The 113203-nt window shown below is 68.6% G+C and carries 109 protein-coding genes, 2 tRNA genes and 2 pseudogenes (1 of these 113 cut by a window edge); 59 read left to right on the forward strand and 54 right to left on the reverse strand.

Annotated elements, in window-relative coordinates:
- Nucleotides 1-269: 269 nt before the first annotated feature.
- Nucleotides 270-1031: a sulfite exporter TauE/SafE family protein gene (locus D5S19_RS01545; RefSeq protein WP_120021531.1), complete on the forward strand. Its 762-nt coding sequence runs from the start codon at nt 270-272 to the stop codon at nt 1029-1031.
- Here D5S19_RS01545 and hisC read toward each other — a convergent pair.
- Complete coding sequence (gene hisC / locus D5S19_RS01550; protein ID WP_120021532.1) at nt 1024-2082, reverse strand: histidinol-phosphate transaminase; 1059 nt, start codon at nt 2080-2082, stop codon at nt 1024-1026. The genes D5S19_RS01545 and hisC overlap by 8 nt on opposite strands.
- A 103-nt stretch (nt 2083-2185) precedes the next feature.
- Here hisC and D5S19_RS01555 point away from each other — a divergent pair, with 103 nt between their 5' ends.
- The 9 genes from D5S19_RS01555 to D5S19_RS01595 all read left to right on the forward strand — a co-directional run bounded on the left by D5S19_RS01555 (nt 2186) and on the right by D5S19_RS01595 (nt 10922).
- A complete protein-coding gene (locus D5S19_RS01555; RefSeq protein WP_120021533.1) occupies nt 2186-2818 on the forward strand; it encodes a dienelactone hydrolase family protein in 633 nt (210 codons plus the stop codon).
- A 39-nt stretch (nt 2819-2857) separates the two neighbouring features.
- Nucleotides 2858-4837: an acetoacetate--CoA ligase gene (locus tag D5S19_RS01560; protein WP_120021534.1), complete on the forward strand. Its 1980-nt coding sequence runs from the start codon at nt 2858-2860 to the stop codon at nt 4835-4837.
- A 43-nt stretch (nt 4838-4880) separates the two neighbouring features.
- The gene (locus D5S19_RS01565; RefSeq protein WP_120021535.1) at nt 4881-6590 is read left to right on the forward strand and encodes a phosphatidylglycerol lysyltransferase domain-containing protein; all 1710 of its coding nucleotides are present in this window, start codon (nt 4881-4883) and stop codon (nt 6588-6590) included.
- A gap of 66 nt (nt 6591-6656) precedes the next feature.
- Nucleotides 6657-6746, forward strand: a tRNA-Ser gene (locus D5S19_RS01570).
- Between the two features lie 41 nt (nt 6747-6787).
- Nucleotides 6788-6861 (forward strand) — tRNA-Arg (locus D5S19_RS01575).
- A gap of 360 nt (nt 6862-7221) precedes the next feature.
- On the forward strand, nt 7222-7557 hold the full coding sequence (locus D5S19_RS01580) for a type II toxin-antitoxin system Phd/YefM family antitoxin (RefSeq protein ID WP_158605458.1): 336 nt from the start codon (nt 7222-7224) through the stop codon (nt 7555-7557).
- Nucleotides 7514-7918: a type II toxin-antitoxin system RelE family toxin gene (locus D5S19_RS01585; protein ID WP_158605459.1), complete on the forward strand. Its 405-nt coding sequence runs from the start codon at nt 7514-7516 to the stop codon at nt 7916-7918. The genes D5S19_RS01580 and D5S19_RS01585 overlap by 44 nt, the downstream gene beginning before the upstream one ends.
- 198 nt (nt 7919-8116) lie before the next feature.
- A complete protein-coding gene (locus tag D5S19_RS01590; RefSeq protein ID WP_120021538.1) occupies nt 8117-10063 on the forward strand; it encodes a CocE/NonD family hydrolase in 1947 nt (648 codons plus the stop codon).
- Nucleotides 10056-10922, forward strand: coding sequence for an alpha/beta fold hydrolase (locus D5S19_RS01595; protein ID WP_158605460.1), 867 nt, complete (start codon nt 10056-10058; stop codon nt 10920-10922). Before D5S19_RS01590 ends, D5S19_RS01595 begins: the two co-directional genes overlap by 8 nt.
- Here D5S19_RS01595 and D5S19_RS01600 read toward each other — a convergent pair.
- Complete coding sequence (locus D5S19_RS01600; protein WP_158605461.1) at nt 10897-11856, reverse strand: LysR family transcriptional regulator; 960 nt, start codon at nt 11854-11856, stop codon at nt 10897-10899. The two genes, D5S19_RS01595 and D5S19_RS01600, sit on opposite strands and share 26 nt — an antisense overlap.
- A 155-nt stretch (nt 11857-12011) precedes the next feature.
- Here D5S19_RS01600 and D5S19_RS01605 point away from each other — a divergent pair, with 155 nt between their 5' ends.
- The 8 genes from D5S19_RS01605 to D5S19_RS01640 all read left to right on the forward strand — a co-directional run bounded on the left by D5S19_RS01605 (nt 12012) and on the right by D5S19_RS01640 (nt 22402).
- Nucleotides 12012-12983, forward strand: a complete 972-nt coding sequence (locus D5S19_RS01605) for an isoaspartyl peptidase/L-asparaginase (RefSeq protein ID WP_120021541.1) — start codon at nt 12012-12014, stop codon at nt 12981-12983.
- A 3-nt stretch (nt 12984-12986) separates the two neighbouring features.
- On the forward strand, nt 12987-13949 hold the full coding sequence (locus D5S19_RS01610) for an ABC transporter permease (protein ID WP_120021542.1): 963 nt from the start codon (nt 12987-12989) through the stop codon (nt 13947-13949).
- A complete protein-coding gene (locus D5S19_RS01615; protein WP_120021543.1) occupies nt 13946-14806 on the forward strand; it encodes an ABC transporter permease in 861 nt (286 codons plus the stop codon). Before D5S19_RS01610 ends, D5S19_RS01615 begins: the two co-directional genes overlap by 4 nt.
- Nucleotides 14803-16698 (forward strand): dipeptide ABC transporter ATP-binding protein, encoded by a 1896-nt coding sequence (locus D5S19_RS01620; RefSeq protein WP_120021544.1) that lies wholly within the window; start codon nt 14803-14805, stop codon nt 16696-16698. The genes D5S19_RS01615 and D5S19_RS01620 overlap by 4 nt, the downstream gene beginning before the upstream one ends.
- 85 nt (nt 16699-16783) lie before the next feature.
- Complete coding sequence (locus tag D5S19_RS01625) at nt 16784-17728, forward strand: dihydrodipicolinate synthase family protein (RefSeq protein WP_120021545.1); 945 nt, start codon at nt 16784-16786, stop codon at nt 17726-17728.
- Nucleotides 17725-19125, forward strand: coding sequence for a flavin monoamine oxidase family protein (locus D5S19_RS01630; RefSeq protein WP_120021546.1), 1401 nt, complete (start codon nt 17725-17727; stop codon nt 19123-19125). Before D5S19_RS01625 ends, D5S19_RS01630 begins: the two co-directional genes overlap by 4 nt.
- A gap of 134 nt (nt 19126-19259) precedes the next feature.
- Nucleotides 19260-20813, forward strand: coding sequence for an ABC transporter substrate-binding protein (locus D5S19_RS01635; protein ID WP_158605462.1), 1554 nt, complete (start codon nt 19260-19262; stop codon nt 20811-20813).
- Nucleotides 20814-20887: 74 nt separating this feature from the next.
- Nucleotides 20888-22402 (forward strand): gamma-aminobutyraldehyde dehydrogenase, encoded by a 1515-nt coding sequence (locus tag D5S19_RS01640; protein ID WP_120021651.1) that lies wholly within the window; start codon nt 20888-20890, stop codon nt 22400-22402.
- A 44-nt stretch (nt 22403-22446) separates the two neighbouring features.
- Here the strand turns inward: D5S19_RS01640 and D5S19_RS01645 are convergent, their stop codons facing one another.
- Together D5S19_RS01645 and D5S19_RS01650 are read right to left on the reverse strand one after the other, a co-directional pair.
- Nucleotides 22447-22878 carry a YciI family protein gene (locus D5S19_RS01645; protein ID WP_120021652.1) on the reverse strand — a complete coding sequence of 144 codons (432 nt, stop codon included), beginning with the start codon at nt 22876-22878 and terminating at the stop codon, nt 22447-22449.
- Nucleotides 22879-23244: 366 nt separating this feature from the next.
- On the reverse strand, nt 23245-24279 hold the full coding sequence (locus tag D5S19_RS01650) for a tetratricopeptide repeat protein (protein WP_120021548.1): 1035 nt from the start codon (nt 24277-24279) through the stop codon (nt 23245-23247).
- A gap of 244 nt (nt 24280-24523) precedes the next feature.
- Here D5S19_RS01650 and D5S19_RS01655 point away from each other — a divergent pair, with 244 nt between their 5' ends.
- Together D5S19_RS01655 and D5S19_RS01660 are read left to right on the forward strand one after the other, a co-directional pair.
- Nucleotides 24524-25117, forward strand: a complete 594-nt coding sequence (locus tag D5S19_RS01655; RefSeq protein ID WP_407641699.1) for an HNH endonuclease family protein — start codon at nt 24524-24526, stop codon at nt 25115-25117.
- A gap of 11 nt (nt 25118-25128) precedes the next feature.
- On the forward strand, nt 25129-25776 hold the full coding sequence (locus D5S19_RS01660) for an alpha/beta fold hydrolase (protein ID WP_120021549.1): 648 nt from the start codon (nt 25129-25131) through the stop codon (nt 25774-25776).
- Nucleotides 25777-25920: 144 nt separating this feature from the next.
- Here D5S19_RS01660 and D5S19_RS01670 read toward each other — a convergent pair whose 3' ends face one another.
- The 6 genes from D5S19_RS01670 to D5S19_RS01690 all read right to left on the reverse strand — a co-directional run bounded on the left by D5S19_RS01670 (nt 25921) and on the right by D5S19_RS01690 (nt 29958).
- Nucleotides 25921-26421: an LppA family lipoprotein gene (locus tag D5S19_RS01670; RefSeq protein ID WP_158605463.1), complete on the reverse strand. Its 501-nt coding sequence runs from the start codon at nt 26419-26421 to the stop codon at nt 25921-25923.
- 104 nt (nt 26422-26525) lie between these two features.
- On the reverse strand, nt 26526-27029 hold the full coding sequence (locus tag D5S19_RS33990) for an alpha/beta hydrolase (RefSeq protein ID WP_407641700.1): 504 nt from the start codon (nt 27027-27029) through the stop codon (nt 26526-26528).
- Nucleotides 26950-27849, reverse strand: a complete 900-nt coding sequence (locus D5S19_RS32745) for a hypothetical protein (RefSeq protein ID WP_233573662.1) — start codon at nt 27847-27849, stop codon at nt 26950-26952. Before D5S19_RS32745 ends, D5S19_RS33990 begins: the two co-directional genes overlap by 80 nt.
- A 431-nt stretch (nt 27850-28280) precedes the next feature.
- Nucleotides 28281-28700, reverse strand: coding sequence for an ATP-binding protein (locus D5S19_RS01680; RefSeq protein WP_120021552.1), 420 nt, complete (start codon nt 28698-28700; stop codon nt 28281-28283).
- 68 nt (nt 28701-28768) lie between these two features.
- Complete coding sequence (locus tag D5S19_RS01685; protein WP_120021553.1) at nt 28769-29545, reverse strand: SigB/SigF/SigG family RNA polymerase sigma factor; 777 nt, start codon at nt 29543-29545, stop codon at nt 28769-28771.
- Entirely contained in the window at nt 29542-29958 is a 417-nt protein-coding gene (locus D5S19_RS01690) for an ATP-binding protein (protein WP_098512032.1), read from the reverse strand. Before D5S19_RS01690 ends, D5S19_RS01685 begins: the two co-directional genes overlap by 4 nt.
- A gap of 152 nt (nt 29959-30110) precedes the next feature.
- On the opposite strand from D5S19_RS01690, the gene D5S19_RS01695 reads away from it, so the two are divergent.
- The 7 genes from D5S19_RS01695 to D5S19_RS01725 all read left to right on the forward strand — a co-directional run bounded on the left by D5S19_RS01695 (nt 30111) and on the right by D5S19_RS01725 (nt 33820).
- Nucleotides 30111-30419: a WhiB family transcriptional regulator gene (locus D5S19_RS01695; protein ID WP_098512031.1), complete on the forward strand. Its 309-nt coding sequence runs from the start codon at nt 30111-30113 to the stop codon at nt 30417-30419.
- 218 nt (nt 30420-30637) lie between these two features.
- Complete coding sequence (locus D5S19_RS01700; RefSeq protein WP_120021554.1) at nt 30638-30991, forward strand: STAS domain-containing protein; 354 nt, start codon at nt 30638-30640, stop codon at nt 30989-30991.
- Between the two features lie 60 nt (nt 30992-31051).
- The gene (locus D5S19_RS01705) at nt 31052-31837 is read left to right on the forward strand and encodes a metal-dependent hydrolase (protein ID WP_120021555.1); all 786 of its coding nucleotides are present in this window, start codon (nt 31052-31054) and stop codon (nt 31835-31837) included.
- Nucleotides 31838-31884: 47 nt separating this feature from the next.
- Entirely contained in the window at nt 31885-32295 is a 411-nt protein-coding gene (locus tag D5S19_RS01710) for a type II toxin-antitoxin system HicB family antitoxin (RefSeq protein WP_120021556.1), read from the forward strand.
- Complete coding sequence (locus tag D5S19_RS01715; protein WP_120021557.1) at nt 32292-32714, forward strand: cytotoxic translational repressor of toxin-antitoxin stability system; 423 nt, start codon at nt 32292-32294, stop codon at nt 32712-32714. The genes D5S19_RS01710 and D5S19_RS01715 overlap by 4 nt, the downstream gene beginning before the upstream one ends.
- Nucleotides 32715-32810: 96 nt before the next feature.
- Nucleotides 32811-33353 (forward strand): TetR/AcrR family transcriptional regulator, encoded by a 543-nt coding sequence (locus tag D5S19_RS01720; RefSeq protein WP_120021558.1) that lies wholly within the window; start codon nt 32811-32813, stop codon nt 33351-33353.
- A 143-nt stretch (nt 33354-33496) separates the two neighbouring features.
- Nucleotides 33497-33820 carry a hypothetical protein gene (locus D5S19_RS01725; RefSeq protein ID WP_120021559.1) on the forward strand — a complete coding sequence of 108 codons (324 nt, stop codon included), beginning with the start codon at nt 33497-33499 and terminating at the stop codon, nt 33818-33820.
- 4 nt (nt 33821-33824) lie between these two features.
- Here D5S19_RS01725 and D5S19_RS01730 read toward each other — a convergent pair whose 3' ends face one another.
- Nucleotides 33825-35411: an ABC transporter permease gene (locus tag D5S19_RS01730; RefSeq protein WP_120021560.1), complete on the reverse strand. Its 1587-nt coding sequence runs from the start codon at nt 35409-35411 to the stop codon at nt 33825-33827.
- Complete coding sequence (locus tag D5S19_RS01735) at nt 35408-36307, reverse strand: ABC transporter ATP-binding protein (protein ID WP_120021561.1); 900 nt, start codon at nt 36305-36307, stop codon at nt 35408-35410. The genes D5S19_RS01730 and D5S19_RS01735 overlap by 4 nt, the downstream gene beginning before the upstream one ends.
- 93 nt (nt 36308-36400) lie before the next feature.
- On the opposite strand from D5S19_RS01735, the gene D5S19_RS01740 reads away from it, so the two are divergent.
- From D5S19_RS01740 to D5S19_RS01760, 6 genes are all read left to right on the forward strand, one after another.
- Nucleotides 36401-36880 (forward strand): GbsR/MarR family transcriptional regulator, encoded by a 480-nt coding sequence (locus D5S19_RS01740; RefSeq protein WP_120021562.1) that lies wholly within the window; start codon nt 36401-36403, stop codon nt 36878-36880.
- Between the two features lie 907 nt (nt 36881-37787).
- Nucleotides 37788-38507: an SGNH/GDSL hydrolase family protein gene (locus D5S19_RS01745; RefSeq protein ID WP_325050204.1), complete on the forward strand. Its 720-nt coding sequence runs from the start codon at nt 37788-37790 to the stop codon at nt 38505-38507.
- Nucleotides 38508-38611: 104 nt separating this feature from the next.
- Complete coding sequence (locus tag D5S19_RS32270; RefSeq protein ID WP_199730285.1) at nt 38612-38776, forward strand: hypothetical protein; 165 nt, start codon at nt 38612-38614, stop codon at nt 38774-38776.
- Between the two features lie 864 nt (nt 38777-39640).
- Nucleotides 39641-40246 carry an RNA polymerase sigma factor gene (locus D5S19_RS01750; RefSeq protein WP_120021563.1) on the forward strand — a complete coding sequence of 202 codons (606 nt, stop codon included), beginning with the start codon at nt 39641-39643 and terminating at the stop codon, nt 40244-40246.
- Nucleotides 40243-40725, forward strand: coding sequence for a carboxypeptidase regulatory-like domain-containing protein (locus tag D5S19_RS01755; RefSeq protein ID WP_120021564.1), 483 nt, complete (start codon nt 40243-40245; stop codon nt 40723-40725). Before D5S19_RS01750 ends, D5S19_RS01755 begins: the two co-directional genes overlap by 4 nt.
- A gap of 41 nt (nt 40726-40766) precedes the next feature.
- Nucleotides 40767-43355, forward strand: coding sequence for a CHAT domain-containing protein (locus D5S19_RS01760; protein ID WP_120021565.1), 2589 nt, complete (start codon nt 40767-40769; stop codon nt 43353-43355).
- 22 nt (nt 43356-43377) lie between these two features.
- Here D5S19_RS01760 and D5S19_RS01765 read toward each other — a convergent pair whose 3' ends face one another.
- Both D5S19_RS01765 and D5S19_RS01770 read right to left on the reverse strand, forming a co-directional pair.
- Nucleotides 43378-44118 carry a polysaccharide deacetylase family protein gene (locus tag D5S19_RS01765; RefSeq protein WP_233573663.1) on the reverse strand — a complete coding sequence of 247 codons (741 nt, stop codon included), beginning with the start codon at nt 44116-44118 and terminating at the stop codon, nt 43378-43380.
- A gap of 97 nt (nt 44119-44215) precedes the next feature.
- Nucleotides 44216-44662, reverse strand: a complete 447-nt coding sequence (locus tag D5S19_RS01770) for an SRPBCC family protein (RefSeq protein WP_120021566.1) — start codon at nt 44660-44662, stop codon at nt 44216-44218.
- A 76-nt stretch (nt 44663-44738) separates the two neighbouring features.
- Here D5S19_RS01770 and D5S19_RS01775 point away from each other — a divergent pair, with 76 nt between their 5' ends.
- Nucleotides 44739-46700: an FUSC family protein gene (locus D5S19_RS01775; protein ID WP_120021567.1), complete on the forward strand. Its 1962-nt coding sequence runs from the start codon at nt 44739-44741 to the stop codon at nt 46698-46700.
- 89 nt (nt 46701-46789) lie between these two features.
- Here the strand turns inward: D5S19_RS01775 and D5S19_RS01780 are convergent, their stop codons facing one another.
- The 3 genes from D5S19_RS01780 to D5S19_RS33475 are packed head-to-tail and all read right to left on the reverse strand — an operon-like array spanning nt 46790 to nt 48288.
- Nucleotides 46790-47119: an antitoxin gene (locus D5S19_RS01780; RefSeq protein WP_456061894.1), complete on the reverse strand. Its 330-nt coding sequence runs from the start codon at nt 47117-47119 to the stop codon at nt 46790-46792.
- 45 nt (nt 47120-47164) lie between these two features.
- Nucleotides 47165-48133 carry a prephenate dehydrogenase gene (locus D5S19_RS01785; protein ID WP_120021569.1) on the reverse strand — a complete coding sequence of 323 codons (969 nt, stop codon included), beginning with the start codon at nt 48131-48133 and terminating at the stop codon, nt 47165-47167.
- A 29-nt stretch (nt 48134-48162) separates the two neighbouring features.
- Entirely contained in the window at nt 48163-48288 is a 126-nt protein-coding gene (locus tag D5S19_RS33475) for a hypothetical protein (protein WP_267901051.1), read from the reverse strand.
- Nucleotides 48289-48419: 131 nt separating this feature from the next.
- On the opposite strand from D5S19_RS33475, the pseudogene D5S19_RS01790 reads away from it, so the two are divergent.
- Together D5S19_RS01790 and D5S19_RS01795 are read left to right on the forward strand one after the other, a co-directional pair.
- Nucleotides 48420-48994: pseudogene (locus tag D5S19_RS01790) on the forward strand (class I SAM-dependent methyltransferase); the annotation flags it as partial.
- Nucleotides 48995-49057: 63 nt separating this feature from the next.
- Nucleotides 49058-49987: a patatin-like phospholipase family protein gene (locus D5S19_RS01795; protein WP_120021570.1), complete on the forward strand. Its 930-nt coding sequence runs from the start codon at nt 49058-49060 to the stop codon at nt 49985-49987.
- A 22-nt stretch (nt 49988-50009) separates the two neighbouring features.
- On the opposite strand, the gene D5S19_RS01800 is transcribed toward D5S19_RS01795, so the two are convergent.
- Nucleotides 50010-50852: an SAM-dependent methyltransferase gene (locus D5S19_RS01800; RefSeq protein WP_120021571.1), complete on the reverse strand. Its 843-nt coding sequence runs from the start codon at nt 50850-50852 to the stop codon at nt 50010-50012.
- A gap of 47 nt (nt 50853-50899) precedes the next feature.
- Nucleotides 50900-51373: a MarR family winged helix-turn-helix transcriptional regulator gene (locus D5S19_RS01805; RefSeq protein ID WP_120021655.1), complete on the reverse strand. Its 474-nt coding sequence runs from the start codon at nt 51371-51373 to the stop codon at nt 50900-50902.
- A gap of 272 nt (nt 51374-51645) precedes the next feature.
- Here D5S19_RS01805 and D5S19_RS01810 point away from each other — a divergent pair, with 272 nt between their 5' ends.
- Nucleotides 51646-52863, forward strand: a complete 1218-nt coding sequence (locus D5S19_RS01810) for an alpha/beta hydrolase (RefSeq protein ID WP_120021572.1) — start codon at nt 51646-51648, stop codon at nt 52861-52863.
- 52 nt (nt 52864-52915) lie between these two features.
- Here the strand turns inward: D5S19_RS01810 and D5S19_RS01815 are convergent, their stop codons facing one another.
- A complete protein-coding gene (locus D5S19_RS01815; RefSeq protein WP_120021656.1) occupies nt 52916-53452 on the reverse strand; it encodes a DinB family protein in 537 nt (178 codons plus the stop codon).
- 394 nt (nt 53453-53846) lie between these two features.
- Here D5S19_RS01815 and D5S19_RS01820 point away from each other — a divergent pair, with 394 nt between their 5' ends.
- Nucleotides 53847-54914, forward strand: a complete 1068-nt coding sequence (locus D5S19_RS01820) for a tryptophan dimethylallyltransferase family protein (RefSeq protein WP_233573664.1) — start codon at nt 53847-53849, stop codon at nt 54912-54914.
- Between the two features lie 17 nt (nt 54915-54931).
- Entirely contained in the window at nt 54932-56299 is a 1368-nt protein-coding gene (locus D5S19_RS01825; protein ID WP_120021573.1) for a tryptophanase, read from the forward strand.
- A gap of 162 nt (nt 56300-56461) precedes the next feature.
- On the opposite strand, the gene D5S19_RS01830 is transcribed toward D5S19_RS01825, so the two are convergent.
- The 8 genes from D5S19_RS01830 to lanKC all read right to left on the reverse strand — a co-directional run bounded on the left by D5S19_RS01830 (nt 56462) and on the right by lanKC (nt 66823).
- Nucleotides 56462-57052, reverse strand: coding sequence for a GTP-binding protein (locus tag D5S19_RS01830; RefSeq protein WP_407641696.1), 591 nt, complete (start codon nt 57050-57052; stop codon nt 56462-56464).
- A complete protein-coding gene (locus D5S19_RS01835) occupies nt 57033-57401 on the reverse strand; it encodes a DUF742 domain-containing protein (protein ID WP_120021575.1) in 369 nt (122 codons plus the stop codon). Before D5S19_RS01835 ends, D5S19_RS01830 begins: the two co-directional genes overlap by 20 nt.
- The gene (locus D5S19_RS01840) at nt 57398-57823 is read right to left on the reverse strand and encodes a roadblock/LC7 domain-containing protein (protein ID WP_098511999.1); all 426 of its coding nucleotides are present in this window, start codon (nt 57821-57823) and stop codon (nt 57398-57400) included. The genes D5S19_RS01835 and D5S19_RS01840 overlap by 4 nt, the downstream gene beginning before the upstream one ends.
- 66 nt (nt 57824-57889) lie before the next feature.
- The gene (locus D5S19_RS01845) at nt 57890-60292 is read right to left on the reverse strand and encodes a sensor histidine kinase (protein ID WP_456061895.1); all 2403 of its coding nucleotides are present in this window, start codon (nt 60290-60292) and stop codon (nt 57890-57892) included.
- Nucleotides 60293-60534: 242 nt separating this feature from the next.
- A complete protein-coding gene (locus D5S19_RS01850; protein WP_120021577.1) occupies nt 60535-62283 on the reverse strand; it encodes an ATP-binding cassette domain-containing protein in 1749 nt (582 codons plus the stop codon).
- Nucleotides 62284-62351: 68 nt separating this feature from the next.
- Nucleotides 62352-64004, reverse strand: a complete 1653-nt coding sequence (locus D5S19_RS01855; RefSeq protein ID WP_120021578.1) for an ABC transporter ATP-binding protein — start codon at nt 64002-64004, stop codon at nt 62352-62354.
- A gap of 104 nt (nt 64005-64108) precedes the next feature.
- Nucleotides 64109-64243, reverse strand: a complete 135-nt coding sequence (locus D5S19_RS01860; RefSeq protein WP_098511993.1) for a class III lanthipeptide — start codon at nt 64241-64243, stop codon at nt 64109-64111.
- A gap of 39 nt (nt 64244-64282) precedes the next feature.
- Complete coding sequence (lanKC, locus tag D5S19_RS01865; RefSeq protein WP_120021579.1) at nt 64283-66823, reverse strand: class III lanthionine synthetase LanKC; 2541 nt, start codon at nt 66821-66823, stop codon at nt 64283-64285.
- 393 nt (nt 66824-67216) lie between these two features.
- Here lanKC and D5S19_RS01870 point away from each other — a divergent pair, with 393 nt between their 5' ends.
- The 5 genes from D5S19_RS01870 (at nt 67217) to D5S19_RS01890 (ending at nt 71379) form a co-directional block, all read left to right on the forward strand.
- Nucleotides 67217-67582 carry a hypothetical protein gene (locus D5S19_RS01870; protein WP_098511990.1) on the forward strand — a complete coding sequence of 122 codons (366 nt, stop codon included), beginning with the start codon at nt 67217-67219 and terminating at the stop codon, nt 67580-67582.
- A gap of 22 nt (nt 67583-67604) precedes the next feature.
- Nucleotides 67605-67985, forward strand: a complete 381-nt coding sequence (locus D5S19_RS01875; RefSeq protein ID WP_120021658.1) for a hypothetical protein — start codon at nt 67605-67607, stop codon at nt 67983-67985.
- 137 nt (nt 67986-68122) lie between these two features.
- Complete coding sequence (locus tag D5S19_RS01880; RefSeq protein ID WP_120021659.1) at nt 68123-68566, forward strand: helix-turn-helix transcriptional regulator; 444 nt, start codon at nt 68123-68125, stop codon at nt 68564-68566.
- A 10-nt stretch (nt 68567-68576) separates the two neighbouring features.
- The gene (locus tag D5S19_RS01885) at nt 68577-68987 is read left to right on the forward strand and encodes a VOC family protein (RefSeq protein WP_120021660.1); all 411 of its coding nucleotides are present in this window, start codon (nt 68577-68579) and stop codon (nt 68985-68987) included.
- A 28-nt stretch (nt 68988-69015) separates the two neighbouring features.
- Complete coding sequence (locus D5S19_RS01890; protein ID WP_233573665.1) at nt 69016-71379, forward strand: ATP-binding cassette domain-containing protein; 2364 nt, start codon at nt 69016-69018, stop codon at nt 71377-71379.
- A 269-nt stretch (nt 71380-71648) separates the two neighbouring features.
- Here the strand turns inward: D5S19_RS01890 and D5S19_RS01895 are convergent, their stop codons facing one another.
- A complete protein-coding gene (locus D5S19_RS01895) occupies nt 71649-72881 on the reverse strand; it encodes a cytochrome P450 (RefSeq protein ID WP_120021581.1) in 1233 nt (410 codons plus the stop codon).
- Nucleotides 72882-73091: 210 nt separating this feature from the next.
- Here D5S19_RS01895 and D5S19_RS01900 point away from each other — a divergent pair, with 210 nt between their 5' ends.
- Nucleotides 73092-74090 carry a pyridoxamine 5'-phosphate oxidase family protein gene (locus D5S19_RS01900; protein WP_120021582.1) on the forward strand — a complete coding sequence of 333 codons (999 nt, stop codon included), beginning with the start codon at nt 73092-73094 and terminating at the stop codon, nt 74088-74090.
- Here D5S19_RS01900 and D5S19_RS01905 read toward each other — a convergent pair.
- On the reverse strand, nt 74084-74809 hold the full coding sequence (locus tag D5S19_RS01905; protein ID WP_120021583.1) for a FadR/GntR family transcriptional regulator: 726 nt from the start codon (nt 74807-74809) through the stop codon (nt 74084-74086). The two genes, D5S19_RS01900 and D5S19_RS01905, sit on opposite strands and share 7 nt — an antisense overlap.
- A gap of 278 nt (nt 74810-75087) precedes the next feature.
- Here D5S19_RS01905 and D5S19_RS01910 point away from each other — a divergent pair, with 278 nt between their 5' ends.
- The 3 genes from D5S19_RS01910 (at nt 75088) to D5S19_RS01920 (ending at nt 77085) form a co-directional block, all read left to right on the forward strand.
- Nucleotides 75088-75972 (forward strand): ABC transporter ATP-binding protein, encoded by an 885-nt coding sequence (locus D5S19_RS01910; protein ID WP_120021584.1) that lies wholly within the window; start codon nt 75088-75090, stop codon nt 75970-75972.
- 40 nt (nt 75973-76012) lie between these two features.
- Nucleotides 76013-76732 (forward strand): ABC transporter permease, encoded by a 720-nt coding sequence (locus tag D5S19_RS01915; RefSeq protein WP_120021585.1) that lies wholly within the window; start codon nt 76013-76015, stop codon nt 76730-76732.
- 119 nt (nt 76733-76851) lie between these two features.
- Nucleotides 76852-77085, forward strand: a complete 234-nt coding sequence (locus D5S19_RS01920; RefSeq protein ID WP_120021586.1) for a hypothetical protein — start codon at nt 76852-76854, stop codon at nt 77083-77085.
- Nucleotides 77086-77175: 90 nt separating this feature from the next.
- Here the strand turns inward: D5S19_RS01920 and D5S19_RS01925 are convergent, their stop codons facing one another.
- Nucleotides 77176-77400 (reverse strand): hypothetical protein, encoded by a 225-nt coding sequence (locus D5S19_RS01925; protein ID WP_120021587.1) that lies wholly within the window; start codon nt 77398-77400, stop codon nt 77176-77178.
- 281 nt (nt 77401-77681) lie between these two features.
- Here D5S19_RS01925 and D5S19_RS01930 point away from each other — a divergent pair, with 281 nt between their 5' ends.
- Complete coding sequence (locus D5S19_RS01930) at nt 77682-79127, forward strand: hypothetical protein (RefSeq protein ID WP_120021588.1); 1446 nt, start codon at nt 77682-77684, stop codon at nt 79125-79127.
- Here the strand turns inward: D5S19_RS01930 and D5S19_RS01935 are convergent.
- Genes D5S19_RS01935 through D5S19_RS01960 form a run of 6 tightly spaced genes read right to left on the reverse strand, consistent with a single transcriptional unit; the run spans nt 79105 to nt 86199 of the window.
- Nucleotides 79105-80784, reverse strand: a complete 1680-nt coding sequence (locus tag D5S19_RS01935) for a hypothetical protein (protein ID WP_147397306.1) — start codon at nt 80782-80784, stop codon at nt 79105-79107. The genes D5S19_RS01930 and D5S19_RS01935 overlap by 23 nt on opposite strands.
- Nucleotides 80781-82394 (reverse strand): putative N-acetylmannosamine-6-phosphate 2-epimerase, encoded by a 1614-nt coding sequence (locus D5S19_RS01940; RefSeq protein WP_120021590.1) that lies wholly within the window; start codon nt 82392-82394, stop codon nt 80781-80783. Before D5S19_RS01940 ends, D5S19_RS01935 begins: the two co-directional genes overlap by 4 nt.
- Entirely contained in the window at nt 82391-83230 is an 840-nt protein-coding gene (locus D5S19_RS01945; protein WP_120021591.1) for a carbohydrate ABC transporter permease, read from the reverse strand. The genes D5S19_RS01940 and D5S19_RS01945 overlap by 4 nt, the downstream gene beginning before the upstream one ends.
- Nucleotides 83227-84069 (reverse strand): carbohydrate ABC transporter permease, encoded by an 843-nt coding sequence (locus D5S19_RS01950; protein WP_158605464.1) that lies wholly within the window; start codon nt 84067-84069, stop codon nt 83227-83229. Before D5S19_RS01950 ends, D5S19_RS01945 begins: the two co-directional genes overlap by 4 nt.
- A gap of 56 nt (nt 84070-84125) precedes the next feature.
- A complete protein-coding gene (locus D5S19_RS01955; RefSeq protein ID WP_120021593.1) occupies nt 84126-85442 on the reverse strand; it encodes an ABC transporter substrate-binding protein in 1317 nt (438 codons plus the stop codon).
- A gap of 25 nt (nt 85443-85467) precedes the next feature.
- Nucleotides 85468-86199 carry a GntR family transcriptional regulator gene (locus D5S19_RS01960; RefSeq protein WP_120021594.1) on the reverse strand — a complete coding sequence of 244 codons (732 nt, stop codon included), beginning with the start codon at nt 86197-86199 and terminating at the stop codon, nt 85468-85470.
- Between the two features lie 388 nt (nt 86200-86587).
- On the opposite strand from D5S19_RS01960, the gene D5S19_RS01965 reads away from it, so the two are divergent.
- The gene (locus D5S19_RS01965) at nt 86588-88048 is read left to right on the forward strand and encodes an alpha/beta hydrolase (RefSeq protein ID WP_120021595.1); all 1461 of its coding nucleotides are present in this window, start codon (nt 86588-86590) and stop codon (nt 88046-88048) included.
- A 43-nt stretch (nt 88049-88091) separates the two neighbouring features.
- Here D5S19_RS01965 and D5S19_RS01970 read toward each other — a convergent pair whose 3' ends face one another.
- Together D5S19_RS01970 and D5S19_RS01975 are read right to left on the reverse strand one after the other, a co-directional pair.
- Nucleotides 88092-88739 (reverse strand): response regulator, encoded by a 648-nt coding sequence (locus tag D5S19_RS01970; protein WP_120021596.1) that lies wholly within the window; start codon nt 88737-88739, stop codon nt 88092-88094.
- A complete protein-coding gene (locus D5S19_RS01975) occupies nt 88736-89926 on the reverse strand; it encodes a sensor histidine kinase (RefSeq protein WP_120021597.1) in 1191 nt (396 codons plus the stop codon). Before D5S19_RS01975 ends, D5S19_RS01970 begins: the two co-directional genes overlap by 4 nt.
- 173 nt (nt 89927-90099) lie before the next feature.
- Between D5S19_RS01975 and D5S19_RS31555 the strand changes: the two genes are divergently transcribed.
- Nucleotides 90100-90453: an HD domain-containing protein gene (locus D5S19_RS31555; RefSeq protein ID WP_147397307.1), complete on the forward strand. Its 354-nt coding sequence runs from the start codon at nt 90100-90102 to the stop codon at nt 90451-90453.
- Here D5S19_RS31555 and D5S19_RS01985 read toward each other — a convergent pair.
- The 3 genes from D5S19_RS01985 to D5S19_RS33995 form a co-directional block, all read right to left on the reverse strand.
- Nucleotides 90450-90884, reverse strand: a complete 435-nt coding sequence (locus D5S19_RS01985) for a phospholipase A2 (RefSeq protein WP_158605465.1) — start codon at nt 90882-90884, stop codon at nt 90450-90452. The genes D5S19_RS31555 and D5S19_RS01985 overlap by 4 nt on opposite strands.
- 148 nt (nt 90885-91032) lie before the next feature.
- On the reverse strand, nt 91033-92619 hold the full coding sequence (locus D5S19_RS01990) for an alpha/beta hydrolase (RefSeq protein WP_120021600.1): 1587 nt from the start codon (nt 92617-92619) through the stop codon (nt 91033-91035).
- The gene (locus D5S19_RS33995; protein WP_120021601.1) at nt 92619-92993 is read right to left on the reverse strand and encodes a type VII secretion target; all 375 of its coding nucleotides are present in this window, start codon (nt 92991-92993) and stop codon (nt 92619-92621) included. Before D5S19_RS33995 ends, D5S19_RS01990 begins: the two co-directional genes overlap by 1 nt.
- 525 nt (nt 92994-93518) lie before the next feature.
- Between D5S19_RS33995 and D5S19_RS02000 the strand changes: the two genes are divergently transcribed.
- A complete protein-coding gene (locus tag D5S19_RS02000; protein WP_120021602.1) occupies nt 93519-94910 on the forward strand; it encodes a DUF2079 domain-containing protein in 1392 nt (463 codons plus the stop codon).
- A 7-nt stretch (nt 94911-94917) separates the two neighbouring features.
- Here D5S19_RS02000 and D5S19_RS34000 read toward each other — a convergent pair whose 3' ends face one another.
- The 3 genes from D5S19_RS34000 to D5S19_RS02015 all read right to left on the reverse strand — a co-directional run bounded on the left by D5S19_RS34000 (nt 94918) and on the right by D5S19_RS02015 (nt 98826).
- A complete protein-coding gene (locus tag D5S19_RS34000) occupies nt 94918-95100 on the reverse strand; it encodes a LuxR C-terminal-related transcriptional regulator (protein WP_120021603.1) in 183 nt (60 codons plus the stop codon).
- Complete coding sequence (locus D5S19_RS02010) at nt 95097-96293, reverse strand: sensor histidine kinase (RefSeq protein ID WP_120021604.1); 1197 nt, start codon at nt 96291-96293, stop codon at nt 95097-95099. The genes D5S19_RS34000 and D5S19_RS02010 overlap by 4 nt, the downstream gene beginning before the upstream one ends.
- Before the next feature lie 115 nt (nt 96294-96408).
- Nucleotides 96409-98826, reverse strand: a complete 2418-nt coding sequence (locus D5S19_RS02015; RefSeq protein WP_120021605.1) for an ATP-binding protein — start codon at nt 98824-98826, stop codon at nt 96409-96411.
- Between the two features lie 304 nt (nt 98827-99130).
- On the opposite strand from D5S19_RS02015, the gene D5S19_RS02020 reads away from it, so the two are divergent.
- From D5S19_RS02020 to iolD, 6 genes are all read left to right on the forward strand, one after another.
- The gene (locus tag D5S19_RS02020; RefSeq protein ID WP_120021606.1) at nt 99131-100612 is read left to right on the forward strand and encodes an FAD-binding protein; all 1482 of its coding nucleotides are present in this window, start codon (nt 99131-99133) and stop codon (nt 100610-100612) included.
- Between the two features lie 120 nt (nt 100613-100732).
- The gene (gene iolC / locus D5S19_RS02025) at nt 100733-101716 is read left to right on the forward strand and encodes a 5-dehydro-2-deoxygluconokinase (RefSeq protein ID WP_120021607.1); all 984 of its coding nucleotides are present in this window, start codon (nt 100733-100735) and stop codon (nt 101714-101716) included.
- Nucleotides 101694-102071 carry a hypothetical protein gene (locus D5S19_RS33710; protein WP_120021608.1) on the forward strand — a complete coding sequence of 126 codons (378 nt, stop codon included), beginning with the start codon at nt 101694-101696 and terminating at the stop codon, nt 102069-102071. Before iolC ends, D5S19_RS33710 begins: the two co-directional genes overlap by 23 nt.
- A gap of 7 nt (nt 102072-102078) precedes the next feature.
- Nucleotides 102079-102534 (forward strand): aldehyde dehydrogenase family protein, encoded by a 456-nt coding sequence (locus D5S19_RS33715; RefSeq protein WP_325050205.1) that lies wholly within the window; start codon nt 102079-102081, stop codon nt 102532-102534.
- A complete protein-coding gene (gene iolB, locus D5S19_RS02040; protein WP_407641697.1) occupies nt 102449-103285 on the forward strand; it encodes a 5-deoxy-glucuronate isomerase in 837 nt (278 codons plus the stop codon). The genes D5S19_RS33715 and iolB overlap by 86 nt, the downstream gene beginning before the upstream one ends.
- Nucleotides 103282-105189 carry a 3D-(3,5/4)-trihydroxycyclohexane-1,2-dione acylhydrolase (decyclizing) gene (iolD, locus tag D5S19_RS02045; protein WP_199730271.1) on the forward strand — a complete coding sequence of 636 codons (1908 nt, stop codon included), beginning with the start codon at nt 103282-103284 and terminating at the stop codon, nt 105187-105189. Before iolB ends, iolD begins: the two co-directional genes overlap by 4 nt.
- Before the next feature lie 532 nt (nt 105190-105721).
- On the opposite strand, the gene D5S19_RS02050 is transcribed toward iolD, so the two are convergent.
- Nucleotides 105722-106663, reverse strand: a complete 942-nt coding sequence (locus D5S19_RS02050; RefSeq protein ID WP_158605467.1) for a linear amide C-N hydrolase — start codon at nt 106661-106663, stop codon at nt 105722-105724.
- Nucleotides 106664-107393: 730 nt separating this feature from the next.
- Here D5S19_RS02050 and D5S19_RS34005 point away from each other — a divergent pair.
- A pseudogene (locus D5S19_RS34005) lies at nt 107394-107483 on the forward strand (hypothetical protein); the annotation flags it as partial.
- 24 nt (nt 107484-107507) lie between these two features.
- On the opposite strand, the gene D5S19_RS34010 reads toward D5S19_RS34005, so the two are convergent.
- From D5S19_RS34010 to D5S19_RS02085, 8 genes are all read right to left on the reverse strand, one after another.
- Complete coding sequence (locus D5S19_RS34010) at nt 107508-107774, reverse strand: helix-turn-helix domain-containing protein (RefSeq protein ID WP_407641698.1); 267 nt, start codon at nt 107772-107774, stop codon at nt 107508-107510.
- Between the two features lie 177 nt (nt 107775-107951).
- Nucleotides 107952-108458 (reverse strand): LppA family lipoprotein, encoded by a 507-nt coding sequence (locus tag D5S19_RS31880; RefSeq protein ID WP_158605468.1) that lies wholly within the window; start codon nt 108456-108458, stop codon nt 107952-107954.
- Nucleotides 108459-108567: 109 nt separating this feature from the next.
- Entirely contained in the window at nt 108568-110286 is a 1719-nt protein-coding gene (locus D5S19_RS02065; protein ID WP_158605469.1) for an alpha/beta hydrolase, read from the reverse strand.
- Nucleotides 110286-110597 (reverse strand): type VII secretion target, encoded by a 312-nt coding sequence (locus D5S19_RS02070; RefSeq protein WP_020659687.1) that lies wholly within the window; start codon nt 110595-110597, stop codon nt 110286-110288. The genes D5S19_RS02065 and D5S19_RS02070 overlap by 1 nt, the downstream gene beginning before the upstream one ends.
- A gap of 132 nt (nt 110598-110729) precedes the next feature.
- A complete protein-coding gene (locus D5S19_RS02075; RefSeq protein ID WP_120021614.1) occupies nt 110730-110942 on the reverse strand; it encodes a hypothetical protein in 213 nt (70 codons plus the stop codon).
- A gap of 103 nt (nt 110943-111045) precedes the next feature.
- Nucleotides 111046-111624 carry a Scr1 family TA system antitoxin-like transcriptional regulator gene (locus D5S19_RS02080; RefSeq protein ID WP_120021615.1) on the reverse strand — a complete coding sequence of 193 codons (579 nt, stop codon included), beginning with the start codon at nt 111622-111624 and terminating at the stop codon, nt 111046-111048.
- A 94-nt stretch (nt 111625-111718) separates the two neighbouring features.
- Complete coding sequence (locus D5S19_RS33480; RefSeq protein ID WP_267901052.1) at nt 111719-111844, reverse strand: hypothetical protein; 126 nt, start codon at nt 111842-111844, stop codon at nt 111719-111721.
- Between the two features lie 4 nt (nt 111845-111848).
- Nucleotides 111849-113203, reverse strand: the 3' portion of a protein-coding gene (locus tag D5S19_RS02085; protein WP_233573667.1) for a S9 family peptidase. The gene runs 925 nt beyond the window's last position; 1355 of the gene's 2280 nt are visible here — the last part of the coding sequence; the start codon falls outside the window, past its right edge; it ends in the stop codon at nt 111849-111851.

Genomic DNA, 113203 nt, shown 5'->3' on the forward strand with positions numbered 1-113203 from the left:
GGCTGTGAAGGGACCCTTCACGGACTCTGAGTCCGTCAGGGGCACCCTCACGGACCCGAAACCGGTCGGGCAGCCACGGCTCTCTCTGCTGATCACGGGTCCGCGACCAACTTTGCCGGGACCCTGGCCCCAGCGTCTGTGAAGGTTCCCTTCACAGACTCCGCGCCGGCCGCGCTTGCCGGGCCGGATATTCGCGCGATCCCGGGGCGGAGTGTCGGTCCGCCCACATCACGTCGCCGGGATCCCGACGGGTGCCTAGGGTCCCATCCATGAGCTGGTGGCACGCCCTGATCATCGTCGTCGCCGGGGTGTGGGCGGGCACCATCAACGCGGTGGTCGGGTCCGGCACGCTGGTGACCTTCCCGGTGCTCGTCGCGCTGGGGTATCCGCCGTTCACGGCGACCACGTCCAACGCGGTCGGGCTCGCGCCGGGCACCATCAGCGGGGCCTACGGCTACCGGGCCGAACTCGCCGGGTACTGGCCGCAGGTGGTGCGGTTCGCGATCGCCTCGTTCTTCGGCGCGATCGGCGGCACGGTGCTGCTGCTCACCCTGCCGCGCAACGCCTTCGAGGCGATCGTCCCGGTGCTCGTCGGGCTCGCCGTGGTGCTGGTGATCGTGCAGCCCAAGGTCGCCAAATGGGTCCAGGGCCGCCGGGCCGCCAACGGCAGGGAGCACAAACCCGGGCCGCTGCTGTTCGGGCTGCTCTTCGTGATCGGCATCTACGGTGGCTACTTCACCGCGGCGCAGGGCGTGATGATGATGGCCGTGATGGGCATGCTGCTCTCGGAACCCCTGCAGCGGCTCAACGGCGTGAAGAACGCGCTCTCCGCGGTGATCAACGTGGTGGCCGGCGTGATCTACGCGTGCGTCGCCCCGGTCAGCTGGCCGGTGATCGGCCTGCTCGCGCTCGGATCCACGATCGGCGGGCAGCTCGGCGCGAAGATCGGCCGGAAACTGCCGCCCGCCGTGCTGCGTGGCGTGATCGTGGTGATCGGGCTGGCCGCGGTGGTGCAGCTGGTGCTCAAATAGCCGCGAACTCCCGCGCCGCGGCCAGGAGCTGATCGTTCTCCTCCGGCGTGCCGATGGTCACCCGGGCCCCGTCGCCGGCGAACGGGCGCACGATCAGCTTGTGGTCCAGCATGTGCTCGGCGAAGGCGACGGTGCGCTCGCCGAGCGGGAACCACACGAAGTTCGCCTGGGACGGCGGGATCTCGTAACCCATCTCCAGCAACGCGTCCCGCACTCGTTCGCGCTCGGCGATGATGTCCCGGCAGCGCGCGAGCAGCTCGTCCGCCGCGTCCAGCGAGGCGATGGCAGCGATCTGCGCGAGTGAGTTCACCGAGAACGCCACGTACACCTGCTGCAGCGCCTGCGCGATCGGCTCCGGGGCCACCGCGTAGCCGACCCGCAGCCCGGCCAGCCCGTACGCCTTCGAGAACGTGCGCAGCACCGCGACGTTGTCCCGGGTGCGCGTGAACTCCACGCCGTCGGGCACCTCGGAATCGGTGACGAATTCCTTGTACGCCTCGTCAAGCACCACCAGGACATGCGGCGGCACGGCGTCGAGGAAACGCTCGATCTCCTCGGCGTGCAGCGCGGTGCCGGTGGGGTTGTTCGGATTGCAGACGAAGACCAGCTTGGTCCGCTCGGTGATGGCGGCCAGCATCGCGTCGAGGTCGAGACCGTGCGCCGGGGTGAGCGGGACCTTCACGCCCACCGCGTGCGCCACCTGGGCCACGATCGGATAGGCCTCGAACGAGCGCCAGGCGAACAGCGCTTCGTCGCCCGGCCCGCAGACCGCCTGGATCATCTGCTGGCACAGCGACACCGAACCGCAGCCGATCGCGAGCCGCTCCTGCGGCACGTCCAGCTCCTGCGAAAGCCGCTCACGCAACGCCTGCGCACCGTTGTCCGGGTAGCGATTCACCGTGGTCAGCGCGGCGGTCACGGCCTGCTGCACGCTGGGCAGCGGCCCGCCGGGCACCTCGTTGCTCGCGAGCTTGATCGCACCTTCGATCGTCCGGCCGGGGACGTACTTCGGCAACGATTCTAGGTCGGAACGCGGGCTGAGAGACGGCATCGTCGGTCTCCTGGGGCTAGCTGGGGCAGCGCGGTCACCGTATCTCGCCTCGGCCGATCCGCAAAGGTTCCCGATGTTCACCCGGAGGTGATTGCATGAGGCGATGACATCGACGACCACCGTGGATCACCAGCGTACCGACGGCCACAGTGTGCGCCTGACCTTCGCGGAGCCGGAAGGTGCCCTCCGCGGTGGCCTGATCGTGCTGCACGAGGGGCACGGCGTCACCGACGGGGTGTTACTGCTGGTCAAGAGCCTGGCCGGGGAGGGCTGGCTGACCGTCACCCCGCACCTCGCCGGCGACGAGGGGCTGACCCGGCAGGACCTGCTCGACGCCACCGACCTCACCCTCGAATGGCTCCTCGACCACGGTGTCGACGCGGACCTGCGCGGGGTCGTCGGCTTCGATCTCGGTGGCACGGCGGCGTTGCTGGTCGCGTCGCACCGCAAGCTCGGCGCGGCGGTCAGCGTCGGCGGGCAGGCGGTCGCCGAGCTGCCCCGGCTGGTCGCGATCGCAGGCCGGGTGACCAGCCCGTGGCTGGGCATGTTCGGCGACGCCGGGGACGCCGTCGGCGAGGCCGAGGTGGAGCAGCTGCGGGAGGCCGCGGCAACCGCGAAGGTGGCCACCAACGTCGTCCACTACCCGGGCGCGAACCACCGCTTCGACGCCGATCCGGAGGCCGCGCAGGAAGCCTGGCAGCGCACGCTCGACTGGTTCGACGCGCACTTGCGCTGAGCGCTTGCCGGTGGTGTCGGTCACAGTTAATTTCTGTGCGTGACGCCGAATCCCGATGTGCCCGAAGTGCTCTGGCGGCCCGCGCCCGAACAGGTCGCCGACACCAGGATCGAGGCCTTCCGCGACTGGTTGCGCGCCAACCGTGACACCGATCTCGCCGACTACGCCGAGCTGTGGCGTTACTCCGTGGCGCACATCCCGGAGTTCTGGGCCGCGGTCGCGGAATTCTTCGGTGTGCGCTGGCACGACCAGCCGCACACGGTGCTGTCCGGCGCCATGCCGGCGGCGAAGTGGTTCGAGGGTGGCACGCTCAACTACGCCGAGCACGCGCTGCGCCCCGGGGTCGCCGGAGCCTCGAAGGGCGATGACGAGCTTGCTGTCATCTTCCACCGCGAGGACGGGTTCACCGAGCAGCTGACCTACGGCGATCTCCGCGCGCAGGTCGCCGCGGCACGCGCCGGGCTGGTCGCGCTCGGCGTCGGCAAGGGCGACCGCGTGGTGGCCCTCGCGCCGAACTGCCCGCAGACGCTGATCGCCTTTCTCGCCACCGCTTCGCTCGGCGCGATCTGGTCGTGCTGTCCCCCGGACTTCGGGATCCGGGCGGTCGCCGAGCGGTTCACCCAGATCGAGCCGAAGGTCCTGATCGCGGTGAACGGATACGTCTACGGCGGGCGTGCGTTCGACATTCGCGACACAGTCCGGCAGTTGCAGGCACGGATTCCGTCGTTGTCGGCCACGGTGCTGGTGAACTACGTAGGTGAAGGGGCCATCGAGGGCACGATCGGCTGGCGTGCCTGGCTCGCCGAGCACTGCGGCGGCGCGCTCGCCTACGAGCCGGTGGACTTCGCGCATCCGTTGTGGGTGCTGTACTCCTCGGGCACGACCGGGCTGCCGAAGGGGATCGTGCAGGGCCACGGCGGCATCGTCGTCGAGCACCTCAAGACACTTGGCCTGCAGCAAGGGCTCGGGCCGGGGGATCGGTTCTTCTGGTTCACCACCACCGGCTGGATGATGTGGAACCTGCTCGTCTCCGGCCTCACCGTCGGCGCGACCATCGTGGTCTACGACGGGAGTCCCGGGTATCCCGACCTGAATGTGTTGTGGCACTTGGCCGAACAGCACCGGATCAGCTACTTCGGCACGTCCGCGCCGTTCGTGCAGAGCTGTCTCAAGGCCGGGCTGAAACCGGCCGAGCGGTACGACCTGAGTGCGTTGCGCGTCCTCGGCTCGACCGGATCTCCGCTGGTGGTGGAGGGATTCCGCTGGATCGCCCGGGAAGTCGGTGAGTCGGTGCAGATCTGCTCGGTCTCCGGCGGCACCGATCTGTGTGCGGCGCTCGTCGGGGCGGCGCCCGACGTGCCGGTGTGGCTGGGCGAGCTGTCCTGCCCGGTGCTGGGTGCCGCGGTGGCGGCGTTCGACGAGCAGGGCGAACCGGTCGTCGAGGAGGTCGGCGAGCTGGTGATCACCGAGCCGATGCCGTCGATGCCGGTGTTCTTCTGGGCCGATCCGGACGGTTCGCGGCTGCGCGAGGCGTACTTCGAGCGGTACCCGGGGGTCTGGCGGCACGGGGACTGGATCCGGTTCACCCGGCGCGGTTCCGCGGTGATATACGGCCGCAGCGACTCCACGCTCAACCGTGGCGGCGTGCGGATGGGCACGGCCGAGTTCTACCGGGTGGTGGAGGCCTTCGACCAGGTCGCCGACTCGCTGGTGGTGGACACCTCGGCGGCGGGCAACGAGGAGGGCAGGCTGCTCTGTTTCCTGGTGCTCGCCCCGGGCGTCACTCTCGCCGAAATCGAGCCGGGCCTGCGGAAAGAACTGCGCAACGCACTGTCGCCGCGACATGTGCCGGACCGTTTCGTAGTGGTCGCTGAAATTCCCCGTACCTTGAGCGGTAAGAAGTGTGAGGTACCGGTGAAGCGCATACTCTCCGGAGTCGCGCCGGAGAGTGCGGTGAGCAGGGACGCGCTGGCCAATCCGGCGGCGCTGACACCGTTCGTGGAGTTCGCCGTCGAGTGAGGGAAAACGGGGGAAGCATGGCTGGGCCGTACGTGTTGCACGCGTGGTGACGGGGACTCGCGGGCAGCATTCCTGGCAGGTGGCGGGGGCCACGCCGGTCGTGGTGATCACGTGGATCACCCGGCTCGCCGGGCTGGCGACGATCGTCGCGGTGGTGTTCCCCGCGGGCCGCGATCTGCGTGGTCACCTGGCGGAATGGCTGGAACTTCCGCAGGAGGCGACGACCGCGGCGGCCGCCGTGTCGATCGTCACCGGGGTGCTGCTGATCATGCTCGCCGCCGGGTTGCGCCGGTGCAAACGCCGCGCGTGGCAGCTCGCGGTGGGTTTCACCGCGCTGTTGACCTTGTCGCACCTGGGTTTGCGGCACGCGTTCGGCGCGGGCGTGGTCACGGTGCTGCTGCTGATCGGCTTGCTGGCCACCCGGCGGTACTTCATCGCCCGCCCGGATCCGACGGTCGGGCGCTGGCGGGCGGTCCGGGTCCTGGCGCAGTTGCTGCTGTCCGGTTTCGTGATCAACGTGCTGCTGCTTTCGGTGGCCTCACTGCGGGTGCTCGATCCGCTGAGCTTCCCGCAGCGGCTCGCGCAGTCCACGCTGGCGCTGTCCGGGGTCAGCGGCCCCGCGGTGTTCCACGCGGAATGGCTGGAGGACCTGTCCGCGACCGTCGGCCTGGTCTTCAGCCTCGGCGGGGTGCTGCTGGCCGCGTATTTCCTGCTGCGCTCGGCAGAACCCGCGCCGGAGCTGTCGGACGAGGAGCTGTCCCGGCTGCATGCCTTGCTGACCGAACACGGGGAACGGGACTCGCTCGGGTATTTCGCCTTGCGCCGGGACAAGTTCGCGGTGTTCTCCAAGTCGGGAAAGGCGGCGGTCACCTTCCGGGTGATCGCCGGCGTCGCCTTGACCTCGGCCGACCCGCTCGGCGATCACGAGGCCTGGCCCGGGGCGATCGAGGAATACCTGGAGATCTGCCGCCGCAACGCCTGGCTGCCCGCCGCGATGGGCGCGTCCGAACTCGGGGCCACGGTGTGGGCGCGGTTCGGCCTGGATGTGCTGGAAATAGGGGACGAGGCCATCGTCGACACCCAGATGTTCACTTTGGACGGCCGGACCATGCGCGGCGTGCGGCAGGCCACTTCGCGGACCAAACGGGCCGGGTACAAGGTGCTCGTGCGCCGCGCCGAGACCCTGCGCCAAGAGGAACTCCAAGAACTGGCCGAGCTGGCCGCCGCCTGGCGCGGCACCGAGACCGAACGCGGCTTCTCGATGGCCCTCGGCCGGATGGGCGACGCCGGTTCGGTACTGGTCACCGCCGAACAGGACGGCCGTGTGCGCGGCGTCCTGCAGTTCGTACCGTGGGGCGAGAAGGGCCTTTCGCTGGACGTGATGCGCCGGGACCGCGACGTGGACAACGGCGTGAACGAGCTGATGATCGCGGAATTGCTGCTGTACTCCCGTGATCACGGGATCGACCACGTGTCGCTGAACTTCGCCGCCTTCCGCGCCCTGATGGAACAGGGCAGAAGGATCGGCGCCGGCCCCGTCGCCCGGATGTCGGCGAAGGTGCTGCACTTCTTCTCCCGCTGGATCCAGATCGAGAGCCTATACCGGTTCAACGCCAAGTTCCGCCCTCGCTGGGTCCCGCGTTACCTCGTGTACCCCGGCGTGAGTTCGCTGCCCCGAGTCGGCATCGCCACCTTCGAAGCCGAGGGCCTCGGCGGCCGTTCGCCCTGGCTGCGCCGCCTGCTACACCGTTGAGGGGGGTGGCTTCGCGGTGGTCGGGGCAGGTGTGTAACCTATCTGAGCAGTGGTCGTTCGGACCCAGGAGGCTTCGCCTAGTCTGGTCTATGGCGCCGCACTGCTAATGCGGTTGGGGGTAACCCCCCCTCCCGGGTTCAAATCCCGGAGCCTCCGCTGGTTCCTGCTCCGGCAGGTGCTAGGTTACAACTGAACACGCGCCCGTAGCTCAGCTGGATAGAGCATCTGACTACGGATCAGAAGGTCAGGGGTTCGAATCCCTTCGGGCGCACGTCTGGTCGAGACAGTATATCAAGAAACCTCCTGGCAACAGGGGGTTTCTTGCTGTCCGGCCTCGCTGGCGTTCGGCTGCAGTCGAGCGGATTTCCCAAGAGATACTCGCCGGAATCCCATGCCGGTTGGCTGGAAAGTGTGCACGGGCGATCATGTAGCGGCCTGCCGAGAGGCCATTGTGGACACTGTCGCCGAACTCGGTGAGCTTGGCCTGGTGGGCGGGTGCGGGTCGGAGGCAAACAAGATCTCAGAGTGCATGTGATCTGCATCACACGCTGCTGCGCGATGCAGCTTGAAGGGGGTGGATTTCGCCCAGGATTCTGCCTACAATTTTCTCAGGGGCCGGAAGGTGGTGACCGTGAAGATCGACACGAACGACCTCATCAGTGTGAGTGACGCGAACAAGCAGGGTGTCTCGAAGCTGGTGGCGGAGGCCAGTGAGGGCCGGGATCTGGTGCTCATCAAGAACAACAAGCCTGCTGCGGTGATCGTGGGCATCGACAAGATCGAGCGTCTGCAGCGTCTCGACGAGATCGAGGATGACCTCAGGCTGATGACTCTCGCTCTCGTCAGAGCCGCGACCGACAGCGGCCGGCGCGTAACCCTGGAGGACGCTGCCGCCAAGTTCGGCATTGATCTTGATGAGCTTGATGACGACGAAGATGACGGTAACGAGGGTCAGAGGACTGACTGATTTGGCGCGGGTGCTACTGCTGCCAGAGGCTGAAGACGACATTGCCGAGCTGGACAAACCAACGCGGGTCCTCGTCTTCAAGGCGCTGAAGAAGCTGCAAACGAGTCCCGAGCAGCGCGGAGCCCCTTTGGGTTCCTCGCTGACCACGTTTCGGAAGCTATACGTAAACAATCGGCAGTACCGCATCGTCTACCGGGTCGATGAGGATGGCACCGTTGCGGTTATCTGGGTCATCGCGTCGCGGGTGGATGCTGCTTGTTATGACTTGGCAACGGCGAGGCTTGCGCTCTATGGAGGTGGGCAGTCATCTGCCGCTCTGCATAGCCTCGTTGAGCAAGTCTTCGGGCCGGCCCAGTCCTAGTGCCGTGACCGGAAGGTCCGGGGTCTTGCTCCTGCTTGGATCACCGCAAAACGTGATCATCGGCCCCGCCTTTACTCCGCAGCCACAGGCCACTGTGGACAACCACGGCCGCACGGCGAGACCAAAAGATCCCTTCTGTGTCGGCAAAGCAATTGAGGCTACTTCCGTCACCGGTCGGCTGTCAGACTGGCGGCTGGAGTGGATGCGCTCGACCCGACCGAAGGTGAGGCGGAACGCGAGATGACCGACGGCTACTGGAGCGGGCCGCTGCCGGGCGCGCTGGTCGAGGAGTGGTTGTCCGACAAGGAGTTGTACGTCGAGATGCGGGACGGCGTCCGGCTGTCCACCGACGTGCACGTGCCGCGGGGGGTCGCCGGGCCGTTTCCGGCGGTGCTGGTGCGGACGCCGTACGACAAGGACGTCGCCGAAGGTATCGTCCGGATGCGGTGGGTCGAGTTCTTTCTTCGCCAGGGTTACGCGGTGGTGGTGCAGAACGAGCGCGGGCATTTCCTGTCCGAAGGGTCGTTCGACGACTACCTGCAGGGGGCCGGCACGGACGGCTTCGACACCGTCGAGTGGATCATTCGGCAGAGCTGGTCGAACGGCAAGGTCGGCACCATCGGCTGTTCCAGCTCGGCGGAGCACCAGTTGCCCATGGCGGCCGGGAATCACCCGGCGCACGCGGCGATGATTCCGTGTGCCTCGGGCACCGCGGTGGGCGACGTCGACGGGAACGACACGCGTGGGCAGTTCTACCGCGGCGGAATCCCGATGCTCCGGTTGTGGGCCATGTGGTACGGGAAGCTGGCGGTGACCGAGCGCCCGGTGCTGCCGCAGCCGTCCACACAGGACGCGCGGCAGCGGTTGCGCACCTTCTTCTCGATGTCGGCGCGGCGCGGCTTCGTGCCGGACACCGTGCAGAAATTGAAGCACCTGCCGAGCCAGGACGTGTTGCGGCAGTCAGGCGGCCCCCGCACGCCGTTCGACAAGTACATCACCTGGACGCCGGCGGATCCGGGCTGGGACGAGGTCGCGCACGTCGGTGCGGGGGACCATCCGCGAGTGCCGGCGCTGCACGTCAACACCTGGCACGACATCGGCGCGGGCGAGACCGCGCGGCTGTTCACCTACCTTCAGGATCTTGGCGTCGCTGAGCAGCACCTCATCATGGGGCCCGGCCCGCACTGCCTGGTCTGGCAGGACCCGCCGTATCTCATGACCAAGGCGGACGCCAAGAAACTGCTCGGCGAGCTCTCCGCGATCGAGATCCAGGACATGCCCGCGCCGGACCTGTCGAAGCTCCGCTTCGGCGATCTCGAAGCGGGGGACGCGCGCTACCGGGGGGTCGATCACGGGTACCCGAAGCTGTTCCTGGCCTGGTTCGAGCGCTGGCTCAAGGGCGCGGACAACGACACCTCGGCCATGCCGAAGGTCCAGGCGTATGTCATGAACCAGGGCTGGGTGCACGGCGACCGGTGGCCCCTGCCCGAAGTGGTCGAGACCACGTACTTCCTGGCACCGGACCCGGGCGCTCGGCTCCGGAACCAGGCGGGGATGCTCTCGACCGAGGCTCCGGGAGGAGAGCAGGCCGACGCCCTGGTGTACGACCCGTCGGATCCGACGCCGAGTCTCGGCGGCGGCTGCTGCGCGTTCGCCGCCGCCCTCGATCAGCGTCCGATCTCGGTACGCCGGGATGTGCTCGTCTACAGCACGCCGCCACTGGCGAAGGCCGTGACCGTGGTCGGCCCGATCACGGTGGAGCTGTTCGTCTCCTCGTCCGCGCGGGACACCGACTTCATCGTCCGGCTCGTCGACGTCCACCCGGACGGCAAGGCGATCAACCTTGCCGACGACGGGTTCCGGATGCGCTACCGGGATGGATTCGATACCAAGCATCTCATGCGCGCAGGGGAGATCTACCGGATCTCGCTGCCGAACATGGTCACCGGAAACTGCTTCCGCGCCGGGCACCGGATCCGGATCGAGGTCTCCTCCAGTTCCTTCCCGAACTACGAGCGCAACCTCAACACCGGCGGCAACAACTTCGACGAGACCGAACCGGTCGTCGCGGAGAACACCGTCCACTATGGATCTGTGCACCCGTCGCGGGTCGTCTTCCCGATCCTGCCGCAGCGCGATGCCTGAGCCACGCGACCCCGGGGCGGGGCTGACCGAGCATCTGGCCGGCCTCCCGGACGGACGCAAAATCCGCTACGTCACGGGTGGGAAAGACGGCCCGCTCGTGCTCCTGGAGTGCGGGCTGGGCAACACGGCGGGCACCTGGGTGACCGTGCAGCGGCACCTCTCCGCCACCTGCCGGACCATCGCCTACGACCGGGCGGGGATCGGCGGCAGCGATCGGGACGGGCGCTCGCGGTCCCTGGCCCGCCTGGCCGAAGATCTGGCGGCTTTCCTTGATGTGCTTGACCTCGGAGAGCCTGTCGTGCTCGTCGGCCACAGCTGGGGCGGGCCGATCGTCCGGCTGCTGGCCGAGCGCCGTCCGGAGCATGTTCGCGCACTCATGCTGGTCGATCCGACGATCACGGCGGCGAAGAAGTGGCTCCGAGTCGTGCGACCGCTCTACCTCAGGCTGATGTGGACAGTCAGGATGGGTGGCCGGGAAAGGCTTTTGCGGTCCTACCGCACGGGACGCTGGGCGCAGGAGATGTCACCGCGGGACATCGAGGTGGCCCTGACCGACTTCATGACCCGGGCGAACCTGCGGACCAGCTGGCAGGAGATTCGCCCGCAGGGCGAATCGTGGCCCGACCTGGTCGCCCTGGAATCGATGCCGAGTGCGGTGCCCATCCGGTTTCTCGTCGGCGGGGATCGGCCGGAGCCGCTGCGCGCGGTCATGACGGAAGGATGCGCGCGGATCGCCGCCCTCAGCAGGTGGGGCAGCACCGTCGTGGTCGGCGAAGCCGGGCATTCGATCCCGCAGGAACGTCCGGCCCGAACCGCCGCCGAGATCGAGAAGTTTATCCGCGAACTGCCGTCGGCATAGGATTGTCCGCCTGCTGGAGCTCTCCGTGCGGGAATGCCGACCCCACGAGGCGCATGTGGCTCTCGACGAGCCGCATGAACTCGGCAATGGGTGCCGAGACCCGGGAACCACGCCGGGTGATCAGCGCGAACGCGTCGTACATCCGCGGTGCGAACGAGCAGGTGCTGATGTTGCCCGGGAATGCCGGTGACTTGGTGACGGCCTGCGGCACATAGGTGTTGCCGAGACCGTGCGCCACGAGCTGGAGCGCCGTTTCGAGGTGTTCGACCTCGATCCGCCCCTCGATACTCAGGCCGAGCGCCTGCGTGCGTGCCGCGAGCTGGCGCCGGGTGGGATCCTCGAACGCGTACTGCGTCTCGTACAGCACGATGGGCGTGCGGACGAAATCTTCGACCGACACGGGCTGCCGGGTGCTCTCGGGATCCGCGCTGGCGAAGAGCACCTCGTCCCTGGCCACCGGGCGGACGCTCAAGCCGGTGTCGTCGACGGGGAGCACGACGAGCGCGGCTTCGAGTTCGCCTTCGCGTACGTCGTCCGCGGTCACCGAGGAGTTACGGCCGCGCACTCGCAGTTTGATTCCGGGAAAGCGGGTAACGAATTCCTTGATCAAGTCGGCGAATTGGTAATGAGCCGGAGCGCCGAAAGCACCGAACGTCATTGTTCCGCTCCGCAGGGTTCGCAGATCGGCCACGCTCTCCTCGGCCTCTTCGCTGGCCGCGATCACCCGCTGCGCGTAGACGGCGAACTCGGCGCCTGCGTCGGTCAGCCGGAGCCCGCGGCCAAGGCGGACGAAAAGCTGGACGCCGAGATGCCTTTCGAGCTGCCGAATCTGGTCCGCCACCGCAGGCTGGGTGAGGTGCATATGGGCGGCGACGGCGGTGAACGACCCTAGGTCGATGGCGCTGAGGAAGTACCGAAGCTGGCGAAGAGTCAAAAGATCTCCTTTTGCATAACCAAGGTATTGGATGCTACCACTTGGGTCAGTGACGTGGAACACTCAGCTGATTCCTCGGGGTGAACCCAGTATTCGGAGATCGGAAATTCGGTGTGTGCGGACGGCGTCCCGACCGCGGAGACGGAGACAAAAACGTGAGCCTCGATGGTGTGGTCGTCGCCGGCAGTCACAACGCAGCAATCGGGCTTCCGGCGGCGTGGCGGCTACTGGCCGCCGGGGAATCGGCCCTCGATGCCGTCGAAGCGGCGACCAGGCTCGTGGAGGACAACGAAGCGGACCACTCGGTCGGGTACGCCGGCTATCCGAACCTGGTCGGTGAGGTCGAGCTGGACGCTTCGATCATGGACGGCCGCGACCGCCGGGCGGGTGCCGTCGGAGCACTCAAGGGAAACCGGCACCCGGTGAGCGTCGCGCGTGCGGTCATGGAGCAGCTTCCCCATACGTTCCTGGTCGGTGAAGGGGCCGCCCGATTCGCCGCCGACCTCGGATTGCCGACCGAGGATCTGCTGACCGAGGAGACGCGTCGCATTTGGCGTGACGGGATCGAGGGCAAGTTCCCTGGGCGGCTGGAGCTTTTCCGCGAGCCGCTCGCGCGGTTGACCGCGCTGGCCGCGGACCCCATGCATGTGGCAGGCACAGTGAACGTCGTCGCGCGCGACGTCCGGGGGCATGTGGCTGCCGCGGTCAGCACGAGCGGCTGGGCTTGGAAGCACCCCGGGCGCGTCGGCGATTCACCGGTCGTCGGGGCCGGTATCTACGCCGACGACCGGCACGGCGCGGTCGGGTGCACCGGTCTGGGTGAGCTTTCGATCCGCGCCGGGCTCGCGCGAGACCTGATCTCGCGGTTGGCGGGCGGGCAGGATCTGACGGCGGCGGGACGCGCCGTGCTCGATGACATGGCGCCGATGGCCGCGCAGGTCGGGCCCTCGGCGGTGATGAACGTCCTCGCACTCGATCGCGACGGCGCTACTTTGTCGTTCAGCACCACACCGGACGCGCACTTCGTCGTCATGCGTGACCGCAACACCGAGCCGGAGAAGATCCCGAGCGTGTACGTCCAGTGGCCCGGCCAGGAGCCACCAGCAAGCGACGAGCGAGGTGCATAGACTATGGGCCGTAACGCGATCGTCGCCTTCGTGGCCCGTCGGGTCCTCACCATGGTCCTGATGCTCTTCGTCATCTCTTTCCTCATCTTTTCGTTGCTGTACCTGGCTCCGGGCAACGCCGTCGACATCCTGCTCGGCTCGCGGCCACGCACTCCCGAGACCGTCCGGTTGCTCACCGAGCAGTACCACCTGGACAAGCCGTTCCTCACGCAGTACTGGATCTGGCTGGAGAACGTCCTGCATCTCGACTTCGGCACCTCGATCCAGACCACGCTGCCGGTCGCGGACGAGGTCAAGTCGCGGCTGCCCACCTCGCTTTTCCTTGCTGTCTTCGCCTTTGTGCTGGAGATGTCGTTCGGGCTCCTCTTCGGAGTCCTGGCGGCACTCAAGCGACGGGGGAGTGTCGACAGAGGACTCGTGGCCGTCTCCGTGGTCGGCCTGAGCATGCCCGCGTTCGTCAGCGGTGTCCTGATGCTCTACGTGTTCGCGGTGCAACTGAAGTGGTTCCCGGCCTTCGGCGCCGGCACCGGATTCACCGACCAGGTATGGCATCTGACGCTGCCGGCGATTTCGCTCGCGATCGTGGGCGCGGCCTACGTCGTCAAACACACCCGCGCTGCGGTCATCTCGGTCCTGGACCAGGACTACGTGATGTTCGCACGGGCGCGCGGGCTGTCGGCGGCCACCGTGATGCTGCGCTACATCCTCCGCAACGCGCTGATCCCGGTGCTGGGGCTGAGCGCGATGATCCTGTCGTTCCTGGTCATCGGCGCGGTATTGGTCGAAGTCACGTTCTCCGTCTCCGGTATCGGCCAGATGCTCGTCCGCGCGGCCACGAGCCAGGACCTGCCGACGATTCAAGGTGTGGGGATGCTGGTCGCCGCGATCGTCATGGTGACGAACCTGATCGCCGACCTCGCGTACATGGCGGCCGACCCGCGCGTCCGACTGAGGAGCAGGAAATGACCGATCTCGTGATACCGGATCAGGCGGGCCGCCGCCGGCGGTTCGGCTTCGCCGGGCTGCTGGCCGTGACGTGCTTCGCGTTCCTGGGGCTGATCGTGGTGCTGGCCGTTTTCGGGTCCCTGGTCGCTCCGCACGATCCGGGTGCCCAGGATCTGGTGCTGGGCCTGACCAAACCCAGCGGTGACCACTGGCTCGGGACCGACGAACTCGGCCGGGACGTGTTCTCCCGGCTCATCGCGGGAACCCGGACGGCGCTGGTCGGGCCGGTCGTGATCGCGCTCGGCTCGATCGTGATCGGGAACGGCCTCGGCCTGCTCGCCGGCTATCGCGGCGGCTGGCTCGATTCGGTGATCATGCGTTGCGCCGACCTGATGTTCTCGTTGCCAAGCCTGCTCGTCATCATCGTGGTGGCCGGCACCTTCGGTGGTGGCTATTGGCTTTCGGTGGTGCTGCTGATCGCGCTCAACGCCCCCTTCGACGCGCGCATCATCCGCGGGGCGACGCTCGAACAGGCGCCCCGCGCGTACGTCGAGGCGGCCAAATCCGTCGGTCTCTCCGACACCAAGATCATGATCAGGCATATCTGGCCCAACGTGGCGCCGATCGCGGTGGCCAACGCCTGCCTGGTCTTCGCCGGATCGCTGGTGTCGCTGGCCGGGCTCTCCTTCCTAGGCCTGGGGGTGGCTCCCGGCACCCCGGACTGGGGCCTGATGGTCAGTGAGGGCCGCAGCCTGCTGTTCACCAATCCGGTGGGGGTCCTGGCGCCCGCGGCCTTGATCGTTCTCACCGCCACGGCCATGAATCTGTCGGGTGACTGGGTTTATGACCGGCTGTCTGCACAAGGAGCCATCCGATGACGCAGTCTTCCTCCGGCCGGCCGGAGATCTCTCGTGGTGCCACAGCCGGTCTCGATGTGCAGGAGCTGCGGATCGAGCGGGTGGGCGGACCGAGCACCCACACCATCGTCTCGGAGATCAGCTTGACCGTCGCACCCGGCGAGACGGTCGGGATCGTCGGCGAGTCCGGCAGCGGCAAGTCGATGACGGCGAAGGCGATCACCGGACTGTTGCCGCCGAAGCTCGTCGCGTCCGGACGGGTGACCTATCACGGGCGGGACCTGCTGCCGTTGCGCGAGAAGGAATGGCGGTCGATCCGGGGGCACGAGATCGGGCTGGTGAGCCAGAATCCGTTCACGATGCTCAGCCCGGTGGACCGGTGCGGCCGGATCATCGAAGAGTCGCTGCGCCGCGAGGTACGCAAGCGGATGAGCCGCCGGGAGCGCCGGGCCGAGGCGATCCGGCGTCTCGCCGAGGTCGGTATCGACGATGAGTCCGTAGTGGACAGACATCCCTTTCAGCTTTCGGGCGGTATGCAGCAGCGGGTGGGGATCGCCGCTGCGTTGGCGCGGGAGCCCCGGATCCTCATCGCGGACGAGCCGTCGACGGCCCTGGACGCCACCACGCAGCGGGAAATCCTCGCGCTGATCAAGAGCCTGCAAGAGGCGCGGGGCATGGGGCTGATCCTGATCACCCACGACCTGCGGATCGCGTTCTCGATGTGCGACCGGGTCAACGTCCTCTACGCCGGGTCACTGGTGGAGACCGGCCCCGCGGCAGATCTCGAAGCGGAACCACTGCACCCGTACACGCACGGGCTCTTGATGTCCGAGCCGCCGGCGGACCATCGGGTCGCCGAACTGGTGGCGATCCCGGGGTCGGTTCCGACGCCGGATTCGGTCGCCGATTCGTGCACGTTCGCGCCCCGGTGCCGATGGGTGCGCCCGGAATGCACTGACGGCGCACCGCCGCTGCGCGTTGTCGGTGATGGGCGGCTGTCGGATTGCCTTCGCATCGAGGAGATCCGGTCCGAACTGGCCGAAGAACGGGCGCGGGCGACCGGCGTGGCGGTGCCGGCGGTGGCCGCCGACCACGAGGACAAGCTGATCGCGGTCACCGAGGTCGGCAAGATCTTCCACAGTGGAGGACGGGATGTGACGGCGCTCCAGTCCGTTTCGATCCGCGTCGGTGACGGCGAGGGGGTCGGGCTGGTCGGCGAGTCCGGTTCCGGGAAGTCCACGCTCGGCCGGATCATCGCCGGTCTTGAGCTGCCTTCGAGCGGATCGATCGAGATCGCCGGAATCGATGCCAGCGACTGGCCGAAACTCAGCCGCCGGGATCAGCTGGCCCTGCGCCGTCAAGTGCAGATGATCTTCCAGGACCCGTATTCCTCGTTGAACCCGATGCGCACGATCGGCTCGACCCTCGAAGAGACGATCCGGGTGCACGAACCGTCCGCAAAGGACATGGAGCGCCGGATCGCCGAGTTGCTCCGGTCGGTGGGCCTGGATCCCGAATACGCCCAGCGGAAGCCGATGGCGTTGTCCGGCGGGCAGCATCAGCGGGTCGCGATCGCCCGCGCGCTCGCCGTGCGGCCCCGGGTGCTGATCTGTGACGAACCGGTGGCCGCGCTGGATGTGTCCGTCCAGGCGCAGATACTGAATCTGTTCTCGTCCCTGCGTGACGAGCGGGGAATCGGCTACCTGTTCATCACGCACGACCTGTCCATTGTCCGGCAGGTCGTGGAACGTGCCTATGTGATGTCCAAGGGCCGGGTGGTCGAGTCCGGCCCGGTCGACGAGGTGCTCGGCAACCCGCAGGACCCGTATACCGTCCGCCTGCTGCAATCCGTGCCGAACTCCAGCGCCGAGTGGCTTGCTCCCGGATCGCGGGCCGGCGCCGGGGAGGCATGAGAGCCGGTGCGGGGAAAGGAATTCTTGGGTTCTCGAAAAGGAACTGAAGCTACCTGCCTGCTTTCGCCGGTGGGAGACTCGAAGAATGAAAAATCACCCCCCGGACCACGGGAAGAATGAGCTTGGCGGGATTATGGCCGCGCTCGCCACTCCGTTGAGCGGCGACGGTTCCACAGTGGACCGGGACTCGATCGCACTCTTGGTGGACTACGTGGTCGGCGGCGGCGTGGCCGGTGTCATTCCGTGCGGGAGCACCGGCGAATTCGCCGCATTGACGATGGACGAACGCATGGAGGTCGTCGAAGCGGTGGCCGAGGCAGCGCGGTCCCGGGTCGCCTTGATCCCGCATGTCGGCGCGCTCCGCCCGGCCGACGCGGCCGAGCTGACGCGCCACGCGGCCGCTCGCGGTGCCGCCGCCGTGATGGCGGTGCCGCCCTTCTACGATCCGTTGAGCTGGGCGGAGATCGTCGGCTACTACGCGGAAATCGCCGCCGCGGCGCCCGGATTGCCGATCATGGCCTATCACTACCCGAGTGCCACCGGCGGACGGATCACGGCCGGGCAGATCGACGAACTCACGCGATCGGTCCCCGCCGTGCGTTACCTGAAGGATTCCAGCGGGGACGCCCAGCTGGTCGACGAGCTGCTGGCGCACACCGAGGGAAGCAGCCTCACGGTGTTCAACGGCTCCGATTCGCTTACCTTCCAGGGGCTCGCGTGTGGCGCCACCGGAAGTGTCTGGGGCGCCGCCACTTTCATGCCCCGGCTGGCGGTCGAGTTCTTCGAGACGGTCCACGAGCGGCGCGACCTTGAGCAGGGCCGCCGGATGTGGCGGAAGATTCGTCCTATCTGCCGTTTGCTGGAGGACGCCGGATATCCGGCCGCGGTCAAGGCGGCCTGTGAGCTGGCAGGTCTGCCGCTCGGCCCGACGAGGGCCCCGCTGCGGCCCATTTCCGCCGAGGCGCGCGAGCAACTGCACCGCCTGCTCGACGCGGCGGGCCTCATTGACGCGGCGCGGGCGATCGCATGAGGACGGACAAGGTTGGCGGAGCGTCCGACCCGTTCGACGTTGTCGTCATCGGTGGTGGCCTGGCCGGGCTGGCGGCCGCGTGGCGGTTGCGAAAGCAGCGCGTCCTGCTGCTGGAGTCCGGAGATCGGCTGGGCGGCCGGCTCTACTCCCAGCGTGAGGACGGCGACGACTATTGGCTGAACTTCGGTGCGCATCTCTTCCCTGCGCCGGGTGGGGTTGTCGATTCGATGGCCAAGGACGTCGGCCTCCAGACGCTGCCCATCACCGGAAGCATGATGGGAATCGCTTACAAGGAAAGGATTCTGTCGTCCGGGCCGATCGAGTCCTACCCGTTGCGGCTGCCGTTGCCGGTGCGGGAGAAGATCGCGTTCGCGCGGGCCGGGGTGCGCCTCAAGCGTGCCGTCGCGCGGTACCACCAGGTGCTGGCCCGGCGCCCGGGCGAGTCGGAGGCCGAGCTGCGGCAGCGCAGTCTGGCCTATTTGGACGATCGGACGTTCTCGGAGTTCCTCGGCGACCTCTCGCCCGAGACGGCTTCGATCTTCGCTTGCGCCGCGCACCGCGCGACGGCCGAGCCGGCCAGCCTTTCGGCCGGCAGCGGGATCGGGCTTTTCGCGCTCGTCTGGGGCGGGGCCGGATCGCTGATCGCCCGCAATCTCGTCGGGGGATCGTCGGTGCTGCCCGAGGCACTGGGCAGGCAACTCGGGGACCGGGTCCGCCTCGGCGCCGAGGTCCGGCGCATCGCGCCGCGCGCCGAGGGTATCCAGCAGGTCGAGTACACAATAGACGGACAGTCGGAGATTGCCGAAGCACGCCATGTGATCGTTGCGGTGCCGGCCCCGATCGCGGCGCCGCTGGTGGCCCCGATTTCCCGCGTAGCCGCAGAGTCGCTCTCCGCCATCACCTACGGTCCGTTCCTCAGTATGGCGATGCGAACGAACGAAGTGGCGGCGCAGCCGTGGGACGATGTCTATGCGCTCGCCACCCCGGGGCGATCTTTCGACATGTTCACCAACCACGCGCAGATCCTCCGGACCTCCGCCGAGCGTGCACCTGGGGGAAGTCTCATGGTGTATGCCGGAGGCGACGGTGCGGCACGGCTGATGGCGCGGCCGGACGAAGAGATCAAGCAGACCTTCCTCGCAGATCTGCACCGGCTTTACCCCGGGACCCGCGGTATCGTCGCGGAGGCCAAGGTGCATCGCTGGCAGCTGGGCAATGTCTATGCGCGGCCGGGCCGGCACAGATTGCAGCCGGCGCTGGAGGGTCCGCTCGGCGAGTCGCGCAACGTTCACCTGGCCGGCGACTACTTCGCCGAGCTGGGCAGCATGGAGACGGCGGCGAAGACCGGTGACAGCGCCGCCCAGCGGGTGGCGCGGGCGCTGGCGTCCGGCGGCTGAGCGGCGCGCCGGGCGGGCAACGGCTTTTCCTTGTGTGTGGACAAAGGAAAGTGAACTACCACACACCGTGGGCGGATGAGAGACTCACCGGGTGATTTCCGGAGAATGAAGGCGGAACAATGAGAGTTCGCTTGATGAGCGCGGCACCCCTCGTCGCGGTGGCGGCTGCCTTTTCCCTGCTGGCATCCGCCTGCGCGGGGGGCGGTGCCGCCGGCAGCGGGACGGATCACCTGCGGGTCGGAATCGTGGGCGCCGACCTGTCCAATGTCGACCCGGCGGGTGGTTTCGCGCTGCAGGTGGACTCGTATGTCCTCGAATTCCTGATGAAGCTCAGTCCACAGGGGAAGGTCGAGCCGAATCTCGCGGAATCGGTCGACCGGCCCGATCCGGCGACCTACGTCTATCACCTGCGCCACGGCGTGAAGTTCTCCGACGGCACCGAGATGACGTCGGCGGATGTCGCCAACTCACTCGACTACGCCCGAAACCCCAAGTTCCCGGACTCGTCGAAGTACTCGGCGGTCAAGAGCGTTGAGGCGCGCGACCAGTACACCGTGGCGGTGACGCTCAAGGCGCCCGATGTCAGCTGGGAGTACACCTCGGCGACGGCGGGCTACATCTTCCAGAAGAAGCACCAGCAGGAGCACCCGGCAGACTTCGGCAAGCCGGGCGTGGGGGTCGTCGGCACCGGACCGTACGTGCTGAAGAGCCTTGATCCCACCACCGGCGCCGAGTTCACCGCGAACTCCGGCTATTGGGGCGGCAAGGTCTCGATCCCCACGGTCTCCCTGACGATGTTCGCCGACGAGACCAGCGAGGCGCTGGCGTTCCGCGCGGGACAGGTCGACGTCGCCTTCCCCGCCTACGCGCGGGGGTTCGAGTCTTCTGCCGACACGAAGCTGGTGTCCGCGCCCGGTACCAAGCAGGGCATGTTCACCATGAACGTGCAGGTCGCTCCCTGGAACGACGTGCATGTGCGCCGAGCCGTCGCCTACGCGCTCAACCGCGAGGAGATCATCAAGGTCGCCGGCGGTGGCGCGGCGCCGGACTACACGATCATCCCGCCGGCCCAGCTGCAGTCGATCGCGTCCAAATCGGACGTTGACGCGCTGATCGCTTCCCTGCCGTCGTACAAGTCCGATCTCGACAAGGCAAAGCAGGAACTGGCGCAGTCGGCGCATCCGCAGGGCTTCGACGCGACGCTCGAAACCTACAATTACGGCAGCTTCGTCACCACTTCCCAGGCGATCGCCGGCCAGCTGGCGAAGATCGGCATCAAGCTGAAGGTCAAGGTCGACTCGGTGGCCGAATTCACCAAGACCATGTCCCAGCCGCACACCACGGTGCCCATCCAGTACACCTTCTTCAACAACAGCACCCCGGATCCGGGCGCGATGCCCCAGCTGGCCCTGCACAGCGATTCGGCGGCGATCGGCCTGAACAACTTCTCCGACTACAAGAACGCGAAGGTGGACGACCTCATCAAACAGGGCGCGAGCACCGCGGACCCCGCCCAGCGGTTCTCCGTCTACTCGCAGCTGTTGAAGATCGTCGGTGACGACGTGCCCGTGGTGCCGCTTTACGCCGGCGACAACCACTTGGCCATCTCGGATGCCTTCACCTGGCCGACGTTCAATACCTACTCGACCGACCACACTCCGTACATCCTCGAAATCAAAGCGAAGTAGCCCGGACGTCGCCGGCGCGGAGACCATCCTCTCCGCGCCGGCGACGCGCGGGCGTGCACCGAGAGGTCGACTACGTGACGTTCAAGCCAGCCGGTTCCCACTACCTCGACGGCGGTTCCGGCGATGGCCGCGGACCGGAATGCCGGGTGGTGGATCCCGCGACCGGCGACGAGATCTGGACGTTCACGGCGGACAGCCCGGCCGAGGTCGAAGCCGCCATCGCCGCGGCATCCGCGGCTTCCCCCGGATGGTCCACGGCAACGCCGGGGGAGCGGTCCGGGGTCCTGCTGAAGCTGGCGGCCGAGCTTGAATCCTTTGCCGGCGAACTCGCGGAGGTCGAGACCGCCCAGGCAGGCAAGCCGATCCGGCTGTCCCGGCAGTTCGACGTTCCCGGTTCGCTGGACAACGTCGCCTTCTTCGCCGGTGCCGCCCGGCTGCTGGAAGGCAGCGCCTCCGCGGAGTACTCGCCGGAGCACACCTCGTCGATCCGGCGTGAGGCGATCGGGGTGGTCGGCTCGATCGCGCCGTGGAACTATCCGCTGCAAATGGCGGTCTGGAAAGTGCTGCCGGCGATCGCGGCCGGCAACACCATCGTCTTGAAGCCGTCCGAGATCACGCCGATCACCACGCTGATGCTCGCCCAGGCCTGCTCCCGCGCCGGCGTGCCGGACGGCGTCGTGAACGTCGTCAACGGACCCGGCGCGGTCACCGGCGAAGCGCTGGTCACCAGCCGATCGATCTCGATGATGTCGTTCACCGGTTCCACCGCCGTCGGCAGGCACATCGCCGGCCTCGCCGCCGCCAACGGCACTCGCTTGCACCTCGAACTGGGCGGAAAGGCGCCGTTCGTGGTCTTCGATGACGCTGATCTGCCCGCCGCGATCCGAGGAGCCGTTGCCGCCGCTCTGATCAACAGCGGCCAGGACTGCACCGCGGCAACGCGCGCGTACGTTCACCGGTCACTGTTCACCGAATTCGTGGACGGTGTGGCGGCCCTGATGAGCCAGGTCCGCCTCGGTGACACCGGTGACGAAGACACCGACCTGGGCCCGCTGGTGTCGTGGCGACAGCGCGACCGCGTCGCAGCCATGGTCGAACGTGCCCGGAACGACGGCGCGCGGATCGTCGTCGGTGGCGGGGCGCCCGGAGGCGAACTGTCCCGAGGCGCCTACTACGCGCCCACCCTGATCACCGATGCCGACCAGCGCAGCGAGATCGTGCAGGAGGAAGTCTTCGGCCCGGTCCTGACCGCGCTGCCCTTCGACGACGACACCGAAGCGATCCGCCTCGCCAACGACGTCCGTTTCGGCCTTGCCGCGTCCGCTTGGACCCGCGACGTCTTTCGCGCGCAGAACGCTTCGCGGCTGATCAAGGCCGGCACTGTCTGGATCAACGACCACATCCCGATCATCTCCGAGATGCCGCACGGCGGAATGAAAGGCTCCGGCTACGGAAAGGACATGTCCGCCTACGCACTCGACGACTACACCCAGCTCAAGCACGTCATGTCGGACATCACCGGTGCCGTCCGGAAACCCTGGCACAACACCGTGTTGCAGGTCTGTGAAGGGACCCTTCACGGACTCTGAGTCCGTGAAGGGTCCCTTCACAGCCTTTCCGGATACCGGCGCGGCTACGCGGGGTCGGGTCGGCGCAGCTCGCCTACGCCGTCGGCGATGGCGCGGACCTCCGGGGTCGCGAGGTCACCGAAATCCTCGACCTCGAAGATCTGCCGGATTTCGATTTCACCGGTCTGCTCGGGCATCGGGTTGGGGCAGCGCTTCACCCATTCGACGATCTCGTCCCACGAGCCCACTTCCATGATCCAGAAGCCGGCCACCAGTTCCTTGGTCTCGGTGAACGGGCCGTCCAGGACGGTGCGCTCGCCGCCCTCGAACCGGACGCGCGCGCCCTTCGAGCTCGGGTGCAGGCCGTCGGCGGCGAGCAGGACACCGGCCTTGACCAGCTGCTCGTTGTACCGGCTCATCTCTTCCAGCATCTCGGTGCTCGGCAGCGCACCCGCTTCGGAGTCGGCCGTCGCCTTGACCATCACCATGAATCGCATCGTCATCGCCTCCAGGTCGCGGGGGCCACGGTCGTGACCCCGCTTCACCACTGCGTCGAACGGGGCGGGTGGGTTTCGACAGGTCGACGGTAGCCGGTTTCAGAAAGTTCGAAAGACGCCCGCTCAGGCCTCGCGGAGAGCGCGGCGGGTACGTCGACGGCAGGGTCGGCCAGTGCGGCGCGGAACTCCTCTATGGTGCCCGGCGCGAGGCGTAACGGGCGAGATAGATCGTCCACGGCACCAGAAGCAGGGTGGCAAGGGCCAATCCGCCCAGCGGGAGGCGTCGGAACATCCGATCGAGATTAACCGGCGGAACTTGGTGGTACATCAGGGAAACCCGCCTAGGGGAAGGCCCCGAAATCGGGCTCAGCCGGGGTCCTCCGCACGCAGGCGCCAGTCCTGCGCCTCCGCGACCACCCCGCGGGCCTGCAGCATCCGGGCGAGACTCAACATCCCTTGCTGGTCACCGGTTTCCGCGGCCAGCCGGAAGTAGTGTTCGGCGCGCGCGAAGTCTTCGCGGGCCTCGGCGAGATGGCCGAGGTTCGTGAGCGCCGGGACACTGCCGCGCTCGGCGGCCTTGCGGTACCACGCGGCGGCCTCGCCGTCGTCGTCGCGGCCGCGGGCGAGTACGCCGAGGTTGGTCATCGCGGCCGGGTCGCCCGCTTCGGCGGCCTCCAGGTACCAGGCTTCCGCCGAGTCGAGCTGGCCACGGCGGTGCAGCAAGAGACCCAGCCGGACCTTCGCTTCGACGTACCCGGCCTCGGCGCCGCGGCGGTACCACGATTCGGCGTCGCGAATCCGGCCGCCACGCTCCGCCTGTCTGCCGAGCAGGCAGGTCGCGGCGAGTTCGCCGGAATCCAGCGCGGCGCGCCACCACATCTGCGCCTCGGCGTGTTCGTCGCGTTCGGCCAGCACCATGCCGAGGTCGAGCATCGCGACCGGGCCGCCGTCCCGCGCCGCGCTCCGGCACCAGCGTTCCGCCTCGCTGCCGCGGCCTAGCTCGACGAGCAGATGGCCGAGCGCCCCGGCCGCGCCCGGCGCGCCGCCCACCGCCGCGTCGCGGAACCAGCGCTCGGCGTCCGCGATCCGGCCCTGGCGTTCGCAGCTCCGGCCCAGTTCGAGCATTCCTTGTGGGTCACCGGCCTGCGCCGCCTCCCGGTACCAGCGCGCGGCCTCGTCGTCGGCCCCGCGTTCGGTCAGCAGACGGGCCAGCGCGGTCATCGCGACCGGGTTGCCGCCCGTGGCCGCCCGCCGATACCAGCCCTCGGCCCCGGCGACATCCCCGCGTTCCCGGAGCGCGGCGGCGACCCTGGCCATGGCCACGACGTTGCCCCCTTCGGCCGCCTTCCGTCGTAGGTAGCCGTCGACACGCGCGTGCCACTTCCGCAGCCGACCGGTCATCGGCCACCTCCCTTCGGCCGGGTCCCCCACCACGTAATCGCAGCTGGACGCGCTGGCGTGACAGCTGTTGCCGATCTCCTCCGTGCCGAAGCTTTTCGTTGACCGGCAACAGATGGTGGCCGAGGCCACGTCCGGGAAGGCCGCGTGTCCGGTGCGGCGGCGGCCATGGCGGCGGGCATACTGCCGCGTTGTGCCCAGGACCATCTCCGCTCGGCGGATCGTGCCGCTCGTCGTCGTTCTCCTCATCGCCGCCGGCGGCTTCTGGTGGTACTCGAACCGGCAGGTGGACGCCGAGCCCGCGCCGTCCGGCGACGCCGGGAAACAGCTGTCCGAGCTGAAAGTCGCCGAGCGCACCTCGATGAGTGGCTACTCGCGGGCGAAGTTCCCGCACTGGGACAGCCAGGGGCACAACTGCGACACCCGCGAGACGGTGCTGCAGCGCGACGGCGAGGACGTCAAGGCGGGCAAGGACTGCAACCCGACCGCGGGCACCTGGCACAGTCTCTACGACGGGGAGACCTGGACCAAGGCGGGTGACCTGGACATCGACCACATGGTTCCGCTCGGCCAGGCGTGGGCGAGCGGTGCCCGCGATTGGCCGCAGGACAAGCGCGAGCAGTTCGCCAACGATCTGACGCGCCCGCAGCTGTTCGCCGTGACCGGCCGCGTGAACCGGCAGAAGAGCGACAAGGCACCCGACGAGTGGAAGCCGCCGCTGGTGTCGTTCTGGTGCACCTATGCGACGGACTGGATCACGGTGAAGCACTACTACGGGCTGACCGTCACCACCGGCGAGAAGTCCGCGCTGTCGGACATGCTGCGGCGGTGCCCGAGCTAACCTCGGGTGCCATGGCGACTTTCGCACTGATCCATGGCGGCGGCGGGAGCGGGTGGGACTGGCACCTCGTGGCCGCGCGGCTGCGCGAGCTGGGGCACGAGGCCGTGACACCGGACCTGCCCATCGAAGATCCGCGAGCGACCCTGCGCGATTTCACGGACACCGTCGTGGCCGCGCTCGGCGCCGCGCAGGACGTCGTGGTCGTCGGGCATTCCTACGGCGGGTTCACCGCGCCGCTGGTCGCCGAGCGGATCGGCGCGCGGTTGCTGGTGTTCGTGGCCGGCATGGTGCCCGCGCCGGGCGAGCCACCGCGCGACTGGTGGGGCAACGTCGGGTTCTCCTCGCCGGAGGGGCTCTCCCCGGTGGAGCAGTTCCAGCACGACGTACCTGCCGACCTGGTCGAGGAGGGCGCCCGACGCGGCAGGGAGCAGGCGAGCGCCGAGTACGCCGAGCCGTGGCCGGGCGCTGCACTGCCCGATGTCCCAACGCGTGCGCTGTTGTTTCGAGACGACCGGTTCTTCTCGGCCGACCTGCAGCGTCGCGTTGCGCGCGAGCGGTTGGGCATCGTCGCCGACGAGCTGGACGGATCACACGTCGCGCTGCTGAGCCGCCCGAACGAGGTGGCGGAGCGGTTGGTCAGCTACCTGTCGCAGGGGTAGCGGTCACCACTTGCTGTGCACGAGCGGCCGGATCAGCTCGTCGTACGTGTCGCGTACCCCGGTGATGGCTTCAGCTGACAGCGAAGGCAGCTCGCTTGCGACGGTGTTCGCGCGCTTGATCAGCGTTGCGCGATGCAGCCACCTTCAGTAAGTAGGCGGCGCCGCCGGAGTTCCGCGCTTCTTCGCATCGGCAGTCAAGTGGCAACCGATTCGTACCGTCAGGCCGGTGTTGACTGCGGTGCCGAACGTGACTTCCGAACCGTCCGGCGCGTGAAACGTAACGTAGTGATCCGATGGCTGGTTCTTCACGACAACCGGTCCTGAGTCGAATCCGTAAAACCGAAGCAGGGTATCAGCCACTTTTTGCGCAGCTTCCCATTGCTCATCGGGAATCTTACCTTCGGCTACCCAGTTCGGGAGTCCGCGCTCGACGGCGTCATATGTGCGCAGGTCGGCGTTGACGGCGGGAAAATTGTTTCCGCAGCCGGAGCCGGAGACATCGTCAGTCTGACGCCACTTCAGGCTCGGTACAGTTGCTGTCAGCTGGGACCGCAGCTTTCCATACATCTCATCATACGTTGCCATGGCCTGATCGATGTCCGGCCGTTTCATGAGCTTGTGGAATTGCTCGGTCTTTTGGTCCACGGTGGTCTCCGGGGGTACGTCTGGTCCGCACGCGCTCGCTGTCAAAGCGATACATGCGACAGCGGTCAGGGCAAGAGTGCGTTTCATGAGGTGACGGTTTGCCTTCATCGATGTGGCGGCGGTTGCGGTTCACGGCCTGGAGGTGCCGGGATCGGCTGTCCGGGCGTCGGCGGTGGCGACGGCACTTCCCAAGGTTGCACGTGCCGGATAGTGAGATGCGGCTGACCCGCGACCACGCTAGCCATGTTGTATTGGCTTGTGGAGTTGTTGTCCAGGTACTGACCGTGCTGGTGCGTGGCATGCAAGGGTTGCCCGTCGGCCCCGGTTTTGTCACCGGTGGACAGCTGTTCGATTCCGGCAACCGATCCACCCGAGATCCCTTGGTAGGGAGAGGTGCCGAAGTTGTGGGCAATGTCCAGCCGGGGTACCGGGTCCTGGTCCGACCACTCCGAGAACACGTGTCCCTGCGGCACCTTGAGGTCGCTCGGGGACTGCATGCCGAGGCCGGGCGACCCGAAGACGACTGCGTCATGAACCGGGGTCGACTGTTGCAGAGCGATGCCGGTGGTCAGGCTTCCGTAGGAGTGCCCGAGCGCGGTCAGGTGCAGCGGCTGATTCTGGACATCGTGAGAGGCGCCGAGGGACCTGATCGACGAAGGATTGCGCCTCGGTGAGCTGGCGCTGAATGTCGGCGCGTTCAGCCGGAAGCCGGGCGATGTTGGCTTGCGAACGCACTGATCCAGGCAGCCCGTCAAGGTTGCCGAGCCAATCGGGGTGGTCGCGGAGAAGGATGGCTTGCCCTGCCGGTGAAAGGGAGTTCCACCAGCCTGCGTTTTGGGTTGGGTTGCCGTTATTGGGGGGTTCCAGCAACGTCAGTCCTGGGTCCTTGGTGCCGTCAGCAGCAGCCGCGGAGACGGAGGTTTCGTTGCCGGTGTCGAACTCGCCACGTTCGGCACGGCCGAGTATCGAGGCAAGATCATTGTCGATGTCGTCAGCGGTGCGCAGTGCCTGTGCTAACGCGTCGGCAACCTCGGTACGTGCGCGCGCCCGGTCATCGGGGTTCAGTTCCGGGGGTGCCTTGCAGTCGGGGTAGCGGTCGGTGACGGCTCCGTTGTCCGCGATCTGGTAGCCGTACCTGCCGGCCAGCTCTTCGGCGTTGGTGATGGCGTGCTGCACGCCGGTGATGGCATCGGCGGCCTGTCCGATCGCCTTGTGCACGATGCTCGCACCCGCAGCCAGCTTGTCGAGCCGGGACATGAGGCTCTTGTGCGCGGATCCCGCCGTGTCGGCGGCCGGGCCTTCCCAGCCTTCGATGGGAATCACCTTCCCGAAGTCGTCCCCGGAATGGGTGAGGACCTGAAGCCGTTGCTGCACGGTCTGGAAGATCTGGTCAAGCTGACCGGCATTCCAGCGCTTGACATCGGACAAGCTGACCATCAGAGAGGCCCCCGCAGACGTCCGGCATCGGCGGCGCTGTTCGCGGCAAAATGGTCACCAGCTCGATAGCTGTCGGCGGCTTTCCCCAGGTCAGCGGCATGCTGGTTGGCCTCGGTGCACCATTCGGTGAACGTGCGCACCCATGAGCTACTGAACGTCGATGCCGCCCCAGCGGTCTTCCCGCCGGGCAAGGCCGCCGCAACACCCCCGACCGGCCCCGCGCATTCCGCGCCACCCCGTAGCGCACTCGATGCCTCACCAGCAGCTTTACCGGCTGCACGTAGCGTGTCCGGCACAGTTCGGAACCCCATCTGCGCCCCTCCCGTAGTCGCCTGGTGACAGTACGACACCGGGAAGCGGGCGATCAACGGCGCAGGTCACAGATGTGATGGCGCCCGATCCTGGAACCGCTACAGACCGCGTCAGAGCGCGAAGGCGGCCCAGACGCACTTGCCGCCCTCAGCCGGGTTGTAACCCCACCGTATGGACAGCGCGTGCACCAGCTGCAGCCCTCGGCTGCGCGCAGCCGCCGGGGAAGAGGGCGCTTGCAGCTCCGGGATCTTCGCCCCGCGGTCGAACACCGACACCACCAGCTCCTCGGTGGTCAGCATCAGCTCCAGCCGCTCCGGCCGTTCGCCGTGCTCGACGGCGTTGGTGACCAGTTCGGAGGTCGCCAGCAGCACGTCGTCCCGCAGGGTCCCGGGCAGGTCGATCGAGGCCAGCGCGGCCTGGATGCGCCGCCGCGCGACCGCGGGAGCGGTAACGTCGGCCGGGAGGACCACCCGCAGCGGATCCGGAGCCGGTACCGTGGCGCGCCTCGACGGCATCCGCGACGTCGTCATGGCATCCACCTCCCAAGCCTCTTCGGTCACTTGCTCTGTGGTGTTTACCCAACCGCGACCCGGCCGAATCAAGTGCCCTCGGTGAGGTCGGTCTCGGACAGCCCGGTACGCAGCTTCGCCAAGGTCGCGGCCAGCAACCGGGACACCTGCATCTGGGAGACCCCGACGCGGCGCGCGATGTCCGACTGGCTCATCCCGGAGCCGAACCGCAGCGCGACGATCTTCCGCTCCCGCTCGGGCAGGCTGTCCAGCATCGGCCGCAGCGCCTCGCGCAGCTCCGCCTGCCCGAGGTTCGCGTCCGGCGCGCCGAACCGGGTGTGCGCGGAGTTCTCCAGCAGGTTGTCCAGCGAAGCGCCGTAACGGCCCTGGCCGGCCCGCAGTCCTTCGTAGACATCCTCGACCGGCACGTCGAGGTGCTGGGCGATCTCGCTCGGCCGGGGCGCGCGCGACAGCCGGACGGTGAGCTCCTCGCGCGCCGCCGAGATCGTCGCGTTCAGCTCCTTGAGCCGCCGCGGCACGCGGACCGACCAGCTGTTGTCCCGGAAGTGGTGGCGCAGCTCGCCGGAGATCGTGGGTACCGCGAAGGCGAGGAAGTCACTGCCCTGGCCCGGGTCGTACCGGTCCACCGCGTGGATCAGGCCGACCGTGGCGATCTGCACCAGATCTTCCATCGCCTCGTCCCGGTTGCGGAACTTGCGCGCCAGGTTGCGGGCGAGTTCGAGGTGCTCGCGGACCAGCCGGTCGCGGATCTCCTCGTGGCGCGCAGCCGTGGCGGGCAGGGTGCTCAGCTCGTGGAACAGGGCCGCCACGTCGGTGGGCTCGCCGCCGCCGCCGGGGTCGGTCACGAGCGGGCCGTCTCGCTCTCCCGGACCAGCTGCACCCGGGACAGATACCGCTCACCCGCCGGGGTCACCGTGCGCCGGGCCGAGGTGGCCAGTGCGGTGAGCAGCTGCCAGGACAGCCCGGTGTCCTCGCCGTGGTCCGGTTCGTCGGTGGTCACCGACACGGTGACCTCGACCCGTCCCTCGATCCAGGAGAAGACGCAGGTGAGCTTCCCGTCCGCGGCGGCGGGCAGCAGCATGGAGCAGGCCTCGTCCACGGCCATCCGGAGGTCCTCGACCGCGTCCAGGTCGAAATCCTGCCGCATGGCGATGTCGGCCACGATCGTGCGCAGCGTCGGCACCACGTGCGGGATCGCCGCCGTCCGCACCTCGATGAGCTGGGCGTCCGCGCGCTCGAGCGGGGCGTTCTCCTCCACGTACTGTCCTCTCTCCGGCGGGCCGCGCCGTGTTCTGTGGTGCCCGGTCTGCAGATGCCCGGGGTGTGAGCAAACCAAACCCGCGTTTGATCGCTGCGACCGGCGGGCATGTAGCGAACGGAGTGCCCGGTCCAGGGGAAGGTGGGGACGAGATGGCTGACGTGAGCCGGTTGCCCAATGTGGTCGCCGAAGAATGGGAGTGGCAGCTGCGCGGGAGCTGCCGCGGCGCGGACAGCAGCCTGTTCTTCCACACCGACAACGAACGCGGCTCGGCCCGCGAGCGCCGCGAGTCGCGGGCCAAGGCGATCTGCCAGACCTGCCCTGTGCTGGCGCAATGCCGCCGGCACGCGATGGCGGTGGAGGAGCCGTACGGCATCTGGGGTGGCCTCGGCGAGATCGAACGGCGTGAGCTGTTCATGCGAGCGCGCCGGGCGGCCAAGCGCAAGGCGATCTCCGCCTGAGTACCGGCAGCTTTCCCCCGCGTACGAAGCCGTACGCGGGGTTCGTCGTGTGTGGGTCATCCCGGTGTGGACGACCGGCGGGAGGCCGTGCCGTCGCAGTGGCAGTCACCCACTGGGTTAGGGTTGGGTTTCCGGATGCCTTTGCAGCCGTGACACGGTTGCCACTCGAGACCACAGGCGCTCCGGCGCAGGAGCAGCGCCTGACGAGGAGAAACTGCATGCCCGCAGCCGACCAGAACGCCACCCCGCCCGGATTCGGCATCACGCTGGACACCGCGGCCGCCGAGCCGAGGGTGGTGGTCACCGGTGAGCTCGACCTGCTCACCAGCCCGCAGCTGCAGGAAGCGCTCGCCGGGCTGATCGCGGACGAGAACTCCCGCCGCGTGGTGGCCGACCTGACCGGGGTGACCTTCTTCGACTCCTCGGCGCTGAACGTCGTGCTGCACGCCCAGCGCCAGGCCGGCGAGCGGGACGTCGAGCTCGCGGTGGTGCCCAGCCCCGCGGTGAGCCGGGTGATCGAGCTCACCGGCGTGGCCGAGCACCTGAGCGTGGCCGACGACCCGCGGCCCTGATCCCCCGGTAAGGTCGCGCCCGGCGAAAATCCGCACGCGACCTGGGGGACGACCACGATGATGGGGCGCACGCACGCCCTGACCGGCTGGTGCGCGGGGCTCGCATTGGCGCCCGCGGCCGGTGTCGGGGCAGTGCACCAGACGGTGGTCTTCGCGGCCACCACGGCCGGGTTCGCCCTGCTGCCCGACCTCGATCACCCCGGGGCCAGCGCGTCCCGGCTGCTGGGCAGGGTGACCGGCGCGCTGTCCTGGCTGCTGCGTCGGCTCTCGGCGGCGGTTTACGCGCTGACCAAAGGCCCTCGCGACGAGAAGGTGACCGGTACGCACCGGCACCTGTCGCACACCGTGCTTTTCGCCGGTGTACTCGGCGCAGCCACCTCCGCGGGCTGTTCGGCGGGCGGCCCATGGGTGGTGCTCGCGGTGCTGCTGCTGGGACTGCTGCTCGCCGTCGCCGCCCTCGGCGACTGGCTCCTGCCGATCTACGGCGGCGCGGTCGTCTGGTGGTACTTCACCGCACCGGACGACCGGGTGGCCCAGCTGGGGGACATCTCGGGCTGGCTGGGCGTGGCGGTGGCCGCGGGCTGCTTCGTGCACTGCCTCGGCGACTCGCTCACCGAGTCGGGCTGCCCGTTCCTGTTCCCCCTGCCGATCGCGGGCGAGACCTGGTACGAGATCCGCCCGCCCAGGCCACTGCGGCTGCGCACCGGCAAGAAGGTGGAGACCCGCCTGGTCTTCCCGCTGTTCGTGGTGCTGGGAGTGCTGCTGGTGCCCGGCGTGTGGAACTGGCTGCTGGACACGGCAGGCCACCTGTTCGCCCCTTCCCCGGCGCAGACGGCAACACAGTGACACAGCCATGTACATGATGTACATTGGGAACCCGGAAGGGAGCAGCAATGCCGGTTGACGCGCATTACGGGACGATGGCGGAGGCGCGGACGCACTTCAAGGATCTGCTCGACGCCGCGGAGGCAGGTATTCCGAAGACGGTGCAGCGGGAGCAGCTGCGGGCCGTGATGGTCGATGCCGAGCGGCTGCGCTACTTCCTGACCGCGATGCGGCCCTCGAAGGCGCAGGTGGTCGCTGAGGCCGGCGGCTGGAGCGTGCTGCTGCCAGGGCTGCCCATCGCCGCGGACGGCGCCACCTTCGACGAAGCGCTCGACGAGACGGTCATCGCGCTGCGCGAGTACGCCGCGGACTGGGCCGATCACCTCCGGCATGCGCCCAACCACCGGGACAACTGGGGTCTGGTGCAGATCATCGACCTGTCCACCGACGCGCAGCTGAAGGACTGGCTCCAGGCGTGAGCGGCAGATTCCCCGAGCCCACCCGCAAGAATCACCAGGCGTTCTGCCTGATCGAGGAGTGGACGGAAGTCCGCAACGCTCGCCGCCGGACCGGTCATCACTGCACCTACGAGCTGCCCTTGCCGGACGGCCGCATCCTGCGCACCAGGATCTCGCATCCGCCGAATCGCCAGGTCTACGGGAAGAGTCTCTGGTCGCACGTGCTGCGCGACCAGCTGGAGGTGACCGAGCCGGTCTTCTGGGCCTGCGTCCGGGACAAGGCCCGTCCGGCTCGCGGCGCGGTGGTGCCGGACGAGGCCGCGATCCCGGCGGCGGTGGTCAGCCAGCTGCTGGCCAACGGCGTATCCGAGATCGAGGTGCGCGGTCTGTCCAAAATGGACGCGATTCACCGGCTGACGGAGATCTGGTCCGCGCTCTGAAAGGTCCCCGGACGGTGCTCTCCGGGTGAGAATGAGTGCACCCGCTCCGGCTGCCGCGGAGTGGGGTGTTTTGCCGGTGCGGAAAGGAGGTCGCCGATGTCCGAGCGAGTGTTGCGTGCGGACGCGCGCCGGAACCGGGCTCGCGTCCTGGCGGCCGCCGAGGAAGCGTTCGCCGTCGACGGGGTCGCCGTGCCGCTCGACGACATCGCCCGGCTGGCCGGTGTCGGGGCAGGCACCGTGTATCGCCATTTTCCCAGTAAGGAAGCGCTCTTTCGAGCGGTCGTCGTGGAGCGGCTGGAACAGTACGCGGAGGAGGCGCAGGAGCTGATCGACTCCGAAGCGCCCGGCGAAGTCTTCTTCGGCTACTTCTTGCGCGTGATCGAGCAGGCGTCGCGTAACCGCGCCATCTGCGAAGCGCTCGGTGGGGCAAGCGGCCCCGCGTACGAGGACGAGGCCGGTGATCAGTTCCGGAAGAACTTCGGCATCCTGTTCGAGCGCGCGCACAAAGCGGGCCTCGTACGCGCCGATGTCACCTGTGACGACCTGCGTGCGCTGATGGTCGGTGCGCTCGCGGTCGAGCGGTACGCGCCGGGCAGGCCGCACCTGGTGCGCGTCGTACTGGACGGCTTGCGGCCTTAGCCACGAACAGTCCGCGCAGCTCAGGCGAGCACTGTGACCTAACTTGATTCCGCACGACTCAAGTTGCACGTTCGGTAACGAAGCTTATGATCGATTCGACCTGGTCCTCGTAACCGAACCGCGGTGCGCGAGGAGGTGCTGGGATGTCGAATACGGCTCCCACCTGGGGATTCGTGATGATTACGGGGCTGGCCGGATTGGCCGCCGGGCTGCTGCTCGCGGCCGTGCTGGTGGCCGGGAACGGTCCCCGGGTCACCTCGGTGCCGTTCCTGCCGAGCAGCACATCCTCGCCGGCGAAGCCGGTCACGGTGACCACGACGGCCCAGGCGCCGCCGCCGATCACCGTCACCAGCCAGCCCCCGGCCGAGACCCGCACCACCACGGTGACCGTCTCGGACCCCCCGTCGCCGCCGCCCGCGTCGTCGACGTCGTTGTGTCCGACCGGTTTCCGTCAGGACGCGCGCTGACCTGTCAGCCGACGTCTCGGCGACGCCACCCGGCCATGCCCGCACCGAGCGCGAGCACGGCCACCGCCAGCAGCAGGATCAGCGGCAGTCCGGTGAACACCTGACCGGGCAGCTTCGGCGGATGCTGGAACGGCGACACGTCCAGCACGGCCTGTGGAGCGTTCACGACCGGGCCGAACAGGCTGATCAGCAGCGCCAGCGCCGCCACGCCCCAGGCCGCGCCGGCCGCCCGCGGGAGCAGCCCGAACAGCAGCGCGGACACCGCGACCACCACCCAGGCCGCCGGCACCTGCACCAGCACGCCGGTGATCAGATCGCCGACCGAGCGGCCGACGTCCCCGGAGCGCAGGCCGTTCGCGACGCCCAGCAGCAACCCGCCGACGAGGACCAGCAACGCCGTGCCGAGGAAGGCGAAGACCAGATGGCTCGCCGCCCAGCGCAGCCTGCCGACCCGGGTGGCGAGCAGGGGTTCGAGCCGCATGGACGTTTCCTCGGCCCGCATCCGCAGGATCGCCTGCACGCCGTAGAGCGAGGCGAGCATCGCGAACAGGCTCACCATCGTGGCGAGGAAGGCGTCGACGAGTCCGTTCGTGCCCCCGAGCCGTTCGAAGATCTGCCTGGTCTGCTCGGTTCCGCCGACCAGCCCGGAAATCCCGCTCGCGATGGAGCCGAACAGCGCTCCACCGACCGCGAGCCCGACCAGCCAGCCGAACAGCGGTCCCCGTTGCAGCCGCCAGGAGAGTGCGAACGGCGAACGCAGCGAATCGGCGGCCTCGGGACGGCCGAGCCGGGGCGGGACCAGCCCGACGCCGACGTCCCGGCGTGGCAGCAAGGCGTAGCCCACGGCACCGAGCACGAGCGCTGTCGCCAGCGGCAGAGCGAGCACCCACCAGCGTTCCCCGGCGAACGGGCGGACCTGTTGCGCCCAGCCGAGCGGCGAGAGCCACGACAGCCAATGCGCGTTGGTGGCCGAGTCGCCGGCCCCGCGCAGCAGGAACGCGACGCCGACGACCGCGGTGCCGATTCCGTTGGCAGTGCGGGAATACTCGGCGAGCTGGACCGCGACGGCGGCCACGGCGGTGAAGACCAGGCCGCTCAGCGCGGTGCTCGCGCCCAGCGCGAACGAACCCGCGACGGGCAGTTTCGCCGCGATCATGGTGCCTGCCTGGAGCAAGCCGATCAGCACGCTCGCCCCGCCGGTCACCAGGACCGCGGAGGTCAGCAGCGCGTACCGGCCGACCACCGCGGACGCCAGCAGTTCGGCCCGTCCGGAATCCTCCTCGGCGCGGGTGTGCCGGGTGAGCGTGAAGACCGCCATCAGGCCGGTCAGCAGGGCCAGGAGCCCGCCCATCCGCCAGGCGATGAACCCGCCCGCCGTGGTCAGGTCGAACGCGGGCCCGTAGAGCAGGGCGAACGACGGGTTCGCGGCCGCACCCGCGGCGAGCCCGGCCCGGCTGGCCGCGGTCGGGTAGAACTGGTCGTAGCTGCCGACGGTGGCGGCCGGGACGATGCTGAGCAGCACGATCCAGATCGCCAGCACCAGCCGGTCGCGGCGGAGCGCCAGCCGCAGCAGCGTGCCGGTGCCGTTCATCGCGCCGCGCCGAGTTCGTCGGAGTAGTGCCGCAGGAAGAGTTCCTCCAGCGTCGGGGGACGGCTTTCCAGGCTGCGCACGCCGATCCGGGTCAGCTGGTCCAGCGCCTTGTCCAGGGCACGGGTTTCCACGTCGAAGCGGACACGGTTGCCGGTCACCCGCAGGTCGTGCACGTCGGCGAGGCCGGCGAGCCCGTTCGGCGGCCCGGCCAGCTCCGCGGTGATCGAGGTGCGTGTGAGATGGCGCAGCTGCGCGAGCGTGCCCGATTCGACCGTGCGGCCGTTGCGTATGATGCTCACCTTGTCGCACAGCGCCTCGACCTCGGCGAGGATGTGGCTGGACAGCAGCACCGTGCGGCCCTGGGCGCGTTCCTCCTGGATGACCTCCTGGAAGGTGGCCTCCATCAGCGGATCGAGGCCGGAGGTGGGCTCGTCGAGCAGCAGCAGGTCCACAGTGGACGCGAGGGCGGCCACGATGGCGACCTTCTGCCGGTTGCCCTTGGAATAGGTGCGGCCCTTCTTCCGGGGGTCGAGGTCGAACCGTTCGATCAGCTCCGCCCGCCGGCGCTGGTCCAGCCCGCCGCGGAGCCTGCCGAGCAGGTCGATCACCTCGCCGCCGGACAGGGTGGGCCACAGTGTGACGTCGCCGGGCACGTAGGCCAGGCGGTGGTGCAGGCTCGCCGCGTCCCGCCACGGATCGCCGCCGAGCAGGCGGACCTCGCCGGCATCGGCCCGCAGCAGCCCGAGCAGGACCCGGACGGTGGTCGACTTGCCGGCGCCGTTCGGGCCGAGGAACCCGTGGACTTCCCCGGCCGGAACCTGAAGATCGAGGCCATCGAGGGCCTGCACCCGGCCGAACGCCTTGCGCAGGCCGGTGACCGAAATGACGTTTCCCATGGTCAGGAAGGTACGCTCGCTTCACAAACTTGTGAAGCTAAGAAAATGTCTTGATAGAGTGGACTTCGGTCGGGGGTAGGAAAGGATGGGCTGATGACGACCGAACGCGACGACGAGGCCGTCCGCCGCTACGTTGAAAGCCTCGCCCTGGTCCTGACTCAGGTCGGCATGCAACGGATGGCCGCGCGGGTGTTCGCGGCGCTGATGACGACCGACGAGGCCCAGCTGACCGCGGGTGAGCTGGCCGAGCAGCTGGCCGTGAGCCCGGCCGCGATCTCCGGCGCGGTCCGGTATCTGGAACAGGTCGGCATGGTGACGAAGGTCCGTGAGCCAGGCGAGCGCCGCGACCACTATCGCCTGTACGACGACCTCTGGTACGCCACGTTCCTCAAGCGCGACCGCATGCTGACGCTGTGGCACGAAGCGACCGAGGAAGGCATCGAAGCGCTCGGTGCGGACTCCCCGGCGGGGAAACGGGTCGCTGATATGCGCGACTTCCTGGCCTTCGTGCTGAAAGAGGTCGACGATCTCTTCAAGCGCTGGCTTGAGTATCGGGACAGCCGTCCGTCCTAGGGCCGTGCTCGGCTTGATCTGACGGTAGGGCTCTTGGTGAGCGTCGCGGTGGTGGCCTGCCGGGCTCGTGTTCTCGGCTGGTGGCGCGGATCGGCCTGTGCGGTAGGTGCCGTGGCGGGTATTCGGGGCAGCCTGCGGTCGCTCGCTGGTATTCGAGCGAACCGGTTGTCGCTGTTATTGACAACCATTTGCATCTTGGGTCTTCGGTCAAAGGCGCTGTATTCCGTATGTGCTGCTGCCGTGCCCCGTCGTGGCGGGCCTGGGCGGGGCTTTATCGGTTTGCTTCTCGTGCCCGGCGTGGGATTCTTGTCGGTTCCTGTCCGCAGACGTTTGATCCGCGCAGGGCGCATTATTGATCAATGCCGGTTGATCTCAATGCTGGCCGGTGTTCACAGATGGTGACAGATGCGGGGTATTGACGCCGGTCGCTACGAGGTTCGCCGCATTCGCGGAGGGCAGCTGTCGTCGGTTGCCGACACTTCGGTCCTCCGGGGGCTCGCTCCGCTCAGTTCCGTTGACACTCGGTGCCGGTCGGCTCGCTGACGCACCTGTCGTGCTGGATAGGCGCCCGACCTGGTTGTCCGGGCTGGTGGGGCATGCCTGGGGGCTCTTGTCCACAGGCTCCGGCACCGAGTGCCGTTGCGGCTGGTTGGCCCCACGGTGTCTGCAGTTGGTGACACACGCGCGGCGACGTTGCCTGTCGAGGACCACGTCGGAACCGGCTCTCATCAGGTCTTTTGTCTGAGATCGGCACTCTCGGCGGGGTCTGGGCGGGTGATGGCGGGAGGTTTCGCTGGGGTACCGCCCTGGGTGCTGCGGAGCCTCAGTTGTCCACAACTGCGCGGGCCTGTGGACAACTTCGTGCGGTGCGCCGATTCTGTCGGTGCTGGTGGTTAGTGTCGGTCGCATGGCACTTCTCCGGCTGTTTTTCCTCCTCATGCTGGCGCCGGTCCTCGCGGTGCGGGCGGTCCGGCTTCGCCGGGCGACCCCGCGGTTGCCCGGCGCCGGCGCGGGCGTTCCCTTGCGAATCGCGGTTCTCGGCGAATCCACCGTGGGCGGGGCCGGTGCGGCCACTCATGCCCAGGCGCTCACCGGGCGGCTCGCGGACGTGCTCGCCGAGGGCGGGCGGGAAGTGCGATGGCAGGCGGTCCGCCGGCGCGGGGCGACCGCGCGGGAGGTGCGGCGCGAGCTGGTTCCCCGGCTGTGGCCTGCCGATCTGCTGGTCGTTGTGCTGGGCGTGAACGACTCCTTGGCGCTGCGTTCGGCCGGGCGATTCCGCCGGGATCTGCTCGGCATCGTCGTCGACGCGCGGCGGCGCATCGGTGCGGGTCCGGTCATGCTGGCGGGGGCTGCGCCGTTTGGGAAGATTCCCCGCGTTGCCGAGGCCGTTGCGGGACGTGCTGGGTGGTCGCTCGAACGCGCTCGACCGGGCGGCGCGCGAGCTGGCTCGATTACCCAGAGTGACACACATTCCGTTCCCGGTGGGGCTCCTGCATCCCGGGCTGTTCGCCGGCGATCGGTTTCACCCCGGTCCGCCCGGTTATCGGGAATGGGCCGCGGTGCTTGCGGAGGGCTCACAGCCAGTTACTTTCCGTCGGCATTTGGGGGAAGCTGGCTGTCCATTTGACCCGGCGGATTCGAAAATGACAAAAAAAGTTCTGCGCTCTGTGTATCCCAGTGCACTCTTGTTGCGTCATATAGGGCGACCTGATGGAGCAAGGGAGGCACTACATGTCGATCGAAGAGCAGGAGAAAACCGACCCGAAGGTCCCGGCCGTTCCCGAAACCCCGGCCCCGGCCCCGGCTTCTACTCCGGACGAACCACCGTTCGTGCAAGGACGCGAAGTCCACCCTGACAACCACGAGCCGTACGACGACCCGGTCGCGGCCAACTGAGCTTGACGAGCGGTGCCCGGTAGCCGAGGGGGCTGCCGGATGCCGCGGCCGGGCGGTTTCGGGGAGGAAACCGCCCGGCGGGCCTGCAAGGGGAGCAGGTCCCGATGGGGGAGGGGAACATCGGTCGGTGCGGGCAGCCGCTCGTACCGACCGGTGTACTCCGACGATCGGTGGTCCGGGCACACAGTCCGGTTGCCGAGGCGCGCGAGCCGCCTGGCTCGTGCGTGGTGTGGTTCAGCGGCCCGGCGCGACCCATCGGCCGGTGTCCCGTTCGGCACGATCCAGAGGTAGGGGGCTGGATCGTGTCGCCGGGGCCCGGCTGGTCGCCGGAAGAAGGCCGTGAGCTGGGGGCTCGCGGTGAACCGCGCGGGTCAGGGTGCCCGCCCGGCTGGAGGACCCGATGTAGCTGGGGGCTGTCGGGCGGGGACCGGGTATGGCTGGGGGCTGTACTCACCTGGGGAGCCTGGGGCGGCGGCGATCGAACTTGGTCTGGTCGTCGCCGTTCAGGGCCGGGCCTCGACAGGCCTGTTCGAGAGCCGTCGTTGTCCAGGTTCCGGCACGTGTCGTGTCATCGCGAGTCGTGCCCGCGGCTCGCGTCCGCGCAGGTCTGTGGCTGCGTGGCCAGCAGCGGCGCGTACCTCGGGGCGCCGGCTCTGACCAGCGCCGGAGCACCACGAAGCCCCCGCACAAAAAATCCGGGAAAAAACTCCGGATCGAGGTATCCAGCGGGGCTCTCGGTGCACTTGAGAAGCAAGGGCCTTACTACCTACGACCTCCCCGCGAGATCTCATGACCTTTATGTGCTTGACCAGACCTACGACACTGTTGCTCAGGACATCCCACCTTCGGAGTGAGGCAGCTACGGTGACCGACGTGCGTACCACAGAGGTAGACCCGCCATGGGAAGGCTTGACCGGCGCCGATCTGCACGCCGCCTGTATGGAGGCGGCCCGGGGCGGTGACCGGCGAGGTATGGCGAAGCTCGTGGACGAGCTGACCCCCCTCGTCTGGCACGTCGCGCGCGCGAACGGGCTGGACCGCCAGGTCGCCGAGGATGTGGTGCAGACCGTGTGGCTGGCGCTGTTCACCCAGCTGGACAAACTCCGCGATCCGCGGGCGCTGGCCGCCTGGCTGATCACGACCACGCGCCGGGAGGCCACCCGGCCGTTCGGGCGGCGGACGCAGCCGTTGCCGCTGAGCGACGACGTCGCGGCCACGCTCCAGAGCAGTCACCCCGCACCCGAGGACGAGGCCGTCCGGGCCGATCGGGACCGGCGGGTGTGGCGGGCGTTCCTCCGGTTACCCGCGAGGTGTCAGGAGCTGCTCCGGTTGACCGTGCTCGCCGGGCGGGCCGAGTACCAGGCGGTCGCCGAGGCGATGGGCATGCCGAGAGGCAGTGTCGGACCGACCAGAGGTCGTTGCCTCGATTCGATGCGCGATCTCCTCGCTGGAGAAGGAGGTGGCCGGTGAACGACATCGGCAGGCCGGGTGGTGGCAGCGCATTGCCCGATGACGAGACCTTGCTGGGTGACCTCGACCGCTACCTCGACGAACTGGACCCACCACCGGATGATCTGGTGCAGCGGGTCCAGTTCGCGCTTGAGCTGGAGAACCTCGACGTCGAGGTCGCCCGCTGGGAACGGTCCAACGAGCTGGCCGGCGTGCGCAGCACCGCCACCGGGACGATCACCTTCACGGTCAGCGACCTCACCGTGATGATCAACCTCGCCAAGGTCGGGCGCATCCACCGGATCGACGGCTGGATCGCGCCCGCGGGGGAGTACGAGGTGGAGGTCCGGGTGGCCGACCACGGTATCTACTCCGCGCACACCGACGAAGGTGGCCGGTTCGTGCTGGCCAACGTGCCCAGCGGGACCACGCAGATCCTCGTGCACCTCGGCTCCGGGGAACATCGCCGTACGGTGGTGACTCCGACCGTCGTGCTCTGAACCTGGACGGACGTTACGTACGGCGGCAGGGGTGTGGTCCCATGGAGGGCGTGTCCGTGCCGCCCGTACTTGATCTGACCGAGGCGGCGACCGACTTCTACACGCAGGGCCGGGCCGCCGCGTTCGACCAGCGGCCCGGCGCGGCGGCGCGGTTGTTCCGGCAGGCGCTCACCCGGCTCCAGCGGGTGGCCGAACCCGGGTCCGCGCACGCCGTGCTGCAGGCCCGGGTCCTGACCAGCCTCGGTGCGGCGGTCGCCGAGATCAGCTCCACCGAGGCCGGTCTCGGCTACCTGGAAACCGCGGAACAGGTTCTCGCCCGGCTGCCGGGGAACCGGGAGCTGGAGCTGACGCTCAGCCTGCAGCGCGCGGTGGTGCTGATGCGCGGCGGCCGCAACACCGAGTCGCTGGCGGCGTTCGACAAGGCGATGCCGGGCATCGAGATCGAGTTCGACGACCGCGGCCTCATTCTGGTCCGTACCCTGAACAACCGGGCCCTCGTGCACATGGAGCTGAATCACCCGGATGCCGCGCAGGCCGACCTGCTGCGCGCCCTCGAACTGGCCCAGCGGTACGGGCACGCCCGGTTGGAGGGCAAGATCCGGCAGAACCTCGGCAAGCATGCCCAGCTCACTGGTGACATCCCACGGGCGCTGGCGAATTACGAGCAGGCGGCCCGGATTCTCGTCGTCGAATCCCCGGGCTCGCTGCCGCTGATCCGCTACGACCAGGCCCGCACGCTGCTCGCCGCCGGGCTCGCCGACGAGGCCGCCCGGCACCTGGACGAGGCGCTGCCGCAGCTGCGCGCCAATGGTTCCGGACAGCACATCGCGGAAGCGCAGGTGGCGCGGGCCGCGGCGGCGTTGCTGGAAGGTGATTTCGACCTCGCGCGCGGCTGCGCTTCGGAGGCTCGGCGCCGGTTTCTGCGCCGCGGCAACCGCACCTGGGCGGAGATCGCGGGGCTGGCCCGGCTGCGGGCCGACGTGCACCGGATTCTGTCCACTTCGGACAATCGTGGTACCGCGCGGCTGCCCGCGGCGCTGGTCGCGCAGGCCGGACGGCTGGCCGGGCTCGGGCTGCGTGACGAGGTCGCGGTGGCCCGGCTGCTCGCCGTGCGATTGTTGTTGCGGCGCGGGGAAACCGAGGAGGCCACGCGGGTGCTCGCCAGCGCGCCGCGGCCGCGGGCGACGACGCCGATCGACCACCGGATGCTGTTCCGGCTCTGCCGGGCCGAGCTGGCGGTGGCCGAGGGACGGCCGCGTTCCGCACTCGCGCAGGCCCACGCCGGGTTGCGGGAGCTGGGCATGATCCGTGACCGGATGGGTGGACTGGATCTGTTGTGCGGCACCGCGGTGCACGGCGCGGAGCTGGGCAGGCTGGCGATGCGGCTGGTGCTGCGGCGCGCGCGGCGCAACGCGGCCGGCGCCCGCCGGATGTTCGCCTGGCTGGAACGCACCCGCGCGCAGGTCTACCGCTACGAACCGCTGCCGGTGATCGAGGATCCCGTGCTGGCCAAGCACATCGCCGAGATGCGGCACGTGCAGCGCACCATCCAGCGAGCCCGGCTGGAGGGGGAATCGGTACGGGCGCTGGAACAGCACTACGACTCGCTGCAGCGGGAGGCGACCCGGCTCGGCTGGTACACCAGCCAATGGGGCCGCCCGCGGCCGGTGGCCACCCCGGACGAGGTGGTCGCCGCGCTCGGCGACCGGGTGCTGGTCAGCCTGGTGCCCTACAACGGGATGCTGTACTCGCTCGTCGTCGATCGGGGCACCTTCCGGCTGCTGAAGCTCGGGCCGCTGGACGACATCGTGGAACTCGCCCGCCAGCTGCACGCCGACCTCGATGCGCTCGCGCCGGACCACCTGCCGTCGATGCTGGCCGAGACGGTCGCCGCGTCCGCGCGCCGCCGGGCGGACAAGCTCGACCGGCTGATCTCCGCGCCCCTGGTGAAAACACTCGACGACCGGGAGATCGTGATCGTCCCGATTGGACAGTTGTACGCCATGCCGTGGGGCGCGTTGCCTTCGCTGCGCGGGCATCCGGTGTCGTTCGCACCTTCGGCCACGGCGTGGATCACCGCGCGGCGTCCGGGCACGCAGGGCACGGTGCTGCTGACCGGTGGGCCGGGCGTGCCGGGCGCGGTCGGCGAGGTGAGCAAGCTGCGTTCGGTCTATCCGGACGCGCGGCTGATCGAAGGCGAGGACGCGACGAGCGCGTCGGTGCTGTCCGCGCTCGAAGGGACACAGCTGGCGCATCTGGTCGCACACGGCGCACACGAGCCGGCGAACGCCTTGTTCTCCCGAGTCGAGCTGGTCGACGGACCGCTGTTCGCGCACGAGACCACTCGGCTCGCCCAGCCGCCGGAACGGGTCGTGCTGGCTGCGTGTGAATTGGCGATGAGCCACATCAGGCCGGGCGAAGAGGCTCTCGGTTTCGCCGGAACCCTGCTGGCCAGCGGCTCGCGCACGGTGATCGGCGCGGTGGCGAGGGTCGGTGACCGGGCGGCCGCGGACACCATGGCCGAGCTGCATCGCAGGCTGGCCGCCGGTACTTCACCCGCGCAGGCGCTGGCGGACGCGGTCGCGGTGGACCCACTGCGGCGCCCCTTCGTCTGCCTCGGCGCGGGCTGAGCCCCGCGTCGCGGGGTGCTGCTCAGCCGAGGAAATCCGTCAGCGGGACCGGGGTCAGGCCGTCCTGCTTCGCCCTGGCCAGGAAGGCTTCGTAGTCCTCTTTGAACGTCTTGCGGAAGTGCATCAGCACGATGTCGCCGGGACGGAGCTTGTTGCCCACCTGGAACTGGACCACGCCGTCGTTCACCGAGGCGGTCCAGTGGATCGCGGCCCGCATGCCGCACTCGGCGGCGGCCTGGAGGGTGGTCTGGTCGTAGACCCCGAACGGCGGCCGGAACAGCGTCGGGCGCACGCCGAGCTCACGCTGGAAGTCGTCCGCGTCGTCGCAGATCTCCTTCTTCTGGAACTCCAGCGGTTTGCCCTTGAGGTTCGGGTGGTTGACCGTGTGGTCGCCGAGCACGGCGCCGGTCTGGGCCAGGATGTCCTTGAAGTACTTCTCGTGCCCCTTGACGTAGACCTGGTTGAGGAACAGCACCGGATGCCCACCGGACTTCTTGATCTCCTCCAGCGCGGACGGGTCCTTCACCGCCCCGTCGTCCATGGTGATGAACACGTACGGCTTGTCCGTGGTGATCTTGCGGATCATCGGGACCTTGCCGTCCTTGATCTCGGGCGCCTTGGCCTGCACTGTGCCGAACGGGTAGGGCGTGGGCGGCCCGGCCTGGTTCGCCGAGGACGGTGCCGGATTGTCCGGCTCCGGGGACCCCGGTTCCGAGGCCGAGCACGCCGTCAGCGCGATCACCCCGGCGATCGCGGTCGCCACTGCCAGCCGCCGCTTGGTCCTGTCGCATAGTCGAGCCACGTTCGGGTGACGCGCAAGGTGTCACCCGGTTGGCTGATGTGATTTAAGACGCCGCAGCTCAGGCCGGATGTTCGGCGGCTTTGACCAGCCGTGCGGAAAGTGTCCGAATGATCCCGTGCAGCAGAGGCCGGACGATCCGTCCACTGCCCGGTACGCGTTCGGTGAACGCTCCGGTCCAGCGCAGATCGGTGCCGCCGCGCGAGTTCGGCGTGAAGAACACCTCCGCGCGGTAGTCGCGCATCGGGCTGGGGCTGTCGAGGGTGTAGACGTGCCGCCGGTCCGGTTCGTACTCCAGCGTCCGCTCGCGCACCATGCCCGGCAGGAGGCCGAGATCGCGGACCGCGCCCACCCCGCCGTTGTCGCCGTACTCCGCCCAGCGCGAGCGCGGGATCATCGGCCCGGCCCAGCTCGACCAGAGCGAACCATCGGTTTCCAGCCGGAACAGCACCTCGGGCGGCGCCGTGCTCACGCGGTTGACCTCGAACGAGTACCTGCGATCGGGCATCGGTGTCCTCCCGAAGAAACGTGGTCAGCGAATTGGTCATTAATCCAGCGGGCCGCCGGTAGGTCAAGATGGGGGCGTGAGCCGCCCCGACTTCGCCGCGCCCCACTGGCTGGTGCAGCTGCTGCGTACGAAACCGGTGCCCGTTCCGTGGAACATGGTCGTGCGTGCGGCGCTTTCGCTCGCTGCTCCGCTGGCCGTCGCGTACGCGCTCGGCGACATCGCGGTCGGCGCGTTGATGTCCACCGGGGCGCTGCCGGTGGTGCTGTCCGAGGCGGCGGGAACCTACCGCTATCGCGCCCGTCGGCTGGGTGGTTCGACGGTCGCAGCCGCCGCGGGGTATCTCGTCGGCCTGCTCACCGGCGGGATGCCGGCGTGGTCGATCCCTGCGATCGTGGTCGTCGCGGCGATCTCGGCGTTGATCAGCGCGGCCGGGAGCAATGCTTCGATAGCGGCGCTGCAGATGTTCGTGTTCTGTGTGCTCGGCACCGCCCAGCACACCACCGGGCTGCCGATCGGGGTGCTGTTCGGGTACTTCTGCGTGGGCGCGGCGTGGGCACTGCTCGTCGCGCTCTCGACGTGGACGGTCCGGGCGACGAGCCAGGAACGCACTGCGGTGGCACAGGTGTACATCGAACTCGCGGCGATGCTCTCGGCCACCGACGAACCGACGTCGAGGGTGGCTCGGCACCAGCTCACCACCGCGATGAGCACCGCCTACGACCGGCTGCTCATCGCGCGCTCGTGGCTTTCCGGCCGCGACGCGACGTACCGGCGGCTGCTCAACCGGCTCTCCGCGGCGACTCCGGCCGTCGAAGCGAGCGTCGCGATGGTCAACGCCGGACAGCGGCCGCCGGACGAGGCGATCGACTATCTCACCGGCGTGGCCGCGGCGGTGCTTGCTGCGCAGCCGTTGCCGACACCGCCCGAGCCGCCGGAGAAGGACGTCGACGCGTTGGTGGCGGCGCTGTACGCCGGGTTGAAGCGGATCGAGAAAGGTGACGACCGACAGCGGCGTACGCCGGTTTCGCCGCTGCAGCGCGTACGCGAGTGGGCTGGCTCGCTCATCTCCGGGCCGTTGACCTGGGTGGCCGCTCTGCGGCTCACGCTGTGCGTGGCCGTGGCCGAAGTTGTGGCGCTGATGGTGCCGTTCGAACGCTCGTATTGGATCACGTTGACCGTCGGCGTGGTGCTGAAGCCGGACTTTGGCTCGGTGTTCGGCCGCGCGGTGCTTCGCGGGCTCGGTACCGTCGCCGGCGTCGGGCTCGGCGCCGTGGTGCTGGCGATCGGGGCGCACGGCTGGCTGCTGGTGGTGTTGATTGCGGCGTTCGCCGGGGGCGTCGCGGTGGGCAAGGTGCGGAACTACGGCATGCTCGGCACCTTCGTGACGCCGCTGATCATTCTGCAGATGGACCTCGCGCGGACGGGCAGCTGGCCGGAGGTGCTGGCCCGGCTCGTGGACACGGTGACCGGCTGCGTGATCGTGCTGGTGGTCGGCTACCTGCTTTGGCCGGGCTCGCGCCGCCCACAGGTCGGTGGGCGGCTCGCGGACAGCTTCGACACCGTCGCCACGTACGTGCGTACGGCGATGGTGCGCACCTCGACGAGCGAGGCGCGGCTGGCGCGTTCGCGCGCGCGGCGGGCGGCCTACCGTGCGCTCGCTGACCTGCGTACGGCGTTTCAGCAGGTGATCGTGGAGCCTTCACCGGCCGGCAGGCAGGCCGTCGCTTGGTGGCCGGTCATTGCCGGGCTGGAGCGCGTGACGGACGCGGTAACCGAAGTGGGCGTAACGATCGGCCGGAGCACCCCGGCTCCCTCCCCGGCGGACATCGGGCTGGTCACCGACGCCCTCGCGGAACTGTCCGCCGCCGTGCGCGAACAGCGTGACCCGGACTCGATGCCGATGCCGGACAACCCGCGCTTGGCCGGGGTGGTCGACCAGCTCGGCTCGACCTTCGACGCGGTGCGCGGGCCGGACCTGGTGGAGCAATCGCCGCTACGGCTGATGCGGCGGTTCCTGCCCTACCACCGCCGAACCTGAGCGGCATACGGCGGCAGGACAAACCGGCCGTGAAGGGACCCTTCACGGACTCAGCGGCTGTGAAGGGTCCCTTCACAGCCCGAGGCTGGTCACTGTGGGGGCGGGCCAGGCCGGGTGGGGCCGGGTTGGGTGGGGTCTTCGCCGGGCTGCTCGCCGCTGTCCGGCTCGCCGTCCTTGTGCTCGCCGCTCTCGTGCTTGCCGCCCATCTTGCCGAGGAAGCCCTTGGCCTTCTCGACCGCGCCGTCGATCTGCGAGTCGTGGCCGCTGACCTTCGACTTGGCGAACTGGGCCGCCTTGTCGAGGCAGTGTTCGATCTTCTCGCTGTTGTCACGCAGCGCGCCGGTCGCCTTTTCCTTGAGTTCGTCGAAGTTGATGCCCATCCCGGGCCTCCCGTTGCCGGCCGACAGTGAGGCTTTCATCGTCACACACCGAGCGGTCCGGGCAAGTAAAGTCCTCCGCGCGGGTCAAGAGACCTCGCCGACCGCCACACCCGCTTCGAAGCCGGTGATCCGGCCGCCGCGTTCGCCGAGGGCTATGAGGCCGTCGCGGGCGTCCGTGGCGGTGAGATCGATGCGGGCCCCGGAGCGCAGCGCGTCGCGTTCCGCGGCGAGGGCGAGCGCGCCTTCGTGCCCGGCATTGATGGTCACCGCCAGGCCGCCGGTGGAGGCCAGCGAACCGCGGGCGGCGCCGAGCCTGCCGAGCGCGTCGTCGACGATCGGGAGCAGCGCCTCGCGGTTGCCTTCGGTCATCGCCCGCACGAGTTCCGGCGACGAACCGGCCACGCGGGTGCCGTCGCGGAACGAGCCGGCGGCCAGCGACATCGCAAGCGGACCGCCCTGCGCGCCGACGGAGGCCAGGATCGCGGCGAACAGGTGCGGCAGATGGGAAATCCGGGCCACCGTCTCGTCGTGCGAATGCGCGGGCAGGGGTACTGCGAACGCGCCGAGGTCCAGCACCAGCCGGGCGACCTCGGCCCAGTCCGCCAGGTCTGTGTCGTCTTCGACGCCGACCACCCACGGCGCACCCTGGAACAGATCGACTCGGCCGGCCAGCCAGCCCGACTCCTCGCTGCCCGCCATCGGATGCCCGCCCACATAACGCGTGTACGGCGCTTTTTGCCGTACTGCGTCGAGCATCGGCCCCTTCACGCTGACCACGTCGGTGAGCAGGCAGTGCGCCGCGTGCCGCGAGACCTGCCGCAGCACGCTCTCCACCGCGGGCAGCGGTACCGCCAGGACCACGATCGCGTCCGCCTCGGCGGCCCGGTCCAGCGCGGCCTCGGTGTCGGTGGTCACCTCGAACCCACCGCGGCTGGCCGCGTCCGCGTCCACTTCGGACACTGTCGCGCCCCAAGCGGTCCTGCCACTGGCCGCGGCCGCGCGCAGCACCGATCCGCCGATGAGCCCGAGCCCGATCACGCATACGTCTCGCACGCAGCCATCCTGCCAGTGCGCGCAACCCACTACAGCTCGGCCGCCAGGCGGGTGCCCTGGTCGATAGCGCGTTTCGCGTCCAGCTCGCGGGCCTCGGCGGCGCCGCCGACGAGGTGCGCCGGTACGTCGCCGAGCGCCCCGGCCAGCTCGCGCACCGGCTCCTGACCGGCGCAGACGACGATGGCGGGGGGAACTCGCCGTGGCCGAGTTCCGCATCATCGGGTCAAGGCTTTCGTCCGTGCGGAGGGCACGAGGCATACCCGGCGATCATTGCCGACGGTATCCCGGACCCGGAGATTTTCGCGTTGCTGCTCGATCGCGTTCCGGGCATCGCACCGGACGACTGGCAACCGGAGCCGTCTCCGCTCGCCCGAAGATGGTGGAGCTGGCCCGGCGGCGGCTCGGGTCCGAGACGCCGCTTGAGGTGGCGGACCTCGCTCGTCCGCTGCCGTATCCGGACGGCGGGTTCGACGATGTCGTTGCGGCATTGGTGTTGCACTACCTGGAGGACTGGGCTGCACCACTGGCCGAGCTGCGGCGGGGTTCAAGCCCGGCGGCCGGCTCATCGCGGCCGTCCATCACCCCGTGATCTTCACACTGCGGCATCCCCCAGGCAATTACTTCACGACCAGTAAGTATTCCGAGGAGTACACCTTCCGCGGTCACCAGGTCGTGCTCACCTTCTGGCACCGTCCGCTGCATGCGATGACCGACGCGTTCACCGCGGCCGGCTTCCGTACGGCCGTGATCAGTGAGCCGCCGCCCGCGCCGGAGGCGCACGAACTCTTCCCCGAGGAAATGGCACAGTTTCCCTCCGGGGCCTTCCTGAGCTTCCTGTTCTTCGTGCTCGAAGCCGCCTGAGGCGATCGGCCGGCAGGGGGCAAAACGGGTCGACGAATCGCGCGAAACGGCCAGAATCGATCTGTGCACCCGGTTCTGGAGCTGATCAGCGAGCGGCTGGCCGCGCGCAGCGTGCCGGGGCGGCGGACCGACGGGCGGCGGCTGGCGCTGGCCGTCGAGGGCGGCAGCAGCCGCGGGACCTACTCCAGCGGAATGGTGCTCGCGCTGGACGAACTCGGGGTCACCCTGGCGTTCGATGCGGTCTACGGGTCATCGGCCGGCGCGCTGAACGCGGCATGGCTGTTGTGCGGTCGGTCGCAGACCGGGGTGCGGACCTGGTGGAATCCGGTGGTGATGCGGCGGATCATCAACCCGCTGCACACCCTGCGCGGACGCGCGGTGATCGATCTGGAATACCTGGTGCACCAGGTCTATTCGGTGCTGGAACCGATGGATTTTCCGGCGATACTGGCCAATCCGGTCAGCTTCCACCCGCTGGCCACGGACGCGGACACCGGCGAATCCACCGATCTGCACCCGTTCATCACCGACGTGGCCGGGATCAAGACCGCGCTGGCCGCCTCCTCGTGCATGCCGGTGCTCGCCGGCCCGCCGATCGCGATGGGCGGGCGGCGGTTCGTGGACGCCGGGATCGCCGAGCCGCTGCCGTTTCGCACCGCGCTCGCCCAAGGCGCGACGGACGTGCTCGTGTTGCGCACCCGGCGGGTGGACGAGCCGCCGTTGCCGACGCCGCGGATGCGGGACGTGGTGGTGCCGCGGTTCCTGCGCCGGCACGCGCCGGGCACGGTCGAAGCCTGGCGCGCGCAGTACCGGCGCCACCTCGAAGACGAGTGGATGATCGAGCAGGACCCGCGGCTCACCGGCATCCGCCCACCTGCCGGGGCGCCGGACGTGGCGGTGCTGGAGCGTGATCCGGAAGTGCTGCGCCAGGCGGTCGAACTCGGCCGCGACGCGATGTACGAGGCGCTGGAACTGCTGCGCAAGGCTTCGTGACAAGCAGTTCCCGGGGACAGCGCTACGGTTTCCGTGCGATTCCGCCGATCACGCGCGACTCCGACGGGGCATCGGCGAACATCGTCTCGGCGTCCGGGTGGAACGCAGGGACGTACCCCAGCCCCGGCGGCAGCAGCGGCCAGCCACCGAAGAAGCGCTCGAACTCGGCCATGGTGCGCAGCACCCCGGGGTTGGTGGTCGTCGCGTAGTACGTGATGAGGTCGACGAGTGCCTGCTTCTCTTCCTCGTCGGCCGGATTCTCGTCGGTCATCTGCGAGAGCACCAGCAGGGAACCGGGCGCGAGCTGGGCCCGGTAGAACGCCAGCATCCCGTCCGGATCCTGGTCGTCCTCGATGAAGTGCAGGACCGCGCTGAGGATCAGCCCGATCGGCTGGGCGGTGTCGATCACGTCGGAGTCGAGTACCCGCTCCCAGAGCTCACCCGGCTGCAGCATGTCCGCGGCGAGGGCCTGGTGCCGTTCCGGATCCGCGGTCCTGGCGAGCAGGATCTGCGAATGCGCCAGCGCGACCGGCTCGTTGTCGAGGTAGAGCACCCGCACGTCGTGTTCCGGGCGCGCGTCGTCGGCGATCTCGTGCACGTTGCCCGCGGTGGGCAGCCCCGAGCCGAGGTCGACGAACTGCCGGATGCCCGCGCGCACGCACTCGCGCACCGCGCGGCCGAGGTACTGACGGCTGGCCTGGCAGTAGTCGCCGATCAGCGGGAGCCGCTGGCGGACCTTCTCGGCGAACAGCCGATCCACCGCGTAGTTCGTGTGGCCCCCGATGAAGTAGTCGTAGACCCGCGCAGCCGAGGGCTTGTCGATGCTCACCCCGACGTCCCGCAGGGCTTTGTCCGGTGCAGTCATCGATAGCTCCTTCCGCGCCCCATGCTATCTACGGGGGCGGCGGGAAATCATGCCGGGTGAAGTGCTTCGCGGTAAAGATTCACCGACGAGGTCAGGCGGTCCATCGTGGCGCGCATTTCGGCCAGCGTCGCGGTGTCGAGGCCCAGGGCGGCGCCGATGCGTGGCGGGATCTCCTCGGCCTTCTCCCGCAGGGTGATGCCGCTGGGGGTGAGCCGGATCCGGACCGAGCGCTCGTCGTCCGGCTGCCGCTCCCGGGTGACCAGCCCGGACTTCTCCAGCCGCTTGAGCAGCGGCGAAAGCGTGCCGGAGTCGAGATTCAGCGCGGCGCCGAGGTCCTTGACCTGCCGTCCGTCCTGCTCCCACAGTGCCAGCATCACCAGGTACTGCGGATAGGTCAGGTCGAGCGGTTCGAGCAGCGTCCGGTACAGCGAGGTGATCGCGCGCGACGCGGTGTACAGCCCGAAGCAGAGCTGGTTGTCGAGCAGCAACGAGCCGGTTTCGCCTGGGTCCTGGCTGGTCATGCGTACCTCCTCGGCGATCGGCTGATAGCCGTCCATCCTCCCGGAACTCACCCTGGTGAAGCAACTCAAGTGCTCAATATCTCATTGTGTACAATCTAGTTGGTCGCAATGCACGAGGGCGGTGCAGGCGGGGTGGAAATTCGGAGAGTAGCCGGATTGAGCCGTTTGCGTGTGGTGCGTATCACTTGATCACAACGAGAGTGGTCCTCTGAACGTATTAAGGACAGCGGGTCCCCACTGTCCTGGACACGCGTCCTGGAAGGGGACTCTCCATGAGCCTGAGCGAGATCCCGCTGGACTCGCCGGTCGAAGCGATCGTGGCCGGGATCCTGGCGCTGGTCGCGGTGATCGCCGTCCCGTGGTTCTGGGAGCGGTGGCGTAAATTCCGCCAGGCCAAGCGCAGCGCCACGGTGCTCGCCGCGGTCCTGCTGCTCGTGGTCAGCCTGGCGCTGACCGGGAACCTGATCGGCGGGTTCTTCCCGACCGTGGGCTCGCTGCTGGGCACCGGGGAGTTCGTCGCGCAGGGCGTGGACGTCGAGGGCGGGGAGAACGGGGCGAATTTCGATCGGGCCAGGGACCTCGGGGCGAAGCGCGCGAAGACCGGCCAGGGCACGGTGGTGCACGTGCGGGTCACCGGGCGGCGCACCGGGTTGTCCCGGGACACGACGGTCTATCTGCCCGGGCAGTACTTCGAACCGGCCTACAAGTCGATGCGGTTCCCGACGATCGAATGGTTCCCGAACTACCCGTCCGGACCCGAGGTGGCCACCGCGCCGAGCGGGTACAACCTGCCCGAACAGCTCGACGAGGCGATCAAGAAGCACGTGCTGCCGCCGACCGTGGTGCTCATCCCGGACCCGACCGGCCAGCCGAAGATCGGCCACGATACCGAATGCGTGGACGAGGTCGACGGTTCGGCGAACGACACCTTCCTTTCCGCGGATCTGCGCGACTGGGCGATCCAGAAGCTCGGCGTCAGCCCGCAGCGCGCGGCGTGGACGCTGGCGGGCTGGTCCTCTGGCGGCTACTGCGCGATGAACCTGGTGACCCGGCACCCGCAGTGGTACGCGAACGCGGTCAGCATCGGCGGCTATGACCAGGCGCAGGAGGACAGCGGCACGGTGAACCTGTTCCGTGGCAGGCAGGACATCAAAGAGGCGAACAACGTGCGCCGCAATGTCGAGCTGCACCCTTCGCCGGTGCAGATCCTCGCCGTGTCCGGGGACAAGGAACGCTACGAGAGCTTCGCGATCGACCAGCTGAAGCTGCACGCGAAGCCGCCGGTGCAGTTCTGGAGCTGGCGGATCCCGGACGCCGGGCACAACATGAACACCTTCAAGTCGCAGCTGCCGGACCTGCTGGGCTGGATCGGCCAGCGGATACCCGGCCCCAGCGCACCGGGACGGCAGCTCGACGTGACCGGCGGCGTGCAGCCTTGGCCGCTGCCCAAGACCGGTGCGCGTGGCGCGCTGACGGCGGTGGCGCAGTAGGCGCGGGCCGGGCATTCCGGACGAACGCCCGGTGCATGACTGTCCACAATGGTCAATAGCCGACCGAGCCGTCGGTCGCCTCGCGGAGCAGGTCGGCGTGGCCGAGATGCCGGGCGTACTCGGTGGTCATGTTCAGCAGCAGCCAGCGCAGCGCGAACGGTTCCCCGGTGATCTTCGAGGTGCCCTGATCCTCCAGTGACCGCGCGGCGGCGATCTCCCGGGAGCGCGTGCATTCGGCCCGCCAGGCCGACAGCGCCTCTTCGACGTCCCCTTCCAGAGCGTCGAAGTCCTGGTTCGGATCCTCGTCGGTGTAGTAGAGCAAGGGGATGTCCTCGCCGGCGAGCTGGATGCGGAACCACCAGCGCTCGACGCCGGCGAGGTGCCGCGCCAGCCCGTGCAGCGACAGGGCGGAGACCGGCACGGCGCGCGTGGACAGCGCTTCCTGCCCGAGGCCCGCGCACTTCAGCTCGAAGGTCTGCCGGTGCCATTCGAGGCTGCTCAGCAGGGTCTCGCGCTCGCCGGCGAGACGTGGGATCGGGGTGCGGTCGCCGGCTGCTGCCGGAGACAGGTGCTGTGGTGTTCGGCTCATGACGGACAGCGTCGCATCCGGCACCGACAGTTTCCGGCCGCTCTTCGCCCGGAGGGAGCAATCGGTTTCTTCGGCGGGCCGCCGCGGCGGAGGCACCGGCGACCCGACGGCCGGTCCAGTGGTCTAGGCCACACGGGTGGGCCGGGTAGCGCCCGGATCGGTCGGTGTCGATGCGGAATTCAGGTGAATTACCACCTCGGCAGGTACACTCTGGCACGGTTTTCGGCGGCTCTCGTCGCTCTGCTGGAGGTATCACCGGAGTAATGTTTCGGATTAATCTGATTCGCGGGTCGCGAGGGGCTGCCTGCCGGACGGCGCACTGCCGGCTGGGCTGAATGCACTAATGAACGGTGAGTACTGGGCCATGGTCGGAGCGAGTGTTTCGGTGGCTGATATGTCGATATATACCCACACTGGTGGGCAGCTCGATCGCCTGTGCCGGGCGGTGGGTTTCGATCCCGCGGAACGGCGGCATCTGGATCTCCTGCGGAGATTGCTCGGGCCGGCCGGGGAAATGAGCATTTCCGAACCCCCGCCGGTCGCTTCCAACGTGGCGGACGACACTTCGCCCATCGAATTCTCGCTGGCGATGGATCAGCGCGGCGAATGCGTGGTGCGGCTGCTGGGCGAGGCGATCGGCAGCACCGGGCCGCGGGACTTCCTGGACCAGGTGGCCGCCGAATACGGCCTGGTCACCGACCGGCTGGACGCGGTGGCCGACCTGTTCCTGCCGCACGAGGAACGGCAGGGCCCGTTCACGCTGTGGTACTCGCTGATCTTCCGGCCGGGCCGCACCCCGCGGATCAAGGTCTACCTCAACCCGCAGATCAGCGGTCCGGCCATGGCGGACTCGCTGGTCAGCGAGGGGTTTCGGCGGCTGGGCATCGATCGCGCCTTCGAGGCGGTGATCGAGCACGGGCTGCGCCGCGGCGAACGGGACAACTTCGCCTTCTTCGCCCTCGATCTCGACGACGATCCGCTTTCCCGGGTCAAGGTCTACATCGCCCACGACGCGGCCGAGTCCGAGGACGTGGAACGTGCGGCGGAACTGGTGGCGGGGACCGATCCGGCGGTGATCCGGGAATTCCTCGCGGTGCTCGGCGGGCGCAAGGGCCCGTTCGACGGCAGGCCGCTGGTCTCCAGCTATTCGTTCGTCGAGGGATCCGGGGCGAAGCCCGGCAACTACAGCCTCTACCTGCCCATTCGCAGTTACGTGCCGGACGACGCGGTCGCCCGCGCCCGCGTGCAGGCCATGCTCGCCCAGCTCGATTTCGACGGGAATATTCTGGACAACGCGCTTGGCGCGATCACCCAGCGGCCGCTGCGGGATGGGGTGGGGCTGCTCGCGCATGTTTCGCTGAAAATGGGCGAATTCGGCTCCGGAATATCCGTTTATCTGTCTTCGGAGGCTTATCAGGTTTTGCCTCCGCGTCAACGTCCGATCCTCGGCGTGCCGTCGTGAGAAATGGAGAAAAGCCCATGACCTTCCCGCCCTACCGTGCCCAAGTGGTGGCGGAGATCCCGATCACCACCCGTGCGGAGCGGGAGCGCGCACTCGCCGTGGCCGGTTACAACGCGTTCAACCTGCCGGCCGACCAGGTCACGATCGACCTGCTCACCGATTCCGGCACCGGGGCGGTGTCGGCCCGTCAGGAGGCAGCCGCCGCGGCCGCGGACCGCTCCTACGCCGGGTCGGCGTCCTACTACCGGTTCCGCGATGTGCTCGCCGAGCTGACCCACTACCCGCACATCCTGCCGGTGCACCAGGGCCGCGCCGCGGAGCGCGTGCTGTTCTCCAGCGTGCTCGCGCCGGGCCGGATTTCGGTCAGCAACACGCACTTCGACACGACCCGGGCAAACGTCGAGCTGCTCGGCGCCGAAGCCCGCGATCTGCCGTGCGCCGAGTTCAGCGAACTGGACAGCCTCGAACCGTTCAAGGGCAACATCGACCTCGCCGCCCTCGAAGCGCTGCTGACCGGACCCGAGGCCGGTCACGTCGGCATGGTGCTGATCACCATCACCAACAACGGCGGTGGCGGCCAGCCGGTGTCGATGGCCAATCTCGCGGCCGCGGCGAAGCTCGCCCGCGCACACGGGGTGCCGATCTTCCTCGATGCCGCCCGCTTCGCGGAGAACGCTTGGCTGGTCGTACAACGGGAACCGGGCTACGGCACCAAGACTCCGCGTGAGGTCGCCGAGGAAGCCTTCCAGCTCGTCGACGGCTGTGTGGCCAGCCTGAAGAAGGACGGCATCTCGCCGATGGGCGCCTTCATCGGCTTGAACGATCCGGCGCTCGCGCAGCGCTGCGAAGGAAACCTCATTGCCACCGAGGGATTCCGCACCTACGGCGGGCTCGCCGCACACGACCTCGACCGCGTCGCCCGTGGTGTGCGAGAGGTCCTGGATCCGAACTACCTGGCCGCCCGTGCCGCGGAAGCGGCGCGGCTCGCCCGGCTGGTCAACGAGGCCGGGGTGGACATCGTGCAGCCCGCCGGGATCCACGCGCTCTACTTCAACGCCGGCCGCCTGTTGCCGCACCTGCCCGCATCCCGGTTCCCCGGCCACTCGCTGGCCTGCGCGCTCTATCTGGAGGGCGGAATCCGTTGCGCGGAACTGGGTTCGCTCTACCTCGGCACGCTGGACGAGCAGCTTGAGCTGGTGACCCCGGCGCCGTTCGAGCTGGTGCGCGTGGCCTTGCCGCGGCGGGTCTACAGCCAGGGTCACTACGACTACGTGGCCGAAGTGCTCGCCGGGATCGCGAAGCAGCCGGAACGCGTCCCGGGTTACCGGATCGTGGAAGCACCGGAATTCCTGCGGCACTTCAACTTGCGGATGGCTCCGGCCTGAGCGGGCGACCGGCTGACTCGCCGGTGAGACTGGGGGTTCGTGGCGCTGCTCGCCGCCGAATATGGCGAGCAGCGCCACGGTCTATCGGCCGCACCGGGGTCGGGGGTGAAGGGAACCTTCACGGACGCTGAGTCCGTGAAGGTTCCCTTCACAGCCTTCGAGTCAAGCGTGCTGGGGGACGATGGTCATCGCGTGTTTGACGAGCCGGATCAGGGCGATCTTGCTGGAATCGCGCTGCCGGGCGTCGCACATCACGATCGGCACGTGGTCCGGGACGACGAGCGCCTCGCGGACCTCCTCGGCGGTGTAGCGCGGGGCGTGTTCGAAGCAGTTCACCGCGACGACGAACGGGATCTTGCGTCGCTCGAAGTAGTCGATCGCGGCGAAGCTGGTCTCCAGCCGGCGCGTGTCGACCAGCACGATGGCGCCGATCGCGCCGCGGGTCAGGTCGTCCCACATGAACCAGAAGCGTGCCTGCCCCGGGGTGCCGAACAGGTACAGCACGTGCCGCGGGGAGATGGTGATCCGGCCGAAGTCGAGCGCGACCGTGGTGGTCTTCTTCTGCTCGACGCCGGCCAGGTCGTCGACGCCCGTGCTCGCCTCGGTCAGCACCTCTTCGGTGGACAGGGGCGGGATTTCGCTGACCGAGCCGACCATGGTCGTCTTCCCGGCGCCGAACCCCCCGGCGATGATGATCTTGACCGGGGTCGGGACCATGTCGATCCCGTCGTCTTCAGAGCTTGATGAGGCCATCGAGAACCGCCTGGAGGGTTTCGTGGTCCGGCGCCTGGGCCGGCTTGTGGGACGGGGCCCGGGTGATCACGAGCCCCCGGTCGATCAGATCAGCGCACAGTACGCGGACGACCCCGAGCGGCAGCTTCACGTACGCGGCGATCTCGGCGATCGACAGCGGCCGGCGGCACAGCTGCACGATGGTCAGGTGCTCCGGGGCGAGCCCGCGCGGCGCGGAATCCGTGCGCAGGCTCATCACCTGGGTCGAGACGTCGAGCGGGGCATGCCCGGACGGGGTCCGGCCGCTGGTGATGGTGTAGGGCCGGATCAGCGGCCCGGCCGCCTCGTCGTACCAGTTGTCCTCGCTCACGTGGCCTCCCGGAGGAGATTCGCGGCCTCGCGCGGGGCCGAGGCGAGGTAATCGCCGACCCGCTTGACCAGCCGGTTCATCTCGTAGGCGATCATCTCGACGTCCACATCGGCGCCAGCCAGCACGGCCAGGCAGGCACCCTGGCCCGCGGCCGAGACGAACAGGTAGCCGCGCTCCATTTCGATCATGTTCTGCAGCACCGGACCCCGGTGGAACTGGCGGCTCACGCCCTTGGCGAGGCTCTGCAGGCTGGACGCGATGGCGGAGAGCTGGTCGGAGTCGTCCTTGCTCATCCCGGCCGAGCGGCCGAGCAGCAGTCCGTCGGCGGAGAGCACAATGGCGTTCTGCGCGCCGACGACACGGGTGACGACATCGTCGAGGAGCCAGTTGAGATCGGGTTTGGCGGTCCCGTACTCGTTCATGCGGACAGACCCTGACTTTCGGTTCGGAGCGGAGTTCTTTGTCCAGTATTTCGATGCGGAACGGGCTCAGTGGTCATTCGTGCCGCCCCGTGCACGCCGGGTGCCCTTGTGGAACGCGGCCAGGGTGCGGGCGGTGGTCTCACCGGTGCGTGTGAGGTCGGCTTCCTCGGCGCCCGGATCGTCCTGCAGCTGTGCGGCGAGGTTCTGCTGTGGTTGCCGCCGGGGCAGCCGGGGCCGCTGGTCGCCCTGCAACCGGCTGAGGTCCGGTTCCGGAGCCGGGGGTTCGGCGTGCACGGGTGGCGGCGGGGCCGCCGGTGCGGCCTGGCGGGTGGGGGGCAGCGGCTGCGCGGGGTAGGGCCGCGGCTGGCGAGAGTGCCGGGCGACCGGCACCTCCGGCGGCAGCGCCTCGACGGGCTCCGCGCCGCCGCCCACCGAGGCGAGGACCGGAGCCTCGTCCTCGTGTCCGGCGGCCGTCTTCTCGCCGGCCAGGTGCTGGCTCGGCACGAGCACCGTGGCGCGGGTTCCGCCGTAGCGAGACGGGTCGAAGGTGACCGTGATGCCCAGCCGCGCGCCGAGGCGGGCGACCACGAACAGGCCGAGGCTGGAGTCCGCGCGCAGGGCCATCGCGTCGAATTCGGGGGCGTCGGCCATCATCTTGTTGGCCCAGTCGCGTACCCCTTCCTTCATGCCGAGTCCCTGGTCGGACACGTCGACCACGACCCCGCGGGCGACCATCCGGCCGGTCACCTCGACCGGGGAACCGGGTGGGGAGAACGACGTCGCGTTGTCCACCAGCTCGGCGATCAGGTGAATGGTGTCGGCCACCGCGGATCCGACGATCGAGACCTCGGGCACCTGCTCGACCTGCACCCGGGAGTACTGCTCGGTTTCCGACACCGCGGCCCGCAGCACCTCCATCAGCGACACCGGCTTCCGCCAGCGCCGGCCGGGCTGCTTGCCGCCGAGGATGATCAGGTTCTCCGTGGTGCGCCGGGCCCGGGCGGCGAGGTGGTCGAGCTGGAACAGCGAGGCGAGCTGGGTCGAGTTCTCCTCACGGCTTTCCATCTCGTCCAGGATCTGCAGCTGCCGGTGTACCAGCACCTGGTTGCGGTGCGCGATGCCGAGGAACACGTTGTGCACGCCGCTGCGCGCCTTCGCCTCGTCCGCGGCCGCGTTGACCGCGGTGGTCTGGGCGAGGTTGAACGCCTCGGCCACCTCGCCGATCTCGTCCCGGCCGTGGTCGAGCTTCGGCAGTTCGGCGGTCACGTCCACCGGTTCGCCGCCGCGCAGCCTGCCGACGATGTCCGGCAGCCGGTTGCGGGCCAGGTCGAGCGAGTCGTTGCGAAGCCGGGCGAGCCGGGTCATCAGCGTCCGGTCGACCAGCGAGCGCGACACCCTGATCGCGACGAAGATCGCGGCCAGCGAGATGAGCAGCGCGACGACGGTACCGAGGATCGCGTTGCGCAGCTGCGTGTCGCCGGAATCGATGGCCGAGGCGGACACCTGGGCGGCCTGCTCGGCGGTGAGCCGGTTCAGGTCGGCCGAGACCGCTGCGGTGAGCGCATGCCAGTCGGCGTCGGAGACCGGCACGGCGTCCCGGGTGGCGGGCTTCCACGGGCCGTGCTGGATCAGCGCGGTTTCCGCGGCGGTGAGCCGTTTCCACGAGTCGCTCGCGGTGAGCGAGGTGTAGCGCTGCTGCACTCCCGGCTGAATGAACGGCGCGATCTGGTCGAGCTGGGTGTGGTAGTAGCCGGCGGTCCGGGTGAACTGCGCGAAATCGTCCGGCGAGAAGGAACCGCCGGTGAGCGCGGTCGACACCAGCGAGGTCTCCCGCGACATCATGTCGCTCACGCGGAACAGCGTGGTCGCGGAGATCGCGCCCTGCACCGCCGTCGCGTCCGGCACCGCGCGGGCCTGGGTGTCGAACAGGGTCGCGGCCGAGTCGAGCACGCCGTTGTAGTACTGGTTCACCTGCTCGCGCCCGACGCTGCGGAAGTTGATCTGTGAGCGCAGCACCGGCAGCTGGTCCAGCTGCCCGCGCAGCGCGGTGATCTTGCTCGCGATCTCGTCCGGGGCGGCGGAAAGGTTGTCCGAGAAGGCATCCTGCAGGGTCTTGAGCTTCCCGTCCGCGTCGCGGCGCTGCTGATCCAGCTGCTGCGGCGTGGTGGCCGGGGCGTCCAGGAACCGCAGTGCGTCCTGACGTTCCTGCTGCAGCGAGGACAACGCGCTGAGCGCGGGGATCGACACATCCCGCACGGACACCGCGACCAGGCGCACGTACAGACCGTCGACGAAGAAGTACGTCGAGACCGCGACGCACAGCACGAGCAGGGCGATGCTCGGGATGAGGACCGTTCTGGTCAGCCGATTCCGGATCGACTTGTCGCGCGCCTTGCCGGGCTCGTCCTTGTTCTCCACGTTTGATTCATCCTCGGCGAAGGCCGGAAACCCGGCGGGGTAAGTGGACACGACTGAGGGTGCGGGTGGTGGTCGTCACACTGTGCTCGACATGCCTGCAACGACACCCTTCGCAAAGCCACGGAACGGAACAGCCCAGGTTTCTATCACGAAAGAACCCAGTGTGGTGCCGCTGATCGGGCCGTGTGGCGGTGGGCACGGTGTGTTGCCGGGCACTCACCGGCGTTTGCGGAGGTACCGGCTCTGTGGCTGTACGCGCTCGGCTGAACGGGTGAAGGTGAAACTGGGCCGGATCACCGGATCCCGGTGACCGGACGGTCGTCGAGGGGATTTGTCGACAGGGGCACGGCTGGGGTAGAAGGCAGCCACGCGCGCATCATCTCCGCGTAATGCGGTGCGGTCGCCACGAGTTCCCGGTGGCTGCCGAGCAGGGTCTCCTGACCGTCGAGCAGAAGCACGCGGTGCGCGCGGATCGCGGAGGACAGCCGGTGCGCGATCACCACGAGAGTGCCGCCACGGGTGGCGAAGGCACGCTCCGCGCGCACCTCCGCGGCTGGGTCCAAAGCGGAGGTCGCCTCGTCGAGGACGGCGATGCCGGCCGGCGCGGCGTAGGCCCGCGCCAGCGCGATGAGCTGTGCTTCTCCCGCGGACAGGCCCTCCGCGCCGTGGCCGAGTTCGCCGTCCAGCCCACCGAGGCGCTCCAGCAGCGCACCGGCGCCGACGGCCTCGACGGCCGTGGTGAGGTGCTCGTCCGTGGCGCCGGCGCAGAAGAGCGCGAGGTTGTCGCGCAGGGTGCCGGCGAATACGTAGGCCTGCTGCGGGACGAGCACCACGTGCCGGGGCCGGTCGGCCAGCTCGCCGACCGGGACGCCGCCGAGCAGCACCCGGCCGTCCTGGGGGTCCAGCAGCCCGGTGAGCAGCCCGGCCAGGGTGGACTTGCCGATCCCGCTCGGGCCGACCACGGCGAGATGCTCGCCGGGGGGCAGTTCGAGGTCGAGGTCGCGGACCACCGGTTCCGGCGCGGCACCCCAGCGGAAGGACAACCCGTGCACGGTCAGGCCGGAGCCCTCCGGAATCCCGGCGGCCGGGCGGGGCTCGGGCACCTCGGTGGTCTCGCTGATCCGGCGCAGTGCGACGAGCAGCCGGAGCACGATGATGGACGCGGTGCTGGCGAGGCCGCGCAGCGCGGGTTGCATGCTGGTGGCCAGGTAGACGAGCGCGCCCAGCGCGGCCCCGGCGGTCAGCTCGCCGCGCGCGACCATGGCCGGCGCGAGGGCGAGCGCGAGCACCAGCGGGGCGAACCCGCCGAGGGACACGATCAGCGTGCGCAGTGCGCCGGAACGAGCCACCCGGACCGCCGCCGCGGCCTGCTCCGTCACCGCCTGGTCGACCTTGCGCGCGGCGACCGGCTCGGCTCCACACGCGACGACGTCGCGTACGCCGCCGACGATCGAACCGATGGCCGCGGAGGTGCGTTCGTCGGACAGCGTGAGCGCGCGCTGCCGCCTGGCCAGTGAGGGCAGCAGCGCGGCGAAGCCGGCCAGCGCGAGCACCACGGGCACGGCCACCGGCAGCACCAGCGAGCCGGCGATGGTGACCAGCCCGGCGATCGCCGCCACGGTGGTCACGACCATGGCGCGGGCCTGCACGAGCAGCCCGCCGGTCGCGTCACGCACCACCTCGACGTGCTGGGTGATCCGGGCGACCCCGCTGGCGTCCGGCCCGTTCCGCGGGGGCGCCGGATCGTGCAGGACCCCCCGTACGACGGCGGTCACCAGCGCGTCGCGCAGCGGCTCGACGACCTTGCCCAGTTGCCGCCACACGAGCCGGGAACCGAACGCGCCGACGAAGGACGCAAGCCCGAAGACCGCGAGCCAGGTGATCCCGAGACCGGGCCGCCCGGCTGCGAACCCGCTGTTGACCGCCATCTCCACGAGCCGTCCGGAGAAGAACGCGGGCAGCCCTTCGAGGACCGAACAGGCCAGCAGCACCAAGCCACCGCGCCATTGCCCGGACAGCGCGCCCCAGTAGAGGCGCCGCATGCCCCCCGATTTCGATGGGGGCGCGGGTGCCCGGCCGGAGTCCTGCGTGCGCCGGCGCACTTGCGTACTCACACTTCCTCCGTGAACACGGCGCGGTATCCCGGCAGCTGCCACAGCCGCTCGTGCGGGCCGACCGCGCGTACCCGGCCCGCTTCGAGCCACACCACGAGATCGGCGCGGGCGGCCATCGCGGCCCGATGCGTGACGATCACCCGGGTGCGGTCGCCGAGATCGGCCGTGACGGCTCGTTCGGTGACGGTGTCGAGGCTGGCCGTGGCATCGTCGAGCAGCAGCACGCGGGGTTCGCGCACGAGCGCGCGGGCCAGGCCGACCCGGGCGCTTTCCCCGCCGGACAGCGGGGTTTCGGCGATCGGCGTGTGGTATCCGTGTGGCAGCCGGACGAGGACGTCGTGGATGCGCGTGGTGTGGCAGGCCGCGGTGACGGCGGGGACGCCGGCCGGCGAACCGTAGGACACGGCTTCGGCGACGGTCGCGCCGAGCAGCACGGGCTCGGCGGGGGCATACCCGGTGGCGGCCCGCAGCTCTTCGGGACGCAGCTCGGCGAGATCGCAGCCGTCCAGCAGGGCTTGCCCGGCATCGGGGCGGCGCAGCCCGGCCAGCAATGCGACCACAGTGGACTTACCGGATCCGGAACTGCCCACCAGCGCGGCGAAGGAGCCGCCGGGGATGGTCAGGTCGACTTCGGTGAGGGCGCCGTGCACGGTGGCGCCGCGCAGTTCGAGTGCGCCGGTTCCCTCTGGCAGAGCCAGATTCCCGCGCGAAGGCGGTTCGGTGTCGAGTACCTCGGTGATCCGGCGCGCGGACGAGCGGGTCCGGGAAAGCATGGTGAGCATGGGAATCTGCCCGACCAGGCCGAGCCCGAGCGAGACGTAGCCGAGCGCGGCGAGCACATCGCCGACGGTCAGCCGGCCGGCCAGCACGCCGAAGCCGGCCGCGGTCAGGACCGCGACTTCCGCGGTGGGCAGCAGCAGACCGGCCCGCCAGACCATCCGCGCCTGCGTGCGCCACATGCCGAGACCCGCGAGGTGCAGCCGGGGCAACGGGCGCAGGACCCGGTCGGCCTCCGCGTCGGCGGTCCCGGAGGCGGCGATCGTGCGCAGCCCGGCCACCGCATCGAGCAGCCCGGCGCCCAGTTCACCGGAAACCCGTTGATAGGAAAGCACGTCCTTGGCCGTCCCGCGCAGATGCGAACGCGCCAGCAGCATGGCGAGCGGGAGGCTGGCCAGGAACACCAGCGCGAGCCGCCAGTCCAGCGTCGCCAGCAGCACCACCGCACCCACGGACAGCACCCCGGTCGAGATCAGCCGGACGAGCACCGCGGCGACCCCGCCGGCCATCGCGCAGTCGCCGGTCACCCGGCTCACCGCGTCACCCGGCGCGAACGGCGAGCTCACGCCCAGCGCGAGCAGCCGGTCGGTCACCTTGCGCCGCAACCAGGCACTCGCGTTGGCGGTCAGCTGGGCGGGGAGCAGGACGTTGACGGCGTCCGCGGCGACCTCGGCGGCACCCAGGGCGAGCAGCCAGAGTACGGCGGCGGCGACGTCATGCCCGCCGAGCACCGCGTCCGTGGCCGTGGCCAGCGCACCGGGCAGCAGCAGCCCGGCCGCGGTGGAGATCAGTGATACGACGAGGACCGTGACCAGCCGGGGCCGGTCGAGCAGGACGACCGAGCGCAGCAGGCGGTCCGGGGATCCGGCCATGACACTCCCACTTTTCGGTTCCTGGCGCTCCGGCGCGGTCGGATCGGGCAGAATGTCAGAGCGGGAGCGGCGCACTTGGCCTGCGCCGCTCCCGCCCTTTCGACTCAGCTGCAGAGCAGCAGGCTCAGCCCACTGAAGTGATTGTCGTGATCGCAGTCGATGCTCAGGTGGCTGCCGCCATGGTGCCCTTCGACAGCCTCCGGAGTCTCCAGCCCCTGCAGCCCAAGAACGTGTTCCATGATGTTCCCTTCTTTCTTTTCTCGGGGTTCCACCGGCCCTTAGCGGCCGGAGGTATGGGTGGACGGTGCGGTGCCCAGGAACGGCAGCAGCTCGGTACCGTCCAGTAAGGCGGCGAGAGTGCGGAGCACACCCGCGCTGCCCGTGGTGACGTCGGTCGACAAGCGCAGCAGCTGATTGCCGGGGAAGGCCAGCCCGCCCCGGAACGGCACGGCATGCCAGGAAAGCCGCGCCAAGTGCAGGTCGATCGCCTCCCGGGCCTTGCGGTCCGGCTCGGTGGCGAAGGACAGCGCGGCGGCGAGTCCGCAGCGCCCGTACAGCAACCCGGGATAGATCACGAATTCTCCGGTGCAGGCCGCCCGCAGACCGGGCAGGCTCTGGCAGACCTTCGACTCCGGACGGTGCCGCGCCAGCTGCTCGGCGACCATCAGGATGCCGGCGCTGCCGACTCCGGCGTACGGGAGGACGCGCAGCGTGCCGTCGCGGACCTGCAGCGATCCGTCCTCCATCGAGATGCACTCCTCCAGATCGCGGTCGAGTGCCTGCTCGGCGAAGGCCAGCCAGGCCTCCTCCCCGGTGCGTTCGTACAGGCGCAGGAACAGCAACGCCGGTCCGCTCCAGCCGCCCAGCAGCCCGGCCCTGGCGTGCTTGCCAGGGGGCGCCGCGGTGTCCAGTACGTCGGCCAGCCGCACCGCGATGTCCAGCGCCTGCCTGCCGAACTCGTTGTCCCCGCGGGTGGTGGCCAGGTGCAGCCGGGTGAGGCCGATCCCGGCCAGGCCGGTCTCCAGGCCGTGGTCGGTGGTCTGCTCGACCAGCGTCTGTGACTCGGCGAGCAGCCGGTCCACCTCGTCGGGATAGCCGAATTCCTCGAGCACGTAGGCGATGCCGTGCGTACCGTCGAAGAAGCCGGGCCGGGTCAGCGGTTCGCGGCGTACCGCGTCGAGCAGCCACTGCTCGTGCTCGGGATAGCGGCCTGCCCCGGCGATGTGCAGGGAGTGCAGGACGCCGGCGGCGCCGACGCCGAAACCCGCGCCTCCGGAGCGGAACTGCTCGATGTCGCCGGGGAACAGCCGGTCGGTCCGGTCCGGGGTGGCGCTCGTGAGCACGCCTTCCACGATCTGCTTGCGCACCAGCGCCCAGTCGGGCTGCTGTTCGTCCAGCGCGGTGTGCGTCACGGCCGGCGGATCGGTGCGCGGGGCGAGCACGGAGACCACGCTCTCGGCGTACCCCTCGGGCAGGTGGAACCGCCGGGTGGCGAACTCCGCGGCCCCGCGCAGCTTGCCCGGCGCCAGTTCCAGCAGCATCACCAGCGGCAGGAAGAGCCACAGCCGCAGCGCGGCCAGCGCGTGCTCGTCGATCTCGAACCCGTGCTTGTCGGCCGGTGCGCGGAACCCCGGGGCACCGAGCCGGGGCCGGCGGGCGGAGTCGACGTCCGCGGCCAGCTCGAAATCGATCAGCGAGACAACATCCTGGTCGTCCACCAGGATGTTGCGCCCGTGCAGATCCCCGAAGACGATCCCGCGCCGGTGGATCTCGGCGAGAATGGACTCCACCTGGGCGAGCACGTGCAGCGCGCGCTCGCGGTAGGCCAGCAGATCGGCCTCGCTGGGCGAGCCGTGCGTGAGCGGGTAGTGCTCGGCCAGCCAGTTGCCCAGCGTCTGGCCGGGCATCTGCTGCATGGCCAGGTAGTGGTGCTCCCACACGAGGAACCGCTCGTACACCCGCGGCACGCCGGTGACGCCCGCCAGCCGGTCGAGGATCTCGTGCTCGTGACGCAGCCGGGTGACCGCGTCGACGCCCTCCCGGTCCAGCCCGGCGTACGGGCGGGCCTCCTTCAGCACCACGGTCTGCCCGTCGCGTTCGGCCAGGTAGACTCCGCCGCCGTTGGAGAAGTGCAGGGAACCGGTGACCTGATACGGGAACCGGATGTCATTCCGGCGGGCGGCCACGCTTTCGGTCAGACAGGACGGAATGTGGACCCAGTCCGGTACCGAGAAGGTGGGCTCGCGTTTGTCCGGGACGAGTGAGCCGTCGGGCCGGCGGATCGCGGGCACGCGGGTGCCCGCGTGTTCGGTCCAGCGCAGCGCGAATCCGCCGTATCGTACGTAAAGCGGGCCTTCCCGGTAGCGCAGATCGCTCAGGATATAAGCTCCGTGCTCACCGGCCAGCTCCGCGGAAAGATCGTTCAGTATCCGGCTCAGCGCCTGCTCGTCGTCCGGGTAAATCGTGATGAGCTTACCGCTTCCCTCGCGGGGCGCGTATTTCGAATTCCGGGTCAGCAGGATAGACCGGGAGCGCAGGTGCTTGTACGCCACCCGGTGCTCGAGGCAGTACCGGTGGACCTTGGCGAGCACCGCGGCGGCGTTGTCCATCCCGGCTGAAACGTGGATTTTCCAGCCCTGGGCGGGAAGACTCTGTCCCTTGGGGCGCAGTGAGCGCCAGACTCCCAGCCCGCCGATCGTCCACATCGGTCCCGGCTCGGGAAGCCCGGCGGCCAGGTCGTCGAGGGATCCGGCAGTCTGCCGCGGTTCATCGTAGAACAGCGGATCGGCGAAGCAGAATGCTTCGTACCGGACATCCATGAAAACTATCCCTCCGAATTTCGCTGAAACGCCGTCCGTCGACACGGGGCGATGACACCATTCCCGCACGGCGGGGGGGCCGCGGCCAATCCGCCAACTCGGGGGTTTGGCTCCGCTGATCAGGGTGGGGTGACTGCCGTGCGAGGAGCTTGAGGCGAACCCTGTGTGATTCCTGACCACCCGGTCGTGGTGTAAGGATTTTCACGCCGGAATGTCCGCCCAGGTGAGGACAAGGAACGGCCGAAGAAATTGGCCGAATGTCATCAACACATTCCGGTGACGCCATTCTACCGGGGGGTCCCCCGGTGGCCTGAACCACCCGTACCGACCTCGCCCGTCTGGCGCAACGTTCGTGCCGGGTACGTTGGAGCAGGCGGGACGAAGGAGGAACGGGTGATCGTCGGGTTCGCGGTGGCGGTGGCGGGATTCGCGCTGCTCGTCGCGGTGTGGAGCTTCGTGCAGTCGGTGCGCGACCGGCTCCCGGACACTCCGTTGCTGGCCGGGCTCGCGGTGCTGGAGCTGCTGCTGGTCGCCCAGCTCGTGATCGGCGTGGTGCTGCTGGTCTCCGGGCACCGGCCGGGCAGCCTCGCCACCTTCCTGGCCTACCTGATCGGCTGCCTGGTCGTGCTGCCCGCCGGTGCGGCCTGGGCGCTGGCCGAACGGAGCCGGTCGAGCACGGTCGTGCTCGGCATCGCCTGCCTGGCCATCCCGGTGATGGTGCTGCGACTGAACGAGGTGTGGAGTGGAGCAAGCGCGTAAGACGGCCACCGGCCCCGGGCGGGTGCTGGTCGCGGTGTACGCGATCTTCGCGCTCGCCGCGACCTCGCGGGCGGGCGTGCAGATCGGCACGAAGTTCCACGAGGCCCCGCTGGCCTACGTGCTTTCCGCGTTCGCCGCCCTGGTGTACATCCTGGCCACCGTCGCGCTGGCCCGCGGCGGCCGGCGATGGTGGCGGATCGCGCTGGTCTCGTGCAGCATCGAGCTGCTCGGCGTGCTGACCGTCGGCACGCTCAGCATCTTCGACCGCCAGGCCTTCCCGGACGCCACGGTGTGGTCGGTCTACGGCGAGGGTTACCTGTTCATCCCGCTGGTGCTGCCGGCGATCGGCCTGTACTGGCTGCGGCGCACCGCGCCCGCGCGCACCCCGGCCGCACCCGCCTAGTTTTCGAGGCTGTGAAGGGACCCTTCACGGACTTTGAGACCGTGAAGGGTCCCTTCACAGCCCTGGTCGGGAGGGGCACCGGCGGGGGGAAAATTTCCGGCTGGGAGAGTTCGCCCGGACGTGGCACCATCGCGCAGGTGACCAGTGCTTCCGCCGCCGATGCCCGGCTCGGTGACCTCGTCCGGCTGCGCCGGGTGCGGGACCGGATCGACCGCGAATACGCCCAGCCGCTGGACGTGGAATCGCTCGCCGGTGGAGTGCACATGTCGGCCGGGCACCTCAGCCGGCAGTTCCGGCTCGCGTATGGGGAATCGCCCTATTCGTACCTGATGACCCGGCGCATCGAGCGCGCCATGGCCTTGCTGCGCGCCGGTGAGCGGAGCGTCACCGAGATCTGTTTCGCGGTCGGCTGTTCGTCGCTCGGCACGTTCAGTACCCGGTTCACCGAGCTGGTCGGCGTGTCCCCGAGCGGCTACCGGCGGGAGCACGCGCAGCCGACCGAGGGGATCCCGGCCTGCGTCGCCAAGCAGATCACCCGACCGATCAGGAATCGAGAAGCGCCGGTCGTGAGCCGCGCTTAGCGTGATGGCCATGGACATCACGATTGCTTCGAGCTTCCTCCCGCAGAACGACCCGGAGGCGGCGACCGCGTTCTACCGCGACACTCTCGGCTTCGAGATCCGCCGGGATGTCGGTTACCAGGGCATGCACTGGATCACCGTCGGCCCGGCCGGGCAGCCGGAAACCTCCATCGTGCTGTTCCCGCCGGAGGCCACCCCCGGCCTGACCGATGAGGAACGGCGCACCATCACCGAGATGATGGCCAAGGGCACCTACGGCACCGTGGTGCTGGCCACCAAGGACCTCGACGGCACGTTCGAACGGCTGCAGGCAAGCGATGCCGAAGTCGTCCAGGAACCCACCGAGCAGCCCTACGGCGTCCGTGACTGCGCGTTCCGCGATCCGTCCGGAAACCTGCTGCGGATCCAGGAACAGAGCTGACCACCCCGCCCGAGCCGGAGGAGAACCAGTGAGCAAGGAACCCCACGTCGCCGACAGCCATGACCTGATCCGCGTGCTCGGTGCCCGCGTGAACAACCTCAAGGACGTCAGCGTCGAACTCCCGAAACGCCGGTTGACGGTGTTCACCGGGGTCTCCGGCTCGGGCAAGAGCTCACTCGTGTTCGGCACCGTCGCCGCGGAATCGCAGCGGCTGATCAACGAGACCTACAGCGCGTTCGTGCAGGGGTTCATGCCTTCCCTCGCCCGGCCCGAGGTGGACGTGCTGGACGGGCTGACCACCGCGATCATCGTGGACCAGCAGCGGATGGGGGCCGATCCACGCTCCACGGTCGGCACCGCCACCGACGCCAGCGCGATGCTGCGGATCCTGTTCAGCCGGCTCGGCAAACCGCACATCGGCTCCCCGCAGGCGTTCTCCTTCAACGTCGCCTCGATCAGCGGGGCCGGCGCGGTGACCCTGGAGAAGGCCGGGCGCCAGGTCAAGGAACGGCGCAGCTTCAGCATCACCGGCGGGATGTGCCCGCGCTGCGAGGGCCGCGGTTCGGTCAACGACATCGACCTGACCCAGCTCTACGACGAGAATCTCTCACTCAACGAGAACCCGTTCACCATCCCCGGCTACAGCATGGACGGCTGGTTCGGCCGGATCTTCAAGGGCTCCGGGTTCTTCGACCCGGACAAGCCGATTCGCAAGTACACCAAGAAGCAGCTGCACGACCTGTTGTACAGGGAGCCGACCAAGATCCGGGTCGAGGGCATCAACCTGACCTACGAGGGCGTGATCCCGCGGATCCAGAAGTCCATGCTGTCCAAGGACGTCGACTCGCTGCAGCCGCACATCCGCGCGTTCGTGGAGCGGGCGGTGGCGTTCAGCGTCTGCCCGGAATGCGACGGGACCCGGCTCAGTGAGCTGGCCCGTTCGTCGAAGATCGGCAAGGTGAACATCGCCGAGGTGAGCGCGATGCAGATCAGCGATCTCGCCGAATGGGCGCGCGGGCTGAAGGCGCCCTCGGTCGCGCCGCTGCTGGCGAATCTGACGCACACGCTGGATTCGTTCGTCGAGATCGGGCTTGGCTACCTCAGCCTCGACCGGCCCGCCGGCACGCTGTCCGGTGGGGAAGCCCAGCGCACCAAGATGATCCGGCATCTGGGCTCGTCGCTGACGGACGTGACCTATGTGTTCGACGAGCCGACGATCGGCCTGCACCCGCACGACATCCAGCGCATGAACGACCTGCTGCTCCGCTTGCGGGACAAGGGGAACACCGTCCTGGTGGTGGAGCACAAACCGGAGACCATCGCGATCGCCGACCATGTCGTGGATCTCGGTCCGGGCGCCGGCTCCGAGGGGGGCACGGTGTGTTTCGAAGGCACCCTCGACGGGCTGCGGGCCAGCGACACGGTCACCGGGCGGCATTTCGACGATCGGGCCGCGCTGAAGGATTCGGTGCGCTCGTCCACCGGTGCGCTGGAGATCCGCGGCGCGACCGAGCACAACCTGCGCAAAGTGGACGTCGATCTCCCGCTCGGTGTGCTCTGCGTGCTGACCGGGGTCGCCGGTTCGGGCAAGAGCTCGCTGATCAACGGTTCGGTGGCCGGGCGCGAGGGGGTGGTGTCGGTGGACCAGAGCCCGATCCGGGGTTCGCGGCGGAGCAATCCGGCCACCTACACCGGGCTGCTGGAGCCGATCCGGAAGGCCTTCGCCAAGGCCAACGGGGTGAAGCCGGCGTTGTTCAGCGCGAACTCCGAGGGTGCGTGCCCGACCTGCAACGGCGCCGGGGTGATCTACACCGACCTGGGGATGATGGCCGGGATGGCCACCGTCTGCGAGGAGTGCGAGGGCAAGCGGTTCCAGGCCGTGGTGCTGGAATACCGGTTCGGCGGCAAGGACATCAGCGAGGTGCTCGGCATGTCGGTGGCCGCGGCCGAGGAGTTCTTCGAGACCGGCGAGGCGAAGCTGCCCGCCGCGCACAGGATCCTGGAGCGGCTCGCCGACGTCGGGCTCGGCTACCTCACCCTCGGCCAGCCGCTGACCACGCTGTCCGGCGGGGAGCGGCAGCGGCTCAAGCTGGCCACGCGGATGGGTGAGAATGGCGCGGTCTACGTGCTCGACGAGCCGACCACCGGGCTGCACCTGGCCGACGTGCAGCAGCTGCTCGGCCTGCTCGACCGGCTGGTCGACTCCGGGCATTCGGTGCTGGTGATCGAACACCACCAGGCGGTGATGGCGCACGCGGACTGGATCGTCGACCTCGGCCCCGGCGCCGGGCACGACGGCGGGCAGGTGGTGTTCGAGGGCACGCCGGCCGAGCTGGTCGCCGACCGCAGCACCCTGACCGGGCAGCACCTGGCCGAGTACGTCGGCGGTTGAGCGGCAGGCAACCCTGCCTGGTCACTGGGGCAGGGTTGCTGACCGGGGAGGCCAGGATCGCCGTCCACCTTGCCGTAGTTGATCAACTATCGGTACGTGTTGAGGCATGCTTGACAACGTCACCGAGCGGCTGGCCGAATACGCGCGCACCTACGGCTGGGACGACAACGTCGCCTTCATCGCCGACGAGCAGGAATGGACGTTCGCCCAGGTATACGCGGGTGCGGCGCGGGCGGCCGGGGGACCGGGTGCTGCTCGTCTGAGCGTGGTCACCCCGGTGCAGCAGGCTTGGTCCAGGTCACCGGCAATGCGTGCACGCCGTAGATGTTCATGTCGGTGCGCAGGCGCACCTCGCCGGCGGGGACGGCGAGCTGCAGCGTCGGGAATCGGCGCAGCAGCCCGGCGAAGCCTGCCCGCATCTCGATCCGGGCCAGCTGCTGGCCGAGGCACTGGTGGATGCCGTGCCCGAAGGCCAGCTGGCCGCGGGCATTGCGGTGCAGGTCCAGGGTGTCCGGATCGGTGAACCGGCGGGGGTCGCGGTTGGCGGCCAGTGTCGAGACGACCACGGTCGAGCCCGCGGGGATCGTTTCGCCGCCGAGTTCCAGGTCTTCGACGGCGTAGCGGTAGTTGATGTCCACCACGGACAGGTAGCGCATCAGCTCCTCCACGGCGTTGGGCAGCAGCTCCGGGTCGGCGCGCAGCTCGGCCAGCTGCGCGGGGTGCTCCAGCAGCGCGAAAGTGCCCAGCGACAGCATGTTGGCGGTGGTCTCGTGCCCGGCGAGCAGCAGGAGGAAGGCGGCGCCGACCAGCTCCTCGACGGTGAGGTCCTCGTGGCGGGCCAGATCGGACAGGATGTCGTCGCCCGGTTCGGCGCGCTTGCCGGTGACGAGTTCGGCGAGGTAGCCGGTGATCGTGGCGTAGGCACTCATCTTGTCTTCGAGTGTCACGTCCCGTTCCAGGATCTTCGCCGAGTTGGCCTGGAAGGTCTCGCGGTCGGCGTAGGGCACGCCGAGCAGTTCGCAGATCACCAGCGACGGCACCGGCAGCGCGAATTCCGCGACCAGGTCGACCGGCGGGGTGAGCCGCGCGAGGTGGTCCAGCTGCCGGTCGGCGATGGCTTCGATCTGTGCTTCGAGCTGCTTCATCCGCTTGACGGTGAACGCGCCGGTCAGCTTGCGCCGCATGCGGGTGTGCTCCGGCGGGTCCATGCTGAGGAACACCCCGGGCGTCGGCGGCGAGGGTTCGGTCTGCGCCGGCATGCCCGGGGTCTCGAACGGCATGTGCAGGATGCCGAGGTCCTGCCGGGAGCTGAACCGGGTGTCCGCGAGCAGCGCGCGGACCTCGTCGTAGCCGGTGACGAGCCAGCCCTCGTGCCCGTCGGGGAAGTGCATCGGGCTGACCGGGCGGGCCTCGCGCAGCCGGGTGATCGCCCGCGGCGGATCGAACGGGCCCGCGTCGCGTTCGGTCGGCAGCCCGTCCGGGATCGAAACCGTGCTCGTCATCGGGAATCCTTTCGCGGTGGGTGTGGCCACCACGATCGCCGATCGGTCTGACACCGGGCTGACACCGGTTCGGCGGCCGGTATCAGCTGTCCGCGTGGGCGGGGTCTGGCCGGCCAGAGGGTGTAGCTCACCGGCCGCCGAACCGGGCGGTCCATCGAGGTCATCAGGCTGTACCGCCACAAGGGCATCCAATTAGGTTAGCCTAAGTTCATGACAGCGATCAGTGCGGTGGCGGAGCTGGAACATGTCGTCGGCGGCCGGTCGGCGCCGGTGATGATGAAGTCCATCGATCGGCTCGATCCGCACTGTGTGGTGCTGCTGGCGCACTCCCCGGTGGCGGCGTTCGGGTACGTCGGCGAAGGCGGGCGGCTGCGGGCCGAGATGGTCGGCGGGGCGCCGGGGTTCGCCCTCCCGGAGACGCCCTCTCGGTTGCGGTTGCCTGTGCCTGCGGACGCCGTCCCCGGGACCGGCGCTTCGATGCTCGTGCTGATTCCCGGATGGCGTGAGACCTTGCGGATCAACGGCACGGTGGACCGGGACGGACTCGTGGTCGAGGAGGCCTTTCTGCACTGCGGCAAGGCAGTGCTCCGTTCCGGCCTGTGGGGATCCGTGACGTCGGATGGTGCGGATCAGCCGATGGACATCGAAGAAGGCCCGGAGGTCGGCCCGGCCGCGGCAGCTTTCCTGGAAACCGCGTCGTTCGCGGTGGTCGCCTCCAGGGACGGCGCGGGGTTGGCCGACGCGAGTCCCAAGGGGGATCCACCCGGAGTCGTCCGGCTGCTCGGCCCGGCCACCGTGGCGATCGCCGACCGGCCCGGCAACCGGCGTACCGACACCTTCCACAATCTCCTGGAGGATCCCGAGATCGCTTTGGTCGCGCTCGCGCCGGGGGACGAGCGGGCGGTGGAACTTCGCGGTACCGCGAAGATCAGCACCGAGCCCGCGCTGCGGGAGGCTTTGGCCGAGCGCCGGAGCATCCCGAAGGTGGTCCTGCTCGTCGAGGTCTCGCACGCCCGGCTCGCGCCCGCTCCCGCGCTGCGTGAATCCCGGCTGTGGCAGCCGGAAGGCCACGTCGATCCTGCCGAACTGCCCAAGCCCGCCACGATCTGGCGTGATCACATCGGGCAGGGCGAGGCGGCCCCGGACCCGGACGGCGACGCGGCGATGCAGGCCGGGCTCGAAGAGGACTATAGGCGCAACCTTTACTGAATTTCGTCCGAAGTGGACGGTTCGGTGCCGGCGTAGTGATGCACCAGCTCCTGCGCCTCGTGCAAGTGGCGCAACGTGAGTTCTCGTGCCTGTGCGCCGTCGCGGCGGCGGACCGCGTCGAGGATGCCGCCGTGTTCCTCGACGGCCTTGGCGATCTGGCCGGGCAGCCGCAACGCGGCCCGGCGTTCCTCGCCGACCAGCGACAGCACCGAACGCAGCAGCGCGGCCACGTCGTCGTTGCCCGCGTTTTCCGCTATCACGCGGTGGAATTCCGCGTCGGTGGCGATCACCCGGAGCATGTCGCCGGCCTCGGCCGCGGCGGCCATTTCCGCGACGTTCGCGGTCAGGGTGGCCAGTACCGCCTCGGTGTGGCGGTCGGCCAGCCGTTCGGCGAGCGTCGGTTCGACCGTCCGGCGCAGCTCGAACAGCCGGTCCACCAGCTGGTCGTGCTCACGGAACCAGCTGCGCAGCGGCAACTCGTCGGCCACCTGCTCGCGCACGTAGGTCCCCGAGCCGGGGCGGATGGCGACGTAGCCGATCGAAGCCAGCACCCGCAATGCCTGGCGCAGTGAACCGCGGCTCACGTCGAGTTGCTCGCACAGCTTGCGTTCCGCGGGCAGCCGGGAGCCGGCCCGCAGCTCGCCGCTGTCGATGAGCGCACGCAGGTGGTCCACGGTGGCGCTCCACACCTGCTCGTTCCTGGTCCCCACAGGGGCCATCCTCCCCGATCCGTACCGTGCCGTCCGGGCGGTAGGGCTGTGAAGGGACCCTTCACAGCCTCGGAAGCCGTGAAGGGTCCCTTCACAGCCCTACACGGCCACGGCGGCACAACCGGTTCTACCAATTTACGCTCTGGTGCCGTTGATGGCGGTGTGTCCGGGGAACAGGCGGCCGGCAACAGTGACACTGCGTCATATCTTCACCCGAAGGAATGTCACTGCGAAGCAATGACGCGGTTACACTGGCGGGCTGGCGCGAAAATCGCTGAGATCTTCGCATGTCCCCGACACCAGTCATCGACGTCGAACGTCTGAACCTCACCTACGGCGACTTCCACGCGGTGAAGGACCTGTCCTTCCAAGTGGAACGCGGCGAGTTCTACGCCCTGCTCGGCACCAACGGCGCGGGCAAGACCTCCACCCTGGAGACCATCGAAGGCCACCGGGTGGCCACCTCCGGCACCGTCCGCGTATTCGGGGAGAGCCCGCGCGATCGGGCCAAGGTCCGGCCGCGGATGGGCATCATGCTGCAGGAGAGCGGATTCTCCCCGGACCTGACGGTGCGGGAGTCGATCCAGCTGATCGGCACGCTGACCCAGCGCACCGACAAGGTCGAGCGGGTGCTGGGCATCGTCGACCTCACCGCCAAGGCAACCACCAAGGTCTCCCAGCTCTCCGGCGGGGAGAAGCGGCGGCTGGACTTCGCCACCGCGGTGTACGGCACGCCCGAGCTGATCTTCCTCGACGAGCCCACCACCGGCCTGGACATCCAGTCCCGCGACCACCTCTGGGACGCGGTGGACCGGCTGCGCGAGGAGGGCTCCACGATCGTGCTCACCACGCACTACCTCGAGGAGGCCCAGCAGCGCGCGGACCGCATCGGGCTGATGCACAAGGGCACCTTCCACCGCGAGGGCACGGTTTCCGAGCTGACCCAGACGCTGCCCTCGACCATCAGCTTCCACCTGCCCACCCGCGCGCCCGCGCTGCCGCTGCCGGCCACCCGCGAGCCGGACGGCAAGTTCCTGGTCGAGACCTTCGGCCTGCAGAAGGACCTGCACACGCTGCTGCGCTGGGCGCAGGACCAGGCGGTGGAACTCGGGGATCTGCAGGCCGGGCCGACCCGGCTGGACGACGTCTTCCGCTCCATCGGCAACGACTGAGCACCCTCTCCCGGTACTTCCCAGAACAGGATTCATTCCCATGCTTGCAATTGCCCGCGGTGAGCTGATCCAGATCTTCCGCAACCGCCTGGTGCTGCTGACCAGCATCATCCTGCCGATCGGGTTCGGCGCCTACCTGATCTACCAGCACGGTGTCTTCGAAAAGGTCGGCAGCGTCGGCTTCATCGCGGCCCTGATGCTGTTCGTGGTCACGGGGATCGGCTTCTACACCAGCGTGGTGACCACGCTCGCCTCGCGCCGGCAGAACCTCTTCCTCAAGCGCCTGCGCTCCACCGCGGTCAGCGACCGCGGCATCATCGGCGGGCTGGTGCTCCCGCTGGCCGCCATCGCGGTGGTCCAGGTCGCGGTGATCCTGACCGTGCTCGGCACCGTCGTCGGCAAACCGGCCAACCTGCCGATGCTGATCGTCGCCGTGCTGCTGACCGTGATCATGATGCTCGGCCTCGGGCTGGCCACCGCCGGGATCACGAACTCCCCGGAACACGCGCAGGTGACCACGCTGCCGGTGACCATGATCGCGATCAGCGTGGCGGTCTGGGTGGGTGTCACCGGTACCGAGCAGCTGCAGGTGCTCAAGCGGCTGCTGCCCGGCGGGGCGGCCTCCGAGCTGGTGGTCGCCGCCTGGGACGGCACGGCCACCTGGGGCCACGTGCTGCCCGCGCTCGGCCCGCTGTTCGCCTGGATCTTCGTCTCGATCAGCCTGGCGTCCCGGATGTTCCGCTGGGAACCGCGCCGCTGAGCGAGCTTTCGGGCAGCCGCGCGCGGTTCTTCGGGTAACGACGGTTGATCTCGACCGCTGCGCGGGGGAGTCTGCCGATACCGGGCAGCCCGCCCGGGAGATCCAAAGGAGCGTGACCCATGACCATTCTGCGCAAGGTCGGCGCGGCCGGCCTGATTGCCGGCGCCGCGCTGGTTTTCGCCACGGGCGCGACGGCAAACGCCGCTCCGCCGGAGGGAAAGATCTACCCGACGTACGGGGCCTGCCTTACCGATGGGAACAAGCTCGCCCAGCGGGGCGAGCTCCACGGCTTCTACTGTGCCCAGATCAACGATGGCGGACACGTGGCCTACCAGCTCGTCCGCACTTCCTGAGCCTGGACCCATCGCAGTGTGCTGCCCGCCGGCCGGACCGGCGGGCAGCACACTGTCCGGATCGGACTGTCCACTGTGGTGCCTGCCGGATCAGTCCAGCTCGCGCACCAGACGGGCCAGCGGGCCGACGGGCAGCCTGCTGACCCGGCCGAACTGTTCGATCAGAAACGCGGCCTCGGAAGTCGCGGACCGGACCGCGGCCGGCTCCGGTCCGCCGGCCCGGCGGACCGGCGGAGCACTCGCCTGGCCGATGATGGCCGTAACGGCACCGAAGGCGACTGCGAACAGGCCGACGGCGGCGAGGATCTCCCGCATGAGACTTCTCCCGGGGTGCTGGGACTATAGATTAGGGACTCTGCCGGGTGTCCCGGAGATTTCCACCGCTTCGGAGGACCGCCGATCGGGGTATCCCGGCTGGCCGATCCGGCCCGATCGGCGCTCGTGTTCCTTCCCTCACCCGTTTGCGCGTAGGGACCACTGACCGCCCGGAGTGAACTCCGTGCCAGTGGTCTACGCCATCCGGCGTGGGGCGTTTCTCCCGGGTTGTGGCCCGGCCTAACGTCGAAGGACTATCGCCGGACAGTGCGGGGGTCTCGATGGTCAGCCGACGTGACGCGCTCCGGATCGGTACCGCGGCGCTGGCCGGGGCGGTGCTGCCGGTAGGGGCCGCGGCGGCCTCGTCGGTGGTCGGGCGGGGGTGCTATCTGACCTTCTGCCGGATTCCGACCGCGGGGCTGACGACCTGGAAGTCCATTATGGACAGCTTCCGGGTGGACGGGGTGGACCGGGTCGTACTGTGGCTCGGGGGCGCGTTCCGGTCGCGCAGGTATCCGATCACCTGGCAGTACAACCGCGAGCACCGCAACGTGCGGGAGAACTTCGCGGGGCAGCTGATCGATTACGCGCACGCGGTGGGGATCCGGGTGCTGCTGGGATTCACGCCCTACACCTACGACGGCACCAATCAGTACGCCTACGAGCGGCCGGATCTCAAGGCACAGCAGGCGAACGGCAATCTGGCGCGGATGCAGGGTATTCATTCCTGGGGCTACAACCTCGACCCGACGAAGCCGGACGCGAAGCGGTTCATGCTCGAATACGCGCGCGAGCTGTACTTCGACTTCTACCCGAATGCCGACGGGTTGCTCATCGAATCCTCGGACATCGACATCTGTACCGGTGGCGACTGCGACGGTCCGCGGCACTACTACGAGGTCGAGTACGAATTCGTCCGGGAGCTGTCCGACCAGGTGTGGGCACATCATCCCGGTGCGGAAATTCTGGTGCACCCCAACTACTTCGTCGGTGGCTCGAACGGTGCGGAGCTGCGCTACGACCCGCGCTGGTCGGTGATCTTCAGCCCGTGGACGGTGAATCTCGAATTCGCGAAGAAGGTTTCGCGCGCGTACTACTTCTCGCTCGACATGATCAGCCAGCCGCCGGCGAGGGTGGCGGCGAGTGTCCGGTGGGTGCGTGATCACGGGTTCGCTTCGTATTTTCCTTCGCAGGAGTTCTTCACCTACCGAGCGCGGCATGCCGAAATGGGGGAGACCAACCTCATCGGGCGGCAGCTGCGGCCGTTCGGCTTCGATTTCCTCGGGCTGGACGAGAACCCGTACCGGGATCCGGTGGTCCTGGTCAACCGGGTCGCGCTGCGGGAGTACGCGGAGCATCCGGACCTCACCGAGGACCAGTTCCGGGCGAGATTGGGGCAGGCGGCGTTCGGCCCCGGCGCGACCGGACAGGAGGTCGCGGATCTGCTGTTCCTGCACGATTTCTGCTACGGGCGGGACAAGTCGCTGTTCACCTTGGCGGTGCAGGCCGATCCGCGGGTCCTGCGAGAGCGGCTGGAACGGGGCCTGGTCGGGTTCGCCGATCTGCGGGCCGTGCAAGAAAGGCTTGGTGCGCTGCCCGCGGTCGCGGCGCGGATCCGCCGCTCCCGCAATCCGGCGGTCCGTTCGCTGACGCGGCACACCGGTCTTCTTGAGCAGAATTGGGATGCCGAGGCCCGGAGTCTGCTCACCGCCCACCTTCGGGGCTGACTCCAAGCAGACGGACGGCCTCGCGCACGGCGAGTTCTGCGGCGCCCTCGGCGACTGGGGAGATATGCACCTCGTAGGCACCGGTGCGGTACGCGGCGGCGGTGGGCAGGTAGCCGAGGTACCCGCCGGTGTAGCCGATCAGGACGAGCGGCCCCGGGACTTCGGTTGCAAGCGCGGCTTCGAGTGCCAGGTAGGGCTCGCCGCCGAAGCCGACCAGCGACAGATCGCCGAGCCGGACCGCGCTGACCACCAGCCGCGGCTCCCGGATCCGGGCGGAGGCGGCGAGTTCGGCACCTTGCAACGCGGTCTCCGCGGTCCGGACGGCGACTGCGTTCCCTGTGCGGCGTGCTTCAGTGAGCTGCTGCCGGAGTGCGGTGGCGTCGGGTGTTGGTTCGTCGAGTCGCCCGGGCAGGTAGAGGGACCAGGTTCGGGCGCCGGTGATCGGCGGGGGGTCGGGGGGCGCGGTCGATGGCTGATTGGGCTGGCCGGTAGTCCTGGCTTGCGGGGGCTGGCGGGGTTGCGTTGGCCTGGCGGCGTTCGGGGGTTGGCCGGGGTTGGGGGTCGGCGATCGGCGTGGGACGTCAGGCTGTCCCAGGGGCAGGGTGTGGTGCGGGGCGGCGGCGCTCGGTGGCCGGTGGGTGTCGGTGGGGTGCTCGGGGTTCGGGGCGGTTGGCGGCTGGCCGGTCGGCTCGGGAGCCGCGGTGCTCGACGGCTGAGCGGACCCACAGCGCGAGGTGGTCTGCCCGGAGACCGGCATACTCGACCGCCGATGCGGGTCGGCGAAGTGCCTGCCCGGCCCAATTGGTGCGGACCACTTCGACTCGAAATTCCCGGCAGCCGGTGACCGGCGCAGATCGGCAGGCCCGCGCGGAGCAGGGTCCAGGGTGATCGCCCGGCCGGGCGGCGTGGTGAGCGCGACGACCTGGTCGGCGGCCAGGCAGGCGAGCCGGGCCAGTTCGTCCGGTTGCTGGTTTCGGCGGTGGGGGCGAGTGCTGACGTCGCCGGCGGCGCCGGTCGCGACCATGGCCCAGCAGCCCAGACGGGCGGTCACGGCTCGGCGTACCGCCCCGGTGAGATCGGCGCTGACCAGCAGGTTGTCCGCGCCGAGTACGGTCGGGTGCACCGGCAGGACGACGACGACTCCGCAAATCCGGCCGTGCGCACGTGCGGCCAGCACGGTTACCGGCACGTTTTTCCGGGGGAGCGCTCCGCTGCGCTGGCCGCCGACATCGTTGATCAGTCCAGTGTGGATGGTCAGTTCGGCGGGGGCCTCGGTGGCCAGCGCGTGGCCGGCGGCGAGGTCACCGGCGGTGAGCACCTGCTCGTGCCACTCCGGCGGGGTTCGGCCGCCGCCGGGACGGCAGCCGGTTTCCGGTCCGGAGTGGGTGTGCGTGGCGGACAGCCAGATCAGTTCGGGGCGGGTCCGCAGGCTTCCGGCCAACCGGGCGGCCAGTGGCTCGGCGAGATCGGTGTTCACGGCAGGCAGATCGGCGACGAGCCAGGCGAACCGGGAGTTGCCCGCGCTGATCGTCACCGCGTGCACTTCCAGCTGATCCAGGGTGCCGGTGCTCGCCCCGGTTCGCGCGGCGTAGCCACCGAGACGGGTGCCGACGGGAACCTGGAGACAGACTTGCCCGTGACCGATTCGCACAGTCACGACATCGCCTTGGCCAGCTGGGTGGTGATGGCCATCGGGTTCGTGATGGCCGTGCCGACCACGACCGCGTACGCGCCGGCGTCGACGGCTGCCCGCACGTCTCGTGCGCTGCGGTATCGGCCTTCGGCCACCACTGGGCAATCCAGCCGGGCGACCAGTGCGGAGACCAGGTCCACGTCCGGTCCATCGGGGACTGGGCCGCCGGTGTAACCGGATAAAGTCGTGGCGATCACGTCTGCGCCCGCGGCTCGTGCGGCGGCTCCCGAGGTGAGGTTGTCGACGTCGGCCATCACGGGTACGCCGAGTTCCTCGTGGATCCGCCGGATCTGTTCGCCGAGTGACTCGCCGCCGGGACGTGGCCGCGCGGTGCCGTCGATCGCCACCATCGACGCGCCCGCGTGGACCACTGCGACAGCGTCCGCGAACGTGGGGGTGATGAAAACTCCTTCGGGACAAGCGACTTTGTTGATTCCGAGAACCGGCAAGTCCACTTCGGAGCAGATGGCGGCGATGTCGGCCGGGCCGTTCGCGCGGATAGCCCGCGCGCCACCGGCTGCGGCCGCGGCGGCCATCCGTGCCATCGGCAGCGGACCGTGCAGGGGATTGCCCGGCTGTGCTTGGCAGGACACCAGCAGCGCACCGGGTGGAAAGGGTACTCGACTGTCCACTGTGGTCTCCTTGGCGACCGGAACCGATTTCGCGGCATGGTGTACGGACATCAGCCGGGCGTACCGGCCGGGTTCGCCGGTGGCGAGCCGGACGGCGCCGTCGAGCGGATCGCCGTCCGGTGGGACGAGACGGGCGGCGGGGGCGAGATCGGCCAGCCGCTTCCGGAGTGGGGCCATCATCAGCTCGCCGGTTTCGAAGACCCGGCCGGTGCAGGCGACTGGGACGGTGCGGTCGAATACTCGCACTGCTGCGGCGATGGTGCACGCGAGGTCCGCTGCCGCGTTGGCCACGATCTCACCGGCGACCGGATCCTGGCGGTCGGCCGCGGCGAAGACTTCGGGGGCGAAGGTGGCAATGGTGGCGACCGGTGCCGTCGTTCGGTGGATTCGCTGTGCCATACCGGAAACGGATCCGAAGTGCTGTTCGGCGACGAAGGTGAGCGCGGTCGCCGGGCCGCGGCCGTCCGCGGCAGCGAGTACGGCGCTGAGTCCGGCGCGGCCGATCGCGAATCCGCCGCCTGCGTCGCCGAGGAGGTGTCCTTCGCCGCCGATCTTCCGGTATACATCCTCCCCGACTGCGAGGCAGACGACGCCGGTTCCGGCGGCCAGCACGACGCTGTCGCCGTGACGCAGTGCGCCGGCGTGCGCGGTCACCATGTCCTCGCAGAGACGGACTTCCTTCGCCTGCAAGGTTTCGAGTATTGCGCCGCCCAGCCGTGCGCGGTCTGCGGGGTCGTCCGGGTAGCAGGTCAGGCCGAGGCAGGCGACGTCGACCGGGTCGGACAAACCGGCGTCCAGAGCGGCGATTCGCACAGCCTCGGTGATCGTGGCGACGGGATCGCCTTCGCTGTAAGCGAATCCGGGACCGTTTCCGGATAGCTGCCCGGAAACGAGGCGTAATCCGGTCTGGCCGCTGTCCACAGCGACCCAGGCGCCGGTCATCGGATACCGGCCGAGGTCGTTACGCCTTCCACGAATTTCCGTTGTAGAGAAACGAAGAGCAACACGGTCGGCAAGGCCGCGAGAAGGGCGGCGACGAGCATCATCGGCACCGCGGCGCTGCCGAGGTTGTCCGCCTGCATCGCGGCCAGCCCGACGGGGAGTGTGCGGTGTTCGTCGTCGGAAGCGATCAGCAGCGGCCACAGGTGCGAGTCCCAGTTGAGCATGAAGATGAACAACGCCAGCGCGGACATCGGTCCTTTCACCACCGGGACCACAATGGACACCATCGTGCGCAGATCGCCCGCACCGTCCAGCCGCGCCGCTTCGATCAGCTCGTCCGGTACGTTGCCGATCGCCTGGCGCATCAGGAAGATCCCGAACGCGCTGGTGCCCGCCGGGACGATCAGCCCGGCGAAGCTGTTCACCCAGCCCAGCGAGTAGACCAGGCTGTAGAGCGGCACGTAGATGATCTCGACCGGGATCATCAGCGTGGCCAGCACGATCATGAACGCGGTGTCGCGTCCGCGGTACCGGAACTTCGCGAAGCTGAACCCGGCGGCTGTGCAGGTCACCACGTTCAGCAACGTGACGCTGACCCCGACCACGGTGCTGTTCAGGAAGTACCGCGCGAACGGTGTTTCCGTGAACGGCAAAGCGAGGTTGGACCATTCGAACGTGCTGGGGAACCAGCGCAGTGGAACCGACAGCACTTCGGAGGCGGGCTTGAGCGCGGTAAGGATCGCGTACGCCAGCACCGCCACGAAAACCAGCCCGCCGAGTCCGGCGGCGACCAGTGTGGTGCCACGGCCGAGCCTCGCGGTACGCGGCCCGCTCATCGATCCCTCCTCGCGAAGACCTTGAGCTGTAACAGAGTCAGCCCGAACAACAGCAGGAACATCAGTACCGCGACCGCCGACGCGCGGCCCATCCGCGCGTTCTCGAACGCGGTCTTGTACACGAAGAGGTTGACCACCTGGGTGCCGAATCCGCCGTTGGTCAGCACCAGTTGCGGGCTGAACGACTGGAACCCACGGATCACCGCCATCACCGAGCACACCGAGGTCACCGGCAGCAGCATCGGCCAGGTGATGTACCGGAAGCGCGCGAACGCCCCCGCACCGTCCAATCTGGACGCTTCGTAGAGTTCGGCCGGAATCGATTGCAGGCCGGCGAGGAACAGGATCAGGAAGAACCCGGTCTCCTTCCACACCCCCATCACGACCAGCCCCCACATCGCGCTGTCGGAGCTGGTGAGCCAGTTCAGGTGCAGACCGAGTGCCTGGTTGAGCAGGCCGTCCGGGTTGAGCACGACCCGCCAGATCACCGACACCGCGACCCAGCTGATCGCGACCGGCAGGAAGTACAGCAGTCGTAGCAGACCGCTGCCGCGGGCACGGGTGTTGAGCGCGTGCGCCAGCACGAGTGCCAGCGTGAGCGCCGGGACATAGGTGCCCACCGCGTACACCACGGTCTGCCACAGCGCTGCGCCGAACTGTGGATCCGTTGCCAGATAGTGGAAATTGTCGAAGCCGACGAATTCCGGCGGCGAGGTCAGGCTGTAGTCGAACAGCGACAGGTAGAACACCTGCAGCATCGGGTAGATCGCGAAGACCACGAACAGGACCAGTGCGGGCACCGCGAACAGCGCGCCGATCGCGTTGCGACGTCGTCGCATCGGCTTGTTTCGTTGTGGTGCCCGGGAATCCGGAGCACGGAGCGAGAGCAGGGCCATCAGTTCCCCAGACTGCGGTTGATCGTCCCCGCGGCCTTGTTCGCGGCATCCGGGATCGCGACGCGGTCGAAGACGGTGTCGTTGATCATCGTCATCACCGCGTCCTTGATCTCCGCGAAATGGGGGGCCACCTCGTCGAACTTCCCCTGCCGGTAGGCCGTGGACCACACGTCGAGCCCGGGTACGCCCTTGCCCGCCGGACTGGTGTCCCAGCCCTTCACCGGCTGGATGAACTTCACGTCGGAAAGCCAGCGCTGCGACTGGTTCGCCAGGTAGGAGATGAACTGCCAGGCCTGCTGCTGGTGTTCGCTCGCGCGGCTGACGCCCCAGTAATAGCCGTACCAGCGGTTCACCGGGGCGGCCGGATTCAGTTGCGGCAGCGGGACGAGCTTGAGCCTGGCGAAGGTGTCCGGGTTGCTTTCCCGGATCTGTTCCATCGCCCACGGGTAGACCATGGCCATCGACTGACGCCCGGTGGCGAGATCGTTGAACGGCGCGGTCGCCTCGCGGGAGGTCTTGTTCGGATCCGCGGTGCGCTCGGTGCCGCTGGCGGCCAGGCCGGTCCAGAGGCTCACCGCGGCCTGTGCCCGCGGGCTGGTGACGGTGGCCTTCTGGTGGCCGGGATCGGTGATCGTCCCGCCGGTCTGGTTCAGCAGGGTCTGCAACTGCTGGGTGTACCAGCCGGAATGCAGGTAGAGGAAGCTGAACGCCTGCTGGTGCCCGGCGGCGGCGAGTTTCTTCGCCTCCGTGGCGACGTCCTGCCAGGTCTTCGGCGGCGTGTTCGGGTCGAGCCCGGCGTCGGCGAAGTGCCGGGTGTTGACGGCGAACGCGGTCGCGTTGAACTCGCTCGGCAGTCCGTAGAGCTGACCGTCTGCCGACGCGCCGTCGAGAGTCCTTGGCAGGTAACGGTTCTTGAGCGCTTCCTCGGAACCGGCGCCGAGCGCGCCGTAGTCGATCGGGGCGAGCAGCCGTTTCGGCAGGTACTCGCCGCGCAGCGTGGTGTCGTCGAGATTCAGCACGTCCGGGCCGGTGCCGTTGCTCATCGCGGTGAGCATCTTCGTGTCGAACTCGTCGTTCGGGATCTGCTGGTACTCGATGCGGACGTTCGGGTGCTGACGCTGGTACTCGGCGATGAGCGTCCGGTTCAGCTTGATCATCGGCGGATGGGTGTGCGTCCAGAAGGTCAGTGTCACCGCGCCGCCCGAATCGCCGGAGCCACCGCAGGCCGACAGCGTGGCGGCGGCGAGCAGGACCGCGAGCAGGGCCGCCCCCGACGTCCGGATGCGCCGCCCGGAACCGATTCCGTGCCTGGCCATGAATCCCTCCCTCTCCGGTGCGTGCTCAACTGGGCAAACGGGGGTGCGGCAGATCCGGCCGCCGCAGATCGGCGGTGATCGCGTAGCGGTCGCCGCGGTAGGTGGCCTCGCAGCTCTCCATCACCCGGCCGCGGGCGTCCAGGCTGATCCCGCGGATGCGCAGGCACGGCTGGCTCACCGGGATCCGCAGGTGCCCGGCGGTGCGCGGGTCGGGCAGGACCGGGTCCATCCGGCAGGTACCGGTGACGATGTCGGTGCGGTAGCGGGTGGCGAGCAGCTCGTACCAGGAGCCGTTCAGATCGCCGAGGGCGAGCCCGGGCACGTAGCGGTCCGGCACGAAGGTGCGTTCCAGTGCCATCGGGGCGTCGTCGGCCAGCCGGAGCCGGACGAACTCGACGACGACCTCGCCCGCCGGGATGCGCAGCAGACGGCACCGGGCGCGGTCCCCGCGGCGGCGGCGCAGTTCGAGGGTCCGGGTCCCCGGCCGCATCCCGCGCAGCCGCATCTCCTCGGAGAACGAGGTCATCGCGAGCCGGCGGCTGACCTTCGGCCGCGAGGTGTAGGTGCCGCTGCCGTGCCGCCGGATCAGCAGGTCCTGCAGCACCAGATCGTCCATCGCGCGGCGCAGCGTCATCCGGGCCACCTGCCAGCGCACGGCCAGTTCGCGTTCCGGGGGCAGCGGGGCCCCCTCCGGCAGCAGGTCGACGAGATCGAGCAGCCGGGCGCGGATCTCGCCGATCTTTCCGGGAGCGCTCATCGCACCCTCCTCACCGCCGCGGGGGACCCGGTTCCAGCACACGCCATGGGCATCGCGAGACCAAGCCCCCGCAGCGTTTTCCGGTGGACCAATTGGTCTTCCGATGATGCCCCCGGATAGCTGTTCACCTGGAGGTTTCCCGGCCGGATTGGGCTGGTAGTGGTCCAGTCCGCGACCCGGGTGGGCCCTCGTGAATCATGCGAACGAGGCATTGACGCCCATACGCCTGCGCATGGAAAGCCGGGGGTACCGGCCGTCCGGGTTCAGCCGATCGTACTTTTGGCTGAGCACATCGTTACCCGGAGCCGTTCTCGCGCCTGATGTCGCAGGATTTCCCCGTGTGCACGATGAGTTCCACTCATCGAGCACAGTCGGGGAAGGACCAAGGATGCGGAGAACGTTACCCGTCGCGCTGGCTGTCGCCGGGCTGGCGACGGCGATGCTCCCGGCGGTTTCGCAAGCCGCCGCACCGTCCGGCGGGGTGCGCTGGGGCGCGTGCCCGGCGGACGTCGCGAAGGCCGCGCCGGATCTGCAGTGCGCGACGCTGCAGGTGCCGCTGGACTACCGGAATCCGGACGGAAAGCGGATCGAACTCGGGATTTCCCGGTTGCCCAGCACGAATCCCGCGCACCGGAAGGGCGTGCTGCTGACCGATCCGGGCGGCCCCGCGCCGGGGATGACCTTCCCGGCCGATCTCGCCAAGTTGAAACTCCCGAAGAGCGTGCGGGACGGCTACGACGTGATCGGGTTCGACCCGCGCGGTTTCGGGCACAGCACGCCGGTGAGCTGCGATCTGACGCACGATCAGTCGAAGTACGGCATCGTCCCGACGTACGCGCGCAACACCGCGGACGTCTTGAAGACGGCCGCGGACGCGAAGCAGATCGCGAAGCAGTGCCTCACCGGGAAGAGCGCGTGGATGCGGCCGTACATCAGCACGGCCAACTCCGCCCGCGACCTGAACCAGATCCGGATCGCGCTGGGCGAGTCCCAGATCTCCTACCTCGGCATGTCCTGGGGCAGTTACCTCGGCGCGGTGTACACCACGCTGTTCCCGCAGCAGGGCGGCCGGTTCGTCGTCGACAGCAATCTCAGCGAAGGCGGCTGGACCTACCCGTACGAACGGCTATACGGCCAGGGTTTCCAGGACCGGCTGCCGGACTTCGCGAAGTTCGTCGCGGCGAACGATGCCAAGTACCACCTCGGCAGCACGCCGGCGCAGGTCACCGCGAAGTACTACGAACTCGCCGATCGGCTGGACCGGAAGCCCAACAACGAAATCGACGGTAAGCGATTCCGCTACGCCACTTTCGCCACGCTGTTCGGCGACAAGCGCTTCGACGAACTGGCGAAGGCGTGGCACGAACTGGACGCCGGCGTTCAGATACCGCCGGGCGCACCGGGAGACCTGGCGGCCGCGGACAACATGGCATCCGGGGAACTGTTCACCACCTGCAACGATTCCCGCTGGCCGACGTCGGTCGGCTCCTACGTGGCCAACGTCGCGGTCGACCACCTGCGTTACCCGGCCTTCGGCGGGGCGGGCGCGAACATCCAGCCGTGCGCGTTCTGGCCGGACCCGGCCGAGCCGCCGGTCCGCATCGGCGACAAGGGCCCGTCGAACGTGCTCATGACGCAGAACCTGCGTGACCCGGTGACTCCGCTGGCCGGGGCGGTGCGGATGCGGCAGGCGCTGGGCGAGCGCGCCCGGATGGTCACCGCGGATCACGGCGGGCACGGGACCTACCTGGTCAGCGGCAACCAGTGCGTGACCGACGTGGTCACCACCTTCCTGACCACCGGTCGCCTTCCGGCGCAGGATATGGCCTGCAAGGCGGAAACCCCCTGAGTGCCGGGTCCGCGCCGCGTGCTGCGGCGCGGACCCGTGCCGGTCAGCGCACCAGCCCGGATTCCCAGGCCCAGACGACGATCTCGGTGCGGTTGCGGGCGGCGATCTTGCGCTGGATGGAGGCGAGATGGCTCTTCACCGTGGACAGCGAGATGACCAGCTCCCCGGTGATCTCCGCATTCGTCCGGCCGCGGGCGAGCGCCTTGGTCACCTCGACTTCACGCTGGGTCAACGGCGGATCGGCGGGGCGGGCCGCACTGCTCGGCCGGGCGAAGTGGGCCAGCAGCCGGGTGGTGATCGACGGGGAGACGAGAGCCTCGCCGTTCGCGGCCGCCCGCACCGCCTCCACGAGCAGCCGCGGGCCGGCGTCCTTCAGCAGGAACCCGCAGGCCCCGGCGCGCAGGGCCTCGTGCACCAGCTCGTCGAGGTCGAAGGTCGTCACGACCAGTACCCGCAGCGGATCGGCCACGTCCGGCCCGGCCAGTAGCCGGGTCGCGGCCAGCCCGTCCACCAGCGGCATCCGGATGTCCATCAGCGTGACGTCCGGGCGCAGCTCGCGGGCGCGCGCCACCGCCTGCCTGCCGTCCCCGGCCTCGCCGACCACCTCGAACCCGGCTTCGCGTTCCAGGATCAGCCGGAAACCGGTGCGCACCATGGCCTGATCGTCGGCCAGCAGTACCCGCAAGGTCATTGCGCCGCCCCCCTTCCGGTCGGCCGGATCGCCTGCGTGACGGCGGGCAGCGGGAGTTCGGCCAGTACCCGCCAGCCGCGTGCGCCGTGTTCTCCCGCGGTCAGCCTGCCTTCCAGCGCCATGATCCGCTCGCGCATCCCGACCAGCCCGTACCCGCCCGGTGCGCGGCGGGCGCGGGTCTGCCGGAGCCCGTCGTTGCGCACCTCGACCCGCAAGGTCCTCTCGGCCGCCGCGGGCGCCACGTCGACCACGATCTGCCGGGCTTCCGGGGCGTGCTTGCGCACGTTGGTCAGCGCTTCGAGGACCACCCGGTGAACGGTGGAAACCGTTTCCGGGGTGACGGCCAGCTCGGCCAGCCCGGGCGCCAGTTCGAGGGTGACCGCGGTGTCGCCGTCGACGGCTGCTTCGACTGTCTCCACCAGGCCTCCGGTTGTGAAGGACGGGGCTTCTTCGGGGCTGCGCAACATCATGACCAACCGCCGCACGGCGGCCAGCGCCTCTGCTCCGGCATGCTCGATCTCCTGGAGGAGCTCCTGTTCCGGGCCGCCGGCGAGCACCACACCGGCCGCCTGCGTGCGCACCACGACGCCGGTGATGTGGTGCGCGACCAGATCGTGCAACTCGCGGGCCAGATCCAGCCGTTCCCGGTTCCGGGCGGCGGCGAGCGCGGCTTCGCGGCGGGTGTCGCCGTCGCGCAGGATCAGCCCGACCACGACGCTGCATCCCCACAGAATCAGCCAGAGCACCACAGTGACGAGGGTGAGGAGACCGACTCCGTACCGTGCCAGGGGCGCGACGGCGATCGCCGCTCCGCCGAGCGCGACCAGCCCGGCGGCCTGCGGCGTGGGCAGCCGGTGGCAGCTCGCGCCGGCCAGGAGGGCCAGCGCGAAGACCTCGGGATCGCCGCCGAGTGCCGCAGACGGCACGGCGAGCAGCCCGACCAGGCTGCAGACCAGGGAAAGCGCGATGGCGGACGTGGTGAGGACCGCGGTCCGCCCGGGATATCGGCGTCGCAGCAGGGCGAGCCCGCCGGCCACCAGCCCCGCGGTGAAGAAGCCGAGTTCGGCGAGCGGCAGGCCGTGCGGAAGGATTTTGCGCACGAACAGCTCGAGGTTCAGCGCGGCCAGGATAACGATTTCCGCGATCACCAGGCCTCGGCGCAGTGGGCCCTCCGCGGTTCGTCTCACCGGATCCGGCGTCCTCCCTGTCCGTGTGCGACGTCAGTATCCCGCCTTCGCGCGTCCGCCACCGCGCGCGGGGGTGCTTTCGGCCTACAACTTTCGGCCGAACGGGCTAGTGCGGCCACGCTCGCTCTGCTGCCGCTGAGGCTGTGAAGGGTCCCTTCACAGCCTCAGCGTCCGTGAAGGTTCCCTTCACGGCACCGGCTTGCCGAGCAGCCCGCAGCGCAACGTGGGCGGCACTGAGATCGCCGCTTTCGCTTACGAGGTGGGCCGTCGCCGGGTACGAATCCCGCGAGACGGCGGAGGCGCGTTGCGGGAAGGACGCCGACCGGCTGGAGATGCTGTTGCAGGCGGTGGAGTACCGCGATCTCGGCGTGCAACGCGTGGACGGCTGGCTGGAATCGGCCCGCGAAGGTCTGAAAACCGTTACTGCACAACGGATTGCCGAGGCTGTCGACGTCGGCCTGGTGAGGCCGTTGACCGGGCTCGCCGGAGGCGGTGCGGCTCCGGCGAGCCCGGATCGTCGTGGCTAGTTCGGGTTGCCCGAGCCGTGATAGTGGCCCTTGGCGAACTTCCGCACTGCTTCGTAGTAGGTCCTGGCCACCCCGCGGCAGGTCGCGCCCTTCAGCCCGGACGGGTAGGCCTGTGTGCAGGCGCCACGCAGGTCCTGCAGCAGGTTCTTGTCACAGACGAGCCGATCGGTGCTGCTGGCGCGCGAGTAGCACCGGTCGTGCCTCGCGCACGAGTCGCTGAAGTCCGCCTTGAACCAGCGATCGGGCACCCACTTGCTGATGCCGGAGCCCCCGCAGTAGTCCTTCTTCGCCAGCTGGACCCGCGCGGTCTGCGAGGTGTCCGGTGCCGCCTGCGCCGTCGCGCCGAAACCGAGCGACAAGAACGCCGCCACCAGTGCCGCGACTACCATGCCGGACCAGCGCGGCGAGGAACCTGAATGTTTCTCGGACATGACGTGCATTCCTTTCACTGTCCACATCGGCAGGTCGCCGCGCCGCAGCGAGTGTGACATGTGGGATTAAAGTGTTACAACAGTCGATCGCCCCCTCACCGGGTGAGAAAAACCCCGAAAGAGGTGATTGACGGACGGCAACGGCGCATCAGTTTCCGGGTCTGTGAAGGGACCCTTCACGGACCTCTACACCGACTTTGCCGGAACCCTGGGGGTCGGGGCCGAGGGGATCGATGTTGTCGAGTCCGATATCGGGTCCATCGAAGTTGGTGAAGACGGGAATGGGATCGGTCAAGGATTTGGTGGAGTAGACGTGCCGGCCGACTTGGTCTTGCGGGGTGCCGTCGAGGTGCAGCTGGTCGGCGTGGTCGACGCCAACGCCGGGACTGGCGACCATGACGAGTCTGTCGGCGGGCAACCCGAGGTCGCGGGCGGTTTGGCCGACGACGGTGGTGCCGTAGCTGTGCCCGACGACGGTGGTGTTCATCGGGCCCTGGTGCGCGGCCCCGAGTCCGTCTTGAAAGCGGCGGAGTGAAGGTTCGGCTTTATCGGCGTATCCGGTACTGGCCGCATCCGCCAGGGATTGCGGTGCGTCGTATCCAGCCCAGGTGATCACCGAGGTGGACGGTGACCCCATTTGCGTCGCCATATGCATCATCGCGTCTGATCGGTAGATGTCGGTAGCCATCCCGTCGTTGAGGCCCGCGGTGGTGCCGGGGACGTAGGTCGCGACGTTGGCGGCGTGGTCAGGGTCACCGATGGCGACGATGGCATGTCCGGAGTTCGCAGGGTCGATGCCCAACAGGAAGGCGGGTGGCTGACCGGGCAAGGCATGGTCGAGCCGGTTCTTAATCTGGTCCATGCCGGTGATCTTGCTGTTCAGCGCGTCTAGTTGTCGTTCCAGAGATATGTATTCTTCCTGCTGTTGCGGATCACTGCGTTTCATTCCGTCCAGCCGGTGGCGGATGTCGTCCCGCTGGCGCTGCAATTCCTGGTAATCGCGGTCGAGGACAATCCGGTTCGCCCGGTCGCGGTCGGCTGTGGGCAGGCCGTTCATCGCCCCGATTTCGCCGGGTCGATCGCGGATGAGAATGCCTCGTCCCGCTGCGGAGATGGTGGCCCACCAGGCGGCGTTCTGCGACGGTGTCGCGTTGGGCGGTGGCTCGGGCAGCGTGAGACCAGGGTCTTTCTCGCCGTCTGCGGCAGCGGCGGCGATGGTGGATTCGTCTCCGGTGCCGAACTGACCGGCCGCTGCGCGGTCGAGCACTGACGCGAGGTCGACATCGATGTCGTTGGCGGTGCGCAGTATCTGCGCGACCTCGTCGGTCAACTGCGTCTGTGCTCGTGCCCGGTCTTGCGGATGCAGCTCCGGCGGCGGCCGGCCTGCGTAGAAGCACACGATCGCGCCGTCGGCGGTGAGCGCGAACCCGTACTTACGAGCCAGCTCGTCGGCATTCTTCAGCGCGCTTTGGACGCCGATGATGGCGTCGGCTGCCTGCCCGATAGCCTTGCCCAGCGCGGCGGCTCCGGCGGCGATCGTGTCGAGTTGCCGCATCAAGGCGCGGTGCTGTCCGGCCGCGTTGTCGGCGGCGGGCCCGGTCCAGCCCTCGACCGGCAAGGCCTTGCCGTAGTCGTCCCCCTCGTTGACGAGGACTTGTGTCCGGGCTTGCAAGAGTGAGCAGATTTCGTCCAACGCGCCATGATTCCATGCGCGGATATCGGCCAGCGACACCATCAGCGCGGCTCGTGCATCGTCGGCGTAGCAGACGGGAACACCCCGGTTGCTGTGTGGTCGCCCTGTTGATATCGGTCGGCTGCCACGCCGAGGTTATCGGCGAGACGCTGGGCCTCGGCACACCATTCTGTGAACGTGGCGGACAGGGCGTCCTGACAGTGCACGGCGGCTGCCGCTGCGCTCCCGCCTTGCACGGCACCCGCCACCCGGCCGACCGGTTCGGCGTAGTTCGTGCCGCGCAGAGTGACCACCTTCTCGCCAGCGGCGCTGCGTGCGCCGCGCAGGGGCGTCCGGCACCGTTGTGAAACCCATACTCGATCCCTCCCCGTGACCGTTCCGGCACAGGATACGGGACCAAAGACCAGGTGATACACGCCTGTGGACTCAGTCGGGTGAACCTACCTGCTCACTCAGGCACAACTACTCAAGAGGTGGGTAAGCAGTTCTACTCATCCCCGGCTTGCTCCCCGCCGGATTCCCGAAGTTCGGGCAGTTGCGCGGTGAGCGCGTCCAAGCACTCCGCGAGCAATGCACCGATTCGAGGTGGTACCTCGCGCAGTTCAGCCTCTCGTTCCTCCGCCGAACATTTCTGGCTTTTCCGATGCCATGCTCTCCGACGACGATCTGGCCGAGCTGGACAAGGTCGGGCGAAGCTGAGGCGGTCCTCGTCGAGTCCTCAGTGGACTCTCGACCGGGTCCTCCCCGGGGAGGACCCGGGTCCTCCCGCGGCATGATCGGATCGGGCTCACGATCTGACGCCACCGCTCCCGCAATTCGGCACGCTGTGCACCAGAACGAGCCGCCTCTGTCGCGAGGCGGCCCGTTCCTCCTGTATAGCGCCGAAAAGTCCACCGCCGTCCGGTGTGGACCGGCGAGGGTCCGCGGGCGAGGAGCGGCTGATGGAGCACGTCGGTGCACTGGAAACAACAGAGCGTGATCGCCCGATTGTGCGGTCGGGCAGTGTCGCACCTGACCGTATCCGGCTTTGTCTCCCCTACATTCTGTCCGGCTGCGCCTTGGTGATTTATGCGGTGTGGTCCCTTTCACTGCATGCGGCATTCCAGAGTGGCGGACAGGATCTCGGTCTGTTCGAGCAGGCCATCCGCTCCTACGCGGACGGGCACTGGCCGACATCCGATCTCAAAGGCCCCGGCATCCCCCTGCTCGGCGACCATTTCTCGCCGATTCTCGCGGTGCTCGCACCGTTCTATCTGCTCTGGCCGTCTCCGGCGATGCTGCTGGTGGCGCAGGCCGCGTTGCTGGCGCTGTCGGTCATCCCGGTGACCCGGCATGCGATCCGCGTGCTGGGCACGGTGCGGGGTGTCGCGATCGGTGCCGGCTATGTGCTTTCCACCGGCCTGCTGGAAACGATGATCCACGACTTCCACGAAGTCTGTTTCGCCGTCCCGATGCTGGCCTTCGCGGGTGAGCGGCTGCTCCGGCGGGAGTGGGGGTGGGCGGTCGCGTACGCGGTGCCGCTGGTGCTGGTCAAGGAAGACCTGGCGATGACGCTGGCGGTGCTCGGCTTGTACCTCGTCATTCAGGGGCAGCGCCGGCTTGGCTGGGCGACGGTCGCGTTCGGCGTTGTCACCACGGCCGTGATCATCAAAGTGGTGCTGCCCTTGATCAACGGCGGCGTTTACGCCTACGGGAGCAAGTGGGGCGGGTTCGCGCCCTTCGCCGGGTTCCCCATCAAGGTGGCGACCCTCGCCGTACTGCTCGCACCGATGGCGTTTGCCGCGCTTCGGTCGCCCCTTGCGATGCTGCTTGTTCCTACGCTCGCTTGGCGGCTGTTGTCGGGTTTCCATTTCTATTGGAGCCCGGCCCTCTACTACGACGCTGTGCTGATCCCGATCGCGTTTCTGGCGGCGGTGGACGGCATCCGTCGCGCACGTGGCACGTGGTTGCGCCGGGCTGCCCCGATTTGCGCGGTGGTCGCGGCGCTCTGTTCGACGACGGTGGTGCTGCTGCATGCGAATCAGCCGCGCTGGACTGACGAACAGCAAGCCGCTGCAAGGGAAATCCTGGCCAGGGTGCCCGACGGTGCCACCGTCGCGGCAGCCGGACGGCTGGCGCCGCATTTGACGAGTCGATGCCGGGTGTTGCTTTATCCCACTTATCCTTCGGGTGCGGAGCAGTCCGAATGGGTTGTGGTGACGCGGCCGGAAGGAAGCTGGCCGCTGTCGATTCCGGAGCAGGAAAAGCGGCTGTCGGAGCTGACCAGGACGAGCTACGACGTGGTCGTGCGCAATGACACGGCGACGCTGCTGCACCGGCGCTCCGGCACGTGAGCGCTGTTCAGTCGGCGAATACGACGGCGTGGAGCCGGTCGCGTACTTCCAGTTTGTCGAGTACTCGGCCGAGGTGGGTTTTCACTGTGGTGACGCCGATGAAGAGCTGGTCGGCGCTTTCGAGGAGCATGCGTAGTTCGCCGCGCATGAGTTCCTGGTCGTCGCAGACGAGTACGCGGTAGGGCGTCATAGCTCCTCCGGGGAGGTTGTGAGCGGAAGCAGCGCGGTGACCTTGAAGCCCCCGTCAGGCTGAGGCTCGGCGGTCACCTCGCCGTCGAACATCGAGGCGCGCTCCCGCATCCCGCGGATGCCATAGCCTGCCCCACTCCGCCCGGTGGCCGGCGGACGGGGGCCGTCACCGCCGTCGTTGGCGATGGCGACCACAACAGTCCGGTGTGGATCATCCAGCGTCCCGCAGTCGACTTCCACCGTGCACCGGGCACCGGACGGGGCGTGCTTGACCACATTGGTCAGTGCCTCCTGGACGATCCGGTACGTGGTGAGCGCGGCGCCCGGCGGAACGCCACGGGGATCACCTTCCACCGTGAGACGGGTCTCCAGTCCGGCGGAGCGCACCTTCGCCACGAGTTCGGTCAGCTCACCGACACTCGGCGGAGGTTTCGTGCCGGACTCGCTTTCGCGCAGCAGGCCGAGGATCCGGCGCAGTTCGGCGACGGCTTCCCGCCCGGTGACGCCGATCGTCCGCAGTGCCGCGTCCACGGCCGCGCGATTCCGTTCACCCACCAGCCGCGCGCCTTCGGACTGCATGACCATCGTGCTGACCGCGTGCGCGACGACGTCGTGCATCTCCCGGGCGATCCGCGCGCGCTCCTCGACAACCGCCGCCCTCGCCAGCGCGTCACGGTGTTCCTCGGCCTCGATCGCACGTTCTTGCGCGATGGCCAGCTGTCGTTTCCGGACGCGCGTCACCTCGCCGGTGGCCACCGCGGCCACCATGATGGCGGTCTGGGCCAGGAACACGATCGCCGTTATCGAGCCACTCCCGAGGACGAGGAACAGCCCGGCCAGGAACACCGCCTCCGACGCCAGAAGCAGCCACAGCCAGCTGCGCCGATCACCGTAGACCATCACCGAGTACATGAGGACGGGCAGCGCCAGGTCGGCAGCGAGCAGCCAGCCGGCGTACGACGGCGGCACCAGCGTATGCACAGCGAAGACGGCGAGCGCGAACAGTAGTGCTTGCACAGGCAACCGGCGCCGCGCGAAGATCGGTGCGAGCAGGGCCACCGTGATTCCCAGCGCCACACCCGACGACCTGCCCGACGCCACGATGCTCGGCACCGAACCCACCCCGAGCACCACGACAATCAGCAGGTCGATCGCTCGTGACCGGACGCCGGGCCGGCTGAACAATTCGCGCACACACCCACTCAACTACGCGTCTCGATTCCACGCGACCGCACCCCCCGGCTCGAACGGCTGTGAAGGGTCCCTTCACAGCCTCAGCGTCCGTGAAGGGTCCCTTCACAGCCCTGGGTCAGGCGGAATCGTGGGCCGCGCCGACGGGCAGGCCGTGCGGATAGTTCTGCCGGAACCAGGCCACCAGCGCCGGGCGATCGTTGCGTCCCTTGCCGGGCAGCAGGATTCTCTTGCGGATTCGGGTGAGTGCCTGGGTGATCGCGCTTTCCGTGGAGTTGAGCCGGGTGGCGATCTCGCGGTTGGTCAGCTGCTGTGCCACCAGCGAGACGATCCGGAGCTGGTGCGGGCTGAGCGGCTCGTCGAATGCGGCCGGCCGGGTGGCCAGCTGGTAGATTTCGGGCGTGGAAAGGGTCTGACCGCGCCGGTAGGCGTCGGCATAGGCCTTCCGCCCGATCCGGTGCTCGATTTTCGTGATCGCCTCGTCCAACCGGCGTTTGAAGAGAATCATGCCGTCGAAGATCACGCCGTGGCGGCGCTGCACGGTGGCGGTGCAGCCGATCATGTGCGCGGCCATGCGGAATTTCCCGAGCCGGACCAGAACGAGCGCCCGGATGAGGACCAGCCAGGCGGTTTCCCAGGCGTCTCCCATGGCGATCAGGGATTCCATGACGTCCGGCAGATCGTCGTCGGCGATCGGCATTCCGGGGAGCGCGAGCAATAGCCGGGTCCACATCGCCGCCCACGGCGAGTTGCCGGCGTGGGTGATGGCCTCTTTCGTGAACACCTCGGCCATCGGGTGCCGCATCATGCCGGCGACCAGCGCGCGCACGAGGAAGGCCATCTGACGGCTGCCCTGGTCGCCGGCGAGGTCGAAGGCGTGCGCGGCCGCGGTGAGCAGATCGAGGCTCTGGCCGCCAGAGTCGGTCAGCCCCAGGTAGATGCCGCGGAACAGCAGCACCGCAGGGTGGTCGGCAGCGCCCTGGACGTGCGGGATGAGGTCGTCGATCTCTTCGAGGGCGGCGAGCGCGTGGTCCTTGTTCCCGGTGGCGATGCAGATGAACCCGAGCATGCACAGGGCGACGATGCGCTCGGTCGACGGCGGGCCGGTGTCGGCGGTGAGGAGGTTTTTGTACCACTCGGTGAAGCGGTATTCCTTCGCATAAAAGAACTGGGCTCGTACGCGTGCCGCGTTGTTGACCAGCTCGTAGCCCTTTGCGATCTGGCCGGTGTCACAGCACCATCGTACGGCGGCGTCGATGCTCGGCAGTTCGTCGTGAACTGTGTGCAGCCAGTGCAATTCCCGTGGCCCGAACCAGGAACGGGCGGCGGTGGCGATCAGGTTCGTGATCCAGGTGTAATGGCGTTCGCGGAGGATTCGTTCCTCCGCGCTGCCGAGCAGACGCTGTTCTCCGTAATCGCGCAGCCAGGAATGCCGGAGCACGTATCGGCCGGAATCGGTGCGCGTGACCACGGAGCGAACGATCAGTTCTTCGAGCATGACGCCGACGTGACGGCGTGTGGCCGGGGCGGCGGGATCTTCGGCGCAGACCGCTCCAGCCGCGGCAAGAGTGAAGCTCCCGGCGAAGGTGCTCAGCTGACACCACAACCGTTGCTGCGCTACGTCGCACGCATCCCACGAAACCGTGACGGTGGCTTCGAGCATGCTGTGGTGGGGCGGGATCCGGCGTCGTCCGCGGGTGTACTTGAGCTTGAGCAGCCCGGTTTCCATGAGGTCGTGCAGGACGGCCGTCGGGGTGCGGATGCCGACGACGAGCTGCGCGGCGAGGAGTTCGAGGACCAGCGGTACTCCGCCGGACATCCGCACGAGGTCCACGACGGCCGGCCAGTCCGTCCAGCCGTCGACCCGGCTTCCCGCTGCTGCCGCGCGATCGCAGAACAGCCGGACGGCGTCGGTGCGCGCCGCGGCATCGCGGGAGGCGCCGCGGTCGGGGATCGCGAGTGGGCGAACCTGGACCAGGTACTCGCCGTGGACGTTGAGGGGTATCCGGCTCGTGGTCAGGATCTGCAGCTCGGGATCGTCGGCCAGCAGGCACTCGGCGATCTCGGCCACTTCGTCGGTGAGCAGCTCACAGTTGTCGAGCACCAGCAGCAACCGGCGGCCCGCCAGGTGCTCGGCGAAGGCGCGCAGCAGGTCGTCGACCGTCTTGCCCGCGGCGCGGTGGATCTCCAGCGCCGCCACGATCTCCTGGCAGATGGACACTTCGAGCCGTTCCCGTTCCGCGGCGGACCGGGGGAGCGACCCGGCCTCGGCATTGCGCGCGACACCCGCGAGCGGCACGACCGCGGCATCGTCGAACGGCGCCGCCTGCCCGGCCAGGTCCTCTTTGGCCGAGATTTCCCGGAAGATCTCTTCGGCGAGACGGGTTTTCCCGACTCCGCCGTCACCGTGCAAAGTGACGAGCCGGGCGCCGTCGCGGATGAGCAGCTGCCGCAGTTCGTCCAGGGCCGTGGTGCGTCCGACGAGGCTGGTCAGGCCGGAGATGCAACGGTGCGGATCACGTTCCGGTGTCCCCATCGTCCCGCCCTTCCCCAGGATCTGCCGGGTCTGCTCCGAACCCCTCGCCCGGCACGGAGCGTGACGAGTGTTCGCCCCACAGTAGGCGATCAAGACCGGGTGGCGAGAGAAACACGCACAATCCACCGGATGGAGTCAACTGTCCGTGGGTGCGACCCTGCCGAAGAGGGTACGAGGGGGGTCGATCGACGGTGTCGAGGGTCGGGCGCCCGCTGTCGAGGGTGATGGCTTTTCCGCACGGGTACGGCGGGGAAGGGTGCGTCTCGGCGATCATCCTTTGTCCGCGACCATTTCTGGAGACCTGATGCAGTCCGCGCTTGGCTACGACCCGATCATCCGGGGATCGGTTTCCGCGATGTGCCGGTCCTTCGTGGACGTGCTGGACGGCGACCTGCTCGGCGGCCGCGAGGTGATCGAGGCCGCCGGCCGGGACATGGGGCGGGTGTGCCAGGGCTTCCCGGCCGCCGTCCTGCGTCCGGGCAGCGCCGACGATGTCGCGCGGACCATCGGCAGGTGCGCCGACCTGCGAGTACCCGTTGCCGCGCAGGGTGCCGGGCACACCGTGCACGGGCAGCGGCTCGCCCTCGGCGGGGTCGCGATCGACATGACCGTGCTGGATCGGGTCGTCCGGATCGATCCGCGCGGGCGGTGGGCGGAGGTGGAAGCCGGGATCCTCTGGGCCGATCTCGTGCCACAGCTTTACGCGCGCGGATTGCGATTCGCCGGTGGGCACACCGGATATCTGGGCCTCAGCGTCGGCGGGACCTTGACCGTGGGCGGGATCAGCAACCAGCCGGGGGTCGGCGCCCAGGTGGATTCGGTCGAAGCACTGCAGGTGGCCACCGGCACCGGCGAACTCGTGTGGTGCTCCCCGGAGCAGCACCGCCGGTTGTTCGACTCCGCGCTGGCCGGGCTGGGCCAGGTCGGCGTGATCACCCGCGCCCGGCTCACGCTGGAACCGGCCCAGCCCCTGGTGTGGCGCGCCGTCGTACCGTTCACCGACCAGCAGGAAGGCCTGCACGCCCTCCGGCACGCCGCCTCCTCGGGCCGGTTCGACGAGGTGTACGCGATGGTGATGCCGTCGCGGGGCCGGGAACCGATGACCACAAACCTGCACCTGGCCGTCTACGAGGACCACCCGGCGGCCGACCACACCGCGTCCGTCGAGATGATCATCCGAGAGGCGTGCGGGACCACGCGCACGCAACCGGAAAACCGGATCCACGGGCGCGGCGTCGTCTGCTGGCTCGACCACATCACCTCGATCACCTCGATCATCGACGCGTGGATCGCGCGGCGAAAATGGGCCGACACCATCAAGATCTGGCTGGACGTCTTCCTGCCCGGCACCACCGCCGACCGGATCATCCCCGACCAGCTGACCGCACTGGGCGCCGACGACTGGCACCCCGACGGCCTGTCGTTCGTCCTCGTCTTTCCCCACGACAGCGCGAAATTCACCCGGCCCCGCCTGCGCCTTCCCCAGCACCGCCGGAACCAGCCGCCCCGACCCGGCGAGCTGACGCTGCTGTTCGACGTCCTCCGCGCCGCACCCGCCGACTCCGGCAGGGACTACATCGACCGCACCCTGCGCCGCACCGCCGAAGCAGCCGACGATCTGGAACAGACCGCCGACGCCACGATCTACCCGATCGGCTCGCGTCCCCTGACCCCCAGCCACTGGCGCACGCATTACGGCGACAGCTGGCCGGAGGTGGCGGCCGGTCTCGCGGAGTTCGACCCGGCAGCAATTCTGACGCCGGGGTTCGGGATTCCGCGTACCTGAGGGCCTTTCGGCGGGTGGTGCGCCGGGGTCCACCGGTTCTCCGGGGCCGTTGACACGTGAAGCCGGCGCGGAGCAGGGTGACGCGCCGGGTCCCCGCGTGCAAGGGAGTGGTGAGAGGTCATGACTGCGTCGCCGGGTGGTTCGCCGTTCGACCTGATAACCATCGGCCGGATCGGCGTCGACCTCTACCCGCTGCAGGACGGAGTCGGCCTGGAGGACGTCGAGACCTTCGGCAAGTACCTCGGGGGGAGCGCCACCAACGTGGCGATCGCCGGCGCGCGACACGGGCTGCGCAGCGCCGTGATCACGGCGACGGGCGATGATCCGTTCGGCAGGTACGCGCACCGGGAACTGCGCAGGCTGGGCGTCGATGACCGGTTCGTGGCCACGATCGGCGACCTCCGGACGCCGGTGACCTTCTGCGAGATCTTCCCGCCCGACGATTTCCCGCTGTATTTCTACCGCGACCCGATCGCGCCCGACCTGGCGATCACCGATCAAGACCTGGACCTGGCGGCGATCGGGCAGGCGCGGATCTTCTGGTCCACGGTCACCGGGCTGTCCCGGGAACCGAGCCGGGCCGCGCACCACGTGGCCTGGCAGTCCCGTGGCCGGGCACCCCTGACCGTGCTGGACCTGGACTACCGGCCGATGTTCTGGTCCAGCCCGGAGGAGGCCACGGCCGAAACAGGCCGGGCGCTGGAGCGGGTGACCATCGCGGTGGGCAACCGTGAGGAGTGTGCGATCGCGGTGGGGGAGACCAGCCCGCACCGGGCCGCCGACGCGCTGCTGGAACGAGGCGTCGAACTCGCGGTCGTGAAGCAGGGGCCGCGCGGCGTTCTGGCCAAGACCCGGGAAGGGATCGTCGAAGTACCGGCTCATCCGGTGCGCGTGGTCAACGGGCTCGGCGCGGGGGACGGTTTCGGCGGTGCCCTCTGCTACGGCCTGCGGCAAGGCTGGCCGCTCGAACGGACCTTGCGCTTCGCCAACATCGCCGGGGCGATCGTGGCTACCCGCCGCGAATGCTCGACGGCCATGCCCACCACCGAAGAAGTCACCACTGTGATGGAGGAGCTGGACCGTGTCGACGCCCGAGGCCACTGAGCGTGCGATGCCACTGATCAGTGACGGCCTGCGCCGGGCACGCCATCGAGACCCCGGCGCGATCACCACCGCTTTCGCGGACCGCACGCGCCGCCCGCTGGTGCGCGGCGATGGCGAGATGGAGCGTGTACTGGCGGCGGCGACGTTTCGGACGGTGACACGAATGGCTTCTGGCTCGGCCCTCATCGACAACGTGGGACTGGCGAAGAGCCGACCCGCCGTGGCGACCGGCCCGCCCGCAGGTTCGGATTGGATGTCTGTGAAGGGACCCTTCACGGACTCTGAGTCTGTGAAGGGTCCCTTCACAGACTTCGGCGAGGCCGCCGAGTTGCCGGTCGTGCGTGTGCCCGTATGAGGAAGGCGTGCGGCTCGTCAATTCCGGTGCCTTCGGCAACGGCGCCACGATCTTCACCAACGACGGCGGGCCGGCCCGCCGGTTCCGGAAAACGGCCCAGGCAGGCATGATCGGCATCACGGTGCCCGTCGCGACCTTCTCCTTCGGCGGGTGGAAGGCCTCGATGTTCGGCGACACCAAGGCTCATGGAACGGAGGGTGTGAAGTTCTGCACGCAGCTCGAGGCTGTCACCTCCCGGCGGCCGGATCCGTCGCACGGCGGTCTCGACCTCGGCTTCCCGGCAACGACTAGCAGCGAAAGGCCGCGTCACCATGTCAGTACGCAACGAGTGGTTCTTCCCGCGGGGATCTCTGCCCAGCGGAAACTGGGAATCCGTGGTGGACACCAGCATTCCCGGCTGGCAGTACACCGGGATCCGGGTTGCCGCGCTCGACGGCGGCAAAGTCGGGCTGTCGCGGCGTGACGTCGAGCGGATCGTCGTACCGCTGTCGGGCTCGTTCAGCGTCGGGCACGAGGGCACCGTGACCGAGCTGGCGGGCCGAGCGCACGTCTTCGACGGCCCCACCGACGTGCTCTACCTCGGCGCCCGTACGGGAGCGGAAATCCGGGGCCACGGCCGGGTGGCGGTGGCGGAAGCGCCCACCGGCGATGCCCGGCCGAGCAGGTATCTGGCCCGGTCCGACGTGCCGGTGGAGATCCGGGGAGCGGGCCGGGATACCCGGCAGGTCCACAACTTCGGCACCCCGGACGCGCTGGACGCCGTGGCCCTCATTGTGTGCGAGGTGATCACTCCCGGAGGCAACTGGTCGTCCCACCCGGCGCACAAGCACGACGAGCACGTGCCGGGGCACGAGTCCCGGCTGGAGGAGATCTACTACTTCGAAGCGGCCCCGGCCCGGGGCATCGGCGCGCCCGACGGGGCGGACGCCTTCGGCAGCTTCGCCACCTACACCTCCGGTGACCGGGAGATAGACACGCAGGCCTTGGTACGCACCGGCGACATCGCCTTGGTGCCCTACGGCTACCACGGGCCGGCTGCCGCCGCACCGGAGTACGACCTGTACTACCTCAACGTCATGGCCGGGCCCGATCCCGAACGGGTCTGGCTGGTATCCGACGATCCGCGCCAGGCCTGGATCCGCTCGCGATGGGCGCGGGATGCGCCCGACACCAGGCTGCCCTTCCTTTCCACGGCCGAAGGGGTATCGCGATGACGACTCGCAGAATGACGGTCGGCCAGGCGCTGGTCGAGTTTCTCGGTCACCAGTGGACGGTCGACGGCGATGTCCGAGTACGCACGATCGGCGGGGTCATCGGCATTTTCGGCCATGGCAACGTCGCGGGGCTTGGCCAGGCGATCAAGCAGTACAACGTGACCCAGCCGCATCTGCTGCCGTATCACCAGGCGCGGAACGAGCAGGCCATGGTGCATCAGGGTGTGGGATATGCGCGCATGCACCGCCGCCGTGCCACTCTTGCCGCTGCCGCCTCCGTCGGCCCCGGTGCGGCCAACATGCTCACCGGCGCGGCGCTCGCGACGGCCAACCGGCTGCCGGTGCTTCTGCTGCCCAGCGACACCTTCGCGACCCGGGTCGCCGACCCGGTGCTGCAGCAGCTGGAGCACCCGCACGACACCTCGATGCAGGTGACCGACGCCTTCCGGCCAGTATCGCGGTTCTTCGACCGAGTCGAGCGGCCCGAGCAGCTGTACTCGATCGCCCTCGCGGCCATGCGAGTGCTGACCGATCCGGCCGAGACCGGCGCGGTCACCATCGCGCTGCCGGAGGACGTGCAGGCCGAAGCGGTCGACGTGCCCGCCGGGTTCCTGCGGGACCGGGAGTGGCACATCAGGCATCCGGTGCCGGAGCGGTGGGCGCTGGACGCCGCGGTCGCCGCCATCCGCGACGCCGAGCGGCCGTTCGTCATCGCGGGCGGCGGGGTCCTTTACTCCGGCGCGGAGGACGCGCTGCGCCGGCTGGCCGAGGCCACCGGAATCCCCGTCGGCACGAGCCAAGCCGGCGGCGGCGCCCTGAACTGGGATCACCCGCAGTACCTCGGCGGGGTTGGCGCCACCGGCACGACCGCGGCCAACCGGATCGCCGCGGACGCGGACGTCGTGATCGGGATCGGCACCCGGTACAGCGACTTCACCACCGGAAGCCGTTCTGCCTTCCAGAATCCCGACGTGACGTTCGTCAACGTCAACGTCGCCTCGTTTGACGCGTACAAGCACGGTACGCAGCTGCCGTTGATCGCGGACGCACGCGAAACCCTGGACGCGTTGCTCGCCCGGCTCGTCGGATACCGCGTCGCCCCGGAGTACGCGGCGCGCGCCGGCCAGGAAAAGCGCGACTGGGATGTCGTCGTGGATCAGGCTCTCAGGGCCACCGGCGCCGCCCTGCCCGGGCAGGGCGAGATCATCGGGGCGGTGCACTCGGCGTCCGGCCCGCGCGACGTGCTGGTCCAGGCGGCCGGAAGTCTCCCCGGCGACCTGCACAAGCTGTGGCGGGTCCGGGATCCGCTCGGCTATCACGTCGAGTACGCGTTTTCCACGATGGGATACGAGATCGCCGGCGGCCTCGGGGCCAAGCGCGGACTCGCCGCGCTGGGCGACGATCGCGAGGTCATCGTCATGGTCGGCGACGGTTCCTATCTGATGTTGCACTCCGAGCTGGCGACCGCGGTGGCCGAGGGGATCAAGCTCATCGTCGTGCTCGTCCAGAACGAGGGCTACGCGTCGATCGGCCACTTGTCCGAAACCGTGGGGAGCCAGCGGTTCGGTACCCGCTACCGCCATCTCGATCACGACCGGCTCAACTTCGAGTCCGGTGACCTGCTCACCGTGGACCTCGCGGCGAACGCCCGCAGCTACGGGATCGACGTGATCGAGGTCCGGCCCGGGAAGGACGCGATCGAGGAACTGACCGCGGCGGTCGCGACGGCGAAGGCGAGCAGCGGGCCCACGCTCATCCACATACACTCGGATCCCTTTGCCTACGCGCCGGACGGCGGAGGCTGGTGGGATGTTCCGGTCGCGCAGGTCTCGGAACTCGACAGCACGAAGCGGGCCTACGCCGATTACCTCGAACAGCGGAAGAAACAACGGCCCCTCCTGTGACGAGTGTGCCAGCACCGATTTCCCGGCCATCGAATCGAGCAGTTCGGTCAGTACCTCGGGGTTCTCGGCCACGCAGGCTTGATCCTCCGGTGCCATGGTCGAGATGACGACGTCCAGAGCACTGTCGACGTTGTTCGCTTGGACAAGGGCGGGCAGCCGCTCGGTGAAGAAGGCGTGGTAGCCACGCATTTCTGTGGAGGATGCCCCTGCATGGCGGACGGGCGGGCAGAGGTGCGTCCGTATGACCCCAGCGGATCGAGCAGATCAGATTCGCGATGCGCTTCGTCGCGGCGGCCGCCTCGCACAGCGGTACGAGGATCTGAAACGTCGGCTCGCGGTGGGAGCGAACACGACTACCAGGCGTAGCACGGGGGCGTCGAGACTGGCGGCGACCGCCGTCAGCCATGATGAGTTTTTGCCGCCAGGCCCGCCAACGCGACCCCCTCGCCTTCGTGCGGGAGTACGTGTCCGGGCCCGGCGGTGGGCAGCCGCGCCCGCTCGCAGTGGGCAAAGACGGCGGAGCCCTCCACCGCTATACGGCGGTGAACTCCTCGGTCACATCGCCGACACGGTCGGGCTCATTCACCAGGTCGAGTTGCCGCTCCTCATTCAATGTGTCGAAATTCAGCTGGTCAAGTTCGATCCATACCACGTTCGGGCTCGTGGTGGACTCGAAGAAGTATCGCCGTTCGGTCAGGTCGGTGACGGTGCGCCAGCGCGTGGTGGAGATGTTCGGACGAATCACATCCACGGTCCCGAAGGGCGCCGAGGCGTTGCGGATCACGCTGAAGGCATAGGCCGTGGCTTCGCGCGTTTCCTCGGTGGGCGGGAGCATCGTGGAGTAGTACACGGCGCGGGCGAAGCGTTCCGGCGACTCCGTGCCGCCGGGCAGGGTGTTGTTGTCGTTGTACGGCGGGTACTCCTTCACCAGTTCCAGCTGCTCCGCGTACACGGGCGAGTTTGCCATCACGGTGTATTCGGGGCCGTGATGTACGGAGGCCTTGCCGTCGAGGAACTCGACGATGGCGGAGTCACCGCTGAGGTCCGCGAGCGCGATGTGGCCAGTGCCCGGCTTTTCGCCCAGGCTCATCTCGATGAGCTGCACATCGCTGTCCACGATCCAGGTGACGGCCGCGGCAACGGTGTCGAAGCGGTCGAGCAGGCACTGGATCGCCGAGTACAGCTCGAGCCCTTTGCGGTTCTGATCGCGAATGCCGTAATCCGACTCGGAGAGGTAGAGCCCGCAGGCCTGAAGCCCTTTTTCGTTGACGCCGTCGACCACGGCCTGGCCGTACATGAGCGCGACGACGCTGCCGTACTCGGAAGTCCAGGAGAAACCGCCGCGATCGTCAGGGTCGCTGGGGATGCTCTGGCGTTCCACGCCGCGGGGGCGCACCGCCAGGTTCGTCTGGGTGTCCTGGTACCAGTCCATGCTCCGGCCGACGAGCACGTTGCCTTTGCCGGGCTCACCCATTGATGACCACAGAAATCTCGTACACATGCCGGACAGTCTGACCGTCCGATGCAATTTTTGGTGGCCCGTTCGCCGATATTCACCTGTTTGTGGGCAGGGAACCGTGTCCAGGCGCAACATGTTTTCGAGCGCTGCGGGCCTGCCTTCCTTCGGGGGAAAGGATTCCGATCACGTACTCCATTTCAGTGATTAAAGCGAATGATGTGATCGACGCTGTTAATGCGGGCAACGGATTCACGGTCATCTGCCCGTTCTACGGGACTCTTTCGGGCGTTGAGGCAGGCCGGATGCGTATTGACCGTTCAAGTGTGGTGCGGACGGCTCGGCGCACAGTGCGCAACCCGCCCCAGGCTTGCCGAAGCAACGGCAGACCGGCGAACGGGTGCTCGAGATCTTCGCTGAGCTGACGGCCGGAGAGCCACGCGCGGACCCGGGCCCTCGGGGGCGACTTGAGTCCGAACGGTCTCCGCCGCCCGGGCCGCGTCTGCGAAGGCTCGCCCATGTCAGCTGTGGACGAGACAGCGCGCGGCATCACTGAAAGTGTGCATGACCAGGAACATTTCGAGCTGCGTGGCCTGTGTGGCGACACGGGTTTGTACGGCCATGCCGGCGTGCACGATGCGCTGATGGACTTCACTACCCCCTGGAACGACGGCCTCGACATCCTGACCGATGATGCTTCAGCTAAGCTGCCGACGGTTTGCGGTCCGTCGACACCGGTTCATCGCAAGTGTCCGCCGTCGGCGCGTTTCACGACAAGTCCTCCTGCGAGCCGGGCAAATGGTTCACCGCCGGAGTCGCTATGGACTCCGGCGCAGGCGCCCTTGAGGCGTACGCGGCGACGTTACGCTGGGCTCAAGGACAGGCACGCCCAGGATTCGCCGCGTCTGCGCGAGAAGGAACTTCCCGCCGGCGTCAGCGACACCTGCCGCGTCGTGCGTGCGAAAAGCGAGACACTCAACTCCGCCGCCAACTGGCGAATCGCCTGGGACAGTGCCGGCTGAGTTGTGTGCAACTGCTCCGCTGCCCGCACGAAATGACACGTTCCGGCGACAACCATGAGTCTTCTAGTGCACTCCACACCTACCCTTCCACCTGCACAGCTGCTCATGTGCAGCACAGTGGTACCGCTCGACTGGCGAGAACGATGGGGTGAGCGCCTACATCTCGGTTCTGGCCGGAGGCACCCGGGCGGAGCCTGCACTGAGCCAAATCACGCGCTCGCTCCCGAACTTAAGCCCGCTGTTCGCTCCGCTCGGCCGTACTGGGTGGCAGGATTACGCGGATCTCAATACGAAGGGATAGGTGCGAGGCTGCCCCGCTTCTTGGCTTCTACCGTCAGATGACACCCGGTGCGAACCAGTAGCGTCGTGTTGATGGCGGAGCCGAAGTTAAGCTCAGCTCGGTACTGGTCACGAAAAACAATCTCGTTATCGTTAGGTCGTTTTACGGTGACTTGTCCGGCGTCGAAGCCGTAGTTTCGAGCGATTTCACGAACGTCGGCCGCGGCTTGCTGCCATTCCGCATCGGGCAGATTTCCTGGAGCTGTCCAGATGGGAAAGCTGTGCGTCTCGGCGTCGGCGCGTCCAGAGACATCGATTGCCGCGAATTCTTGGCTGCAGCCAGCCCGGCCAGGCTGATCTGTCTGCTTCCAGTGGAGTGCCGGGAATTTGGCCGCCAGTTGTTCCCGAACTTTCTGAAACATCTCGTCGTAGCGCGCTGCCACCTGGTTGATATCCGGACGTTGCATGAGTTGACTGAACTGCTGAGCCGCAGTCTTCTCGTCCGAGTTCATAGTTGGCTCCTGCGTGCCTGGGTTAGTGCAGCTGGCCAGCGCGAGAACGACGATTCCGCTGGCCAGTCCGCGAATGAGGTGGTTTTTCATGTGATCGACGTGGCCTTTGTCATCGATGGGTGGGCATGTGGGGCGGAGGCGGCGGTGGAGGCGCGACGTAGTTGACACGAAGGTCAGGACGACCTGCCGTAATCGCGGCCATGTTGTACTGCGATGTCGAGCCGTCGTCGAGGTACTGGCCGTGGGTGTGGGTCGCGTGCGCAGGTGTGCCGTCCACGGTGACTGCATCGCCGGTGCTCATGCGGTCGATGCCGGACATGTCGTAGGGGGAAACCCCGAAGTGGTTGGCGACGTCAAGTTTCGGCACCGAGTCCTGATCGGCCCCAGCGGAGAACAGATGACCCTGCGGCACTTGGAGGTCGCTGCGTTGCTGGGCATCAAGCCCCGGGGAGCCGAAAACGACCGCGTCGTTCACGGGCGTCGATTGTTGCAGTGCGATGCCGGTGGTGAGGCTGCCGTAGGAGTGGCCGAGCGCGGTCAGGTGCAACGGCTGGTTCTGCACTTCATGGGATGCACCGATCCCGTTGAGGAAGCCGTCGAGCTTCTTTGCGCCAATCTGCGCAAGATGGTCAGATCCCACCGATAGGTTGCCGTTGATCACATCGTCGTTCTGTGGAGCCTCATAGCCCAGCCATGCGACAGTGGCGACCTGGGCACCGTCACCGTACCGAGACGAAATCAACTGTGTGTGCTTCTGGAGATTCTCCATATCGGTGTCATAGCCAGCCATGCTGTGGTCCACTGTGGAAGTAAAGCCCGGCGTGAAGACAGCGACGTGCTTCGCTGTGTCGATATTGCCGACTGCTATTGCGGCTTTTAGCCTGTCTCCTGATGCGTCCAGGGTAAGTAGCTGCCGGTCACCCTTTGCGAGCGTAGTTTCGATCGTGTTCAGGGACGCGAGCTTCGCCTCGATTTTACGGACGTCGGCTAGTGCGTCGGGCAGCATGTTAGGAGACCGGTAAGGCTGGTCCTTGACGAGTTCGAGGTTCTTCTTTGCCTCGTCAAGCTGACGTTGAAGGTCGGCCCGCTCGCCGGGGATCCGGGCGATGTTCGCCTTCGAGCGGACATCGCCGGGCAGGCCGTCACGGTTCCCCAGCCAATCGGGATGATCTCGCAACAGGATGTTCCGCTCCGCCTCAGAGAGGGTGGCCCACCAGGCGGCGTTCTGCGACGCGGTCGCGTTCGGCGGCGGTTCCGGCAGCGTGAGGCCAGGGTCTTTGACCCCGTCTGCAGCTGCTGCGGCGACGGTGGATTCGTCACCGGTGCCGAACTGGCCCGCCGCCGCGCGGTCCAGCACTGACGCGAGATCGGCATCGATGTCGTTCGCGGTACGCAGGATCTGCGCGACCTCGTCGACCAATTGCGTGTGGGTACGTTCCCGGTCTTCGGGGTGCATCTCCGGCGGCGGTTGCTTGCCCGCATAGGTGTCGGTGATGCCGCCCGCATCGGTGATCTGGAATCCGTATTTCCGGGCCAGTTCGTCGGCGTTGGCCTGCGCGTGTTGGACACCGGTGATGGCGTCGGACGCTTGCCCGATGGCCTTGCCCATCGCGGCGGCTCCGGCGGCGATCGTGTCCAGTTGCCGCATCAACGCCCGGTGCTGTTCGGCCGCGTTGTCGGCCGCTGGCCCGCTCCAGCCCTCGACGGGCAAGACCTTGCCGTAGTCGTCCCCGTCGTGGACGAGGACCTGCGCCCGGGCCTGCAAGAGTGAGCAGATCTCGTCCAGCGTGCCGGGATTCCAGGCGCGGACATCGGCTAGCGACACCATCAGCGCGGCCCGTGCATCGTCGGCGCTGCGGATGGGAACACCCCGGCCGCCGTGTGGTCGCCCTGCTGATACCGGTCGGCGGCCACGCCGAGGTGATCGGCGAGGCGCTGCGCATCGGCGCACCATTTGGTGAACGTGGCGGACAAGGCGTCCTGACAGTGCGCTGCGGCTGCCGCCGCACTACCGCCTTGCACGGCACCCGCCACCCGGCCGACCGGCTCCACGTAGTCCGTGCCGCGCAGACTGCCCACCTTCTCGCCAGCGGCGCTGCGCGCCCCGCGCAAGGCGTCCGGCACCGTCGTGAAACCCATACTCGATCCCTCCCCGTGACCGTTCCGTCACAGGATACGGGACCGGGACGAGGCGATACACGCCTGTGGGCACAGTCGGGTGACACTACCCTCTCACTCAGGCACGACTACTCAAGCGGCGGGTGAGTACTTCTACTCATCCGCCGCGTGCTCGCCGCCGGATTCCCGGAGTTCGGGCAATTGTGCGGTGAGCTCGTCCAAGCACTCCGCGAGCGATGCTCCGATTCGAGGTGGCACCTCGCGCGCGGTTACTGCCTGCCGCAGCTTCTCGGCCGCAGCTCCCAGGACATCACGCAGTTCAGCCTCTCGTTCCTCGGCCGATATTTCCGGCTTGTCCGACGCCATATCGTCGTGTTCCTTTCATTCGTCGCATCAATTCCGTGCGCTCGCATTTCCGCAGGTCAGCGGCTTGCTCCGGCAGCAGGGCAAGATCCGCTAGTCCGTGGGCTCAGGTGCCTGGTTCCGCCTCGCCGGACAACGCATCGGCGTCGCGGTTCGCAGCGGGAAGCCCGCGATGAAGCCGCCGAACGTGTTCGGCGATCAGGATCGCTGACTCTCTGGGGTTGCAGGCCGTGGCGGCGAGCTGGTCGATGACCGCGCCGTAGAGTTCCTGATGGTCGAGCGTGAACGAGCCGCAGAATCCGTGGGAGACGTAGGTGATCGGCCCTGCGTGGGTGTAGTAGCGGGTAAATGCCTGCTCCGCTCCACCGTTGTGGCTGGGCACGATGTTGATGGTGACGTTCGGCGTGCGTTGGGGATCGGCCAGCAGGCGCAGGAACTGCAGTTGCTGCGAGGCGAGGAGCGGATCGCCGATGGTATGCGTGATCGCTCGCTCGCCGATTAAGATAGCGACGTCTGCGTTTTCGTGAAGGTCACCCACGGCGGCCAGCGTCCGCGTGTTGAGCAGGTCCTCATTCACGGCCTCGCGAGGGAACGCACTGAGGCGGAGCGCAGCTTCGGCATAGGCACGAGTGCGCACGATGTCTGGAATCAGGAACGGGTGCCAGTCGACAATGCTGCGCGCCATGCGGCCACATGACTCCGCAGCCGCAATGTGACGCGGTTTGCCTGCCTGGCCTAGATCAACTTGGTTGATGAGTTCTTCGTATTTGTGTCAAGTTTCAGGGTGCGGGCTTGAGGCGGGCGTGGTTGATGTAGTCGTCGACGTGGTGGTTGAGGGTGCGCAGGGCTTGCCGCAGCGGTGGTGGTGCTTGGGGTTGGTCGGTGGCGGTGAGGCCGCGATCCACCTGCTCAACTCGGCTGGATGGCCCAGATCGGCTTCGGCGGGAACGGCGCGACGCGGTAGGACGGCGGTTCCGTGCCGTGCAAGTGGCGCACGAGGTAGTCCCAAGTACGCCGCGTGACGTAGTGGTGGCGGCCGTGGAAACTGTGCTCGACGCCGGGGATGAGCAGCATGTCGACGTCGGCATCGGCGTCGATGAGTGCGTTGACCAGGCGCAAACTCTGGTAGGGCAGCACATTGTCGTCCAGCTCGCCGTCGATCAGGAGGAGCTTGCCGCGCAGGTTCGCGGCTGACAGGGTGTTGATCAGTGCCCGGCGATTGTCTTCGGTGATTTCCCCGTGATTGTGCTCGACCCAGAACGGCAGGTAGATCGAAAAGTCGTGGGCGCCGGATTGGGCGACCCCCACCGAGTAGAACTCGGGGTGGGTCAGCAGGGCCCGGGCGGTGAAGAATCCGCCACCGGAGTGGCCGGTGATGCCGACCCGGTCGGTGTCGAGCCAGGCGTGGCGCCGGCCGAGTTCGCGAATGGCGGCGACGTGGTCGTCCAGCGCCGCGGCCATGCCGAGGTCGCCGTAGGAGTGGTCGAGGAAAGCCTTGCTGCGCAACGGAGTTCCCCGGCCGTCGACCGCGACGACCGCGAATCCGAGCGCGGCCAGTGCCTCGGCCTCACCGGTGAACAGGTTGCGGAACCCCGGCGCCGCCCGCTGAATGTTGGGTCCGGGATAGGTGTGATCCACGACCGGGTACCGCCGCGCCGGGTCGAAGCCGTGCGGGCGCCACAGCAGCCCGTAAATCGGGGTGTGCCCGTCGGCGGCGAGCGCCTGGAATCGTTCGGGCGGGCTCCACCCGGCTGCCTCCAGCGCGGACGTGTCCGGGGCCTCCAGTTCGACCAATACCTCACCCTCGGCGCCGAGCACCCGGGAGCGGGCCGGAAGCGCGATGGTGGAGGCCCGGTCGACGAGGTATTCGCCGTTGGGCGGGGCGATCGCGTCGTGGTCCAGTTCGTCCTCGGTGATCCGCGCGAACTCGCCACCGTCGAGATCCACCCGGCAGATCTGGCGGACGTAGGGGTCCTCGCTCAGTCCGCAGGCCAGGAACCACACCCGGCGGCGGTCTTCGTCGATCCGCAGGACCTCGCGGACGAGCCAGGGTCCCTCGGTGATCTGCCCGAGCTGCTCGCCCTCGGCCGAGTAGAGATAAAGGTGTCCCCACCCGTCGCGTTGGGACCACCACAGGATCTCCCCCGAGTCCAGGAAGCGCACCAGCGGCGACACGTGCAGGAACGGCGAGGCATCGACGCGGGTCTCGGCGGTCTCGGTGATCAGCGTCTTCGTCGCGCCGGTTGCGGGGTCCAAGCGGCGCA

The sequence above is a fragment of the Amycolatopsis panacis genome (genome assembly GCF_003600245.1).
GTDB lineage: Bacteria > Actinomycetota > Actinomycetes > Mycobacteriales > Pseudonocardiaceae > Amycolatopsis > Amycolatopsis sulphurea.

Bases quoted from the DNA above. Each gene is read 5' to 3' on its own strand.
- iolC (WP_120021607.1), top strand. From the start codon at position 100,733: ATGACTGCGTCGCCGGGTGGTTCGCCGTTCGACCTGATAACCATCGGC.
- D5S19_RS01840 (WP_098511999.1), bottom strand. From the start codon at position 57,823: ATGAACGAGTACGGGACCGCCAAACCCGATCTCAACTGGCTCCTCGAC.
- D5S19_RS02080 (WP_120021615.1), bottom strand. From the start codon at position 111,624: ATGGCGCGCAGCATTGTCGACTGGCACCCGTTCCTGATTCCAGACATC.
- D5S19_RS01820 (WP_233573664.1), top strand. From the start codon at position 53,847: ATGTCGATATATACCCACACTGGTGGGCAGCTCGATCGCCTGTGCCGG.
- D5S19_RS02050 (WP_158605467.1), bottom strand. From the start codon at position 106,663: ATGGGTGAGCCCGGCAAAGGCAACGTGCTCGTCGGCCGGAGCATGGAC.
- D5S19_RS01780 (WP_456061894.1), bottom strand. From the start codon at position 47,119: ATGAAAGCCTCACTGTCGGCCGGCAACGGGAGGCCCGGGATGGGCATC.
- D5S19_RS01745 (WP_325050204.1), top strand. From the start codon at position 37,788: ATGGCACTTCTCCGGCTGTTTTTCCTCCTCATGCTGGCGCCGGTCCTC.
- D5S19_RS01885 (WP_120021660.1), top strand. From the start codon at position 68,577: ATGGACATCACGATTGCTTCGAGCTTCCTCCCGCAGAACGACCCGGAG.
- D5S19_RS01735 (WP_120021561.1), bottom strand. From the start codon at position 36,307: ATGGGAAACGTCATTTCGGTCACCGGCCTGCGCAAGGCGTTCGGCCGG.
- D5S19_RS01945 (WP_120021591.1), bottom strand. From the start codon at position 83,230: ATGAGCGGGCCGCGTACCGCGAGGCTCGGCCGTGGCACCACACTGGTC.
- D5S19_RS01710 (WP_120021556.1), top strand. From the start codon at position 31,885: ATGCCGGTTGACGCGCATTACGGGACGATGGCGGAGGCGCGGACGCAC.
- D5S19_RS01585 (WP_158605459.1), top strand. From the start codon at position 7,514: ATGACGACGAAGATGACGGTAACGAGGGTCAGAGGACTGACTGATTTG.
- D5S19_RS01740 (WP_120021562.1), top strand. From the start codon at position 36,401: ATGACGACCGAACGCGACGACGAGGCCGTCCGCCGCTACGTTGAAAGC.
- D5S19_RS01695 (WP_098512031.1), top strand. From the start codon at position 30,111: ATGGCTGACGTGAGCCGGTTGCCCAATGTGGTCGCCGAAGAATGGGAG.
- D5S19_RS01760 (WP_120021565.1), top strand. From the start codon at position 40,767: ATGGAGGGCGTGTCCGTGCCGCCCGTACTTGATCTGACCGAGGCGGCG.
- D5S19_RS34000 (WP_120021603.1), bottom strand. From the start codon at position 95,100: ATGACGCCCTACCGCGTACTCGTCTGCGACGACCAGGAACTCATGCGC.
- D5S19_RS01955 (WP_120021593.1), bottom strand. From the start codon at position 85,442: ATGGCCAGGCACGGAATCGGTTCCGGGCGGCGCATCCGGACGTCGGGG.
- D5S19_RS01610 (WP_120021542.1), top strand. From the start codon at position 12,987: ATGGGCCGTAACGCGATCGTCGCCTTCGTGGCCCGTCGGGTCCTCACC.
- D5S19_RS01990 (WP_120021600.1), bottom strand. From the start codon at position 92,619: ATGGTGTCGCTGGCCGATATCCGCGCATGGAATCATGGCGCGTTGGAC.
- D5S19_RS01985 (WP_158605465.1), bottom strand. From the start codon at position 90,884: ATGTCCGAGAAACATTCAGGTTCCTCGCCGCGCTGGTCCGGCATGGTA.
- D5S19_RS02065 (WP_158605469.1), bottom strand. From the start codon at position 110,286: ATGGTGTCGCTAGCCGATGTCCGCGCCTGGAATCCCGGCACGCTGGAC.
- D5S19_RS01700 (WP_120021554.1), top strand. From the start codon at position 30,638: ATGCCCGCAGCCGACCAGAACGCCACCCCGCCCGGATTCGGCATCACG.
- D5S19_RS01770 (WP_120021566.1), bottom strand. From the start codon at position 44,662: ATGCCCGATCGCAGGTACTCGTTCGAGGTCAACCGCGTGAGCACGGCG.
- D5S19_RS02020 (WP_120021606.1), top strand. From the start codon at position 99,131: ATGCAGTCCGCGCTTGGCTACGACCCGATCATCCGGGGATCGGTTTCC.
- D5S19_RS02015 (WP_120021605.1), bottom strand. From the start codon at position 98,826: ATGGGGACACCGGAACGTGATCCGCACCGTTGCATCTCCGGCCTGACC.
- D5S19_RS01800 (WP_120021571.1), bottom strand. From the start codon at position 50,852: ATGACTGCACCGGACAAAGCCCTGCGGGACGTCGGGGTGAGCATCGAC.
- D5S19_RS02075 (WP_120021614.1), bottom strand. From the start codon at position 110,942: ATGGCGTCGGACAAGCCGGAAATATCGGCCGAGGAACGAGAGGCTGAA.
- lanKC (WP_120021579.1), bottom strand. From the start codon at position 66,823: ATGGATGTCCGGTACGAAGCATTCTGCTTCGCCGATCCGCTGTTCTAC.
- D5S19_RS01555 (WP_120021533.1), top strand. From the start codon at position 2,186: ATGACATCGACGACCACCGTGGATCACCAGCGTACCGACGGCCACAGT.
- D5S19_RS01970 (WP_120021596.1), bottom strand. From the start codon at position 88,739: ATGACCTTGCGGGTACTGCTGGCCGACGATCAGGCCATGGTGCGCACC.
- D5S19_RS01895 (WP_120021581.1), bottom strand. From the start codon at position 72,881: ATGACGAGCACGGTTTCGATCCCGGACGGGCTGCCGACCGAACGCGAC.
- D5S19_RS01630 (WP_120021546.1), top strand. From the start codon at position 17,725: ATGAGGACGGACAAGGTTGGCGGAGCGTCCGACCCGTTCGACGTTGTC.
- hisC (WP_120021532.1), bottom strand. From the start codon at position 2,082: ATGCCGTCTCTCAGCCCGCGTTCCGACCTAGAATCGTTGCCGAAGTAC.
- D5S19_RS01925 (WP_120021587.1), bottom strand. From the start codon at position 77,400: ATGCGGGAGATCCTCGCCGCCGTCGGCCTGTTCGCAGTCGCCTTCGGT.
- D5S19_RS02000 (WP_120021602.1), top strand. From the start codon at position 93,519: ATGGAGCACGTCGGTGCACTGGAAACAACAGAGCGTGATCGCCCGATT.
- D5S19_RS01855 (WP_120021578.1), bottom strand. From the start codon at position 64,004: ATGGCCGGATCCCCGGACCGCCTGCTGCGCTCGGTCGTCCTGCTCGAC.
- D5S19_RS01920 (WP_120021586.1), top strand. From the start codon at position 76,852: ATGACCATTCTGCGCAAGGTCGGCGCGGCCGGCCTGATTGCCGGCGCC.
- D5S19_RS01860 (WP_098511993.1), bottom strand. From the start codon at position 64,243: ATGGAACACGTTCTTGGGCTGCAGGGGCTGGAGACTCCGGAGGCTGTC.
- D5S19_RS34010 (WP_407641698.1), bottom strand. From the start codon at position 107,774: ATGAGCAGCTGTGCAGGTGGAAGGGTAGGTGTGGAGTGCACTAGAAGA.
- D5S19_RS31880 (WP_158605468.1), bottom strand. From the start codon at position 108,458: ATGAACTCGGACGAGAAGACTGCGGCTCAGCAGTTCAGTCAACTCATG.
- D5S19_RS01815 (WP_120021656.1), bottom strand. From the start codon at position 53,452: ATGAGCCGAACACCACAGCACCTGTCTCCGGCAGCAGCCGGCGACCGC.
- D5S19_RS01940 (WP_120021590.1), bottom strand. From the start codon at position 82,394: ATGACCGGCGCCTGGGTCGCTGTGGACAGCGGCCAGACCGGATTACGC.
- D5S19_RS01730 (WP_120021560.1), bottom strand. From the start codon at position 35,411: ATGAACGGCACCGGCACGCTGCTGCGGCTGGCGCTCCGCCGCGACCGG.
- D5S19_RS01705 (WP_120021555.1), top strand. From the start codon at position 31,052: ATGGGGCGCACGCACGCCCTGACCGGCTGGTGCGCGGGGCTCGCATTG.
- D5S19_RS01810 (WP_120021572.1), top strand. From the start codon at position 51,646: ATGAGCCTGAGCGAGATCCCGCTGGACTCGCCGGTCGAAGCGATCGTG.
- D5S19_RS01900 (WP_120021582.1), top strand. From the start codon at position 73,092: ATGACAGCGATCAGTGCGGTGGCGGAGCTGGAACATGTCGTCGGCGGC.
- D5S19_RS01595 (WP_158605460.1), top strand. From the start codon at position 10,056: ATGCCTGAGCCACGCGACCCCGGGGCGGGGCTGACCGAGCATCTGGCC.
- D5S19_RS01930 (WP_120021588.1), top strand. From the start codon at position 77,682: ATGGTCAGCCGACGTGACGCGCTCCGGATCGGTACCGCGGCGCTGGCC.
- D5S19_RS01545 (WP_120021531.1), top strand. From the start codon at position 270: ATGAGCTGGTGGCACGCCCTGATCATCGTCGTCGCCGGGGTGTGGGCG.
- D5S19_RS01625 (WP_120021545.1), top strand. From the start codon at position 16,784: ATGAAAAATCACCCCCCGGACCACGGGAAGAATGAGCTTGGCGGGATT.
- D5S19_RS01680 (WP_120021552.1), bottom strand. From the start codon at position 28,700: ATGACGACGTCGCGGATGCCGTCGAGGCGCGCCACGGTACCGGCTCCG.
- D5S19_RS01960 (WP_120021594.1), bottom strand. From the start codon at position 86,199: ATGAGCGCTCCCGGAAAGATCGGCGAGATCCGCGCCCGGCTGCTCGAT.
- D5S19_RS01825 (WP_120021573.1), top strand. From the start codon at position 54,932: ATGACCTTCCCGCCCTACCGTGCCCAAGTGGTGGCGGAGATCCCGATC.
- D5S19_RS01965 (WP_120021595.1), top strand. From the start codon at position 86,588: ATGCGGAGAACGTTACCCGTCGCGCTGGCTGTCGCCGGGCTGGCGACG.
- D5S19_RS01910 (WP_120021584.1), top strand. From the start codon at position 75,088: ATGTCCCCGACACCAGTCATCGACGTCGAACGTCTGAACCTCACCTAC.
- D5S19_RS01660 (WP_120021549.1), top strand. From the start codon at position 25,129: ATGGCGACTTTCGCACTGATCCATGGCGGCGGCGGGAGCGGGTGGGAC.
- D5S19_RS01950 (WP_158605464.1), bottom strand. From the start codon at position 84,069: ATGCGACGACGTCGCAACGCGATCGGCGCGCTGTTCGCGGTGCCCGCA.
- D5S19_RS01635 (WP_158605462.1), top strand. From the start codon at position 19,260: ATGAGCGCGGCACCCCTCGTCGCGGTGGCGGCTGCCTTTTCCCTGCTG.
- D5S19_RS01645 (WP_120021652.1), bottom strand. From the start codon at position 22,878: ATGCGATTCATGGTGATGGTCAAGGCGACGGCCGACTCCGAAGCGGGT.
- D5S19_RS01850 (WP_120021577.1), bottom strand. From the start codon at position 62,283: ATGCGGCGCCTCTACTGGGGCGCGCTGTCCGGGCAATGGCGCGGTGGC.
- D5S19_RS32270 (WP_199730285.1), top strand. From the start codon at position 38,612: ATGTCGATCGAAGAGCAGGAGAAAACCGACCCGAAGGTCCCGGCCGTT.
- D5S19_RS01905 (WP_120021583.1), bottom strand. From the start codon at position 74,809: ATGGCCCCTGTGGGGACCAGGAACGAGCAGGTGTGGAGCGCCACCGTG.
- D5S19_RS01830 (WP_407641696.1), bottom strand. From the start codon at position 57,052: ATGGCCTCATCAAGCTCTGAAGACGACGGGATCGACATGGTCCCGACC.
- D5S19_RS01915 (WP_120021585.1), top strand. From the start codon at position 76,013: ATGCTTGCAATTGCCCGCGGTGAGCTGATCCAGATCTTCCGCAACCGC.
- D5S19_RS01725 (WP_120021559.1), top strand. From the start codon at position 33,497: ATGTCGAATACGGCTCCCACCTGGGGATTCGTGATGATTACGGGGCTG.
- D5S19_RS01620 (WP_120021544.1), top strand. From the start codon at position 14,803: ATGACGCAGTCTTCCTCCGGCCGGCCGGAGATCTCTCGTGGTGCCACA.
- iolD (WP_199730271.1), top strand. From the start codon at position 103,282: ATGACGACTCGCAGAATGACGGTCGGCCAGGCGCTGGTCGAGTTTCTC.
- D5S19_RS01615 (WP_120021543.1), top strand. From the start codon at position 13,946: ATGACCGATCTCGTGATACCGGATCAGGCGGGCCGCCGCCGGCGGTTC.
- D5S19_RS01720 (WP_120021558.1), top strand. From the start codon at position 32,811: ATGTCCGAGCGAGTGTTGCGTGCGGACGCGCGCCGGAACCGGGCTCGC.
- D5S19_RS01650 (WP_120021548.1), bottom strand. From the start codon at position 24,279: ATGACCGGTCGGCTGCGGAAGTGGCACGCGCGTGTCGACGGCTACCTA.
- D5S19_RS02070 (WP_020659687.1), bottom strand. From the start codon at position 110,597: ATGGGTTTCACGACGGTGCCGGACGCCTTGCGCGGGGCGCGCAGCGCC.
- D5S19_RS01805 (WP_120021655.1), bottom strand. From the start codon at position 51,373: ATGACCAGCCAGGACCCAGGCGAAACCGGCTCGTTGCTGCTCGACAAC.